This window comes from Caballeronia sp. M1242, from assembly GCF_017220215.1.
In the GTDB taxonomy this organism is placed as follows: domain Bacteria; phylum Pseudomonadota; class Gammaproteobacteria; order Burkholderiales; family Burkholderiaceae; genus Caballeronia.
Window position 1 is genome coordinate 173,015 of the sequence record NZ_CP071131.1, and the last position, 115,343, is coordinate 288,357.

General features: G+C 63.0%; 98 protein-coding genes, 1 pseudogene and 1 riboswitch (2 of these 100 running past the window's edge). Of the genes and pseudogenes, 42 read left to right on the forward strand and 57 right to left on the reverse strand.

The window, feature by feature from the left end; genetic code table 11:
* From JYK05_RS20305 to dctA, 3 genes are all read left to right on the forward strand, one after another.
* Nucleotides 1-232 carry the 3' portion of a type II 3-dehydroquinate dehydratase gene (locus JYK05_RS20305; RefSeq protein ID WP_206470318.1) on the forward strand. Its footprint begins 215 nt before the window's first position, so 232 of the gene's 447 nt are visible here — the last part of the coding sequence; the start codon falls outside the window, past its left edge; it ends in the stop codon at nucleotides 230-232.
* A gap of 231 nt (nucleotides 233-463) precedes the next feature.
* Complete coding sequence (locus JYK05_RS20310; RefSeq protein ID WP_206470319.1) at nucleotides 464-1,429, forward strand: LysR family transcriptional regulator; 966 nt, start codon at nucleotides 464-466, stop codon at nucleotides 1,427-1,429.
* Nucleotides 1,426-2,736, forward strand: coding sequence for a C4-dicarboxylate transporter DctA (dctA, locus tag JYK05_RS20315; RefSeq protein WP_206470320.1), 1,311 nt, complete (start codon nucleotides 1,426-1,428; stop codon nucleotides 2,734-2,736). Before JYK05_RS20310 ends, dctA begins: the two co-directional genes overlap by 4 nt.
* Nucleotides 2,737-2,750: 14 nt before the next feature.
* Here dctA and JYK05_RS20320 read toward each other — a convergent pair whose 3' ends face one another.
* The 4 genes from JYK05_RS20320 to JYK05_RS20335 form a co-directional block, all read right to left on the reverse strand.
* A complete protein-coding gene (locus tag JYK05_RS20320; protein ID WP_206470321.1) occupies nucleotides 2,751-3,533 on the reverse strand; it encodes a substrate-binding domain-containing protein in 783 nt (260 codons plus the stop codon).
* A 50-nt stretch (nucleotides 3,534-3,583) separates the two neighbouring features.
* A complete protein-coding gene (locus tag JYK05_RS20325; protein WP_175943167.1) occupies nucleotides 3,584-4,882 on the reverse strand; it encodes an MFS transporter in 1,299 nt (432 codons plus the stop codon).
* Nucleotides 4,883-5,050: 168 nt separating this feature from the next.
* Nucleotides 5,051-7,750 carry a CoA-binding protein gene (locus JYK05_RS20330; protein WP_206470322.1) on the reverse strand — a complete coding sequence of 900 codons (2,700 nt, stop codon included), beginning with the start codon at nucleotides 7,748-7,750 and terminating at the stop codon, nucleotides 5,051-5,053.
* Nucleotides 7,751-7,761: 11 nt separating this feature from the next.
* On the reverse strand, nucleotides 7,762-9,060 hold the full coding sequence (locus JYK05_RS20335) for an ATP citrate lyase citrate-binding domain-containing protein (RefSeq protein ID WP_206470323.1): 1,299 nt from the start codon (nucleotides 9,058-9,060) through the stop codon (nucleotides 7,762-7,764).
* 898 nt (nucleotides 9,061-9,958) lie between these two features.
* On the opposite strand from JYK05_RS20335, the gene JYK05_RS20340 reads away from it, so the two are divergent.
* Entirely contained in the window at nucleotides 9,959-10,597 is a 639-nt protein-coding gene (locus JYK05_RS20340; protein ID WP_241270065.1) for a TetR/AcrR family transcriptional regulator, read from the forward strand.
* A 130-nt stretch (nucleotides 10,598-10,727) separates the two neighbouring features.
* Here the strand turns inward: JYK05_RS20340 and JYK05_RS20345 are convergent, their stop codons facing one another.
* The 16 genes from JYK05_RS20345 to JYK05_RS20420 form a co-directional block, all read right to left on the reverse strand.
* Nucleotides 10,728-12,368, reverse strand: a complete 1,641-nt coding sequence (locus JYK05_RS20345) for an MFS transporter (protein WP_206470324.1) — start codon at nucleotides 12,366-12,368, stop codon at nucleotides 10,728-10,730.
* 51 nt (nucleotides 12,369-12,419) lie between these two features.
* Complete coding sequence (locus JYK05_RS20350; protein ID WP_175943176.1) at nucleotides 12,420-13,490, reverse strand: ABC transporter ATP-binding protein; 1,071 nt, start codon at nucleotides 13,488-13,490, stop codon at nucleotides 12,420-12,422.
* An 18-nt stretch (nucleotides 13,491-13,508) separates the two neighbouring features.
* On the reverse strand, nucleotides 13,509-14,300 hold the full coding sequence (locus JYK05_RS20355) for an ABC transporter permease (protein ID WP_175943178.1): 792 nt from the start codon (nucleotides 14,298-14,300) through the stop codon (nucleotides 13,509-13,511).
* A complete protein-coding gene (locus JYK05_RS20360; protein WP_206470325.1) occupies nucleotides 14,297-15,235 on the reverse strand; it encodes an ABC transporter permease subunit in 939 nt (312 codons plus the stop codon). The genes JYK05_RS20355 and JYK05_RS20360 overlap by 4 nt, the downstream gene beginning before the upstream one ends.
* 16 nt (nucleotides 15,236-15,251) lie before the next feature.
* Complete coding sequence (locus JYK05_RS20365; protein ID WP_206470326.1) at nucleotides 15,252-16,370, reverse strand: ABC transporter substrate-binding protein; 1,119 nt, start codon at nucleotides 16,368-16,370, stop codon at nucleotides 15,252-15,254.
* A gap of 527 nt (nucleotides 16,371-16,897) precedes the next feature.
* On the reverse strand, nucleotides 16,898-18,439 hold the full coding sequence (locus JYK05_RS20370) for an amidase (protein ID WP_206470327.1): 1,542 nt from the start codon (nucleotides 18,437-18,439) through the stop codon (nucleotides 16,898-16,900).
* A gap of 42 nt (nucleotides 18,440-18,481) precedes the next feature.
* Nucleotides 18,482-19,246 (reverse strand): SDR family NAD(P)-dependent oxidoreductase, encoded by a 765-nt coding sequence (locus tag JYK05_RS20375; RefSeq protein ID WP_206470328.1) that lies wholly within the window; start codon nucleotides 19,244-19,246, stop codon nucleotides 18,482-18,484.
* 44 nt (nucleotides 19,247-19,290) lie between these two features.
* Nucleotides 19,291-19,941, reverse strand: a complete 651-nt coding sequence (locus JYK05_RS20380; RefSeq protein ID WP_206470329.1) for an ANTAR domain-containing response regulator — start codon at nucleotides 19,939-19,941, stop codon at nucleotides 19,291-19,293.
* Between the two features lies 1 nt (nucleotide 19,942).
* Nucleotides 19,943-21,097: a transporter substrate-binding domain-containing protein gene (locus tag JYK05_RS20385; RefSeq protein WP_206470330.1), complete on the reverse strand. Its 1,155-nt coding sequence runs from the start codon at nucleotides 21,095-21,097 to the stop codon at nucleotides 19,943-19,945.
* A gap of 80 nt (nucleotides 21,098-21,177) precedes the next feature.
* Nucleotides 21,178-22,164: an acetamidase/formamidase family protein gene (locus JYK05_RS20390; protein ID WP_206470331.1), complete on the reverse strand. Its 987-nt coding sequence runs from the start codon at nucleotides 22,162-22,164 to the stop codon at nucleotides 21,178-21,180.
* Between the two features lie 12 nt (nucleotides 22,165-22,176).
* On the reverse strand, nucleotides 22,177-22,884 hold the full coding sequence (locus tag JYK05_RS20395; protein ID WP_206470332.1) for an ABC transporter ATP-binding protein: 708 nt from the start codon (nucleotides 22,882-22,884) through the stop codon (nucleotides 22,177-22,179).
* Nucleotides 22,881-23,591: an ABC transporter ATP-binding protein gene (locus JYK05_RS20400; RefSeq protein WP_175943196.1), complete on the reverse strand. Its 711-nt coding sequence runs from the start codon at nucleotides 23,589-23,591 to the stop codon at nucleotides 22,881-22,883. Before JYK05_RS20400 ends, JYK05_RS20395 begins: the two co-directional genes overlap by 4 nt.
* Entirely contained in the window at nucleotides 23,588-24,667 is a 1,080-nt protein-coding gene (locus JYK05_RS20405) for an ABC transporter permease (protein ID WP_206470333.1), read from the reverse strand. The genes JYK05_RS20400 and JYK05_RS20405 overlap by 4 nt, the downstream gene beginning before the upstream one ends.
* Nucleotides 24,668-24,676: 9 nt before the next feature.
* On the reverse strand, nucleotides 24,677-25,546 hold the full coding sequence (locus tag JYK05_RS20410; protein ID WP_175943200.1) for a branched-chain amino acid ABC transporter permease: 870 nt from the start codon (nucleotides 25,544-25,546) through the stop codon (nucleotides 24,677-24,679).
* 65 nt (nucleotides 25,547-25,611) lie between these two features.
* Nucleotides 25,612-26,844, reverse strand: a complete 1,233-nt coding sequence (locus JYK05_RS20415) for an urea ABC transporter substrate-binding protein (RefSeq protein ID WP_206470334.1) — start codon at nucleotides 26,842-26,844, stop codon at nucleotides 25,612-25,614.
* Between the two features lie 297 nt (nucleotides 26,845-27,141).
* Nucleotides 27,142-27,978: a FadR/GntR family transcriptional regulator gene (locus JYK05_RS20420; RefSeq protein ID WP_206470335.1), complete on the reverse strand. Its 837-nt coding sequence runs from the start codon at nucleotides 27,976-27,978 to the stop codon at nucleotides 27,142-27,144.
* Nucleotides 27,979-28,191: 213 nt separating this feature from the next.
* On the opposite strand from JYK05_RS20420, the gene JYK05_RS20425 reads away from it, so the two are divergent.
* The 7 genes from JYK05_RS20425 to JYK05_RS20455 all read left to right on the forward strand — a co-directional run bounded on the left by JYK05_RS20425 (nucleotide 28,192) and on the right by JYK05_RS20455 (nucleotide 35,604).
* The gene (locus JYK05_RS20425) at nucleotides 28,192-29,400 is read left to right on the forward strand and encodes an ABC transporter substrate-binding protein (RefSeq protein WP_175943207.1); all 1,209 of its coding nucleotides are present in this window, start codon (nucleotides 28,192-28,194) and stop codon (nucleotides 29,398-29,400) included.
* Nucleotides 29,401-29,476: 76 nt separating this feature from the next.
* Complete coding sequence (locus tag JYK05_RS20430) at nucleotides 29,477-30,337, forward strand: branched-chain amino acid ABC transporter permease (RefSeq protein ID WP_206470336.1); 861 nt, start codon at nucleotides 29,477-29,479, stop codon at nucleotides 30,335-30,337.
* Nucleotides 30,334-31,356, forward strand: a complete 1,023-nt coding sequence (locus JYK05_RS20435; protein ID WP_206470337.1) for a branched-chain amino acid ABC transporter permease — start codon at nucleotides 30,334-30,336, stop codon at nucleotides 31,354-31,356. Before JYK05_RS20430 ends, JYK05_RS20435 begins: the two co-directional genes overlap by 4 nt.
* Entirely contained in the window at nucleotides 31,353-32,120 is a 768-nt protein-coding gene (locus tag JYK05_RS20440; protein WP_175943212.1) for an ABC transporter ATP-binding protein, read from the forward strand. Before JYK05_RS20435 ends, JYK05_RS20440 begins: the two co-directional genes overlap by 4 nt.
* Nucleotides 32,117-32,815: an ABC transporter ATP-binding protein gene (locus JYK05_RS20445; RefSeq protein ID WP_206470338.1), complete on the forward strand. Its 699-nt coding sequence runs from the start codon at nucleotides 32,117-32,119 to the stop codon at nucleotides 32,813-32,815. Before JYK05_RS20440 ends, JYK05_RS20445 begins: the two co-directional genes overlap by 4 nt.
* Before the next feature lie 48 nt (nucleotides 32,816-32,863).
* The gene (locus JYK05_RS20450) at nucleotides 32,864-34,126 is read left to right on the forward strand and encodes a Zn-dependent hydrolase (protein ID WP_206470339.1); all 1,263 of its coding nucleotides are present in this window, start codon (nucleotides 32,864-32,866) and stop codon (nucleotides 34,124-34,126) included.
* Nucleotides 34,123-35,604, forward strand: a complete 1,482-nt coding sequence (locus JYK05_RS20455; RefSeq protein WP_206470340.1) for a M81 family metallopeptidase — start codon at nucleotides 34,123-34,125, stop codon at nucleotides 35,602-35,604. Before JYK05_RS20450 ends, JYK05_RS20455 begins: the two co-directional genes overlap by 4 nt.
* 49 nt (nucleotides 35,605-35,653) lie before the next feature.
* On the opposite strand, the gene JYK05_RS20460 is transcribed toward JYK05_RS20455, so the two are convergent.
* The 7 genes and pseudogenes from JYK05_RS20460 to JYK05_RS20490 all read right to left on the reverse strand — a co-directional run bounded on the left by JYK05_RS20460 (nucleotide 35,654) and on the right by JYK05_RS20490 (nucleotide 43,781).
* Nucleotides 35,654-36,346 carry an HAD family hydrolase gene (locus JYK05_RS20460; protein ID WP_206470500.1) on the reverse strand — a complete coding sequence of 231 codons (693 nt, stop codon included), beginning with the start codon at nucleotides 36,344-36,346 and terminating at the stop codon, nucleotides 35,654-35,656.
* Nucleotides 36,347-36,580: 234 nt separating this feature from the next.
* A pseudogene (locus JYK05_RS20465) lies at nucleotides 36,581-37,906 on the reverse strand (erythromycin esterase family protein); the annotation flags it as partial.
* A gap of 570 nt (nucleotides 37,907-38,476) precedes the next feature.
* Entirely contained in the window at nucleotides 38,477-38,776 is a 300-nt protein-coding gene (locus JYK05_RS20470) for a DUF4148 domain-containing protein (protein WP_175943222.1), read from the reverse strand.
* Between the two features lie 309 nt (nucleotides 38,777-39,085).
* Nucleotides 39,086-40,072 (reverse strand): ABC transporter permease, encoded by a 987-nt coding sequence (locus JYK05_RS20475; RefSeq protein ID WP_206470341.1) that lies wholly within the window; start codon nucleotides 40,070-40,072, stop codon nucleotides 39,086-39,088.
* Nucleotides 40,069-41,049, reverse strand: coding sequence for an ABC transporter permease (locus JYK05_RS20480; RefSeq protein ID WP_206470342.1), 981 nt, complete (start codon nucleotides 41,047-41,049; stop codon nucleotides 40,069-40,071). The genes JYK05_RS20475 and JYK05_RS20480 overlap by 4 nt, the downstream gene beginning before the upstream one ends.
* Nucleotides 41,046-42,617 (reverse strand): sugar ABC transporter ATP-binding protein, encoded by a 1,572-nt coding sequence (locus JYK05_RS20485; protein ID WP_206470343.1) that lies wholly within the window; start codon nucleotides 42,615-42,617, stop codon nucleotides 41,046-41,048. The genes JYK05_RS20480 and JYK05_RS20485 overlap by 4 nt, the downstream gene beginning before the upstream one ends.
* A 36-nt stretch (nucleotides 42,618-42,653) precedes the next feature.
* A complete protein-coding gene (locus tag JYK05_RS20490; RefSeq protein WP_175943231.1) occupies nucleotides 42,654-43,781 on the reverse strand; it encodes a sugar ABC transporter substrate-binding protein in 1,128 nt (375 codons plus the stop codon).
* A gap of 669 nt (nucleotides 43,782-44,450) precedes the next feature.
* Between JYK05_RS20490 and JYK05_RS20495 the strand changes: the two genes are divergently transcribed.
* From JYK05_RS20495 to adh, 5 genes are all read left to right on the forward strand, one after another.
* Nucleotides 44,451-46,388, forward strand: coding sequence for a sigma-54-dependent Fis family transcriptional regulator (locus tag JYK05_RS20495; protein WP_206470344.1), 1,938 nt, complete (start codon nucleotides 44,451-44,453; stop codon nucleotides 46,386-46,388).
* A 138-nt stretch (nucleotides 46,389-46,526) separates the two neighbouring features.
* Nucleotides 46,527-46,601: a pyrroloquinoline quinone precursor peptide PqqA gene (pqqA, locus tag JYK05_RS20500; RefSeq protein WP_157695699.1), complete on the forward strand. Its 75-nt coding sequence runs from the start codon at nucleotides 46,527-46,529 to the stop codon at nucleotides 46,599-46,601.
* A gap of 458 nt (nucleotides 46,602-47,059) precedes the next feature.
* Nucleotides 47,060-48,799 (forward strand): methanol/ethanol family PQQ-dependent dehydrogenase, encoded by a 1,740-nt coding sequence (locus JYK05_RS20505; protein ID WP_206470345.1) that lies wholly within the window; start codon nucleotides 47,060-47,062, stop codon nucleotides 48,797-48,799.
* Nucleotides 48,800-48,892: 93 nt separating this feature from the next.
* Entirely contained in the window at nucleotides 48,893-50,104 is a 1,212-nt protein-coding gene (locus tag JYK05_RS20510; RefSeq protein WP_206470346.1) for a c-type cytochrome, read from the forward strand.
* 580 nt (nucleotides 50,105-50,684) lie between these two features.
* Complete coding sequence (adh, locus tag JYK05_RS20515; RefSeq protein ID WP_206470347.1) at nucleotides 50,685-52,205, forward strand: aldehyde dehydrogenase; 1,521 nt, start codon at nucleotides 50,685-50,687, stop codon at nucleotides 52,203-52,205.
* 254 nt (nucleotides 52,206-52,459) lie between these two features.
* On the opposite strand, the gene hydA is transcribed toward adh, so the two are convergent.
* From hydA to JYK05_RS20540, 5 genes are all read right to left on the reverse strand, one after another.
* Nucleotides 52,460-53,923, reverse strand: coding sequence for a dihydropyrimidinase (gene hydA / locus JYK05_RS20520; protein WP_206470348.1), 1,464 nt, complete (start codon nucleotides 53,921-53,923; stop codon nucleotides 52,460-52,462).
* Between the two features lie 20 nt (nucleotides 53,924-53,943).
* The gene (locus tag JYK05_RS20525; protein WP_206470349.1) at nucleotides 53,944-55,431 is read right to left on the reverse strand and encodes an NCS1 family nucleobase:cation symporter-1; all 1,488 of its coding nucleotides are present in this window, start codon (nucleotides 55,429-55,431) and stop codon (nucleotides 53,944-53,946) included.
* Between the two features lie 88 nt (nucleotides 55,432-55,519).
* Nucleotides 55,520-56,806: an NAD-dependent dihydropyrimidine dehydrogenase subunit PreA gene (gene preA, locus JYK05_RS20530; protein ID WP_206470350.1), complete on the reverse strand. Its 1,287-nt coding sequence runs from the start codon at nucleotides 56,804-56,806 to the stop codon at nucleotides 55,520-55,522.
* Between the two features lie 20 nt (nucleotides 56,807-56,826).
* A complete protein-coding gene (locus JYK05_RS20535; RefSeq protein WP_206470351.1) occupies nucleotides 56,827-58,161 on the reverse strand; it encodes an NAD(P)-dependent oxidoreductase in 1,335 nt (444 codons plus the stop codon).
* An 85-nt stretch (nucleotides 58,162-58,246) separates the two neighbouring features.
* On the reverse strand, nucleotides 58,247-59,527 hold the full coding sequence (locus JYK05_RS20540) for a Zn-dependent hydrolase (RefSeq protein ID WP_206470352.1): 1,281 nt from the start codon (nucleotides 59,525-59,527) through the stop codon (nucleotides 58,247-58,249).
* A 376-nt stretch (nucleotides 59,528-59,903) separates the two neighbouring features.
* On the opposite strand from JYK05_RS20540, the gene JYK05_RS20545 reads away from it, so the two are divergent.
* Nucleotides 59,904-60,617, forward strand: a complete 714-nt coding sequence (locus JYK05_RS20545) for a TetR/AcrR family transcriptional regulator (RefSeq protein WP_206470353.1) — start codon at nucleotides 59,904-59,906, stop codon at nucleotides 60,615-60,617.
* 25 nt (nucleotides 60,618-60,642) lie between these two features.
* On the opposite strand, the gene JYK05_RS20550 is transcribed toward JYK05_RS20545, so the two are convergent.
* Nucleotides 60,643-61,809 (reverse strand): prolyl oligopeptidase family serine peptidase, encoded by a 1,167-nt coding sequence (locus tag JYK05_RS20550; RefSeq protein WP_206470354.1) that lies wholly within the window; start codon nucleotides 61,807-61,809, stop codon nucleotides 60,643-60,645.
* Between the two features lie 336 nt (nucleotides 61,810-62,145).
* On the opposite strand from JYK05_RS20550, the gene JYK05_RS20555 reads away from it, so the two are divergent.
* From JYK05_RS20555 to atzF, 9 genes are all read left to right on the forward strand, one after another.
* Complete coding sequence (locus JYK05_RS20555) at nucleotides 62,146-63,150, forward strand: SGNH/GDSL hydrolase family protein (protein WP_371826481.1); 1,005 nt, start codon at nucleotides 62,146-62,148, stop codon at nucleotides 63,148-63,150.
* Between the two features lie 92 nt (nucleotides 63,151-63,242).
* Entirely contained in the window at nucleotides 63,243-64,538 is a 1,296-nt protein-coding gene (locus JYK05_RS20560) for an NRAMP family divalent metal transporter (RefSeq protein WP_206470355.1), read from the forward strand.
* A 427-nt stretch (nucleotides 64,539-64,965) separates the two neighbouring features.
* Nucleotides 64,966-65,062: riboswitch (guanidine-I (ykkC/yxkD leader) on the forward strand.
* A gap of 58 nt (nucleotides 65,063-65,120) precedes the next feature.
* The gene (locus JYK05_RS20565) at nucleotides 65,121-66,191 is read left to right on the forward strand and encodes a putative urea ABC transporter substrate-binding protein (protein ID WP_206470356.1); all 1,071 of its coding nucleotides are present in this window, start codon (nucleotides 65,121-65,123) and stop codon (nucleotides 66,189-66,191) included.
* Nucleotides 66,192-66,222: 31 nt separating this feature from the next.
* The gene (locus JYK05_RS20570; protein WP_206470357.1) at nucleotides 66,223-67,038 is read left to right on the forward strand and encodes an ABC transporter permease; all 816 of its coding nucleotides are present in this window, start codon (nucleotides 66,223-66,225) and stop codon (nucleotides 67,036-67,038) included.
* Complete coding sequence (locus JYK05_RS20575; RefSeq protein ID WP_175943262.1) at nucleotides 67,035-67,841, forward strand: ABC transporter ATP-binding protein; 807 nt, start codon at nucleotides 67,035-67,037, stop codon at nucleotides 67,839-67,841. The genes JYK05_RS20570 and JYK05_RS20575 overlap by 4 nt, the downstream gene beginning before the upstream one ends.
* Nucleotides 67,838-68,542, forward strand: a complete 705-nt coding sequence (locus tag JYK05_RS20580; RefSeq protein WP_206470358.1) for an urea amidolyase associated protein UAAP1 — start codon at nucleotides 67,838-67,840, stop codon at nucleotides 68,540-68,542. The genes JYK05_RS20575 and JYK05_RS20580 overlap by 4 nt, the downstream gene beginning before the upstream one ends.
* A gap of 14 nt (nucleotides 68,543-68,556) precedes the next feature.
* Nucleotides 68,557-69,198: an urea amidolyase associated protein UAAP2 gene (locus tag JYK05_RS20585; RefSeq protein WP_175943266.1), complete on the forward strand. Its 642-nt coding sequence runs from the start codon at nucleotides 68,557-68,559 to the stop codon at nucleotides 69,196-69,198.
* Nucleotides 69,199-69,375: 177 nt separating this feature from the next.
* Nucleotides 69,376-72,975: an urea carboxylase gene (gene uca, locus JYK05_RS20590; RefSeq protein WP_206470359.1), complete on the forward strand. Its 3,600-nt coding sequence runs from the start codon at nucleotides 69,376-69,378 to the stop codon at nucleotides 72,973-72,975.
* A 17-nt stretch (nucleotides 72,976-72,992) separates the two neighbouring features.
* Nucleotides 72,993-74,798: an allophanate hydrolase gene (atzF, locus tag JYK05_RS20595; RefSeq protein WP_206470360.1), complete on the forward strand. Its 1,806-nt coding sequence runs from the start codon at nucleotides 72,993-72,995 to the stop codon at nucleotides 74,796-74,798.
* A 225-nt stretch (nucleotides 74,799-75,023) separates the two neighbouring features.
* On the opposite strand, the gene JYK05_RS20600 is transcribed toward atzF, so the two are convergent.
* Entirely contained in the window at nucleotides 75,024-76,145 is a 1,122-nt protein-coding gene (locus JYK05_RS20600) for an AraC family transcriptional regulator (RefSeq protein WP_206470361.1), read from the reverse strand.
* A 162-nt stretch (nucleotides 76,146-76,307) separates the two neighbouring features.
* On the opposite strand from JYK05_RS20600, the gene JYK05_RS20605 reads away from it, so the two are divergent.
* The 5 genes from JYK05_RS20605 (at nucleotide 76,308) to JYK05_RS20625 (ending at nucleotide 78,884) form a co-directional block, all read left to right on the forward strand.
* Complete coding sequence (locus JYK05_RS20605) at nucleotides 76,308-76,742, forward strand: GFA family protein (protein WP_206470362.1); 435 nt, start codon at nucleotides 76,308-76,310, stop codon at nucleotides 76,740-76,742.
* 87 nt (nucleotides 76,743-76,829) lie between these two features.
* On the forward strand, nucleotides 76,830-77,663 hold the full coding sequence (locus tag JYK05_RS20610) for a class I SAM-dependent methyltransferase (RefSeq protein WP_206470363.1): 834 nt from the start codon (nucleotides 76,830-76,832) through the stop codon (nucleotides 77,661-77,663).
* A complete protein-coding gene (locus tag JYK05_RS20615; protein WP_175943278.1) occupies nucleotides 77,660-77,836 on the forward strand; it encodes a hypothetical protein in 177 nt (58 codons plus the stop codon). The genes JYK05_RS20610 and JYK05_RS20615 overlap by 4 nt, the downstream gene beginning before the upstream one ends.
* A gap of 76 nt (nucleotides 77,837-77,912) precedes the next feature.
* Entirely contained in the window at nucleotides 77,913-78,050 is a 138-nt protein-coding gene (locus tag JYK05_RS20620) for a DUF3563 family protein (protein WP_206470364.1), read from the forward strand.
* A complete protein-coding gene (locus JYK05_RS20625; RefSeq protein ID WP_241270066.1) occupies nucleotides 78,051-78,884 on the forward strand; it encodes an alpha/beta fold hydrolase in 834 nt (277 codons plus the stop codon).
* Between the two features lie 32 nt (nucleotides 78,885-78,916).
* Here the strand turns inward: JYK05_RS20625 and JYK05_RS20630 are convergent, their stop codons facing one another.
* The 3 genes from JYK05_RS20630 to JYK05_RS20640 are packed head-to-tail and all read right to left on the reverse strand — an operon-like array spanning nucleotide 78,917 to nucleotide 82,742.
* Nucleotides 78,917-81,181, reverse strand: coding sequence for a xanthine dehydrogenase family protein molybdopterin-binding subunit (locus tag JYK05_RS20630; protein ID WP_206470365.1), 2,265 nt, complete (start codon nucleotides 81,179-81,181; stop codon nucleotides 78,917-78,919).
* Nucleotides 81,178-82,188: a xanthine dehydrogenase family protein subunit M gene (locus JYK05_RS20635; protein WP_206470366.1), complete on the reverse strand. Its 1,011-nt coding sequence runs from the start codon at nucleotides 82,186-82,188 to the stop codon at nucleotides 81,178-81,180. The genes JYK05_RS20630 and JYK05_RS20635 overlap by 4 nt, the downstream gene beginning before the upstream one ends.
* Complete coding sequence (locus JYK05_RS20640) at nucleotides 82,185-82,742, reverse strand: (2Fe-2S)-binding protein (protein ID WP_206470367.1); 558 nt, start codon at nucleotides 82,740-82,742, stop codon at nucleotides 82,185-82,187. Before JYK05_RS20640 ends, JYK05_RS20635 begins: the two co-directional genes overlap by 4 nt.
* A gap of 180 nt (nucleotides 82,743-82,922) precedes the next feature.
* On the opposite strand from JYK05_RS20640, the gene JYK05_RS20645 reads away from it, so the two are divergent.
* Nucleotides 82,923-83,990 carry a tartrate dehydrogenase gene (locus JYK05_RS20645; RefSeq protein ID WP_206470368.1) on the forward strand — a complete coding sequence of 356 codons (1,068 nt, stop codon included), beginning with the start codon at nucleotides 82,923-82,925 and terminating at the stop codon, nucleotides 83,988-83,990.
* A 105-nt stretch (nucleotides 83,991-84,095) separates the two neighbouring features.
* On the opposite strand, the gene JYK05_RS20650 is transcribed toward JYK05_RS20645, so the two are convergent.
* The 7 genes from JYK05_RS20650 to JYK05_RS20680 all read right to left on the reverse strand — a co-directional run bounded on the left by JYK05_RS20650 (nucleotide 84,096) and on the right by JYK05_RS20680 (nucleotide 91,466).
* Complete coding sequence (locus tag JYK05_RS20650; RefSeq protein WP_241270067.1) at nucleotides 84,096-85,379, reverse strand: right-handed parallel beta-helix repeat-containing protein; 1,284 nt, start codon at nucleotides 85,377-85,379, stop codon at nucleotides 84,096-84,098.
* 790 nt (nucleotides 85,380-86,169) lie between these two features.
* Nucleotides 86,170-86,457 carry a DUF1330 domain-containing protein gene (locus JYK05_RS20655; RefSeq protein ID WP_206470369.1) on the reverse strand — a complete coding sequence of 96 codons (288 nt, stop codon included), beginning with the start codon at nucleotides 86,455-86,457 and terminating at the stop codon, nucleotides 86,170-86,172.
* A gap of 205 nt (nucleotides 86,458-86,662) precedes the next feature.
* Nucleotides 86,663-87,607 (reverse strand): dihydrodipicolinate synthase family protein, encoded by a 945-nt coding sequence (locus JYK05_RS20660; RefSeq protein WP_206470370.1) that lies wholly within the window; start codon nucleotides 87,605-87,607, stop codon nucleotides 86,663-86,665.
* 155 nt (nucleotides 87,608-87,762) lie between these two features.
* The gene (locus tag JYK05_RS20665; RefSeq protein WP_206470371.1) at nucleotides 87,763-89,049 is read right to left on the reverse strand and encodes an FAD/NAD(P)-binding oxidoreductase; all 1,287 of its coding nucleotides are present in this window, start codon (nucleotides 89,047-89,049) and stop codon (nucleotides 87,763-87,765) included.
* Nucleotides 89,046-89,315 (reverse strand): 2Fe-2S iron-sulfur cluster-binding protein, encoded by a 270-nt coding sequence (locus JYK05_RS20670; RefSeq protein WP_175943296.1) that lies wholly within the window; start codon nucleotides 89,313-89,315, stop codon nucleotides 89,046-89,048. The genes JYK05_RS20665 and JYK05_RS20670 overlap by 4 nt, the downstream gene beginning before the upstream one ends.
* Nucleotides 89,308-90,528: an FAD-binding oxidoreductase gene (locus JYK05_RS20675; RefSeq protein WP_241270068.1), complete on the reverse strand. Its 1,221-nt coding sequence runs from the start codon at nucleotides 90,526-90,528 to the stop codon at nucleotides 89,308-89,310. The genes JYK05_RS20670 and JYK05_RS20675 overlap by 8 nt, the downstream gene beginning before the upstream one ends.
* Nucleotides 90,510-91,466, reverse strand: coding sequence for a 4-hydroxyproline epimerase (locus JYK05_RS20680; RefSeq protein WP_305870466.1), 957 nt, complete (start codon nucleotides 91,464-91,466; stop codon nucleotides 90,510-90,512). The genes JYK05_RS20675 and JYK05_RS20680 overlap by 19 nt, the downstream gene beginning before the upstream one ends.
* A gap of 274 nt (nucleotides 91,467-91,740) precedes the next feature.
* On the opposite strand from JYK05_RS20680, the gene JYK05_RS20685 reads away from it, so the two are divergent.
* Nucleotides 91,741-92,910: a branched-chain amino acid ABC transporter substrate-binding protein gene (locus JYK05_RS20685; protein WP_371826469.1), complete on the forward strand. Its 1,170-nt coding sequence runs from the start codon at nucleotides 91,741-91,743 to the stop codon at nucleotides 92,908-92,910.
* A gap of 64 nt (nucleotides 92,911-92,974) precedes the next feature.
* Here the strand turns inward: JYK05_RS20685 and JYK05_RS20690 are convergent, their stop codons facing one another.
* The 4 genes from JYK05_RS20690 to JYK05_RS26595 form a co-directional block, all read right to left on the reverse strand.
* Entirely contained in the window at nucleotides 92,975-94,687 is a 1,713-nt protein-coding gene (locus tag JYK05_RS20690; protein ID WP_206470373.1) for a dihydroxyacetone kinase family protein, read from the reverse strand.
* A 212-nt stretch (nucleotides 94,688-94,899) separates the two neighbouring features.
* Nucleotides 94,900-95,523 (reverse strand): 2-hydroxychromene-2-carboxylate isomerase, encoded by a 624-nt coding sequence (locus tag JYK05_RS20695; protein ID WP_206470374.1) that lies wholly within the window; start codon nucleotides 95,521-95,523, stop codon nucleotides 94,900-94,902.
* A 119-nt stretch (nucleotides 95,524-95,642) separates the two neighbouring features.
* The gene (locus JYK05_RS26755; RefSeq protein WP_175943304.1) at nucleotides 95,643-95,858 is read right to left on the reverse strand and encodes a flagellar biosynthesis anti-sigma factor FlgM; all 216 of its coding nucleotides are present in this window, start codon (nucleotides 95,856-95,858) and stop codon (nucleotides 95,643-95,645) included.
* A gap of 522 nt (nucleotides 95,859-96,380) precedes the next feature.
* Nucleotides 96,381-98,087 carry a methyl-accepting chemotaxis protein gene (locus JYK05_RS26595; protein WP_206470375.1) on the reverse strand — a complete coding sequence of 569 codons (1,707 nt, stop codon included), beginning with the start codon at nucleotides 98,085-98,087 and terminating at the stop codon, nucleotides 96,381-96,383.
* A gap of 361 nt (nucleotides 98,088-98,448) precedes the next feature.
* Between JYK05_RS26595 and JYK05_RS20710 the strand changes: the two genes are divergently transcribed.
* Nucleotides 98,449-99,636, forward strand: coding sequence for an EAL and HDOD domain-containing protein (locus JYK05_RS20710; RefSeq protein ID WP_206470376.1), 1,188 nt, complete (start codon nucleotides 98,449-98,451; stop codon nucleotides 99,634-99,636).
* Between the two features lie 77 nt (nucleotides 99,637-99,713).
* Here the strand turns inward: JYK05_RS20710 and JYK05_RS20715 are convergent, their stop codons facing one another.
* The 8 genes from JYK05_RS20715 to JYK05_RS20750 form a co-directional block, all read right to left on the reverse strand.
* Nucleotides 99,714-100,160 carry a hypothetical protein gene (locus tag JYK05_RS20715; protein WP_241270069.1) on the reverse strand — a complete coding sequence of 149 codons (447 nt, stop codon included), beginning with the start codon at nucleotides 100,158-100,160 and terminating at the stop codon, nucleotides 99,714-99,716.
* A 120-nt stretch (nucleotides 100,161-100,280) separates the two neighbouring features.
* Nucleotides 100,281-100,832: a hypothetical protein gene (locus JYK05_RS20720; RefSeq protein ID WP_206470378.1), complete on the reverse strand. Its 552-nt coding sequence runs from the start codon at nucleotides 100,830-100,832 to the stop codon at nucleotides 100,281-100,283.
* Nucleotides 100,833-100,856: 24 nt separating this feature from the next.
* A complete protein-coding gene (locus JYK05_RS20725) occupies nucleotides 100,857-101,441 on the reverse strand; it encodes a hypothetical protein (protein ID WP_241270070.1) in 585 nt (194 codons plus the stop codon).
* A 110-nt stretch (nucleotides 101,442-101,551) separates the two neighbouring features.
* Nucleotides 101,552-101,827, reverse strand: a complete 276-nt coding sequence (locus tag JYK05_RS20730; RefSeq protein ID WP_206470379.1) for a hypothetical protein — start codon at nucleotides 101,825-101,827, stop codon at nucleotides 101,552-101,554.
* A gap of 202 nt (nucleotides 101,828-102,029) precedes the next feature.
* The gene (argE, locus tag JYK05_RS20735) at nucleotides 102,030-103,187 is read right to left on the reverse strand and encodes an acetylornithine deacetylase (RefSeq protein WP_206470380.1); all 1,158 of its coding nucleotides are present in this window, start codon (nucleotides 103,185-103,187) and stop codon (nucleotides 102,030-102,032) included.
* Nucleotides 103,180-103,857, reverse strand: a complete 678-nt coding sequence (locus tag JYK05_RS20740) for a DUF1028 domain-containing protein (RefSeq protein WP_206470381.1) — start codon at nucleotides 103,855-103,857, stop codon at nucleotides 103,180-103,182. Before JYK05_RS20740 ends, argE begins: the two co-directional genes overlap by 8 nt.
* A gap of 10 nt (nucleotides 103,858-103,867) precedes the next feature.
* Nucleotides 103,868-104,302: a RidA family protein gene (locus tag JYK05_RS20745; protein WP_175943322.1), complete on the reverse strand. Its 435-nt coding sequence runs from the start codon at nucleotides 104,300-104,302 to the stop codon at nucleotides 103,868-103,870.
* A gap of 18 nt (nucleotides 104,303-104,320) precedes the next feature.
* Nucleotides 104,321-105,628, reverse strand: a complete 1,308-nt coding sequence (locus tag JYK05_RS20750; protein WP_206470382.1) for an NAD(P)/FAD-dependent oxidoreductase — start codon at nucleotides 105,626-105,628, stop codon at nucleotides 104,321-104,323.
* Nucleotides 105,629-105,805: 177 nt separating this feature from the next.
* On the opposite strand from JYK05_RS20750, the gene JYK05_RS20755 reads away from it, so the two are divergent.
* From JYK05_RS20755 to JYK05_RS20785, 7 genes are all read left to right on the forward strand, one after another.
* On the forward strand, nucleotides 105,806-106,732 hold the full coding sequence (locus JYK05_RS20755; protein WP_175943326.1) for a LysR family transcriptional regulator: 927 nt from the start codon (nucleotides 105,806-105,808) through the stop codon (nucleotides 106,730-106,732).
* A 140-nt stretch (nucleotides 106,733-106,872) separates the two neighbouring features.
* Entirely contained in the window at nucleotides 106,873-108,003 is a 1,131-nt protein-coding gene (locus tag JYK05_RS20760) for an SRPBCC family protein (protein WP_175943328.1), read from the forward strand.
* A gap of 21 nt (nucleotides 108,004-108,024) precedes the next feature.
* Nucleotides 108,025-109,206: an ABC transporter ATP-binding protein gene (locus JYK05_RS20765; RefSeq protein ID WP_206470383.1), complete on the forward strand. Its 1,182-nt coding sequence runs from the start codon at nucleotides 108,025-108,027 to the stop codon at nucleotides 109,204-109,206.
* A gap of 1 nt (nucleotide 109,207) precedes the next feature.
* The gene (locus JYK05_RS20770) at nucleotides 109,208-110,254 is read left to right on the forward strand and encodes an ABC transporter substrate-binding protein (protein ID WP_206470384.1); all 1,047 of its coding nucleotides are present in this window, start codon (nucleotides 109,208-109,210) and stop codon (nucleotides 110,252-110,254) included.
* A 27-nt stretch (nucleotides 110,255-110,281) separates the two neighbouring features.
* Complete coding sequence (locus JYK05_RS20775) at nucleotides 110,282-111,535, forward strand: ABC transporter permease (RefSeq protein WP_206470385.1); 1,254 nt, start codon at nucleotides 110,282-110,284, stop codon at nucleotides 111,533-111,535.
* Between the two features lie 24 nt (nucleotides 111,536-111,559).
* Complete coding sequence (locus JYK05_RS20780) at nucleotides 111,560-112,387, forward strand: ABC transporter permease (RefSeq protein WP_206470386.1); 828 nt, start codon at nucleotides 111,560-111,562, stop codon at nucleotides 112,385-112,387.
* Between the two features lie 79 nt (nucleotides 112,388-112,466).
* Nucleotides 112,467-113,516: an SDR family oxidoreductase gene (locus JYK05_RS20785; protein WP_206470387.1), complete on the forward strand. Its 1,050-nt coding sequence runs from the start codon at nucleotides 112,467-112,469 to the stop codon at nucleotides 113,514-113,516.
* A 69-nt stretch (nucleotides 113,517-113,585) separates the two neighbouring features.
* On the opposite strand, the gene JYK05_RS20790 is transcribed toward JYK05_RS20785, so the two are convergent.
* Nucleotides 113,586-114,626 (reverse strand): LacI family DNA-binding transcriptional regulator, encoded by a 1,041-nt coding sequence (locus tag JYK05_RS20790; protein ID WP_206470388.1) that lies wholly within the window; start codon nucleotides 114,624-114,626, stop codon nucleotides 113,586-113,588.
* A gap of 92 nt (nucleotides 114,627-114,718) precedes the next feature.
* Between JYK05_RS20790 and JYK05_RS20795 the strand changes: the two genes are divergently transcribed.
* Nucleotides 114,719-115,343, forward strand: the 5' portion of a protein-coding gene (locus JYK05_RS20795; protein ID WP_206470389.1) for a phytanoyl-CoA dioxygenase family protein. Its footprint extends 566 nt past the window's final position; the window shows 625 of its 1,191 coding nt (coding positions 1-625); it begins with the start codon at nucleotides 114,719-114,721; its stop codon lies beyond the right edge, outside the window.

Consider the following 115,343-nt stretch of genomic DNA (forward strand, 5'->3'; position numbering starts at 1 on the left):
CGTCATCAACCCGGCCGGCTTCTCGTTCGGGCGGATTCCGGTGCTCGACGCAGTCAAGCTGATCCGCCAGCCGGTGGTGGAAGTGCATATCACGAACATTCACCGGCGCTCCGAGGAATACCGCCACTCGACAATCTCGGTGGCCGCGACCGCGGTGATCTGCGGGGCGGGCGCGAACGGATACTTGCTTGCGATTCGCGCTGTCGATGACCTTTGGACCGCACAGAGCTAATGCTTGAGTGAATCATCGTCGCGGTAAGCGGCCGTTACAGAGGCGAACGAAAGCACCGAGATGCCGTCGATCGCCTTGCGCTCGGGCGCTCAACGACGCAGGTCCGAGAACCCTCAGGAAGTATCCCCCACCCTCGCCCCTTCCGATCCACATCACGTCTCCCGCCGCAGGAATAGACGCGCCCGCTGCGTCATGCACAATATCGGCATCTAAGAACGCGGAGAATGGCCCGTGGGCGTCAACTTCGACCTCAACGACTTGCAGGCATTCAGAGCCGTGGTGGAACTGGGCAGCTTTCGAAAGGCAGCCGAGGCGGTGAACATCTCCCAGCCAGCGCTGAGCCGCCGGATCGACAAGCTGGAGGAAGCGCTCGGCGTGCGTCTCTTCGAACGCACCACGCGCAGCGTGACGCTCACGACTGTCGGCCGGGCATTTGCGCCGAGCGCGGAGCAGTTGCTGGACGATCTCGATGTCGCCCTGCTCGGCATCCGCGATGTCTCGTCGAGCCGATTGGGTCATGTCACCATTGCCTGCGTGCCATCCGTGGCCTACTACTTCCTGCCAAGCGCGGTTGCGAGCTTCCATCGCCGTTTTCCGCGCATCAGGGTGAAATTGTTCGATGCGAGCGCGAACGAGGTGCTCTCCGCCGTTCTCAGCGGCGAGGCTGATTTCGGCGTCAGCTTCATGGGAAGCCAGGAGTCCGAGGTCGACTTCAAAGTGCTGCTACAGGAGCAGTTCGTCGCGGCTTGCCGTCGTGACCACCCGCTCGCGCGCAAGAAACGCGTGACCTGGAACGAGCTCTACGAGCACGACTACGTTTCCGTGGACAAGACGTCAGGCAATCGTCTGTTGCTCGATCAGGCTCTTTCGGCCGTGTCGCCGCGCGCGCCCAGCGTATGCGAAACGCGTCATGTCACGACCATGCTGGGTCTGGTGGAAGCGGGCCTCGGCGTGGCCGCCGTACCGTCGATGGCCATGCCGGGACGCAATCATCACATCCTCACGAGTGTGCCGCTGGTGGACCCTGTCGTGAAGCGACGAGTAGGCATCGTGAGGCGCCGCGGACGCACGCTCACGCCAGCCGCGCAGGAGTTTCATCAAACGATTCTGGATATGAGAGGCGATGTCAGGAACAGCGGCACGTCAACCGACGACGTAGCCCGAAAAGCGCGCCCCAGCAGGAAGCCCGCGTCGTGAGGGTGGCGAGAACGCTGCGTCTGCTCTATGTGCAGGTCGTGCTGGGCATGGTGCTCGGCATGGCGCTCGGGCACTTCTGGCCGCAAGCCGGCTCACATCTCAAGTCTGTCAGCGACGGTTTCGTGGCCCTCGTCAGGATGATGATTACGCCGATCGTCTTCTGCACGATCGTCTCCGGGATCACCTCTGTCGCGAGCGGCAAGGCAATCGGTCGTGTGATCTTCCGGGCGCTGGGACTCTTCTATTTTCTGACTGCGGTGGCCCTCGCGCTGGGACTCTTCACGGCCTTTCTGATGCGGCCCGGCGCGGGCATGCATATCGACGCGCGAAGTCTCGATACGACGATTCTCGCGCAGTATGTGAAGCAGGCGCATCCGGATGGCTTCGTCGCCTTCGCACTGAACGTTATCCCCGATACCATGTATGGCGCCTTCGACAAGGGCGAGGTGCTGCCGGTGCTGCTGCTTTCGCTGCTATTCGGCTTCGCGCTGAATCTGCATCCGGCTGCCGGCCGGCCCGTGCTCGCGCTCATCGAGGGCTTCGCCCAGGCGCTATTTCGCATCCTCGCGATGATCATGCGGCTCTCGCCGCTCGGCGCATTCGGCGCGATGGCTTTCACGGTGGGTCGCTTCGGGATTCATTCGGTCGGCTCCCTCGGCATGTTGATGGTGTCGTTCTACGTGGCGTGCGTGCTGTTCGTCGCGCTCGTCCTCGCTCCGCTCGCGCGCTTGCACGGCTTCGCGCTGTGGCGGCTCTTGCGTTATCTGCGCGAGGAGTTGCTCATCGTTCTGGCGACTTCGTCGACGGAACCGGTGTTGCCGCGCCTGCTCGCGAAGCTGGAGATGCTCGGCTGCGACAAGGGCGTCGTCGGACTCGTGCTGCCCGCGGGCTATTCGTTCAATCTCGACGGCACCGCGATCTATCTCACGCTGGCATCGATCTTCATCGCGCAGGCGTGCGACGTGTCGCTCTCGGCGTCGCAGATCGCGATGATGCTCGCGGTCATGCTGCTGACGTCGAAAGGAGCCGCAGGCGTGGCCGGAAGCGGCCTGGTGGCGCTCGTCGCGACGCTGGCCGTGATGCCGGATCTCCCCCTGGCGGGCGTGGCGCTGTTGGTGGGCATCGACCGCTTCATGTCCGAAGCGCGGGCGCTCACGAGCGTGGTCAGCAACGCGTGCGCGGTGATCTTCGTTTCGATGTGGGATGGCGCCTGCGATCGCGCGCGTCTTGCGCAAATGCTGCGCGCGCCGGCGCCGGTAGACGCCGACGGCGCAGAGGACCACGCGAGCAGTACCTCGGGAAGTTGACCGCGCAGGCTAGATCAATGCGCGGCGACGCTATCGAGCCCGGTCGATTTCACATCGGCCTGCACGCCGGGCGATGCCAGATAATCGAGAAGCGCCTTCGCTTCCTTCGGATGCTGCGCGCTCACCGGAATGCCGGCGGCAAAACGCGTGACAGACTGCAAAGACTCCGGAATCTTTCCGACGAACGTTGCGCCCTTGACCGGCAGCAACTCGCTCACCTGCTGAAAGCCGATCTCGTAGTCGCCGTTCGCGACGACCGAAGCCACCGGTATGCGCGGAATCATCTTCGCCTTGGACTTGACCTGATCCTCGATGCCGAGCTTCGTGAACAGTTCCCGCTCGATATACACACCGCTCGCGCTGTCGGAGTAGGCAATCGACTTCGCATGCAGCAGAGTCTGCCGCAGGCCTTCCGGCGAGCTGATGTCGGGCTTCGCCGCGCCGTCGCGCACGACCATGCCGATGCGCGAGTCCGCCAGTTCCACGCGCGAACCGGGCACGACCTTGCCCTGCTTGATCAACTCGTCGAGCGCATAACCGACCATGATGACGGCGTCGGCCGGCTCGCCACGTTCGAGGCGGTTGGGAATCGCTTCGGGCGATTTGCCCATCGACGGACCCAGCGCGGTGTCGAGCGTGTTGCCCGTCTCCGACGCGAACCTAGGACCGAGCACCTTGTATGCCGCGGTGAAGCCACCCGAGCTCATGACGTGCAGGTCGGCGGCCTGTACGCTGGACGCAGCAGCCGAGGCGGCGATGAGCGCCGCCGCGTAGAGTTTCGAAAGCAAATTCTTCATGATCGAAGTCGTGTAGGGTTCGATAGACGCTCGTCGCGACGAGCGTCGCATCAGTGCGCCGGCGTCAGCCTTGCTGCGCGCCGGCGATAGAGCGCGAACGTCGCCAGAAGCGCGCAGCCGGCGGCGAAGCTCATCCAGTATCCGGGTGCCGCCTTGTCGCCGGTCATGTGAATGAGCGCCGTCGAAATCGCGGGCGTGAAGCCGCCGAACACCGCCGTCGCCAGGCTATAAGCAAGCGAGAAGCCCGCCACGCGCACCTCGACCGGCATCACCTCGGTCAGCGCGACGACCATCGCGCCGTTATACATGCCGTACATGAACGAGAGCCAAAGCAGCACGAGCAGCATGTTGATGAAGCTCGGCGCGTGGGCGAGTATCGACAATGCGGGGTATGCGGTCGCGATAGCGAGCAGCGTCATGCCGACGAGCAGCGGCCTGCGGCCGATCTTGTCCGAGAGCGCCCCGCCGATCGGCAGCCACACGAAGTTCGACACGGCTACGCACAAGGTCACGAGCAGACTGTCCGCGGTGCTCAGGTGCAGGACGGTCTTTCCGAACGTCGGCGCATACACCGTGATGAGATAGAAGCTCGAGGTCGTCATCGCCACCAGCATCATGCCGGCGATCACGGCGGCCCAGTTCTGCGCCAGCGTGCGGAACACTTCCTTCATGCTCGGGCGATGCTGGCGTGCCTTGAACTCCTGCGTTTCTTCCAGATTGCGACGCAGCATGAAGATGAACGGCACGATCATGCAGCCGACGAAGAACGGCACGCGCCATCCCCAGCTCGCGATAGCCGCGGTGTCGAGCGACTGGTTGAGCAAGAAGCCAAGCGCCGCGGCAACGACGATCGCAACCTGCTGGCTCGCCGACTGCCAGCTCGTGAAGAAGCCCTTGCGGCCAGGCGTGGCCATCTCGGCGAGATAGACCGACACGCCGCCCAGTTCAGCGCCTGCCGAGAACCCCTGCAGCAAACGTCCGACGAGCACGAGCGCGGGCGCCAGAAGACCGATCGTCGCATAGCCCGGCACGAATGCGATCAGGATGGTGCCGCTCGCCATGATGGAAAGCGTGACGATCAGGCCCTTGCGGCGGCCGACATCGTCGATGTAAGCGCCGAGCACGATCGCGCCCAGCGGACGCATCAGAAAGCCGGCGCCGAAGACGGCGAACGTCATCATCAGCGAAGCGAATTCACTCGATGCCGGAAAGAACACGCCGGCGATTTGCGTCGCGTAGAAGCCGAACAGAAAGAAGTCGAACTGCTCCAGGAAATTGCCGGCCGTTACGCGGAAAACCGCCGCAGCCTTTGAATGTCCCGGCGAAAGGGTCGAAGGTGAGGGATGCATCGATGTGTCTCCTGAAGTCCCGAAATGTGCGGTCTGTCCGCTCTTGTATTTCGGGGATGATGGCCTGCCGCCATCAAAACGATAAGTGCAATGTTTTCAACGATTGATGTTCTGCGGTTATCAATCGCCGGAAACGGTCGGCTCGGCCGACCTCCCGGATGTCAGCGCTCAGGCCACGAAACGGCACTGTGAAGCGGGCGTGCGCGTGTCCATGTTGCGGCCGCGGTTCAGGTGATCGTCGATTTCCGCGGCGCAACCGAGCATGCGCGGATACAGAAAAATCGTGAACGCGGCGGTTTCGAGATCCGCCTCGCTGAACGCGCCGCGCTTGAGCGGCTGCCACAGCATTTTCAGCAGCAGCGCGGCGATCACGGCATCGACATTCACGCAGTAGACATTGCGCGAGACGCCCGCGTCGAACAAGGCCTGCACCAGCGCGCGGTAGTACGCATGAAACGCGTTGTACTCGCCTCGCGCCTCGTACAGCTGGGCGATAAACACCTCGCGCGGATCGTGATTCACCGGCTTGTCCTTGAACACCGGGTGATTGACGCCCGGCAGCTTGGCGATGTCGAGGCTGCCGGCCTGCTTCTGGCTCGCCTTGTATCGCGCGTAATGCTCGACGGAGCGGCGCGCGAGCGCTTCGAGATCGACGCCGTGATGCGGGTCCGCGGGATCGTCCAGGGCGCTGTCGCGAAACGCATCGTTGAGAAAGGCGATGCCCTCGTAACCGTTGCCGCCGTGCGTATAGCCGGTGTGCGTCAGAAAACCGGTCAGCGCCTTGTTCAATTGCACGCGTTCGGGCGATTCGGGGCCATCGGCCGATACCGCGCCCTTCGCGCCTTGCGCCGAGATCGCGCCCGGTCCGTTCGTGAGCAGCAATCCGGTCAGCGTCCTGAAGGCGAACAGGTCGTCGGCGGACGGTTCGAGGCCGAGCAACGCCGCGAACGCGATTTCCGTCAGCGAGCGCTCGCCGAGCAGCGTCTCAGTGGAGAGATCGCAGAAGCTGTCCGGACGATGGCGCGACGCGTCCGCCGACGCGCCGATCAGCGTGCCGAAAAGCGTCGTCCACCATGGCAGGCTCTCCGCCGTCAGACGCGAGATGCGCTTGCGCATGAGCGGGCCCCAGGCGAGTGTCGTCGTGATGGCCGCGAGCACGGCGTCCGCGCGCGGATGGCCCGGGCCGCCGGCAAGCCATCGCACGAACACGGAACTCACGCCACGGGCGGCGAGGCCGGCGAGCATGGCTTCGGCCTTCGGATCGGGCTCGTCGGAGAACAGCGTCGCGCTGCCTTCGGTGTCGATCGCGTCGATGTCGAAGTCGTCGTCGAACGCGTCGACGAGCTTTGCCCCGGCGAAGCGGTCGATCATCAGCCTGGCCGCCTCGCGCGCCGCTCGCTGGCGATTCGGCCCGACGATCGCGGCGGCGGCGGCGAGCACCGCGTTCGGCGCATTGCCGGCCTCCCGCGCCGCCTGCGCGGCCGACAGTTCAGGCTTGCCGTACAGGTTCACCGCTGCGCCGACCGCGACGTTCATCAGTTTTTCGTCGTTCGCGCCGCCGAACTCGTGCAACAGCGCGAGGCAGACGTTCGCTTCGAAGGAATGCTTGGCCGCTTCGAGCATCGATACGCCGTGCAGGCTGCTCACCTGAGTCTTCGCATCCATCTGCGAGGCGCCCGAGGCATCCTTCAATGGCTGGCGCGGAGCAATAGCGCCGATCTGGTCGTTCACGCGCGCGACCTGTTCGTCATACGGCGCGACGGCTTTCACGACCGCGAGCGCGAGATCGTCGGGCAATTCGAGCCCCTGATCGGAGCCGAACCACGGCTTGAGCGCGAGACTGCCTTCGGGCTCGAAGTCGGGCAATGTGGCGTTCGCCCGCATCACCGCCGTGAGCGCGGCGGGAATATGCGCGATGTTCGTCACCACCGCGCCCTTCGCCGAGCAGCATGGATCGTCGGGCGTGAAAAGCCGTTCGACGCCGAATTTCTCCTTGAACCAGCGTTCCTTCGCGAGCGCATCGTCGGCGCCGCCCGCCATCGCGCCAGCATGTCCCACCGCGCGCGTCAGACGGCTTTTCCAGCGGCCCACCACGCACGCGACCACGGGTTTCGTGAAGTTCGCGTCGGCTTCGTAGTAACCGCCGGGCTCGCAGTACAACACGGCAGCCTTGCTGCGGGCGTCGTTTGCAAGCGCGAAGGCGAATTCGGGCGCGGCATAGTGGATGTAGACGTCCTTGCCGCTGGAGATGACCGTCGAGGTGCCCCAGCCGCTCATGCGCAGGTACTGCGCAATCGTGGTGCTGAAGCCGCCGGAATTCGAGAAGATCGCGATGGATCCCTGGCGCAAGGTCGCGCCAGGATCGTCGCCACCGAGCGCGCCGCCGATGCGCACGCGTTGCCAGGAGTCCGCCACGCCCAACCCATTTGCGCCGAAGATGTCGATGCCCGCCTGCTGCCCCATCGCGCGGATCTCACGGGCATCGTGCACGGCGATCTTCTCCGTGATGATGAAGATCTTGCGCAGATCGGGATTCACGCGGATCAGTTCGGCCACGCCGTCGCGCGCGGCCGATGGCGGCAGATAGACCACGCCGCAGTTGAAGCGATGCCCGGCTTCCAGCCCTTCTCGCACGTTGTTGAAGACCGGAATGTCGCCCGCGGGCGTCGCGAGCACTTGTCCGCCTTTGCCGGGCGCCGTACCGAAGACGACATTTCCGCGCGAGAAAGCGTGGCTCACCGGCGTCACGTCCGATGATTCGCCACCGAGAATATTGAGCACGCAGACGCGGTCTTCGCGCGTCGCGATATCCGCCAGCGACTGAATGCCGACGAAGTATTTGAAATGACTAATGCCTTGCTTGTGCATGTCCGATCTCCTCAAGCCGATGCCGTATGCGATTGCGCGTCGCGCGCGCCGATGCGCGCCGCCACTTGCGCGCGTCCGCCCGATTGCATCCATGTATCCGCACGGCGCGCGTACTGGATCACTTCGCTGATGTCCGAATCGAAGCCAAAAAGGCGATACGGCAGGCCGAGCGAATCGCAGGTGTCGCGCAGCGCGGACATGCCGCGCACGAGGTTGGGACCGCCGCGTCCGAGCACGACATAGAGCGGCGTCGGTCCGTGCTCGCTGAAGTGCTCGCGCAGCGCATCGGCCATCGCGCGCAGGGTTTCGAAGATGTCGGTGTTGTTGGACTTGCCGCCGATGATGAACAGCACATTCGACTGCTTCAGCCAGTGCCGGAAGCAGATGCGCGCCACTTCCCTCATCTTTTCGTACGGAGGATTGCCGCCGAAGTCCGACGAGATGATCGCCGCATCGCCAAGCATTTCCGTGACGAGCGAATTCGCGCCGCCGCCGAACGTGGGCGCGAGGATGGTGCCCTTGTCGTTGATCACGTAGACATCGCTTTGCCCCTGGTGCGTGCGCAACTGATTGATCTCCTGTTCGAAATCCGAGTAGTCGGCGGCGAACAGATGCGGTGGCAGGCCGAGCCGCGAGAAGCGTGGATCGTCGCGATCGAATCCGCACTTGAAGTCGCATGCGACGGGCGTGAGACGTCCCTTCTTGTCTTCGCGCATGCGGATGGGGTTGAGTTCCAGCGTCGTCATCCCGAAGTCGTGGAACAGCTCCCAGAGCTTCGGCAACTGCTGCACGAGCGGCGAGATGATTTCGCGCGGCGCGCCGATCTCGCTCAGCGCATTGGCGACGACGAACGCCTTCAATCCGGTCAGCGCATCGAACGGCACCATCGCGACGTGCTTCGGGTCGACTTCCTCGATGTCCATGCCGCCCATGTGCGAAAGCGTCATCGTCGGCGCGCGAAAACGCGTGGAATCGGTGATCGAGAAATAGACTTCGTGCTTGGCCGGCACGCCCGCTTCGAACGTCACGCCGTTTGCCTTGGCTCTCACATGGCCGACGGCGTGTTCGGCGAAGTACAGTCGTTCCTTTTCGGCGAGCGCCGTCTTCAGATCCGTTGCGCGGCCGAGCAGGCCCGCCTTGCCCTTCTTGCCCACGCCACCCTTGAACACCGGCTTGATGAATATCTGGCCGTGACGGTCGATGAGCGACTTGATCTCTTCTTCGCTGGCGCCCGGGCCGAGCACTTCGCTCGACGGAAAGCCGACGAATTGCAACAGGCGCGAGCCGTGCAACATTCCGGTGATCTGCATGTGACGTGTCTCCTGAATTGACCTATGACGGATGAAGCGGATACGGAAGGTCCATCGACTCGCTGCGGCAGGCGCGAGATGCACCGCTGCCGCTAGATGCGCTCGAAAGCGGCGGCAGGATTCAAGTAGCGAGATGGAATACGCGAGTTATGCGTCGATGACTGTTGACGCCAGCCGCGAACGGGCGTGCACTGCGATGCAGCGAAACGCTGCTCCGCGCTTCGTGCCTGTCTCCGACGCGTTCTCTTTTATGAACGTCTTGAGATCAGATACTTGCGCAAGAAGGTCGAAACAAAAAGTGCAATTTTCGGAAGCATTGATGTTCGGACGCTATCAATGCGAAGAAGCGGCGTGGAAAGTCAGTGCGACGACTCGAGTCAACGTCGAGTCGCGTCACAAGGTCGGCCCCGCATGCACTCGCCGGCGCATAAAGTCCAGCGAAAGCCGGGTTCCCCACTTACTCACTTCAGCGATGCCGCAGCCGTCGACTGTGCATAGTCCTCGGGCAGCGAACTGGACCTCAGCACGTTGTCCGGCAGATGCTGCGCGTCATCCTTCGATACGGCCCCTACGAACCTCCAGCCTGACGGCATCTTCACGAACGTGAAACCCGTCGGTTGATCTACGAACACGGAATAAACAGGGCTCGCCGGTGACGCGACAGGCGCAGCACTGCTTGCGAAAGTTGAGATAGGCGCAGCAAAGACGAGCGCGGCAGACAAAGCGGCAATAGACGTTCTCATGCAAAGCTCCAAAGATCTGGTTTATGTAACGATCGACACATATATTAAATGACGATCGCCCGATAAGGTCCAGAAGTTTTGTGACGCTCAACATATAATTGTGAATTCCATGCACGTCATTAATGCCACCGCGTGCAGCGGGACCGGGAGACAGTATGACGCTAGACAGGCAGCGCCCCATGGAAGAGCCCCAAAGACCGCGTGGCCGGCCGCGCGCTTTCGATCGCGATGCGGCGCTCAGGCGGGCAATGGAGGTGTTCTGGGCCAAAGGCTTCGACACCTGCTCGATGTCCGACCTCGTCAATGCCATGGGCATCAATTCGCCAAGCATCTATGCCGCCTTCGGCAGCAAGCAGGAGCTGTATCGCGAGGCGCTTGCCCTCTACGCGCGCGAGGAAGGCGGCGCAGCGGTTCGGCAGTTGCGCGCGCATGAATCTGTGCGGGACGCGCTTCGCGCCATGTTCCGCGCGAGCGTCGTACTGTTCACGAGCGGTCAGGCCCCACGTGGCTGCATGATTTTTCTCGGTGGCATGTCGGTTGGTATCGAGCACGCCGAACTACGCGACGAATTGCGCGCGGAACGCCGCAACGTGGCGCGTGCGATTGCCGCGCGGCTCAAACAGGCGCGCGAGGAAGGCGAACTCGATGCCAACGCCAACGTTCAAGCGATCGCCGCGCTCTGCATGACGCTGATGGGAGGTTTGTCGATAGAGGCTCAGGACGGCGTGCGCCGCGCGTCGCTGTTCGCCGCGATCGATGAATTCATCGCCGCCTTGCCGGTCGCCTCGGCATAGCGATATGGGTGTGTCATCGGCTAGCGATGATCTGCTTGCGCGCTGAACTTAAACCGTCCCGGCCATCAACCACACCCGAAGCATGCTGATCCGCCGCTGAAAGCGGACGTCGATGGCGACGCGAAGTCCATCACTTACGCGGCTGAATCGTCGCCGCCGCAATTCCCGCTCCGGCGAACGCGCACGCGGCCGCGACCAGCGCGACAGCGCGCAGCGCATCAGCGATAGCGTCGGCGTCTGCCCGTGCGACTGGTAGCGCATGTCCATCGCTCGCCGCTGTCGCAGACTGAATTCCCGACTGCAACGACGTCGCGGTCGCGCGTGCATTCTGCGGCACGTGCAACGCATCGAGCCGCGCCGACAACGCCGCATGGTGCGACCAGACGAACACGATGCCGAGCACGGCAATCGCCAGCAGGCTGGCCACGCGCGCAACAGCGTTGTTGATGCCCGACGCAATGCCCGCGCGGTCGGCCGGCACCGAATTCATGACGGTCGTGGTCAACGGCGCGACGGTGATCGTCATCCCGAGGCCGAGCACGGCCAGCGCAGGGAAGAATCCGCTCCAATAGCTGCCGCCCGCAAACGGCAGCGCCAGCAGTGCGAAACCGATTCCGGCGACGCTTGGTCCCACTGTCAACAGCAAGCGCGAGCCGAAGCGGCTCGTCAGGCCGCCGGTCAATCGCGATAGCAAACCGATGATGACGGGCGCCGGAAGCAGCGCCGCACCGGCTTGCGTCGCCGTGTAGCCATGTGCGCGAATCAGCGTGAACGGCAGGAAGAAAAATACGCCACCGAGGCCGAAGTAAAGCAGCAGTGTCACGAGATTGGCGCCTGCGAAATCTCGCGAGCGAAAGACGTCGAGCGGCATCATCGGGTGACGGCTTTTCGCCTCGATCCGCACGAATGCGGCGAGCACGACGACACCGGCGCCGAGTGCGGATAGTACGAACGGATCGGCGAACCCGTGCGCGGCGGCGTCGGTCAGGCCGTATGTGAGCGCGGCAAGTCCTGCTGCCGCGCACAGCGCGCCGGGCCAGTCGACTTGTCGAGGTTCATCGAGCTTGTGGCTATCGGGCACCGACAAGACGGCGAGCGCGATCGTCACCGCTGCAAGCGGCACGTTGAGAAAGAAAATTGCTCGCCACGACAATGCATCGACGAGCCAGCCGCCTGCTACCGGCCCCACCGCCGATGTAATCGCGCCCACGCCGGCCCAGGTGCCGATTGCACGCCCGCGGGCTTCGCCTTCGAATACCGCGCCTATGATTGCGAGACTGCTCGGCACGAGCAATGCGGCGCCGATGCCTTGGAACGCGCGCGCCGCGATCAGCGCATGGACGCTCGGCGCAAACCCGCAAGCCGCCGACGCGAGCGTGAACAGCGCGATGCCCGCAATGAAGATCGTGCGGCGGCCGAAGTGATCGCCCATGGACCCGCCGACCAGCACGAGCGAGCCGAGAAAAAGCAGGTACGCATTCACCACCCACTGCACCGCCTGGACCGTCGCGCGGAAGTCGCTTTGAATGGCGGGCAGCGCGACATTGACGACCGAGCCGTCGATAAACGCCATGCTCGACCCGAGAATCGTCGCGGCGAGCGCGAGACGCGCGCGACGGCACGGACGGTCCACGCTCGTTGGCTGCGAGCGAATGAAAAGCGCGTCGCACGGGCTTGCCTGCGCAGGCACGGCGCACGGCTTCTTCGGCTCTGTGTCGAGCAATTCCCGGTCGACCAAGTTGCCCCCGCTCTCATCGATGATGAGTAGCATAACAATGCAAGGCGCCGATCGCATCCATGATGCGCTTGCTGTCACGCAGCGCTAGCGCGGGTTCTCATCCAGCACGAGAAGGTTGTCATGCGAAAACCCGAGTGCAACCGGCTGCCCGTATTCCGGCAGGGTCCGGTTCGGATCGTTGAACACATCGATCGAAACGACTGCGTCGCTCACGCGCGCGCGAATGCGCACCACGGCGCCGAGAAAGCTGATCTGCTCGACGGTGGCCGCGAGCGAATTGCGACCGTTCGACGGCGGCTCCAGCACGATCGCTTCGGGACGCAGCGCCAGCAATCGCTCCTTGCCGGCATCATCCGGCGGCAGGGAGCGCGACGTCACGAGTTCCTGACCATCGACCGCGATGCGCCCGGTGCCGGGATCGATCACGCGTCCCGCCAGAATATTCAGCGTTCCCACGAACGAGGCCACAAAGCGCGTGCGCGGGAAGTTGTAGATGTCGAGCGGCGAACCCACCTGCTCCACGCGTCCGTCGTTCATCACGACGATACGGTCGGAGATCGACAACGCCTCTTCCTGGTCATGCGTGACAAAGATCGATGTGATGCCGAGTTCACGCTGCAGCGCCCGAATGTCTTCGCGCAGCGACACGCGGATTTTCGCATCGAGCGCGGACAGCGGTTCGTCGAGCAGCAGCACCTGCGGTTTGCTCGCCAGCGCGCGAGCCAGCGCCACGCGCTGTTGCTGTCCGCCTGACAGTTGCCACGGATACCGCCCGGCGAGTTGCGGCAGCTTGATGAGTTCGAGCATCTCGGCGACGCGCGCATCGATCTCCTTTTGCGAACGCTTCGCAACCTTCAACGCGAAGCCGATGTTCTGCGCCACCGTCATGTTCGGAAAGAGCGCATACGCCTGAAACACCATGCCCACGGCGCGATCGCGCGTGCGCATATGCGTGACGTCGCGTCCGTTCAGACGGATGGTGCCGCGCGTGGGCGTCTCGAATCCGGCGATCATGCGCAGCACCGTCGTCTTGCCGCAGCCCGAGGGACCGAGAAACGTGATGAATTCGCCCTGCTCGATCGTCATGTCGAACCGATGCAGGGCCACGTTCGGCCCGAAGGTTTTGTGAAGATCGTCGATTTCGAGAAATGGCATGCTTGCGGCCTCGTCGGCTCAGGTTTTACGGCCGGCCAGTGCGCGCGCCGATCCGAACACCTGGATCAGGCCCATCGATGCCCATGTGACGATGAACGCGATAATCGCCAGCGCCGACGGTTCGTATGCGCGGTTCGCGCCGATCAATTGCAGATAAGGTCCGAACGCAGGACGGTCGAGCAGGCTCGCGATCGTGAATTCGCCGATCACGACGGCGAACGTCAGAAACGCGCCGGACAGAATCCCCGAGCGCACGTTGGGGAAGATCACGCGGAAGAGGATCGTCGTCCAGCCCGCGCCGAGACATTCGGCGGCCTCGGTCAGCGAGCGAACGTCCACGGCGCGCATGCCCGCATCTACGGCGCGATACATGTAGGGCAAAGACAGCGTGACGTAGCCGAAGACGAGCAGCAGATCGGTCGCGCGCTCGTTGCTGGTGAGCGGCAGGATCGAACTGCTGTTATAGATGCGCAGATAGCCGAAGACGATCACGATGGCCGGTATCACGAGCGGCAGCAAGGTGATGAATTCGACGACGGGCCGCAACTTCGGCAGACGCAGTTGCACCCAATACGCGGTGGGCACGACGAGCAGCACGCCGATCACGATGGTGAGCAGGCCCATCAGCACCGAATAGCCGAACGAAGCCTGAAAATGCGGATCGCCGAGCACGACTCGATAGGCGTCGAAGCTGTAGCCATCGCGGCGCATCCGCAGGCTGAACTCGAAGGTGGCGGCGAGCGGAATCAGAAAGTACAGCGTGCCGACGATCATCGCGATCCAGGCGCCCGCGCGCGATTGCGTCTTCATCGGCGGCCTCTTTCGGCTCTCGCGCGCAACCAGATGTAGCCGCCGTTCGACAAGCCCGTGACCACGATCATGCCCAGCGCGAGCGCATAACCGAGGTTCTGGTTATGCAGCACGTCGCCGCGAATCTGCGCGTACAGCAGGATCGGCACGATGTTGAGCGAGCTGCCCGTCAGCGCGTAGGCCGTGGCCACTGCGCCGAACGCGTTGGCAAAGAGCAGCAGCGCCGCCCCGAGCAGGCTCGGCCACAGGACCGGCAATCCGACGTAGCGCCAATACTGCGCGGCCGTGCCGCCGAGGCAGTCGCATGCTTCGCGCCACTCGCGTTTGAGACCGTCCAGCGCGGGCGTGATGATGAGGACCATCAACGGAATCTGGAAGTACAGGTAGGTGATGGTCAGCCCGAAGAAGCTGAGAATGCTGAAGCCCGTGGAATAGAGATTGACGCCGAGGTATTTGCGCGCCAGCACCGTTACGAGACCCACGCGCCCCAAGGTGCAGATGAATGCGAAGGCGAGCGGCACGCCCGCGAAGTTCGAGGCGACTCCCGAAAACGTCATGAGCGTCGGACGGATCCACGCCGGTAGGCGGCCATGCACCGCGGCCCAGGCGAGCAACGCGCCGAAGAGCGTCCCGCCGGCGGACGATGCCACGCTCACTTTCACGCTGATCCAGTAGGCATCGAGCACGGCGGGCTGGGACAGTTCGCGAAGATTCGCCAGCGTGAAGTGTCCCTGCGCATCCTGGAAGGCGCCGATCATCAGAAAAGCGGTGGGCAGCAATAGAAACAGCAGCGCGAAAGCAAAGAATGGCGCGACGCCGGCATAGCTGAGCCAGCCGGCGCCACGGCTTGCGCGGGCGGGGCCGGACTGCGGCGCGGGCGCGGCCGGCGTCAGCAGATCCGGGCCCGAAGCGCCTGGCTGCGGAGATGCGCTCATTGCAGCGAACTCGCGACTACTTCACGTTCGCGCCGACGACGTGATCCCAACCCTTGGTGACGGCGTCTTTCGTCGCGTTTTGCTGGTCGAGCGTCGGGAACACGGCGTTGCTGTAAGCCGATGCCGGCGGCAGCTTCGCGAGCAGCGCCTGCGGCACTTTCTTCTGCGCGACCAGTTCGTTATAGCGCATGGGATGGCAGTATCCGGCGAGCCAGCCGAGTTGCCCTTCGTCGGAGTAAAGGAATTCCATCCACAGTTTCGCCGCGTTCGGGTGCGGTGCATAAGCGCTGATCGCTTGCACATACACGCCTGCGACGACGCCCGTCTTCGGCACGATCACCTGCACTTTGGGATTGCCCTTGAGCGTGTCGCGATCGGCAAGCGCGTTGTAATCCCAGCGCACGATGATCGGCGTCGTGCCCTGCGCAAGCGACGCGGCCTTGCCGATCACCGGCACGAAGTTGCCGCTCTTGTTGAGATCGGCGAAGAACTTCAGGCCCGCCTGGTCGGCCTTGGAGCCGTCACCCTTCGTCTGCGAAACGCCCGCTGCATAGACGGCCTGAATCGCCTGATTCGCCGAACGCGGGTCGCCTGCGAGCGAGACCGCGTTGCGATAGTCGGATTTGAGCAGATCGCCCCAATCGGACGGCGGCTTGTCGATCATGTCCGCGTTGACTTCGAACGCGAGCACGCCGTAGTAGTCGCCATACCAGTAGCCTTCCGCATCCTTCGACGCAGCGGGGATCGAGTCCCACGTCGCCACCTTGTAAGGCTGCAACAAGCCTTCTTTTTTCGCGGACGGACCGAACGACAGCCCGACATCGATCACATCCGGCGCTTGCGGTCCCTTGTTGCCTTTGTTCGCCTTGATTGCTTCGATCTCGTCGCCCGAACCCGCGTCCGGGTTGAGCTCGTTGACGTGAATGCCGTACTTCTTCTGGAACGCGTCGATCAGCGCGCCGTATCCGCACCAGTCGTGCGGCAACGCGATCGTGGTCAATTGCCCTTCCTGCTTCGCGGCGGTGACGAGCGCCTCGGATGGCGCGGCCGATACGGCGCCGCTGCTGCCCGCCCCGAGCGCCGTTGCCGTGGAGATCGAAAGAAAACGGCCCGCCCAGCTACGCTTCATCGTCATCGATGTTCCCGAAAGGAAGGTGGTGCGTTGAAGAGATCGTCCGATTGCTGGTGCAGGCTAGTTTCAAATACGCGAATTTGCAAGCCGCCAAAAAAGTACGACTGCGCTTATGGCGGATGGCGGCTGAATAGCGGCGTTAGTGCGATTCTTATTGATGCTTTCGCGAGCGAGAATCCTTTATGTGGCAGAAAGGCCGTCATCAGCGCATAACGGGCGCTCCTGTCGATGTGGGCCGTGTTTCGAACGCGAGGATCATGGCGGAGCCAGCAACTGCTCGGCGCATCGCAGGTGGTTGTCGAGGAACGCGGACAGTCCGAGCCGCAGGTTGCTGATGAGTCGCGCATGCAGACCATCGCGGCGTCACGAGGCGCGCATAGTCCAGAAACGATCGGGCAGCAAGCGCCGGCTGATCGCAGCGCTTCGATCGGCGAGCGAGCGGCACGCGCAGCAGCGTACGGTGTTGTCGACCGCATGGAAGCTCGTGGATAGGCGATCAGAACCGGCAGCCCGCGTGCGAGCAAGGAGCTTCAGCCGAGCACTGGCGCCTTCCGCCTGCCCGCGCCTTGCTCATAGGCGTAGGCGAGGCCCAGCAGCGCTGCCTCGTCCCACTGGCGACCCACAAAGATAAGCCCGAACGGCGAGCCCGACTCGTAGTAACCGGCGGGAACCGCGATGCCTGGCACGCCCGCGATGTTGATCTCCCCCACCGTCGTCTCCTGAATGGTGTCCTTTCCGTGCAAGGGCGGAAGCTCGCATCTCATCTGCGGAAAGACGAGGGCATCGAGCCTCTGCTCGTCGAACACGCGCTCGAAGATGCGTAGATAGCGCGCCTTCAGTTCGATGAATTCAGGCATCTCCGGCGGCTGCGATGGATTCGCCAGCGCGGCCTTGAAATCCGCCAGGCTGTGCATGAAGTTCAGCACGCCGTGCGGCGAGAAAGCGTCTTCGTCTCTCGTCACCTCCGCGAACTGCGCAAAGCTCTTGATCGAAGCATGCTTGCCCAAACGTTCCAGATATTTCTCGACGTCGTAGGGGATGGATTCGAGACCGCGCGCGTCGAAATTGCGCAGCGGCGGAGTCGTCCTGCGCAGTTCGGCAAAGCCGGAGCCTTGGAAAGGATCGTCGATCAGCGTCGCGCCGAGCGATACGAGCTCGCCCTTCACGCGCTCGTACAGCGCCGCGGCCTCGTCGGAAAGCGGCTGATCGCGCCAGCCGGGACCGTACAGACCGATGCGCTTGCCCTTCAGCGCGTCACGGTCGAGCGCCGACGCATAGCCGCCTTCCGGCTGCCGGCCGACGCCGGCGAGCGTCTTCGGGTCTTCGCTCGTGTAACCGGCGATCACGTCGAGACACAGCGCCGCATCTTTCACGTTGCGCGCAATCGGCCCGACGACGTCGCGATTGCCCGACAAGGGCATCACGCCCGCGTTCGGCACCAGCCCAATGGTCGGCTTGATGCCGACGAGGTCCTGCGCCGATGCGGGGTTCTGGATGGATCCACCCGTCTCCTCGGCGAGTCCGAGCACCGCCATGCCCGACGCCACCGCCGACGCCGTTCCCGCGCTGCTTCCGCCCGGCACGCGGTCGGGCATCGCGACGTTGATCGTCGGGCCTGCCCAACTGTCGTTGGCATGCGATCCGGTATGACTCAGAATCGGGACGTTCGTCTTGCCGAGCAGAATCGCGCCCGCGCGGCGCATGCGCGCGACAACCGGCGCATCGCGCTCGGGCATCAGGTCGATGCCGCCGGTCTTGCTGTACAACTTCGACCATCCCGCGGTGGTCGGAAAGCCGACCATGTCCATCGGGTCTTTGATGACGACCGGCACGCCAGCGAGCGGCCCCAATGCTTCACCGGCGGCGCGCTGCTCGTCGATCCTGCGCGCGTCGTCGATCGCGGCGGGATTCAGGAAGATCAGCGCGTTATACATCGTGTTATGACGTTCGATCCAGTCGAAGCAGGCGCGCGCCAGTTCTTCCGCCGTGAACCGGCCGGTCCTGAATCCGTCCTGCACGGCATCGACCGTGAGGGTCGCAAGATCGACGTCGATTGCGCTGCGTTTTTCCATTCGATGCTCCCGTTGATTTGATCCGTTGATTTGATCCCTTGATCAGAGCTGGACGCCGCGCGTGAGCGCACCGTCGACGACGATGTTCGCGCCGCTCACGAAGCTCGCAGCCGGACTGGCGACGAACGCCACCGCATTGGCGATCTCTTGCGGCCTCGCCATGCGGCCGGTCGGATTCAACGCCAACGCGCGTTCGAACAACGCCGGATCGTTGTGCTCGATCCAGTCCCACACGCCGCCTTCGAAGTACACGTTGCCCGGCGAAACCGTGTTTGCGCGAATCCCCTTCGAGGCCAATTGATTCGCGAGCCCCTGCGTGTAGTGCACGATCGCGGCCTTGAAGACGCCATAAGGTCCGGCCGCGAAGTCGATCTCGCGTGCCGACACGCTCGATATGGCAACGATCGACGCCGCCTTGCTCGCGGTGAGATAAGGCATGGCGGCATCGACGAGATTCACCGTGCCGAGCAGATCGGTCTCGAACTCCTTGCGCCACGACTCGAGGTCGTTGCCGATGGCAAGCGCGCTCACATTCGCCACGACGATATCCAGCCCGCCCCACTCCGCGCCGACACGTTCGACCCACGCCTTGAGCGCCGCGCCATCGGAGACATCGACGGCCGCACCCGACGCCCGCGCGCCGCTCAGTTCGGATAGCGCGCTCGCCGTCGCTGCGACGCTCGCTTCGTCGCGCGCGCAGATGGCCACATCGGCGCCCTCGGTAGCCAGCGTCCGCGCGATCGCGAGACCAATGCCCTTGGTCCCGCCGGTCACGATCGCTTTCAAGCCCTTCAGTTGCAGGTCCATGTTCGCCGCTCCTTAATGTGTCGATGAATGGGCGGCGCGACGCGTCACTCCGTGTCGCGCCCGTCGTCCGAATTCAGCCCGCGTGCGATCTGCAAGACTTCGCCTGCCTGAATGACGGAATGACAGATATCGTCGATCGTCACGCGCTTCTCCATTGCCTGCGCGCGCAGCATGTCGTAGGCCTCGCGCTCGCTCAAGCGATGCATCGTCATCAGGATGCTCTTGGCTTCCTGCAAGTGCCGGCTGTCGAGCAGCTTCTGTTCGAGCCTCGCGATGCGTTGCGTGTGTTGACGCGCGCGCCTCGCGTGATAGAGCGCCATCACCACCGTGGACAGCAGCCCGGAGGCGCGAATCGGCGTGGTGACGATGCCGTCCGATCCCATCTTGATAGCCTGATCGATGAACGTCGGGTTCTCGTATGCCACCACGCAGATGACGGGCGGCGCATCCGGCCCGCACCACTCGCCCTTCGGCGCGCGCTCTTCGGGCAGCAACGCACGAAACACGAGATCGGTCTTTTCCGGCAGGGTGTCCGTGGGCGGCCAGCATCGCTCGACCTGGAAGCCCATGCGCCTGAGATGGTTCGTGAGCGTCAGCCCGTCATCGTCGTCCGGATGAAAAACGACGACCCGTGCATTGCGCTCGAGAATCGAACCCGTGAGGCTTCGCTGACCTCTGTCTGTTCGCGCGCTCACGTCAGTACTCTCGCGTGCTCAGCTTCGTGACCCAGTCCCCGAGCTTCTGGCGCGTCATGTACGGGTCGGGACCGACGGCGAACTTCGACTCGCGCAGAATGGTGAACTGGCCATCGGCGTTCACGCGGCCGATGCGCGGATAGAGCGCCATGTGATGATTCACGGGATCGATACGCACCCGCCCCTGCGGCGCCGCGTATTCCGATCCGAGCAGATGCGGCATGATGACGCCGATCTCGTCGGAACCGGAACGTGCGTAGGCTTCGGCGAACATGTGCATTTGATAGTACGCGGCCTCCCAGTTCATGTCCGTCGGGGTGTCCGAACCGTAGCGCGACTGGTGATGCGCGACGGCGCGGTGATTCTCTTCGGTATCGACGCTCTGAAAATAAGGCGCTGCCGTGATGTGCCCTGCCGCGATGCCGCGCTGCATCGCGTGGATTTCGGTCTCCGACGTATTCAGGCTGCCGATGGGCATGCGCGACGGATCGAAGTCGGCGTGCGCGTAGGCATCGTAGAGATACGGCACCGTCGCGCCGATGACCGTGCTGAAAATCCAGTCCGGAGACTTGCGCCGGATGTCCGCGACCACTTGCTCGAACTGCTCGCGCGTGGCGTCGAGCGACAGATACCGTTCGCCGAGGATCGCGCCTTCGGGATGCTGCAGCAGCAGCTCCTGCATCGTGCGGTTGCATTCGTACGGATAGACGTAGCTCGACCCGACGAAGTACACGCGCGCGCCGAAGGTCTCGGTCATGAAGTCCGCCAGTTGCACGCCGTTCTGATTAGGCGACGCGCCGCTGTAGATGATGTTGTCCGAATACTCGAAGCCCTCGTACATCTGCGCGTAGATGAGAAGCCGGTTGTGCTTCTCGACGACGGGCAGCATCGCCTTGCGGCTCGTCGACGTATATCCGCCGAAGATCGTATTGACGCCGTCCTTCACGATCAGCCGCTCGGCAAGCTCGCGGAACACGGCCGGATCGGACGCGGGGTCATAGTGAATCGCGACGAGCTCGCGCCCGCCGATGCCGCCGCGCGCATTGATCTCCTCGACGGCGAGGCGCGCCCCGCGCCATTGCGACTGCTCGAGCAGAGCGGTCGAGCCGCTCGTCGAGCACAGCAGACCCACTCTGATGGGATCGGACAAAGCCATTTCGTGACACGCTCTCGAATGCGCGGAGAGAGGACGCCCCGCGCGTGATGCCGACTGCCTTGGACGCGCCAACTGGCGCGTTACTTGAGGTAATGCTTGGCGACCATCGCGCCAACCGTGTATTTTGGATCGACAAAATTGCCCAGTCGAACCTTGCCGACCTGGCTCAGCATCATGTACGCGTCCCACTTGTCGAAGCCGTATTCCGCGGCCATCCATAGCACCAGTTCGCGGTAGGCAATGCGCGTCGCGTCTTCCAGCGGCCGCGCGCTGCCGATGCTCATGAGCGCGTCTTCGTTCTCGAGCCGCGGCCAGTCGATCTGCCACTTCTTGATGAGATCGACGCGCACGGTCGTCGTGCTCCGATATTCGACCGCCGTGCCGCACACTTCGCCATCGCCCTGACAGGCGTGCGCATCGCCGATGAAGAGCCGCCCGCCCGGCGAGCGCACCGGCAAGTACGTGATGCTGCCCGGTCCCATGTCGGGCACGTCCATGTTGCCGCCGTGGTTGTCGGGCGTGAGCGAATTGATGGAGTCGATCTCCGGCGAAAGACTCAGCGTCCCGATATGCGGCTTGTACGGCAGCGTATTGCGCTTGCTCCAGTACACGTTTTCTTCGTCGATCCTGATCTTGCGCACCACTTCCGGCAGCGGCTCATTCAAGAGCGCCGTGTAGTCCGTGCCCGTCAGTCCGCCGAAGTTGGGAATCATGCAGCAGAAGCCGTGCGGATCGTCACCGCGCGGCGCCATCTTCTCGATGTACACGGCGACCACATCGCCCTTCTCCGCGCCCTCGATCATGATCGGGCCGTTTTGCGGATTGAGGAACGGCACCTTCAGCACCTCGGACGGCTTGTCGGTCTCCTCTTTGATCTTGCCTTCGAACGCATCGCGCGTCTCCACCACCACGCGATCGCCGGGCTTCACATGCAACACCGGTTGCGAGTACGGCCCGATCGTGTAGTGATAGGTCTTCTGCATTTCCTCGGTCAGATGGTGCTCCACCGGTTCGCGATCCGCGCCGACGCCACGCTTCATCATGATCGAATCTTCAAGCCATTTCATGTTTCGTCTCCGTCACAGTGCCAGATACTGGCGAATCAGTTGTTCGTCCGCGAGTTGCGCCGGGCTCAGCGTCTCGACGATACGGCCCTTGTCCATCACGCAGCAGCGCGTCGCGATGCGTTCGACCATTCCCATGTCCTGCTCGACCAGCACCACGCCGATCCCTGTTTCATGCGCGATTTGCTGAAGCGTTTCGCCGATCAGATCGACAATGGATGGCTGGATGCCCTCGGACGGCTCATCGAGCAATACCACTTTGGGCGAACTGATCAGCGCACGCGCGATCGCAAGCTGCTGCTGTTCGCCGCCGCTCATGGTTCCCGCTTTCTGCTGATACCGCTTTTTCAGAATCGGAAAGTAGCCGACGACCGTGTCCTTCATTCGCGCCGCCTGCGCGCGATTGGCCTGCGCGCCGACCTGCAGGTTCTCCGCAACGGTCAGCGCGCCGAATATCTCGCGGCCTTGCGGCACGTAGCCCATGCCCCGCTGCGCGCGGACATACGGCTTCTCGTGGCCGATGGCTTCGCCGTCCAGCTCGATACTTCCTCCATCGAGACCGATCAGACCAATCAACGCGCGCATCAGCGTCGTCTTGCCGACACCGTTGCGGCCGATCAGCGCCAGCACTTCGCCCCGTCCGACGCCGAACGACACGCCGTTCAGCACGCGGCCGCCGCCATATCCCGCTTCCACACCCGACACCTGGAGCAACGCACTCATTTCTTCTTCCCCAGATAGACTTCCGCGACATCGTCGCGGGCGAGGATCTCGTCGAGCGGACCATCGGCGAGCAGGCTTCCTCCGTGGAGCACCGTCACGCGCGACGCGATCTGCTTGACGAAGGTCATGTCGTGTTCGACGACCATCATCGTGAGGCCGGCCGCCGAGAGACGCTTGATGAGCTCGCCGGTCGCATGCGTTTCCTCGACGGACATGCCCGCAACCGGTTCATCGAGAAAGAGCAGCTTCGGACGAAGCGACACCGCCATGGCGATTTCGAGCCATTGCTTCTTGCCGTGCGACAGATTGCGAGCGAGCACATGCTCCTCGTCTTGCAGCATGAAGCGCTGCAACAGTTCGTCGAGGCTTTCGGGCCGGTCGTCCTTTGCGCGATGCAGCGACAACTGCAGATGCTGGCGCACGCTCAGATCCGGGAACACGCCGGGAATCTGGAACTTGATGCTCATGCCCATCCGAATACGTTCGTGCGGCAGCACATGACTCATGTCCTGGCCGAGAAACATCACACTGCCCTCGGACGGCCGGTGCTCGCCGGTGATGAGCTTGAAGAACGTGCTCTTGCCCGCGCCGTTGGGGCCGATCACGCAGCGGATCTCGCCTGCATCGATACTGAAGTCGATGCCGTTGATGACATGCGCGCCGCCGAAGTGCTTCTTGAGTCCGCGCGTTTCCAAGAGCGTGGTCATGACTTGCCCTCCTCCCGTTTGAGACATGCGCCGCCCAGGCGCGCATCCTGATCCGCGCGGCGCCGAAGACGTCGCAAATGCCGTGTCACGAACGGCAGCAGACCTTCCGGCGCCGCCAGCACGACGATCAAAAGAATCGCGCCGAGCAGGATGAGCGCGTACTGGCTGCCGTACACCGCGAGGTTCTGCGAAAGCCACACCAGCAACGCGGTGCCGAGAACGGTTCCGCCGATGCTCTTCCTGCCCGACGTCGCCACCCAGATGACGGGCATGGCCGCGGAGGTGAGGCCCATGGTCGAAGGCGTGATGTAAGAGCCCCAGATCGTGTACAGCGCGCCCGACAAGCCGCCGAGCGTGCACCCGAGAACGAAGACCAGAAGCTGATGCCGGCGGATGTCGACGCCCAGCATCTCGGCGCGCTGCGGGTTCTCGCGAATGGCGATGAGCGTGAGCCCGAACGTGCCGTCGAGCAGCCTGCGCATCGCGGCATAGACCACGATCAACAGGATCAGCACGAGGTAGTAGAAGCTCGCGTTTTCCAGCGTCAGCGGACCGCCAGGCCACGGGATGGTGAGCGGCGGCATGCCGCCCATGCCGTTGTAGCCGTTCAGACGCGCTTCGCCGATCGCCCATTGCGGACCTGCCGTCTGCGACATGAACGTTTCGAGCACGAGCGTCACCGACAAGGTGACGATACCGATGAAAACGCCCTTGATACGGCCATAGAAGATCATGTAGCCGATCAGCGCCGCCACGACGACGCTCACCGCCAGTCCCGCGACGAGACCCAGCCACGAATCGAACCAGGCATCGCCGTAGTTCAGCGTGAAGATGCCGTAGCTGTAGCCTGCCAAGCCGAAGAAGGCCGTCTGCCCGAAGGACAGGATGCCGCCATAGCCCCACATCGCGGCGAGACCGACCGCGCCGAAGGCCCACAACAGGCAGTATGCGAGATTGCCGCTCGTGGTGGCGTCCACGACGAGCGGCAGCGCGAGCCCGACCAGCCACGGCACGTATTGGACCGCGCGCGTGGCGCGGGCCGGGGACAGCCGCGAAGGCTCTTTCGTTTGCTTCACGGTTGCCTCCTAGCGCGCGCGGGAAAAGAGATTGCCGAGACCTTGCGGCATCAGTCGGATCACCACGATGACCGTCACCAGCAAGCCGATCTGTCCGAACAACTGACCATACGAGGCCGTGAGCGCGGTCTGAATCACGGCGAGCACGGCGGCAGCGGGCGTCGTGCCGGCAATCACGTTCGCGCCGCCGACCACCACCGACACGAAGGCCTGCACGATGAAGTTGCTGCCCATGGTCGGCACCGCGGTCATGGTCGGCGCATAGAGCGCGCCGGTCAGCCCGGCGAGTCCCGCGCCGAGCGCGAAAGTCAGCGTGTAGAGCCGGTCCGTGCGCAGGCCGAGACATTGCGCGATGTTGGCGTTCTGAATCGTGGCGCGGGCGCAGACGCCGTAGTTCGTCTTGAAGAAGAGCACATACAGCCCGAACAGGATTGCCAGCGCGATGCCCGGCAACAGCGCGCGATACGTCGAAAACGAATAGTCGCCGAGCGAGAACGACCCGAAAGGCGTGCCAATGCCTTCTATCGAAGGACCGGCGACGAGCAGCATGGTCTGTTGCACGATGAGACTGATGGCCCACGTCGCGACAACGGAATCGAATAAGCGGTCGTACAGATGACGAATGACGAGCCTTTCGATCACCACGCCCGCGAGCGCCGCCGCGAGCGCGCCGAGCAGCATGGCGAGAGGCAGCGGCAACCCGCGCTTGGCCGCGATGATCGTCACGTACGCGCCGCACATGATGAACTCTCCGTGCGCGAGATTGATTACGCCCATCATGCCGAAGATCACGGCGAGACCGAGCGCCGCGAGCACCAGATAGGCGAAGCTGTCGCCGAACTGATAGATAAGCGAGTAGAGAACCGAAAAGGTGGCCATGCATGCTCCACGTTCAGAAGGCGGACGCGCGTTCGCTATGTGCTGCGAGCGCGCGCCGGCCCGGATCAGGACTTCTTGGGCAGGTTAGACGGCGTGTACTGACGATGATCCGGCTTGTTGGGCAGATCGCACCCCACCTTGCCGAGCCAGTACGGCTGGACGTCGTTCCAGACCTTCGGGATGTCGACCGAGTGATCGTCCTTCACATGCACGAGGTAAATGGTGTGACTCGCGTGATGGCTCTTCGGGTCGATACAGACCTTGCCTTGCGCGCCTTCCGTGCAGATTCCGGTTTCGAGCGCCTTGCGCACCGCATCCTGATTCGTCGTCTTGGCCTTTTCGACGGCCGCCTTATAAAGATAGATGGCGTCGTACGCGTTCGCCGCTTCCTGATTGATGTACGGCTCGTTCGGGAACTTCGCGTGGAAGCGCTTCTTGAAGTCGTTGCTGGCGGGCGAATCGACTTCTTCCACGTAGTTCGCGGTCACGTACATGTCCTTGAGCGCGGGCGGTTTAAAGCGCTTGTGTTCATACGCCTGACCGACGTTCACCGAACTCGCCATCGGCAGATTCAGATGGGCCGAAGCCTGCTGCTCGTAGTACGAGGCCTGATTCGCGCCGACGAGCAAGGTCACGACGAAGTCGGGCTTGGCCTTCTGGATGTTCTGGATCGTCTGGCCGAACTGCGATACGGACAGCGGAATGAATTCTTCGCCGACCATCGTGCCGCCGTTCTCCTTGACGATGTTGCGCACCCATTCGGCGGAGATCTGCCCGAAGTTGTAGTCGGCTGCGATGGTGTACACCTTCTTGCCGTACTTCTGCATCATCCACGGAATCAGTGTGGAGAATTGCTGTTCGGGGACCGCGCCCGTGACGAACGTGTTGGTATCGCACACGCCGCCTTCGTACTGATTGTCGTACCAGTAAAGCTGATGCGCGCGATCCATGATGGGCCGTATGGCCTCGCGCGATGCGCTGGAGAAGGCGCCGAAAATCACATCCGGCTTGTCGGTCTGCACGAGACGCCGTGCGAGTTCCTGGAACTTGGTGTTGTCTGACTGAGTGTCGTAGGCGATCAATGAAACCGGACGTCCGAGGATGCCGCCCTTGGCGTTGATTTCATCGACAGCGAGCTGCGTGGCGTGAATCTTCGGAATCGTCGCCAGTGCGAAGTTTCCCGAGGCATCTTCCAGCAGGCCGATCTTCACGGGATCGGCGGCACTCGATGCGAGCGATGTCAGTGCAAGTCCTGCGGTAAGGGCGAGACGCAACCAGCCCGACGGCTTCAGCAACATGCGGATTCTCCAGAAGTGGGCGCAGATACAAGGGAAAAATGCGAACAAAAAAAAGCCCCCTGACGAACCGTCGGTTCGTCAGGGGGCTTCTGTGCCGGGTCCTCGGGCGGACATCTTTGTCAGGCCGCGAGGGATGGGGCAAGTCTAATGCGTAGAATTTTTGCTTGTCAACGGCGGTCAAAAAAACGAGGACCACGAAACGCGTTGCGATCTCTCATTCGATGACAGGAGCCCGCGTCGTCGCCTGTCGATTGCGACTCGTCGGAATAGATCACGATCCGCACGGTCGTGCATGACTCATGCGCCGCGCGAATTGACGCGTTTGCGGATCTCCGAATCGAGAATGAGCCGCCCGCGCAACTTACCCTTCATACGCTTCACATAGCGCGGCGCTTCTGTCATGTGAATCACCATCAGCTCGCGCACCTTGTCGGCATCGCGGGCGCGCGCCGCCTGAGTTATCGCCTTGTGGATCTTCACATTCGCGCGGCCGAACTTTTCGTGTTCCGCTTGCGGCGTATCGTTTCTGAACTCGATGAGTTGCCGGATCATCTCGTTGATGAGTTCGCACGCGAAGCGCAAGAACGGATTCGGATTCGCGGCAGCAAGAATATCGTGAAAGTTCACGTCTTCCTGTCGTTGTCTCACGATGTCGCGACCCATATGGGCCGGTGCCGGTTCATCGCAACACGCGATGCTGGCTTCCAGCGCATCGAAGTCCTCGTCGGTCAGATGCGGTACGGCGCCCGCCGCCAGTTCAGGTTCGAGCAGTTGACGCACCGTGTAGATATCGTCGATGGTCACGTCCTTGAAGAACAGATAGTTCTGCAATAGTTGCAAGGTGCGATCCAGCGGCACTTCGACGATCGTGCCGCCGCCCGATGGTCCGGTCGTCACCTTGATGAGACCTTGCACCTCCAGCGATTTGAGCGCCTCGCGGATCGTGCTCTTGCTCACGGAAAAGAGTTGCTGCAATTCCACTTCACGCGGCAGCTTGTCGCCGGGCTTCAGGTTCTTCTCCGTGATCAGCCGCTTGATCTCCTCAGCAACGAGATCAGCGCGCTTCGGCTGCTTGATCGTGTGCTGCGCGATCTCGATTGCCGCGCCGGTGCGTTTCGCACGCTCCATCACCATGTCGATGCTCCCTTTCTTTCTGACGACTCATACGCGGGCGCACGGTGGCTCCGCAAACCGGAATTTTGCCGTATTGACACGCGAATTTATTGTTCCTAGCATCGGGTTCATTCTATTTATCATGATAAATCGGATGAACGAGCCGAGGGTTCCAACGTATCACGACAAAACGCGGGGCGGCTGCGCGGGTCATCTTCTCAGGGAGCGTCAATCTTGAATCGCCGAAACATGTTGAAGCTGGCCGCGCTGTCGGCCATTCCGGGATCGTTCGAAGCGCTCGTCGCAAGAAGCGCATTTGCGCAAGGCTCGCCCATCCAGTTCGCTTGCCCCGTGCCGATGTCGGGCCCGTTCGCGGCCAACGGCAAATACGCCGATCTCGGCATGAAACTCGCCATCGATCAATACGGGAAGGTGCTCGGTCAGCCGCTGGCCTATACGACGCTCGACACCGAGGGAAAACCCGCGACGGCCGTGCGGCGCGTGCAGGAAATCGCGCAGCAAAAGAACGCGCGCTACTTCGCAGGCGGCATTCTTTCTTCCGAAGCGCTCGCAATGGGCAAGGAAGCCGAGAAAGCCGATGGCATCTTCATCACGACCGCGGGCGCGGACGAACTCACCGGCAAGGACTGCAACAGCGCGACCTTCCGCTGGTCGGTGCCGACTTTCGGCGCGATCGAACAGACGGTTCGCCCGCTTATCCAAACCATGCCCAAGGCGAAGCGCTGGTACACGATCACGCCGCAATACGTATTCGGCGACGGCCTGTTGTCGGCTGCAAAAGCGATCTTCAAGGAGAAGGGCATCGAGCATGTGGGCAATAGCTATCACTCGCTCAACGAGAAGGAATTCAGTGGTTATCTGACGAATGCGGTCGCGGCCAAACCGGATGTGCTGCTCATTCTGAACTTCGGTTCGCAATCGTCGGATACGTTGCGGCAGGCCGTGAGCTTCGGCATGAAGAACAATTGCACGATCCTGATGGCGTGGGCATCGGGACTCGAACAGTTCGAAGCACTCGGCCCCGATATCTGCGAAGGCGTCTATTTCGGCGCGCAGTACTGGCATGCAATCGACACGCCGCTCAATCACGAACTGGTCAAGCGCGTGAACGCAACGTACAAGTCCAATCCCAACTACAGCCTCGCGGGCTCGTACATCTGCACGAAAATCCTGCTCGACGGCATCGTCAAGGCCGGCACGGCCGATCCGAAGAAAGTCGTCGCCGCGCTGGAAGGCATGAAGTACGCGGGCCTGACCGGTCCCGAAGAGATTCGCGCGGGCGACCATCAAGTGCTCAAGAACTACTACCTGCTGAAGGGCAAGGCCAAGAGCAAGATGAAGGACAAGGACGATTACGCGGACATCGTGAGTTCCGGCCAGTCTTTCCTGCCGCTCGACAAGACGCAATGCAAGCTCGCCTGAGGTCCTGAATCGCGTTGTGCTCATGCGAGTGCTGGCATCGCCCGCATTCGCGCCGTCACTCTTCTGACGCAAGACCATGAACGTTTATCTGTTGCAGGTCGTGAACGGCATCGGCGTAGGCATGCTGTACTTTCTGCTCGCGGTCGGCTTGTCGATCGTGTTCGGGCTGCTGCGCTTCGTGAACTTCGCGCACGGCGCGTTCTATCTGCTGGGCGCGTATTTCTGTTATCAGGCGATGCAGTGGTCGATGAACTTCTGGACAGCGCTCGTCATCGTGCCGGTGGTCGTCGGAGCGCTCGCGTGGATCGTCGAGAAGGTGGTGCTGCGACATGTGTATGCGCAGCAGCACGAGTTTCATATTCTCGCGACGGTCGGGCTCGCACTCGTGATACAGGAATGCGCGATCATCATGTGGGGGCCGCTCGGCGATAACGTCGCCGTGCCCGACATGCTCAATGGCGTCGTGATGTGGGGCAGCTTCATTTACCCGAAGTATCGTCTCTTCGTGATCGCCTTCACGGCCGTGCTCGCCGGCATTCTCTGGTGGGTGCTCGAAGGCACGCGGCTCGGTAGCGCAGTGCGTGCGGGAAGCGAGTCGAGCGAGATGGTGTCCCTCCTCGGCCTCAATGTGACACGCATCTTCAGTCTCGTGTTCGCGCTCGGCGCGGGCACGGCGGCGCTCGCAGGCGTGCTCGCGGCGCCGATACGCGGGGTCGACCCGTTCATGGGCATCGAGGCGCTCGGCGTGGCATTCGTCGTCGTTGTCGTCGGCGGCATGGGGAACTTTCTCGGCGCGCTCGTCGGTGGCTTGCTGGTCGGCATCGTGCAAAGCGTGATGAGCACGCTATGGCCCGAAGGCGCGCGTCTCATGATCTATGTCGCGATGGCGGCCGTGTTGTTGCTGCGTCCGAATGGCCTGCTCGGGAGGACCGCATGAATTCCAAGCTGAATTCGAATACGCTCGACGTGAGCGTGCCGCGGCGATCCTTCAGGGACTCGCTGCATCGGTATCGGTTCTTGTTGCTCGCGGCGATCGTCGTTTGCATTCTGCCGATGACGATGCGCTCGGGATCGCTCGCAACCGAGGTGCTGGTTTATGCGCTCGCCGCGCTCGGCTGCAATCTTCTGCTCGGACATACGGGCTTGCTGTCCTTCGGGCAGGGCATTTTCTTCGGGCTGGGAAGTTATAGCGCGGGCCTGATCCTTTCGAAAGCGGGACTTCAGGTTCCGGCCGCGTTGTTCGGTGCGATCGTCACGGGCGCGCTTGCCGCCGCCGTCGTCGGATGGTTCTCGATACGTCAGCGCGGCGCGTACTTCGTGATGCTCACGCTCGCATTCGGGCAGATGTTCTACTTTCTCGCTTATACGACACCCGAACTCACCGGCGGCGATAACGGCCTGCTCGACATCCCGCGTCCTGCGTTGTCGCTTCTCGGGCAGCCGCTCGTCTCCATAGCGTCGCCGTGGAAGTACTACGCGTTCGTGGCCGTCCTGTTCCTCATCGCATTCTGGCTGATGCTGCGCGTATCGCATTCGATTTTCGGCCGCACGCTGCTCGCGATCCGCGACAACGAAGCGCGTGCCGCGGCAGTCGGCTATGACATCAGGCGCTTCAAGCTCGCAGCGTTCGTCGTGTCGGGTGCCGTCACGGGACTGGCCGGCGCGCTTCACGCGATGATGACGGGCATCGCGCCGCTCTCCAACATCGACTACCACACGAGCGAGATGATTCTCGTGATGACGGTGATCGGCGGCACGAGCAATCTCTTCTCATCCGTGCTCGGCGCTGCGTTCTATGTGCTTTTCGCCGACTGGCTTTCGACGCTCTGGCCGCGCTGGCTGCTGCTGCTCGGGCTCGTCCTGATCGCGGTGAGCCTCTTCATGCAGCGCGGCTTGTGGGGCCTGGGTGAACGCATCTTTCGCGCGATGAAGCGGGATCGAGGAGAGCTGGCATGAGTGCGTCGATACTCGAAGCGAAGGGCGTCGCGAAACGCTATGGCAAGTTCGCGGCGCTCACCGATGTGAATCTGCGCATCGCCAGGAACACGGTGCATTCGGTGATCGGGCCGAACGGCGCAGGCAAGACGACGCTCTTTCATGTGCTGACGGGCACGCTGCCGATCACGGCGGGCAATATCGTGTTCGATGGCCATGACGTGACGCACGAGCCTGATCATCGCCGGGTGAAACGCGGCATCGCTCGTTCGTTTCAGGTGACGAGCCTGTTCGCGAATCTTTCGGTGCGCGAGAACTTGCGTCTCGCCGCGCAAGGCGTGGACGCCAAACGCGCGCTCAATGCGTGGACGCCGCCGCGTGGCGCGCTCGAACATCGCGATACCGTCGATGGCATTCTCGAACGCCTGGCATTGCAACGCTTCGCAGCGACGCAGGCCAGTGCGCTGTCGCACGGTCAGCAGCGTCGGCTCGAAGTCGGCATGGCGCTCGCGGCACGACCCAAGGCGATCTTTCTCGACGAGCCGACGTCGGGCATGGGCATCGACGATCTCGGCGACATGAAGCAGTTGATCCGCAGCCTGCGCGACGACTACACGGTGGTGCTGATCGAACACAACATGGATATCGTGATGGATATCTCCGACACGATCACGGTGATGCAACAGGGCCGCGTGCTCGTCGAAGGCAAGCCCGCCGACATACGCGGCGACGATCGCGTGCGCAGCGCCTATCTCGGCAACATGATCACCGGAGGCCGCGCATGATGCTCGATGTCGATAACATTCACGGTTACTACGGCAAGAGCCATATTCTTCAGGGCGTCTCGCTTGCTATCCGCGAAGGGGAAACCGTCACGCTGCTCGGACGCAATGGCGCGGGCAAGTCGACGACGCTCAAGAGCATTGCGGGCGTCGTGACTCCGCAAGGCAGCGTGAGATTCAAGGGCGCCGATCTCGCCAAACTGCCGCCTCACAAGATCGCGGCGCGCGGCGTGTGCTTCGTGCCGGAACATCGCGGCATCTTCAAACTGTTGTCGGTCGAAGAGAATCTGCGACTCGGCGCGCGCAAGGATTCCCCATGGCAACTCGCGGACATCTATCGTATCTTTCCGCGGCTGAAAGAGCGCCGTACGAACGGCGGCGGACAGCTTTCCGGCGGCGAGCAGCAGATGCTCGCGATCGGCCGCGCGCTGATGAATCATCCCCGTTTGCTGATGCTCGATGAACCAGTGGAAGGCCTTGCGCCTGTGATCGTCGAAGAGATCGTCGCGCAACTCAGGTTGATCCGCCAGGCGGGCGTGGCGATCCTGCTCGTCGAACAGAACCTCGAAGTGTGCACGCAACTGGCGGACCGGCATTACATCATCGAGCAGGGACGCATCGTGTACGAAGGGACGAACGATGCGTTCATCGCCGATGAATCGGTCAAGGATCGTTACCTCGGCGTGGGCGTCGTCTGAACGTCGCGCTCGAAACACACTCGCAACACTCAAGCGAAGGAACCTCGAATGCAAGCTCACGATTTGCCGGCACGCGCCGCTTTGCGCGTCGACGGTGCGCGTCTCTGGGACAGTCTGATGGTGCTCGCCCGCATCGGCGCGACGCAAAAGGGCGGCGTGTGCAGGCTCGCCTTGACCGAGCTCGACAAGCAGGGTCGCGATCTTTTCGTTGCGTGGGCGAAGGGAATCGGCTGTACGGTGCGCGTCGATGCGATCGGCAATATCTTCGCGCGCCGTGCGGGCACACGCGACGATCTCCCGCCCGTCGTGACGGGCAGTCATATCGATACGCAGCCGACCGGCGGAAAGTTCGACGGCAACTATGGCGTGCTGGCGGGACTGGAAGTGCTGCGCACGCTCAACGACAACAACGTGCGCACGGCCGCGCCGATCGAAGTCGCGGTATGGACCAACGAGGAAGGCTCGCGCTTCGTCCCTGTGATGATGGGTTCGGGCGTCTTTGCGGGCGCGTTCACGCTCGACCATGCACTCGAACAGGTCGACCGCGCAGGCGTGTCCGTGCGCGATGCGCTCGCTGCAATCGGCTATAGGGGCGAGCGCGTCGCGGCGCACCACGTGGGCGCGTATTTCGAAGCGCATATCGAGCAAGGTCCGGTGCTCGAAGCGAACGACAAGGTGATCGGCGTCGTGCAGGGCGCGCTCGGTCAACGCTGGTACGACGTGACGATCGACGGCATGGAAGCGCATGCTGGCCCGACGCCGATGGAGCTACGCCGCGATGCACTGCTCGTCGCGGCCGACGTGATTCGCGCGGTCAATCGCATTGCGCTGGACCATGCACCGCATGCGCGCGGCACCGTCGGCTGGGTGGACGTGCATCCGAACTCGCGCAACGTCATTCCGGGCCGCGTGAAGCTGACCGTCGATCTGCGCGCCGCCGATGACGCGACGCTTCTCGCGATGGACCGCGCACTGCGCGACGCATGCTCACAGGCGAGCCTGCCGGTGACGATAGACGAGGTTGTCTACTTCGCGCCGCAACCGTTCGATGCATCGTTGGTAGCATCGGTGCGCGAGAGCGCCGATGCCCTCGGTCTGACGTCGATGGACATCGTGAGCGGCGCGGGCCATGACGCCGTGTATCTCGCGCGCGTGGCCCCTGCCGCCATGATCTTCGTGCCATGCAAGGACGGCATCAGTCATAACGAAATTGAGGATGCGCGCGCCGATCATCTCGAAGCCGGGTGCAACGTGCTGCTGCAAGTGATGTTGCGCGCGGCGAACGCGCCTGTCGAAGGAGCACGCGCATGAAGATTCTTATCGCACGGATGAATCACGAGACCAACACGTTTTCGCCGGTCGCGACGCCGCTCGAGGCCTTCGGTCGCTATGGGCCCTGCTATGGCGAGGATGCCTATAAAGAGAACGCAGGCATGCGGACAGCGATGTCGGCATTCATCGATGCGGCACAACGTGAGCATGCGCAGATCGTCACGCCGATATCGGCATCAGCGAATCCGAGCGGGCGCGTGGCAGCCGAGGCGTATGACGCGATATGTCAGTCGATCGTCGAGGCGGCTCCGGGTTGCGATGCCGTCATGCTCGACCTGCATGGCGCGATGGTTGCCGAGAATTCTCCGGACGGTGAAGGCGATCTGCTCGAGCGCGTGCGACGCGCATTACCGCATTCACCGATTGCGGTATCGCTCGATCTGCACGCGAACGTGACGCAGAAGATGATCGACAACGCGGATGTGATCGTGAGCTTCAAGACCTATCCGCACGTCGATATGTATGAAAGCGGCGAGCATGCAGCGCGCTTGTTGCTCGATCTCGTGCATGGCAGGGCGAAGCCGGTTATTGCATGGGCGCAGCCGCCGTTGCTCACGCATACGCTCAAGAGCGCGACCGCCGATGGCGCGATGAAGCGCGCCGTCGATGCCGCGCGCGCGGCCGAACGTGAAGACGGCGTGCTGGCCGTGTCGGTGTTATCGGGCTTCTCGCTCGCGGATATCGCTGCGCCGTGCATCAGCGTCGTGGTGGTCGCGAACGGCGAGCGAGCGAAGGCGCAAGAGGTGGCGAATCGTATCGCCAGGCAGATATGGGACGCGCGCGAGGACTTTGTCTATCGCAGCGCGCCGCTCGCGCAGTCGGTGTCGGAGGGCGCCGCGCTTGCGCGCGAAGCGCAGAGGCCCGTGCTTCTGCTCGATCACGGCGATAACTGCATGTCGGGCGGAACCTGCGATACGACCGATGTGTTCGAAGAAGCGTTGCGGCAGGGACTCGAAGGCATCGTCGTCGGACCGTTGTGTGATCCCGAAAGCGTCGCGCACCTTTTCGAAGCGGGCGTTGGCGCGACGGTCACCGTTCGCATCGGCAACAAGCTCGCGAGTGTCGCGTCGCGTGGCAAGCCGCCGCTCGAAGTGACCGGCATCGTGCGTGCGTTAAGCAACGGCGAGTACATCATCAGCGGCCCGACCTACACGGGACAGCGTGCGTACATGGGGCGCGCGGCCGTCATCGAAACGCGGGCGGCACGCATTCTCGTCACCGAGCGCACGCATGAGCCGTGGGACCTGGGCGTGTTCGAAAGCGTCGGTATCGATCCACGCGGCGCCCGCTTCCTGATATTGAAATCGCGGATGTATTGCAGGCCGGTATTCGTCCCGATCGCGAGCGGACTCGTCGAATGCGATAGCCGCGGCGTGACGAGTTCGGACTACGGGTTGTTCGCGTTCAGTAACCTGAAGCGGCCTGTCTATCCGATCGATACGAACGCGCGATATTGATCGAAGGCCGCCGGGCATCGAGCACCGCACAATGCTGCCCGCCTCTACCCTAGCCAGCGGCGCTATGCACCGACTCGCCGGATGTCGAAGGACCGGCGAGATCGAAGCAGGCAAGCATCGCGCCCGGGCCGGGATAGATGACGCTGCACCCCGCTTCACGCAGACTCGACTCGGTGAATCCGCCCGACAGGAAGCCGATGCAACTCATGCCCGCCGCGCGCGCCGCCTGCGCATCGTATGGACTGTCGCCAATCGCAACGGCCTCGGAACCCTCGACGCCGAGCTTCTTTAGCACGGCTTCGAAAATATCGGGCGCGGGCTTCGAGGCCTCGGCGTCGTCGGATGATGTAGATGCATCGAGAAGGTCGGTGATGCCTGCGAGATCGAGATATACGTCGAGTTCCCGCTTCTTGGCCGATGACGCCACGGCTACCTTCAGCCCCGCTTTACGGACCCGCGCGATCAGGTCAGGTACGCAGGAGAACGGCCGAACCATCGGCAGATAGCGCGACCGGAAGTGATCGGCGCGCCATTTCTCGAGCGCTTCGCCATGATCCTGCTGCTCGGCGTCCGAGAGAAACACCGGAATAAGCTTGTCCCCGCCCTTGCCGATTTGACTGCGGGCCTGCTCGAACGTCACCTGATGGCCAAAGTGCGCAAAAGCCTCCTGCCAGGCGCGCGCATGGAGATCGACGGAGTCGACCAGTGTGCCATCGATATCGAAAATCGCAGCTTTGAGCATGAAACGTTGTCTCCGACGTAAGTACGTTGAGGTTCCAGGCGTCGCCAGCGCCCCCGCTTCCGGTACCGCATGCCGACGGCTCGATCTTGCTCGCATCGATGTGGATGCCTTCGTTGCCAACATCATGTGTCTTTCTGCCGCCTGCGAAGCCGAAAGCTACCCGACGCCCCCACCGCTTGCAAACGCTCGTCAAAGCAATCGACACGCTCGCGCATGAAGTAGCTCAATGCGAAGTCAAACGCCGAACGGAAACGTCTCCGGCGTTTCGGCACTCGCGGACTTGTCCGCCGACGCATCGGAAGACGATATGGCGCTGACCGCGCGCGTTGTGTCGAACCACACGTAGGCATCGAATTGCCTGGACAACTCGGCCTCCGCGTAATGACTGTATAGCTCGGTATCCGGCCGATAGATCACGCCGATGAAACGCTCGAGGCGCGCTTCGCTCAGCGCGTCGCGTAGCGCATCGTCAGCACCGGCGCGCAGATCGACGAAACACGGGCTTACGCCCGCCGCATGGAACTGATACTCGTAGCTGTCTTCGCGCGAGGGCCGGACCTGCATGATCTGCATCGGCTCGTCCCAGTCGGAGGCCGCGGCGACCGTTCCGGTATGCGTGCCGAAGCCGATCAGCGCCGCTTGCTCGCCGAAGCGTTCGCGGCACAACTGCCCGACGTTGAGCTCGCCACGCGTGCGGCCCATCTCCGTCGCCGATGCGTCGCCCAAATGCGAGTTGTGCGCCCACACGACCGCGCGCGATTGCGCTCCGCGCGCATCCAGCAGGCTTTGCAGCGTGTCGAACATGTGCGTGTCGCGCAGGTTCCAGCTTTCGGCCGATCCGCTGTACATCGCGCGATAGTACTGCTCCGCCGCGGCGACCAGACGCGCGTTGTGCGTCGCGTCGAGCAGCGCCGGATCGCTCGTTTCCGACTCGAAGCGCTTGTCGAGCAAGTCGCGCAACTGCGCAACGACTGCCTCCTCGCACTTGCCGAAGCCGGCCTGCCAGGCAGCGCGGCCGTAGACGGAAGGATCTCTCTGCCACGGCGTGAGGCATCCATAGCGCACTCGGGCGACGCGCGCCGCCTCGGGATCATGCACGTCGAGGTACGCAAGCACGGCGGCAATGGATTCGGAGAGACTGTAAAGGTCCAGGCCATAGAACGCTGCGCGATTGTGTTCCTCGAGCGGGGCATTGTGCTGGCGTAGCCACGCGACGAAGGCGGCAAACTCCGCGTTGCGCCACATCCACGTCGGAAAGCGGCGGAACGGCTGCGCGTCGGGACGGGCGCGGGGACGTCCGCGCACATGTTCGTCGATCAGCGCTGCATCCGGCCAGTCGGCTTCGACCGCGACGAAATCGAATCCATGCCGCTCGATCAGCCTCCGCGTGATTGCGGCGCGCGCTTCGTAGAACTCGGCCGTGCCGTGGCTCGCCTCGCCGAGCAGCACGACCCGCTTGTCCGCGAAGCGATCGAAGGCTTGCGCGAAATCGGAATCATCCAACGCGGGCAGCCGCACCGCCGACGCGCGGATGAGCTCGGGCAACTCGCGCCGCGCCGGTTGCCCGTGCGCCGCGTTGGTGTTCCCGGTCTGCGCGGACGCATCCATAGTCGTTTCCAGGAAAGGGCGGACGACCGTCGGGGCAGCAAGCGCCACGCCCGGCGTCGGGTGTTGCTGTCGTGTTCAAGCACTTTGGTGGCACGCTCGTCGAGCGATGTTCTCGGATTGACGTCGCGAGCATGACGAGTTCGTACTGACTGGAAAAGCGCATCGCTGTCTGACGAGGCGATGAACATAGGCAGACACAGTGCGAAGGTCGTCATGCTGGAACGGCGTGCTCAACCAGCGATTGATCGGCAAGGCGATAGGAATAGCAGCGAGGCTGAAGTGCTCACCGGCGACAACGAGGCTCTCAGCAGATCTCCGTCGCAGATCCGATCCGGGCGCTCGCCCGCGTCACCCGACTCGTGCTTCGTGAACGCAAAAAAGCCCGGGACAATCGGTGCCGGGCAAGCCATCGGCTTTGCCGGTGGCGGAGGTGTCGGAAAGGCGAACCGGCCGTCTGTCGCGTCCGACAGCGGCCGATCTTATTTGCGCGTCAGTGGCGCGTTTTTGCTGTCGCGGCCGGGATTAGTGGCCGAAATAGACAGGTGCGACGCTGTTGCCGGTGTGCGCCGGGCTGCCCGAAGCCGATGAGCCGTCAGCGACACCGCCGTAGCTGGTCTGTCCGTTCTGAGCCGCAACCTTCGCTTCGGCAGCCTGGATTTGCGCGGGATACGTCGCGCGATCCATGCTGGGGTTGTAGCCAGCGCGTTCGAGTTGGACCAGTTCGGCCTTCACTTGTGCGCGCGTCACCGGTTGGCTTTGAGCGAACGACGAAGCGGCCGGAATAGCCAGCGCAGCGGCGATGATGATAGTAGCGATTTTCATGATGCTTACCTCCAGTCTTGTTTTCGCAAGCAGCCCTGCTTGCGATTCAGTGACTTCAGTATAGGTAAGCGAATGCTTAAGATTAACGAGCGTTTCGACAAGTCATTCTTGCAAAATTAGGGATAACCCTAGGGGCGAGTCTACGGGCGTTGGGGTATCGATTGCGCTCACGTCGATGAAAGCGCAGCGTCTCTACCGCGACGAGTAGCGCTTCGCGCGTCGTCTTTTCTTCGCGATCCTCGGGACTATTCGACAAGCGAGCGATGTCTCAGACCGCACCGCCCTAACCAACATCGACAAACACACTCCCTATCCCTGCCGCTTGCTCCGCCCGTACAGCAACAGCATCGCCGCGATCACCACGCCGTAGATGATCTGGCGCCCCGCCTCCGGCATTTGCGCGACGGAGAGAATCGACTGTAGAAGCGTGATGAGAATCGCGCCGGCCACGGTGCCGAGGTACGATCCCCGGCCGCCGAGAATCGACGTGCCGCCGAGCACGACCGCCGCGATGGCCGGCAACAGATAGGCATCGCCCATCGACTGCGCGGCCTTCGATGCATACCCCGCCAGCAGCACGCCGCCGAAGGCCGCGAACCCGCTGCACACGGCGAACGCGGCCACCGTGACCAGTCGCGTGTTGATGCCCGAAAGATAAGCCGCGCGTTCCGTGTTGCCGATGGCGTACAGCGTCCGGCCGAAGGTCGTGCGCGACAGCAGGAACATCGTGGCGGCGCCGATCACGACCCACAGCGCCACCGCGTTCGGCACGCCCGGCACGAGCCATCCGGCCGCGAGCCATCGCATCACGTCCGGCGCGGAATCCTGCGGCGACGATCCCCCCGTGTAGACGATCATGATGCCCTGCGCGACGGCATTGGTCGCGAGCGTCGCGATCATCGACGGAATACGCAGCAGCGCGACGAGCACGCCGTTGACGATGCCGATGAGCACGCCGCAACCGATGCCCGCGGGAATCGCGAGCACGCGTCCGAGTTCGCCGTGTCCCGCGACGGCGCACGCCATCATCGCGCCGACGGTGATCGTCCACGGAAGCGACAAGTCGATATGGCCGAGCAGGATCACCATCATCAGCCCGGTCGCGATGATGCCGAGAAACGCCCCGACCTTCAGTTGCAGCAGGATGTACTCCGGCGACGTGAAATTGCGCGAGAACATGCCGCCGACAAGGAGCAGCGCGACGATGCACCCGAACGCGATCAGGATCGGCTTGTCGATTCTGCGCGCAAGCCTCGACACGAACGTCGTCCGGCCGTTTGCGGAAACGTCGCTCATTGGAACCACTCCAGGCGGTTGCGGACTCTGAACAGCCCGCACGCGCCGATCGAAACGGCGAGCACCAGGATGATGCCCTGAAAGAGCGGCTGCCACAGTGCATCGACGTTGAACACGAACAGCAAGTCACCGATCGAGCGGAACGCGAATGCGCCGAAGATCGCGCCGATCGCGCTGCCCCGGCCGCCGAGCAGCGACACGCCGCCGATCACCACAGCCGCGATGGAAAATAAGGTGTACGAATTAGCGCTGCCGAGGCTCGCTTCGCCGGTGTCCGTGAAGAACGTCAGAAACAGGCCTCCGATGGCGGCGAGCAGTCCGGCGAGCGTGTAGCTGACCAGCTTCGCGCGGCGAATCGGCATGCCCGACAAAAAGGCCGCTGGCTCGGAGGAGCCGGTCGCGTAAGCCGCGCGCCCGACCGCCGAACGCTTGAAAGGCACCCAGACGATCACCACGGCCGCGAGCAGAATCAGCAGACTCGCCGGCACCACGCCCGCGACTTTGCCGGTCAGTACGTCGGCGAGATCTTCGTTGATCGATCCGCCGGGCACCGGGCGCAGCAGTAGCGCCAATCCGTAGTAGACGGCGCCCGTGGCGATGGTCGTGACGATCGGCTGCAGACGCCCGAAGATGATGATGACGCCGTTGAGCGCGCCGCACAGCGCGCCCGCCGCGAGCACGCCGGCGATGCCGAGCGCGCTGTGCGACGCGTCGCCCGTCACCATCCACGATGCCAGGCAGTTCGTGAGCACGAGCATCATGCCGATCGAAAGGTCGATGCCCGCGGTGAGCACGACGAGCGTCTGGCCCATCGACACCAGCGCGAGCAACACCGCCTTGTTCGCCGCCGTCTGAATGACGTTGGCCGACAGGCTCGACGGATAGTTGATGAGGTAGATCGTGAACATCAGCACGAACAGGCCGAACGCGAACGCCGACCCGCGATTCTCCGCATACCAGTAACGCAACCCGCTCATGGCGCGACTCCTTCTGAAGCCGAAGTTTGACCGACCGGCAAGTCCAGCGCGCTCGCAATGAGGCTCTGCTCGGTGATGGCAGAACCGGCCAGTTCCTTCTTGATCTTGCCTTCGTAGAGCACGAGCACGCGGTCGCAGCAGCCGATCAACTCGTCGTAGTCGGTCGAGTAGAAGACGATCGCGGCGCCTTCGTCGGCGAGGCGCCGGAGCAGCTGATAGATCTCCTGTTTCGTGCCGACGTCGATGCCGCGCGTCGGATCGCAGAGAAGCAGGATTCTCGGCTGCCGGATCAGCCACTTCGCGATGACCACCTTCTGCTGGTTGCCGCCCGATAGCGAGTCCACGGCCGCATCGAGGGTGAACGACTTGATCGCGAGCAGGCTCATCATCCGGTCGACAAAAGACTGCTGGCGGCCGCGATCGATCACGCCCGCCGTGGACATGCGATCGAGCGCGGCAAACGACAGGTTCTCGCGCAAGGACATCGGCAACATGAGCCCTTCGGTCTTGCGATCCTCGGGAATCAGCGCCATGCCGATCCGGTCGGCACGGGCCGCGCGAGGGCTCGCAACCGAGACCGCACGGCCATCGATCTCGATCTCGCCCGTGCAACCGCGCAGCACGCCGAACAACGCGAGCAACAGTTCACGCTGGCCTTGTCCATCGAGGCCGCCGAGCCCGAGAATTTCGCCGCGCCTCAACGAAAAGCTGACGCCTCGAAGCGTGTCGTTCCACGCGAGATCGCGGCAGGCGAGCACCGGTTTCGAGGCGCTGCTTTGCGCATCTTCGTCGGGTTCGCGTGCGGGCTTGTCGGGGAAAACGTGCTGATACTTCCGCCCGATCATCATCTCGACGACCTCGTTGTCGGAGCGCGTGCCCGCCTCGAAGCTCATCACATGACGGCCGTTACGGTAGACGGTGCATTCGTCCGCGAGCGCTTTCACTTCGTGCATCCGGTGCGAGATGAAGAGCAGCGCGAGCCCTTCGTCGCGCAGGCGCTTGAGCACTTCAATCACGCGCGCCACGTCGGCTGCGGTCAACGCCGAGGTGGCCTCGTCGAGAATCAGGATGCGCGGCTCGTGCGCGAGCCCCTTCGCGAGTTCGACCATTTGCTGGCGCGACAGCGGCAGATCGCGGACTTTCTCGAGCGGATTGATGTCGTGCGCGCCCGCGCGAGCAAGCGCGGCCTCGGCCTGCCGGCGCTGCGCCCGGCGATCGATCATGCCGAAACGACGCGGCGGGTTCGACGCGAAGATGTTGTCCGCCACGCTGAGATCGGGGATCAGCGAGAGCTCCTGATACACGCAGACGATGCCCGCCGCGTTGGCTGCGGCCGGCGACGCGAACGAGACTTCGCTGCCGTCGAGATGCATCGTGCCCTTGTCCGGCTGCACGACGCCGGACATCACTTTCAGCAGCGTGGACTTGCCCGCGCCGTTCTCGCCGAGGACCGCGTGAATGCGTCCCCTGCGCACCGCGAGCTCCGCGTTATCCAGCGCGACGGCGCCGCCATAGCTCTTCGAAATCCCGGACATCTGAAAGAACGGCCGCTCCGCATCCCGCCGCATGCTTCGTCTCCCCTCTTCTCGTCGGCCATGATCGCGTTACTGGTTACCCTGAGTCTGCTTCATGATTTCCTGCGCCGAGAAGTTGATGCCGCACGTCGGAAAGGAGTTGCCGACGAAGAAGTTATCGGACTCGTTCGGGAAGTAGTTCACGCCCGCCTTCAGCTTCGAATCGTCCGTGATGTCGAGGGGCAGCTTGATCGCGACGGGTATCGTCTGGCCGTCGAGCGCGGCGAGCGCTGTCTTGATCGCGACGGCCACCTGCGCCGGACCGCTTCCTGCCGACGTGCATTTGAGGCCCTGGCTGCCGTATTGCGCGCAGAACTTGCGGAAGCCGTTTTCCGTCTCGCCGCCGAACGGCACGAACGGATGCTTCGCGTCGAGCATCGCGCGCACGACACCGGTGTCGCCGCCCTGCGCCGAGATGCCATCGAAATGGCCTTGTACCGCGATGGCGTCGGCGGCGGCCTTTTGCGCGACGCCGTCGTCCCATTTGCCATAGACCTGGACGATGTTCCACTTCTTGCCTGTCTGGTCCAGCGTCTTCTGGAAGCCGTTGTGCCGGTCCGTGTCGACCGACGTGCCTGCCACGCCGCGAACCTCGAGCACCTTGCCGCCGTTCGGCACGTGATCCGCGAGCCACTTGGCCCATAGCACGCCGAGCCCGTACTGATCGACGTCGACGTTGATTGCGTCTTCGCTGTCGAGCGTGTTGTCGAATGCGATCAGCACGACGCCGGCCTTCTTCGCGCGGCGAATCGCCGGGCCGAACGAGGACGGGTTCTGCGCATCCACGATGATTGCGTCATAGCCCGCATCGATGAAGTTGTTGACGGCCGAAATCTGCGCCGGCACGTCCTCGCCTGTGGAGACGACCTTGAATTCCTTCAGCTTCGCGGCGACTGCGGGTTGCGCGGTATAGGCCTTGGCCGTCTTGATCATCTGAATGCGCCACGTGTTCGCGATATAGCCATTCACGAGCGCGATGCGGTACGGCGCGTTCTTCTTCGGATACTTGATGAACTTGGTGTCGCTTTTCCACGGGACCATGCACGTGGGGTCGCTGGCAGGGCCCGAAACGATCGACGCCTGCGCGAAGGCCGCGCTTGCGCCTAGCGTGAGCGCCGCCGTGACTGCCACTCGAAGCACCTGGATTCCTGCAAGCATGGCGTCTCCTCTTTTGTTGGATTGAATTCACCGGATGCTCGCGCGCATCGCGTCGCGCATGCGCGGCACGATGTGCGAGAAACACGACTCCTGCGGACTTGCTATACCGCCACTGGATCGGACTAGCAGAAGAATCTGTTCAAAGGTGCCCGTGCAAGACGCGATAAGGGCACGCGCGTACGCGTTCGCGTTTGACAGTACTGGCATACAAACGCACGCGCGATAGTGGTTTACGCGCGGGCGCGAGGCTTGCCGAAAACCTAGTCCATTCACACTGAATATGAGCTCGACGATGCTGCGTTGCACAGCAATTGGCGTATTGGATTCGAGTTGCTTTCGAGGATGTCTGCTCAAGTGCTCAGAAGGAGTAGGCGCCAAGCGAGCGATTGCGTGTCTCATGATGGTACTCAGCGTCCTTCTGCGAAACGCCCATGATCTTTGCGAGTCGCTCGTTTCGCGGAGAAATCTTTGTCTTCGATCAAGCGCGAGACATGGCGCACCGCTGTAGCATCGATCCGAGAAGACGTTGCATTGTCCGCGCACCCCTACCTTCCCTATACTTTCAGTTGGGTTTAGAAGTCGACGCGTGTCAAACATTGGCCCAGTGCTTGCTTATTTCGGCGCCACACCATCCGGCGATTCGACCGGCACTTGCACAAGGAGGAGACGATGCAAGACGAGATCCGCGAGATCGCGGGCATCCCCGATGAAAGGGAGAACGGCTGGCTCATCCCGGCGATCCGCAACGCGCATCAGCGATCGGAGACGTTCGGCCTCCACGCTTCGACGCGCCCCGACTACGACGTCCTACCTCACGCCGACCTGCTGCTCAAGCTCGAGCAAAACCGCGTGCTATGCGCGCACGCGACCCCAGTCATGGAGAGCCTGCGCGAGCAGATCGTCAATACGCAAAGCATGATCGTCCTCACGGACGCGCAAGGCTTGATTCTCCATTCCACCGGAGACGACGACTTCCTAGCGCGCGCCGAGAAAGTCGCGCTCAGGCCCGGAGCGAACTGGGCGGAAGAGCGGCAAGGCACGAATGCGATCGGCACCGCGATTGCCGAGCGCTCGGCCACCGTCGTGCACGGCGACCAGCACTATCTCGCGGCCAATCGTTTCCTCACATGTTCGAGCGTGCCGATCCTCGATCCGTATGGCGATCTGATCGGCGTGCTCGACGTAACGGGCGATCATCGCAGCTACCATCGTCACACGATGGCGCTCGCGCGCATGTCGGTGCAGATGATCGAAAACCACCTGTTCTCAAGTACTTTTCAGGGCACGATGCAGATCTCCTTTCATGGCCGGCCCGAATTTCTCGGCACGCTCATGGAAGGCATGATGGCGTTCACCTTCGATGGCCGCTTCCTGTCGGCTAACCGCAGCGCACAATTCCAGTTCGGCCTGCCGCTGTCGGCGTTGCGCGCGCATACGCTTTCCTCGCTTTTCGGCCTGACAAGCGCGCAATTGATCGATCGTTCGCAATCGAGCCGCGCGCCGCATATCTCGCTCAACCTCAACAACGGCACCGTCGTGTGCGCGCGCGTGCGCCTCGACCGCGCGCCCTTCGCCGACGCGACGACTCCCGCCGCGCGGCCTGCCCCGCGCGCGCTCGTTACTCATGAGCCGTCATCCAAGCTCGCATCGCTCGAGACGGGCGATGCCAAGATCGCGGCCGTAATCGGCAAGGTGCGTAAGGTCATCGGCAAGGGTATTCCCATCCTCATCACCGGGGAAACGGGCACGGGCAAAGAAGTGCTCGCGCAAGCCATTCACGGCGATTCGCCGCGTCGCGGAGGGCCATTCATCGCGGTGAACTGCGCATCGATCCCGGAAAACCTGATCGAATCCGAACTGTTCGGATACGAGGAAGGGGCATTCACGGGCGCGCGGCGCAAAGGCGCGGCCGGTAAGGTGCTTCAGGCGAACGGCGGGACGCTTTTCCTCGATGAAATCGGCGACATGCCTTATCACTTGCAAGTACGGCTGCTGCGCGTGCTGCAGGAGCGCGTGATCGATCCGCTCGGATCCAGCAAGTCCATACCGGTGGACGTGGCGATCATCTGCGCCACGCACCGCAATCTGCGCGAGATGATCGCTCAGAACACCTTTCGCGAAGATCTGTACTACCGGCTCAACGGGCTTGTCGTCAAGCTGCCGCCCTTGCGCGAACGCACGGACCTCTCCGTGGTCATCACGAACATGATGCGGACGTTGAGCACCGACGAAGGATGCAACAGTCGTCTGTCCATCGATGACGACGTCATGGCACTGTTCGAGCGCTACGCCTGGCCGGGAAACTTCAGGCAGTTGTGCAACGTGCTACGCACCGCCGCCGCGATGGTCGACGACGATGGCTGCATTCGCCGCGAGCATCTTCCCGAAGATTTCTTCGATGACCTGGGCGCCCATACGCCGGCCATCAGCGAAGCAAGCACTGCATCGGCATTCGATTGTGAACGGCTTCAGGAGGTCACCGTGGCCGTCATCGCCGCAGCACTTGCGCGTCATCATGGCAATGTATCGGCCGCCGCGCGGGCGCTCGGGATCTCACGCAACACTATCTATCGCAAGATGCCCGGCTGTTCAATCATGGAGCGGTGAACTGTTCCATGGTGTTCCACTTTGGAACGATTCAGTCGCAGCGGGACAACGTTCTTCGAAGGCATGGACCTTGCAAGCCTGACGGCCGGTTGCGAAACGGTTCGCGACCGACGTCACGCAACATCCAAAGGAGACGCCATGCAATGGACTAAGCCTGCCTTCACCGATCTGCGCTTCGGGTTCGAAATCACGATGTATATCGCCACGCGCTGAAGCCTCGATCAACACATGTCCCGATCACAGCGGCACCGATCCGGACATGTGCCGTTCTGCTTGCCTCCTCCACATGAACGCATGACCGTGCGCGCGGACGTTAGCACGTTCGACGTCCCGCATTCCTCGCTGCGTCGAATTAATTTATCGCACTCCGAATGGTTTTCATGTGCGTTGCGACGCATGGTGGATCGCTTGTTCGACTGATCCCACCGCTGCCCCATCCGGCAACACTCACACGTTCCACTACTCCAGAATGCAACACCCGCGCATCTATGCGCAGCGGCTTCGGCTCGAGTTGCATCGACCGCCGCATCCGCATGGGACAAGGCTTGCACGCCATTTCTCGATCAATGGCACATGTGTTGCCTTGATGATGCGGCAACCGTTGCGCATGTCGATCCACTAGAGACGCGCAATCAGAAAAGACGTTGCACTCAAATCCCCAGGAGACGACGATGATGAACCGACCGGTCCCGGCAATGCGCTCTGCGGCCCTTGCAGCAGCGGCCGCAGCGACACTCGCTTTAGCACAGCATCAGGCCATCGCGGCGGACACCACGCCGGCGCAGTACGCCAGCGTGACCTATGAACGCCTGACGAGCGCGCAAGACGATCCGGGCTGGCTCACGTATTACCGCACTTACAACGGTCACGCTCACTCTCCGCTCAAGCAAATCGATACGAGCAACGTCAAGGATCTGAAGCAGGCATGGAGCTACAAGTTTCCGGCTGACTTGCAGCAAGGCTTCGAAGCGACGCCCATCGTCAATGGGCGCTTCCTGTTCGTGACGACGCCCAAGGACAACGTCTATGCATTCGATGCCGCGACGGGCAAGCAGCTTTGGAAGTACGAGCCGCATCTCGAGGCGACTTCGTTCAAGACCGCCTGTTGCGACGTGGTGAATCGCGGCGTCGCGCTCTACGGAAAGAATGTGTACGTCGCGATGCTGAGCGGTGAAGTCGCCGCACTCGATGCGCAAACCGGCGCGCTCGTATGGAAAAAGGCCATGTTCGATCCGGGCACAGGCTACGCATTCTCGCTCGCGCCGCTCGCTCTCGATGGCGCGCTCGTCGTCGGCAGTTCGGGTGGCGAGTATGGCGCGCGCGGTTTCATCGCCGCGCTCGATCCCAACGATGGCAAGGTGCTATGGAAGCGCTTCACGGTGCCCGGCGCGAAAGAGCCGGGCGGCGACACGTGGCCCGACGGCATGCAGGAACATGGCGGCGCGCCCGCATGGCTCACCGGCACCTACGACGCGGTAAGCAAGACGCTCTACTGGGGCGTGGGCAACCCCGGGCCGTGGCTCGCCGACCTGCGTCCCGGCGATAACCTGTATTCGGATTCGCTGCTCGCGCTCGATCCGAAAACGGGCGATCTCAAATGGCACTATCAGTACACCACGCACGACACATGGGACTACGACGGCGTGAACACGCCGGTGCTCGCGAACGTCAAGTATCAGGGCAAGGACTATGACGCGATCATTCATGCAGACCGCAATGGCTTCTTCCATGCGATCGATCGCAGCAACGGCAAGCTGATCTACGCGCGGCCGTTCGTGAAGGCCACTTCGGTCACGGGCTACACCGCTGATGGCAAGCCGGTGCAGGATGCCGCGAGATATCCGAAGACAGGCACGACCATCGAGACGTGCCCGAGCTTCCTTGGCGGCAAGAACTGGTGGTCCGTGTCGTACGATCCCGAGACGCATCTTGCCATCGTGCCCGCGCTGCATGCGTGCATGTCCTTGTCCGGCAAGTCGGTGAACTACATGGAAGGCCTGCCCTATCTCGGAGAGGGATTCGAGATCAAGCCCGAGCCCGGCAGCAAGGGCTATGGCGAATTGCAGGCGATCGATGTCAATACCGGCAAGAAGGTGTGGAGCTACTGGACCGAACTGCCATGGAACGGCGGCGTGGCGACCACGGCGGGCGGCCTTGCGTTCAGCGGCTCGCTCGACGGCCACTTGCTCGCGTTCGATGAAAAGACGGGCAAGGTCCTGTGGAAGAGCCCCAAACTCGCGAGCGGCATCATCGCGCAGCCTTCGGTCTATGAGATCGACGGCAAGGAATACGTCGCCATTCTCGCGGGCTACGGCGGCGCCAATCCCATCTGGGGCGGTCCGATGGCCAAGGCCGCCGACAAGGTGCCGCGCGGCGGCACGCTCTATGTGTTCGCACTCAATCGTACTTAAAGCGCACTTGCAGCGCACCTGAAGCGCTCATCGGACCGCAGAGCGCCCTCTTCGCGCGCTTTGCGGCGCTCTCATACCACCGGATGCCTTCCCATGACTCATTCACTCCATACCCTTCGCGCGACGGGGATGCTCGCGGCACTCATCGCGCTCGCGCCTTCGTTGTCGCATGCCGCGGTACGAATCTGCACGTTTCCCGGTAGCCCGTCAGCATCGCTGGATCGCGCCGTCGCACAAGCGGTCTTCGCGCGCGCCAAACTTCCGTTCGAGTTCGTGCGCGGTATCGGCGAAGGCGATGACGACGGCGTTTCGCTCAGGGAACTCGACAGGATGCTCACGCGCGATTGCGACGTGATCGCGGGCTTTCCGCGCTCCACGGTCGCCGATGCTTCCGGCGGCAAAATGCGCTTCTCTAGCGGTTATTTGCGCGCGGGATATGTGAGCGTCGAGGCACCCGGCACCGTGTTACAGGGCGCAGCGAAGCGCACCGTCGCGGCCACCTATGCGAGTCCAGCGCAACTCATCGCTGTGCAACGGAGGGACGTGACGCTCGATCTGGAAAACAGTTGCGCTTCGACGGTCGACGCAGTGGCGACCGGACGCGCGCGAGAAGCCATCGTGTGGTATCCGGCCGTCGTCGCTTATCGCCTGGCGCACCCGCAACGCAGCTTCAACATCGCGCCTGCCGACTCGCCGTACGCCGAGTGGCACCTGTCCTTCGCATTCGGCGCCAAGGCCGCCGCATCGCGCGTGCTCATCGACGATACGCTCTCGGCCATGCGCAAGGACGGCGAGCTTCAGGCACTGACGAAGCAGTGGACCCTGCCCGCGCAAAAGATATCGACCGGTTACCTCGACAAGCCGTCGCAGGCATCGCCCTCGTTCTCGGGCATCATGCTCGCAGACGCGAACGCCTCGCGCATGGGCGGCAACATCAAGGTGTCGAACGAAGTCGGCGCAGAGCCGCCTTCCTTCGAACAGGCTCAGACCGCGCACGGCAAGACGCTGTATGGAAGCTCGTGCGCGAAGTGCCACGGCGCGCAACTTCAGGGCGTAACGGCGCCCGCATTGCAAGGGCCGTCGTTCGCGCCGGCGGCGAATTCACATCTGACGGTCGGCGGCATCTTCACTTATATGGCGACCAACATGCCCGCCGATCGTCCGGGCAAGATGAAGGATCAGGACTATGCGGACATCATGGCGTTCCTGCTGATGTCGAACGGATACAAGCCAGGCCCGAACAAGATGACCGCCGACATTGCGCGTGCTTCGAAGCTGCCCCTTAATGCGGGGCCCGGCCATTAAGTCGGCCTCTGCGGAAGTCCACCGCGCTCTTTCGATCTCGACAGAGCGCGGTGGGTTGCATAGCGCTTAGTCTTGCCCTTTCTGTGGGAATGCAGTCTGCGCACGCGGCGAGACGTCAGTCATTATGGCGACGCGCGCAGCGTCGGGTTCGACAGCTGCCCCATATTCTCGGCACACCGCTGGCGCGGTGTGCTCGTCTTCACGATCGCGTGTTCTGTGTTCCCATTGGCTCGGCTATAGGAGTGCCTTTCGCGTTATGCGTCGTTACCGCGAATCGCCATCAAGCGGCAGGCAAGAACCTAGCTCAACGCCGGTATCAGCGTTATACGCGCACCCTAAGCGGTCGCGCCATGACCCCAAGCGACGCAGTCCAACTCCTCAAGAGTGCTACACGGCGATACACCTGTTGCGGACTTGAACAGCTCCCGCGTGCGGCCGCAAGGCACGCCCTTGCGGAAACGCACGCCGCTCATGACGTACCGCGGATGCGCTCAATGGCATGGAACTCGCAATGTAGTCGGGGCGGCGGCGTGCATCGCCAGCGCCGGACCGCTCTTATCGACATGCGAGGAGCACACTGATGAACCATGCGGAGATGCAGTTCCTGAGCACCGACTATCCGTACAAGAAGCAGTATGGAAATTTCATCGGCGGCAAGTGGGTGCCGCCCGTCGGCGGCGAATACTTCGACGACATCTCGCCCATTACCGGCGAGCCGTTCACCTCGATCCCGCGTTCGCGCGAAGCGGACATCGAAGCCGCTCTCGATGCGGCTCATGCCGCGAAGACATCGTGGGGCAAGACGTCCACAACGGATCGTGCCAATCTGCTGATGAAGATGGCCGACCGCATGGAAGCGAACCTCGCGCGGCTCGCGGTAGCCGAATCGATCGACAACGGCAAGCCGTTGCGCGAGACGATGGCGGCCGATATCCCGCTCGCTATCGATCACTTCCGCTACTTCGCGAGTGCCGCGCGCGCGCAGGAAGGCTCGATTTCACAGATCGACGAGGACACGGTCGCGTATCACTTCCATGAGCCGCTCGGCGTCGTCGGTCAGATCATCCCATGGAACTTCCCCATTCTGATGGCCGTATGGAAGCTCGCGCCCGCGCTTGCGGCGGGAAACTGCGTGGTGCTGAAGCCCGCAGAACAGACGCCCGCGTCGCTGCTGGTGCTGCTGGAAGTCATCGAAGACCTGTTGCCGCCGGGCGTCGTGAATGTCGTGAACGGCTTCGGGCTCGAAGCCGGCAAGCCGCTCGCATCGAGCAAGCGCATCGCGAAGATCGCGTTCACGGGCGAGACGTCGACAGGGCGTCTCATCATGCAATACGCCAGCCAGAACCTGATACCCGTGACACTGGAACTCGGCGGCAAGAGCCCGAACATTTTCTTCGCCGACGTGCTCAACGCGGACGACAGCTACTTCGACAAGGCGATCGAAGGCTTCGCCATGTTCGCGCTCAACCAGGGCGAAGTGTGTACGTGCCCGTCGCGCGCGCTGATCGAAGAGTCCATCTATGACCGCTTCATGGAACGCGCGTTGAAGCGTGTCGCGGCGATTGCGCAAGGGCATCCGCTGGACACGAAGACCATGATCGGCGCGCAAGCCTCGCAGGAGCAGCTGGAGAAGATCCTGTCGTACATCGACCTCGGCAAGCAAGAAGGCGCGGACTGTCTGATCGGCGGCGAACGCAACGCGCTCGAGGGCGAGCTGGCCAAAGGCTTCTATGTGAAGCCGACTGTTTTCCGCGGCAACAACAAGATGCGCATCTTTCAGGAAGAGATCTTCGGACCGGTGCTTTCGGTGACGACCTTCAAAACCGAAGAAGAGGCGCTCGACATAGCGAACGACACGCTCTATGGCCTCGGCGCAGGCGTCTGGACGCGCGATGGCACGCGGGCGTATCGCTTCGGGCGCGCCATCCAGGCGGGTCGCGTATGGACCAACTGCTATCACGCGTATCCGGCGCACGCCGCGTTCGGCGGCTACAAGCAATCGGGCATCGGTCGAGAGAACCACAAGATGATGCTCGATCACTACCAGCAGACGAAGAACCTGCTCGTGAGCTATAGCGAAACGCCGCTTGGCTTCTTCTGACCATCGGGCGTGCGGAGCCGCCGTATTGCGCGGCGACTCCTCGCGTTCAAGGGACGGCAATGGATGAAGCGCGTAGTCGCGCTTCTCAAGGCCCTTTGCGTTGATCGAAGGGATCAAGACCGCGCATGACGTGGTGCGCTTTCCGCTTGGCGACCGTCGACGAGTTCATCGTCGGCGGCTCCGACGTCAAGCTCGCTGATATCGCAATGAAGCCCCGCGCATTCCAACGCAGGGCTTCTTTCATCGCGCTGGACTCAAGCCGTCTCGGCACGCTCCACGGGATGCGGTTCCTTCAACTTGTTCGCCACGCGCGCGGCTTCGAAATACGATGCGTTCGGCGGACGCCTCAGATATTGCCCCGCGCCGCGCACCGCGCGCAGATCGCCATCGGTCCATGCAAGCGCGCCGCGCGTGAGCGTGTGCGTCGCCACGCCCTGCACCGTCATGCCCTCGAAGACATTGAAGTCCACTTGCTGATGATGCGTCTTCACCGAGATCGTGCGCGACGCCTGCGGATCCCAGACGACCAGGTCGGCATCGGCGCCGACCTGCACCGCGCCCTTGCGCGGATACAGATTGAAGATCTGCGCCGCGTTCGTCGAGGTCACGCGCACGAACTCGTTGGGCGTGAGACGCCCCATGTTCACGCCGTGATGCCACAGCACGGCCATGCGATCTTCCACGCCGCCGCAACCGTTCGGAATCTTGGTGAAGTCTTCGCGTCCCATCGCTTTCTGCGACGCGCAGAAGACGCAGTGATCCGTCGCCGTGGTATGCAACTGGCCCGATTGCAGCCCGCGCCACAGCGCCTCCCGATGCTCGCTCGTGCGAAACGGCGGGCTCATCACGTGCGCGGCGGCGCGCGTCCAGTCGGGATCGCGGTACACCGATTCATCGATCACGAGATGGCCCGGCAGCACTTCGCCGAACACGCGCAGGCCGTCGTTGCGCGCCTTCGCAATGACATCGACCGCATCTTTCGCCGACACATGCACGATGTAAAGCGGCACGCCCAGCACCTGTGCAATACGGATCGCGCGATTGGCCGCCTCGCCCTCCACTTCGGGCGGACGCGAGAGCGGATGCGCCTCCGGTCCCTTGAAGCCCTTCGCGAGCAGCTGCTTCTGCAACTGGAATACGAGCTCGCCGTTCTCCGCATGCACGGTCGGCAGCGCGCCCAGTTCGAGCGAGCGCGTGAAGCTGTTCACGAGCACTTCGTCGTCGGCCATGATCGCGTTCTTGTAGGCCATGAAGTGCTTGAAGCTCGACACGCCGTGTTCGTGTACGAGCAGGCCCATGTCGCGATGCACGGACTCGTCCCACCATGTCACGGCAACATGAAACCCGTAATCCGCCGATGCCTTTTCCGCCCAGCCGCGCCATTCCCTGAACGCGTCCATGAGCGGCTGCTTTGGGCTCGGAATCACGAAGTCGATGATGCTCGTCGTGCCGCCCGACAATCCCGCCGCGGTGCCGCTATAGAAGTCGTCGCTGGCGGTCGTGCCCATGAACGGCAGTTCCATGTGCGTATGCGGATCGATGCCGCCGGGCATCACGTACTGGCCGCCTGCATCGACGATCTGCGTGTCGGCGGGAATATCGAGGTCCTGGCCGATGGCGAGTATCGTGCCGCCCGCCTGCGGATCGGCGCACAGCACATCGGCGCGATAGCTGCGGTCCGCGTCGATGACGGTGCCGCCGCGAATGAGAATAGGCATGTGTCGTCCTCCGTTGATGTTCAAGCGCTCAGCATGTCGGCACGCGGGCTGCCGCGCAGTTTCATCCACGATCCATACACGAGCGCGGCCAGCACGAGGCCGACGAACCACGCATACGTGTAGACCGTGTTGAAGAACGCGGGCACGTTGGGAAAGGAAGCGGGGAATGCGGTATGCAGGAATCCGGGCAGATTCGGCAATACGCCGATGAGTAGCGCGACGACTGCGGCGATGTTCCAGCCGCCGTGATACGAGTACTCGCCGTCTTCCTCGAACAACTCGCGATGATCGAGCCGCGTGCCGCGAATGAAGAAGTAGTCGACCATCATGATGCCCGCCACCGGCCCGAGCAGCGCCGAGTAGCCGACGAGCCACGTGAAGATATAGCCTTGCGTGGTGGCGAGAATCTTCCACGGCATCATGACGATGGCGATGGTCGCCGTGATCATGCCGCCCGCGCGATACGAAATGCCCTTCGGCCACAGGCTCGAAAAGTCATAAGCGGGTCCGACGAGGTTGGCCGCGAGATTGCAGCACATCGTATCGAGCGTGAGAATGACGAGCGCGACGCCCACGCCGATGCCCGTCATGCGGCTCGTGAGATCGATCGGATCCCAGATCGCCTTGCCGTAGATCACCACCGTCGCGGACGTTACGACGACGGAGATCACGGAGAGCAGCGCCATCGGCAGCGGCAGGCCGATCGACTGTCCGACCATCTGGTCGCGCTGCGTGCGTGCGAAGCGCGTGAAGTCCGGAATGTTGAGCGCCAGTGTTGCCCAGAAGCCGACCATCGCGGTGAGGCCGGGCCAGAACGTCGCCCAGAACAGGCCCTCCTTCTTGCCGCCGGCGACGAACTGCGACGGCGCCGAGAGCATCGAACCGATGCCGCCTGCCTTGGACGTTGCCCACCATACGAGCGCCACGCACATCACCACCTTGATCGGCGCGGACCAGCTTTCGAGCCAGCGGATCGAATCGGTGCCATGCCAGATGAAGTAGAGCTGCAGCGCCCAGAACAGCAGAAAGCAGCCGAGTTGCCCGATGGAAATGTCGATCAGCGGCAACGCCGCGCCGTGCAGCGCGTTACCCGTGAGGATGTTCAGTAGCGTATAGATCGCGCTGCCGCCCAGCCACGTCTGAATGCCGTACCAGCCGCACGCGACGATCGCGCGCAACAGCGCCGGCAGCTTCGCGCCCTGCGTGCCGAAAGACGAACGCACCAGCACTGCATAGGGAATGCCGTGCTTCGCGCCGGCATGGCCGATCAGAAGCATCGGCACCAGCACGATCACGTTGCCGAGCAGCACGGTCATCACGGCCTGCCACGGCGACATGCCCTGATCGGTAAGCCCCGCCGCCAGCATGTACGACGCGATGTTCATCACCATGCCGACCCACAACGCCGCGAAGTGATACCACTTCCACGTGCGCTGCGCCGGGCCGGTCGGCGCCAGATCGTCGTTGTAAAGGCCGCTCGCTTCGACGTTACGCGCTGTCTGATTCATCGGATGCACTCCGCTTAAGTGTTCGCCGCGCCATCGCATCTGCGCGCGATGTGCGCGGCGGGGGTCAATGACGAGCGCTGCGTGTGATTCAGGCCGCTTTCGCGGGCTCCTCGACGTTCTCGCGAGCCGGATTGTTCGGGTGCGTGGTCCAGTTCGCGTATTCGCCCGCATCGACGCGTTCCATCGTGATGCACTGCTCGACGGGACAGACGTGCATGCACAGATTGCAGCCGACGCATTGCGCATCCACCACTTCGAAATGACGCTTGCCGTCCTTCTCCTTCAGGATCGCCTGATGCGACGTGTCCTCGCACGCGATATGACACAGTCCGCACTTGATGCACTTGTCCTGATCGATGCGCGCCTTGATGCCGTACTTGAGATTGAGGTACTTCCAGTCGGTGACGTTCTGCACGGCGCGGCCGCGAATGTCGTCGAGGCTCGCGTAGCCCTTCTCGTCCATCCAGTTCGAGAGGCCATCGGCCAGATCACTGACGATGCGAAAGCCATAGTGCATCGCCGCCGTGCACACCTGCACGCTGCCTGCGCCGAGCACCATGAACTCGGCCGCGTCCCGCCACGACGAGATGCCGCCGATGCCCGAGATCGGCAGATCGGGAGTCTCGGGATCGCGCGCGATTTCCGCGACCATGTTGAGCGCGATCGGCTTCACGGCCGGTCCGCAATAGCCGCCGTGCGTGCCCTTACCGTCGACGGTCGGCATGGGCGCCATCTGGTCGAGGTCGACGGCGACGATCGAGTTGATCGTGTTGATGAGCGACACGCCGTCCGCGCCGCCTTTGAACGCGGCGCGCGAGCCCATGCGAATGTCGCTGATGTTGGGCGTGAGCTTGACGAGGCACGGCAGCCTGGTGCCTTCCTTGACCCAGCGCGTCACCATCTCCACGTACTCGGGAACCTGCCCCACGGCTGCGCCCATTCCGCGTTCGCTCATGCCGTGCGGGCAGCCGAAGTTGAGTTCGACTGCATCCGCGCCGGTGTCCTCCACTTGCGTCAGGATCCACTTCCAGTCTTTCTCGTTGCACGGAACCATCAATGAAACGATCAATGCGCGATCAGGCCAGTCACGTTTCACTTGCTCGATCTCGCGCAGATTCACGTCGAGCGGCCGATCGGTGATCAGCTCGATGTTGTTGAGCCCCGCGATGCGCTGCCCGTTCCATTGCACCGCGCCGTAGCGCGAGCTCACGTTCACCACATGCGGGTCGAGCCCGAGCGTCTTCCACACGACGCCGCCCCAGCCCGCCTCGAACGCGCGGTTGACGTTGTAGGCTTTGTCGGTAGGTGGCGCCGAAGCGAGCCAGAAAGGATTCGGCGACGAGATGCCGGCGATGTTGCAGCGAAGATCGGCCATGTTCGTGTCTCCTCTTCGAATCAGGCGGCTTTGATTGCAGTCAGCTCGAACGACGCGTCGATCGACGCGGCCGCGAGCTTGCCGTCCTGCACGGCCTGCACGGTGAGATCGAGCCCTTCGTGGGTGGCGCAATCGCCGCCGGCCCACACTTTGGCGAGCGTCGTTTGGCGATTCTCGTCGGTCACGATGCGCCCGCCGTCGAGCGTCAGCAGTTCGCGCCCGATGCCCACGGGCACGAGCGTCTGACCGATCGCCTTCAGGACCATGTCGGCTTCGATCACGAAGCGCTCGGCGTCGCGTTGGAATTCGACGCCTGTCACCTGACCGTTCTCGCCGATCAGACGCACCGGCTGCGCATGCGTGACGATGTACACGCCGTGGGTCTGCGCGAACTCGCGCTCGGCCCATGTCGCGCTCATGTTTTCGACACCGCGCCGGTACGCCATCGTCACGCTCGTCGCGCCGAGCTTGCGGCTTTGCACGCACGCATCAACGGCCGTGTTGCCGCCGCCGATCACGACCACCCGACGGCCGACCGGCACGCTCGCGAGGTCATCGGCCTGACGCACCTGCTCGATGAAATCGACCGCGTTCATCACGCCGTTCAGCGACTCGCCTTCGAGCGCCAATTCACGCACGCCTGCGAGCCCCAACGCGATAAACACCGCGTCATATTGCTTGCGCAACTCGTCGAGCGTGAAGTCGCGTCCGAGCGCCTGACCGGTCCGGATCTCGATGCCGCCTATCGAATGAAGCCACTCGATCTCGCGCTGCGCGTAGTCGTCGACCGTCTTGTAGGCCGCGATGCCGAACTCGTTGAGACCGCCCGGCTTGTTGCGCGCATCGAAGATCACGGCGCGATGGCCCGCGAGCGCCAGTCGATACGCACACGCGAGCCCCGCCGGTCCCGCGCCGATAATCGCAATGCGCCTTCCGGTTTCCGGCGCGCGGCTGAACAACGCAACGTCATTCGACATCGCCCAGTCGGTCGCGTGACGTTGCAATGCGCCGATCTGCACGGGCTCGTCGCCCGGATGATTGCGCACGCAACTTCCTTCGCAGAGGATCTCGGTCGGACACACGCGCGCACACATGCCGCCGAGCGGATTGGCCGAGAGAATGTCGGAGGCCGCGCCCTTCAGATTGCCGTTGCCGATCTTGCGAATAAAGCCCGGTATGTCGATGCGCGTCGGACACGCTTGCACGCATGGCGCGTCATAGCAGTAGTGGCAGCGGCTCGCGGCGGCGGCCGCAGCGGTCGCGTCCAGAAGCGGCGCGACGTCGGAGAATTCGCACGCGAGACGTTCGTGCGTCTGACGATGGCTCGCAATATCGCCGATGGTCTTCATGGTCATGCGCGTTCCTTGTCGAAGGCGTGACGGTGCCTTCCGTCCGCAAGAAAGCGGACGGCCGGATGTAATCAACGAGAAAAGGCGCGGCTCAGGGAGCCGGTTCGGATGCGCGTTCGAGCATGGCGTGCAGCAACACGTTCGCGCCTGCTTCGATCCACTCCTGCGTGGCGTCTTCTATTTCGTTATGACTGATGCCGTCGACGCACGGCACGAACACCATCGATGTAGGCGCGACCTGCGCGAGATAGCAAGCATCATGGCCCGCGCCCGAGACCATATCGCGGTGCGAGTATCCGAAGCGCTGCGCCGCCGCGCGCACCGATGCCACGCAGGCCGCGTCGAACTTGACAGGTTCGTAGTAGAAGATCTGTTCGAGCTCAGTTTGCAGGCCGATCTCGCCCGCAATGCGCGCGACGCCTTCGCGCAAGGCGGCATCCATGCGCGCGAGCACGGCATCGTCGGGATGACGGAAGTCGACGGTGAAGAACACGCGGCCGGGAATCACGTTGCGCGAGTTCGGATGCACCTGCATCATGCCGACCGTCGCGCACGCGAGCGGCGCATGGTCGAGGCCGATGCGGTTGACGAGATCGACTACGCGCGACGCGCCGAGCAGCGCGTCCTTGCGACGCGGCATCGGCGTGGGGCCGGCGTGCGCTTCCTGTCCCGTCAGCGTGATCTCATACCAGCGCTGGCCCTGCGCATCGGTGACGACGCCGATCGTCTTGTCTTCGGCTTCGAGGATCGGCCCTTGTTCGATATGTAGTTCGAACGCCGCATGCAGCTTGCGGCCGCCGCACGGAACATCGCCCGCATAGCCGATACGCTTGAGTTCCTCGCCGATGGTCTTACCGTCGACGTCCTTGCGCGACAGCCCGTACTCCAGCGAGAAAACGCCCGCGAACACGCCGGATGCGACCATTGCGGGCGCGAAACGCGAGCCTTCTTCGTTGGTCCAGATGACGACTTCGATCGGATGTTCGGTCTCGATACCGCGATCGTTCAGCGTGCGAATCACTTCGAGCCCGCCGAGCACGCCGTAGATGCCGTCGAAACGGCCGCCCGTAGGCTGCGAGTCGGCATGCGAGCCGGTCACGACCGGCAATGCGTCGAGATTGCGGCCCGCCCGTCGCATGAACACATTGCCCATCTGATCGACATGCACCGTGCAGCCCTCGGCCTTCGCCCAACTGACGATGAGATCGCGGCCTTCGCGATCGAGATCGGTGAGCGCGAGGCGGCAGACGCCGCCCTTCGGCGTCGCGCCGATCCTGGCCATCGTCATCAGGCTTTCCCACAACCGCGCGCCGTTCACGCGGATGGACGTATCGAGACCGGCCTCTGTGACTGCATCCGTTAGGACGTTCATGCGCCTCGCTCCTGACGATGTGACTTCGTGTGTGAGTGACCTCGGTTCGTGCGTGCCGGTGCGCTTGTAGTGCGTTCGGGCACCCGTGCTGTGCACGTCTCTTCGTTCTGCGATGGGCGTTGCAAAGAGCGCGCTTTCCGGTTGCCGGCGCGCGCTTCAAATCCTGTCCGGTTGGACAGGTTTTAGCCGATTAAAATAAGCAAATCAACGTATTTCGTGTGCGGGCAAACACGGAGCGGAAAAAGCGATAACCATGCCATTGCATCGCAGCATCCCTGCATGCGGGGTTTGCCGATGCTTTCGTCGCGATGCAGCGCGGCGTGCGCCAACGGCGCGAATCAGGCACGATGCACAACAGACGGCAAAGAGCGCGACGATGAGACACGACGAAGCCACGAACAGCATCACCGCGAACGAAGACGCGTCGCCGCCCTTGCGGCGCCGCCGCGCGCAGATTCGCGAAAGCAACGAGGCGCATTTGCTTGCCTGTGCGGAGGCGGTGTTCGCCGAGAAAGGATTAGAAGGCGCGAGCACGGCGATGATCGCCGAGCGCGCCGGCTTGCCGAAGGCCAATCTGCATTACTACTTCCCGACGAAGCTCGCGCTCTATCGCCGCGTGCTGGAAGACATATTCGAGGACTGGCATCGCGCGGCGGATACGTTCGAGTGCAGCGACGACCCGGTGGAAGCGATCGGCGGTTATGTGCGCGCGAAAATGGAGTTGTCGAGAAGACGACCGCTCGGCTCGAAAGTGTGGGCGAGCGAAATCATTCACGGCGCGCACCACATGCAGGACATCCTCAGCGAGCGCGTGAAGCCGTGGCTGGATACGCGTGTGACGGTTATCGAAAGCTGGATCGCGCGCGGCCTGCTCGCGCCGGTCGAAGCCGATACGTTCATGTTCATGATCTGGGCGATCACGCAGCATTACGCCGACTTCGATGCGCAGATTCGCGCGCTCAAAGGCAAGCGCGCGCTCACGCAGAAAGCCTTCGACGAACAGACGGAAGAAGTCGTGCGGCTCGTCATTCGCGCGTGCGGGGCAGTGTCGCCGCGGTCCGTGGAGACACTGCCAGCAGCGCATGCATGATCACAACACGCTGGTCGCTGGTCGACTACGGTCGTCCGGTCACGCGTTGCACCATCGCGTATAGCACGGACAACTGCGCGCCACTCTTGAGCGCGTAGTTGGGATCGTACTGATTGGAGTAGCCCCACCAGTCGAAGCATGCGTTAGGGTTCGTCGGCCCGGGCGCGGACGACGCCACTGTGTCGGGATAGATGACGACCAGCTTGTTCGTGTCGGCCCACTCGTTGATGCCTGCTTCGGTGACCCAACGGTTTCCGATGAGCGACGCCTGTTGCAAGCAACCATGAAGCGCCAGCACCAATCCGCATTGCTGCCCCTGCGCGCAGGCTTTCGGGACAAAGACGCTGCCCGTCGAACTCATCGAGAGGTTCGGCGACGCCCCGAACTCGGTCTGATCGAAGGTAAGCAGCGAGCCGGACAGCTTGCCACCGTTGCGCGGCTTCAGCGGGCCGATGAACATGGTCAGCCAGGTTTTCACCGAGTCGTAGACCGCTCCGTTGGCCGAGCAACGCACCATGTACGGGCTCCCGCTCGTGCCGCAGGCAAGCTCGCCGTCGGGCGATTCCCAGCCGTGCGCAGCGGGAAACGCGTTGTCGAAGTGAATCTTCGCGCCGTAATGCTGGTACTCGGATCTCAGGTCGGCCATCTCCAGCGGATTGACCACCTCGTCTTGCGTGCCGGACCAAAGGTAGACGGGTTGTCCGCGCAGATTCGTCGATGAGTCGATCGTGCCGAGGGCCGATTGCGCATCGAGATAAGTTTCCGAAGCGACGAGCGTACTGTTATACGAAGCCTGATTCGTCGGAAGCGTCAAGCCACCGCAGTTCGCGAGCGCTGTCGCAGCGCCGCCTAAGCCCGCGCACCAGTACACGCCGCCGGCATAGATCGCGGCTCCTTTGAACGTCGCGGAGTGGGCGACGTGCATTTGCACCGCAGCAAAGCCGCCCGATGAGATGCCCGCGACGAAGACCTTCGACGGGTCGATCGCGTAGCGTTGGAGCCTGACGGTCGCGGCGTGTTGAGATTCGCCGTTCAGCGCGGCGTTATCGGTGGCGGACGAAGCGCTGACGTGCGCCGACGCTTTAGCGACAGCCGAATCCGTAACCGCCGATTCTCCGCCCCCGCACGCGGCGATGCAGAAAGCCAGGCTGATTGCCGACGCACACCGAACGCCTGCGGAGATAGCGCGCATGGTCGTCCCCTGCCGAGTGGAAGAAATATCAAACGCTTGTCGATACATGCATTGAAAACCGCTCACACGCTGCGAGCGATCACAACGGCTCTGTGCTCAAGGCCCGACGAGCAACAACTGCGCCCGATGGCGCGGGAGCGGTCAACCGGTTTCTTTGACCCGCACCGCAAATGTCGAAGACTGACGCTGCCTGTCCACGCCCGGCTTGCATCAACTTTGCTCTATCTCGTCGGACGGATACTGCTGACTGCATGCGTAGCACGCCATTTGGCGCGCGAAGCCGCAGCCCACAACGAGGACACGGACGAGCCAATGCTCCAGCCAAACATTTACCCGATGATGCGAAAGACAATTTCTACCTTACTTCTTGCACTGCTTACGTCATGCGGCGGCGGCGGCGGCGACAACTCGACGAGCGCGACAACCACCAGTCCGGCAGGCGGCGTCAAATTGCAGGTCGTGGCATTCGGCGACAGTCTGTCGGATGTCGGCACCTATGCCCCGATAGCCAGCGCGGTGGGCGGCGGACGGTTCACGACGAATCCGGGCCAGGTCTGGTCGCAGGATGTCGCTCAGTACTATGGCGACACGCTGACTGCGGCCTATGTCGTCGATCCCGGCCATCAACTGAAGGCGCAAAGCGGTCTCGGCTACGCGCAGGGCGGATCGACCGTTGCGACGCCCGCCAATCAGGAGCAGTTCCTCACCGATCTGATCGGCGACATCGAGATGCCGGTGAATCAGCAGATCTCGAGCTATCTGTCGGCGCATAAGAGCTTCAATTCGAATCAGTTGGTGCTGGTCTGGGCGGGCTCGAATGACGTGCTTCGGGCAGGCTCACCGCCCGCCGCCGACCAGACCGTGCAAACGGCGGCGACGACGCTCGCCGGGCTGGTCGGGCAGATAGTCGGGGCCGGCGCGACCCATGTCGTCGTGGTCAACGTGCCTAATGTCGGGCTCGCGCCGGACGGTATTCAGCAGGCCGATGGCGGCGGCAACCTGTCGAGGCTCTCGCAACTGTTCAATTCGACGCTGCTTACCGCGTTGCAGGCCAACAACCTGCAAAGCAAGGTTATTCTCGTCGATGCCTATACATGGACCACCCAGACCATCCAGAACTATCAGGCGAACGGGTTCACGGTATCCAACACCGCGCAGGCATGCGATCCGTCCAGGACGCCGCGCAACACTTCGCTCTTGTGCTCCCCGTCCACGTACGTTGCCGCGAACGCCGACCAGACTTACATGTTTGCCGACTACCTGCATCCGACGACGCGCATGCACGCGCTCTTTGCGCAATACGTGGAGAAACAGATCGCCGGGAGCGGACTCGGGCGTTGAGTCAACGGGACGCTCCGCGAGCCACATTTTCGTTCCATACTTGCTGGGAACGGTTCATGCGGTGGCGCGATGCAAACGCCCGCGAGTGTCCCATGTTCATTCCTCATAACAAGCCGGCAACGAACAGCGACAAGCGAGGCAGCGCGCGCCGCGCGCATTCATGGTCGGCGCACCTCGGGCCCGGACTCGTCACGATTGCGTCGGACAACGATCCCAGCGGCATAGCCACATACACGCTCGCCGGCGCGTGGTATGGCTTCGACCAGCTTTGGGTGTGCGTGCTCTCGTACCCGTCGACCGTCGCATTGCAGCTTATCTCGGCGCGCGTCGCCGCGATCACGGGGCGCGGCCTGACTGCGAACATGCGCAAGCACGACTGGCCTCCGTTCTTTTACTTCGCCGTCGCGCGCTTCCTGATTGCGAATACGTTGAACATTGCCGTCGATGTGCTCGCCATGGGCGCCGCACTGCGCGCATTGACCGGTGGGTCCCTTGCCTGGCTGACCGTGCTGTCAGGATGCGCGGCGCTCGTCCTGCAATGGACGGTCGCTTATGCACGCTACGCGAAGATACTCAAATGGCTGACACTCGCGATGTTCGCGTATGCCGGCGTCCTCGTACTCGTCGATGTGCCCTGGCCTACAGTCGCAAGGCGTCTCTTCATTCCGCATGTGGTTTGGTCGGAACACTATGTGACGACGTTGATCGCCGTGTTGGGCACGACGGTCAGCCCCTACCTGATGTTCGCGCAAGCCGAACAGGAAGCGCGCGACATCGAGAAGAGCGAGGTGTCGCGGCGGCAGGCACTGGATCGAAAGATGGGCGGCGTGCGACGCGAGGTACTGCTCAGAACCTTGCTGTCCAATGCGGTCTCGGTCTGCGTGATGATCGCGGCGGCCGCGACGCTGCATCTCATGCAGTCGACGCCTCCCGGCGAGTTCGTGCAACTCGATCGCGTACTGGAGCCGCTCGCGCGTGGTCATGCGGGGCACGTGCTCGCGCTCGCGCTGCTCGGGTCGGCCCTTCTTGCGCTTGCGCCGCTGGCGGGCTCGGCTGCACAGGCGGCGGCGAGTTCATTCAACTGGGAAAGCGGCGAGCGTCGCGATACCCGCATCGCGTGGCTGCTCGCCGGGACCATCGTGCTCGGCATAGCGGTCGCCGTCGCGCTGACCTTCTGGCATGTCGAGCCTGCGCGAGCGCTCTATTGGAGCGCGGTGCTCAACGGCATGACGGTGACTCCGGTTCTTGTTCTGCTCGTCTTGCTCAGTTCAAGCCGAGAAGCCGTAGGCGATCTCGCTGCGCACTGGACCTTACGCGCGCTTAGCTGGCTCGCGGCGCTGGCAACCGCAGCCGCGCTTGTCGCGCATTCGGTGCTCGAGTTTCTTTGACGACAAGAGATTGCAGTTCATGGAGACCGACCAGGACCGAGCTTAGAAGGCATCTATCGCTTACCGCATTAACTGACGCGGTCGATGTTGAAGGCAAAGACGCGCTAGCCGCAGCGCCGATGCATCCATCGAAGCCCTATTCGCAGCATCGAGAAAATAGGTCCGCGCCGAGTCGCCGCACAGCCGCGCTCGAAGTCAACGCAGACCGCGGAAGCCGGTGACCCTCCCTTTGCCCCCTTTACGGTGCAAGGAATGAAAACTCGCCCGAAAGCCGTGCATCGTGATGCGTTCCAGTGCAGCGCATCACCCGAACCGGGCATTCCTCCCCCTTCATACGCCGCACATGCTTGATTCTCCGCCCTTGGCACGCTTCCCGCTTTAACCGTTGTGCAAGGAGCCGGCGCGTCATCCGGTTCACAGACAATCTGAAATGGACGGCTAGGGTTCCGGTCTGCACGCAGACGCTGGTCCGAGAGCTGTCGACCTCGAACGAGGTTACACGGCGGGACAAAAGCCCGGGAGAGAACGCAATGTTTGCGCTGCTCCCTGCCGTCGCCAACCGTCTCCTCCGAGGTCAACCTCATGCGCAAGCTCGTCCGCTGTCTCGGCATCGCCGCCGTTTCCCTCGTCACGCTCGCCTCGAGCGCCGCGTTCGCCGCGCCCCGCAACGACTTCAAGGTGTGCTGGACCATCTATGCGGGCTGGATGCCGTGGGGTCAGGCCAAGACTCAAGGCATCGTGTCGAAGTGGGCGAAGAAGTACGGCATCAACGTCGATGTCGTGCAGCTGAACGACTACGTCGAGTCCATCAATCAATACACGGCCGGCAAGTTCGATGGCTGCGCCATGACCAACATGGATGCGCTCACCATTCCGGCCGCGGGCGGCGTCGATTCAACCGCGCTCATCGTGAGCGACTACTCCAACGGCAACGACGGCGTGCTCATGAAGGGCAAAGGCAAGCAGATCGCCGATCTGAAGGGCCAGCAAGTCAATCTCGTGCAGTTCTCCGTGTCGCACTATCTGCTCGCGCGCGCGCTCGACAGCGCCCACATGAGCGAGCGCGATCTCAAGGTCGTCAATACATCCGATGCCGATATCTCAGGCGCATTCGCGACGCCGGCCGTTCACAACGCGGTGACGTGGAACCCGATGCTCGCCGATCTCAAGGCACAGCCGAACGTCACCGAAGTCTTCGATTCCAGCAAGATTCCCGGCGAGATCATGGACATGATGGTCGTCAACACGAAGACGCTGCAGGAAAACCCGGCGCTCGGCAAGGCGCTGACCGGCGCATGGTTCGAGATGGTCGCGCTCATGCACGGCAACTCCGCCGAGACCACGAACGCGCTCACCGCAATGGCGAAGTCTTCCGGCACCGATCTCGCCAACTTCAAAGGACAGTTGTCCACCACTGCGCTCTTCTATACGCCGAAAGCCGCGCTCGATTTCGTCACGAGCCCCGACATGCCGAAGATCATGACGCGCGTCGCGAAGTTCTCGTTCGATCACGGCCTGCTCGGTCAGGACGCAAAGAGCGCGGACGCGGTGGGCATGGCGTTCGACAAGGGCGTCGTGATCGGCAACAAGAGCAACGTCAAGCTGCGCTTCGATCCGACCTATGTCGAGATGGCGGCAGCGGGCAAGCTCTGATCATCTGCGAGTCTTCAACGAGGCGGTCATCATGCGACTCATCAATCGACATCCGAGCAGGACAGGCGGCCTGATGCTGCTGCTGTTGCCGTTCGTCGTGCTCTTTGCGGTCTATTTCACCGGATCGTCGATGCGGCTTTCGGTCAATCCCGACGACAAGCTGTTGCCGAGCGCGGCGCAAATGAGCGATGCCGTGAAGTCGGTCGCCTTCACCGAGGACAAGCGCACAGGCGAATATCTGTTGTGGGCCGACACGCTGTCGAGCTTGCGGCGTCTTGGCATCGGCCTCGTGGTGAGCGCGGCGATCGCGCTCGTCGTTGCCATCGCGACGGGCTCGTTCCCGTTCGTCAGCGCGACGCTATCGCCGTTCATCACGGTCATTTCGATGGTCCCGCCGCTTGCGGTGTTGCCGATCCTTTTCATCGTGTTCGGGCTCGACGAGTTGTCGAAGGTCGTGCTGATTGTGGTCGGCATCACGCCGATGATCATTCGCGACCTGCATGCGCGCGCGGGCGACATTCCCGCCGAGTTATGGGTCAAGGCGCAGACGCTCGGCGCAAGCAGCTGGACGCTGATTCTGCGGCTCGTGCTGCCTCAACTGCTGCCGCGCTTGCTGGTGGCGCTGCGTCTTTCGCTCGGCGCCGCGTGGCTGTTTCTGATCGCGGCGGAAGCGATCGCGTCCACCGACGGCCTCGGCTACCGCATCTTTCTCGTGCGCCGCTATCTGTCGATGGATCTGATTCTGCCGTACGTCGCGTGGATCACACTGCTCGCGTGGCTCACCGACGAGCTGCTTCGACGCATCACGCAATGGTGCTTCCCGTGGTACGGCGGGAGCGCGCGATGATCGAAGTCCGCAACGTATGGAAGGAATACGGCGATCAGGTCGTGCTGGAACGCCTGAATCTCACCATCAAGGAAGGCGAGTTCTGCTCGATGGTCGGCGCCTCGGGCTGCGGCAAGTCGACGTTTCTGCGGCTGCTGCTCGGCCAGGAACGCCCGACGCGCGGCGAAATTCTGCTGGATGGCGCGCCGCTTCCGGGCGAGCCGGACGCGCATCGCGGCGTCGTGTTTCAACGCTATTCCGTGTTCGATCATCTTGACGCGCTGCATAACGTGATGCTCGGTCTCGAACTGCCGCGCGCGAAGCTCACGGGCCGACTGTTCGGCACGCAGCGCCGCGCCGCGCGCGACGAAGCGGCCGCGATGCTCGAACGCGTGGGTCTTGGCGCGGCGCTCAACAAATATCCGCAGCAGCTTTCGGGCGGCATGCAGCAACGGCTCGCCATCGCGCAGGCGCTGATGATGAAGCCGCGCGTGCTGTTGCTCGACGAGCCGTTCGGCGCGCTCGATCCGGGCATACGCAAGGACATGCACGCGCTCTTGTCCGAGCTATGGCGCGAATCGAAGCTCACCATCTTCATGGTCACGCACGACCTGAAAGAAGGCTTCACGCTGGGCAGCCGCGTGCTCGTGTTCGACAAGGTTCGCGTGGACCCGCAAGCGCCCGGCGCGTACGGCGCGCGCATCACGTACAACATTCCGCTCGATCGCACCCGCGACTCCGCCTCGGCCGTTCATATCGCGCAGGCGGCAATGCAAGGTGCTTCGGACAACGAACTGGTTTCACTGGAGGGAATTCGTTCATGACATTGTTGCTCGAAGAAACCGTCCCCGGAGGCGGGCATACGTCGCTCATCGTGAAACGCGGACAGTCGCTGCGCGTGACGGACCTGCGCGGCGGCGCAAACGTCAGCGTGATGATGGTGAACGCATCCGAGAAGAGCGAACGGCTGAACCTGCCGGATTCGCTGAAGTGCCAGCACACCGCGAAGCTCACGGCGGGCCATTGCCTCTACTCCGACATGGGGCGCGTGCTGGCCGCGATCGTCGCGGATACGTGCGGCTGGCACGACAGCATCGGCGGCGTATCGAACGCAGAGGAAGTGACCGAGCGATACGGCGTCGGCCGCTATCAGGAACTGCGCAACGCGTTCTATCGCAACGGCACGGACAACCTGCTCGTCGAGATGGGCAAGTGGGGCCTCGGCATCTCCGATCTGATGATGACGCTCAATCTCTTCAGCCGCGTGGATGTCACCGACGAAGGCACGCTGCGCTTCGTGCCCGGCAACTCGAAGGCGGGCGACTACGTGGAGCTTTACGCGCCGATGAACACGCTCGTCGTGCTCACGGCCATCCAGCATCCGCTCGACCCGAACCCCGAGTACTCGCCGAAGCCCGTGAAGCTCGAACTGAGCACGGCGCAACCCGACGTCGCCGAACTCTGCCGCACCGCGTGCGACGAGAACGTACGCGGCTTCATCAACACCGAACGCTTCTTTCTGTGAGCACGGACCCACTCATGACCAGCACGCTTACCGTCAGCGACAAACATCCCGAAAGCGCGGTGTATCGCGAAACCCTCGCCGCGGGCGAGCCCTGGCTGCACGAGGTAAAGGCCGGGCAGACGCTGCGCATCGTCGATCTGGAAGGCAATCAGGCCGTCGATACGCTCTTCTACAGCCTCGCCGATCCGCGCGAACGGTTCGATCCGCAACGCACGCTGCGTCGCCAGCAGAGCCTTTATCTGACGTCCGGCTCGGTGCTGTATTCGAACCTCGGCAACCCGATGTTGACTATCGTCGCCGATACGTGCGGCCGTCACGACACGCTCGGCGGCGCGTGCGCGCAGGAAAGCAATACGGTGCGCTACGCGCTCGAAAAGCGCTACATGCATAGCTGCCGCGATAACTTCCTGCGTGCCTGCGCGCACGACGGGCGGCTTTCGAAGCGCGACATCGGCGCGAACGTCAACTTCTTCATGAACGTGCCGGTGACTTCGCAAGGCGGCCTGACGTTCGAAGACGGCATTTCCGCGCCGGGCAAGTACGTGGAATTGCGCGCGGAAATGGACGTGATCGTGCTCATTTCCAACTGCCCGCAATTGAACAACCCGTGCAATGCCTATAACCCGACGCCCGCGGAGCTTTTGATATGGAACTGAAGCGCATCCGTAGCTTCATCTATCACATCATGCTCGTTCGCTCGGGACGATGCTTCGCGCGCACGCGCGAGGAACTGATGCAAGCGCATCGCTGAACGCGTGTCGTGTCGGCCGTGGACGACCACGGCTCGCCATTCTCACGGCGGGACGGCCCGCCTCCGAATCAAGACTGCCTCCATGTTCGAGAAGATACTCATTGCCAACCGTGGCGCCATTGCGTGCCGCATTCTTCGAACGTTGCGCGAACTGAATGTCACCGGCGTCGCCGTCTATGCCGAAGCCGACCGCGCGAGCCGTCACGTCAGCGAAGCACCCATCGCTCATGCGCTCGGCGACGGCCCCGCCGCCGTGACGTATCTCGACACCGCGAAGATTCTGGAGGTCGCGCGTCGCGAAGGCGTGCAGGCGATTCATCCGGGCTATGGCTTTCTGTCGGAGAACGCGGCGTTCGGCGAAGCATGCGAAGCGGCGGGCATCGCGTTTATCGGACCGACGCCCGCGCAGTTACGCGCCTTCGGCCTCAAGCACACGGCGCGCGAAATCGCCGCAAGTCAGGGCGTGCCGATGCTCGAGGGCACGGGACTGCTCGAAGGCGTGGCGGCGGCGCTGGAAGCGGCGCAGGCCATCGGCTATCCGGTGATGCTGAAGAGCACCGCGGGCGGCGGCGGAATCGGCATGCGCGTGTGCTGGAACGCCGACGAGCTCGCGACGCATTTCGATGCGGTGAAGCGCCTCGGCGAGAACAACTTCAGCGATGCAGGCGTGTTTCTGGAGAAGTACATCGAGCGGGCGCGGCATCTCGAAGTGCAGGTGTTCGGCGACGGCCTCGGCGACGCCATCGCGCTCGGCGTGCGCGACTGCTCGGTGCAGCGTCGCAATCAGAAGGTGCTCGAAGAAACGCCCGCGCCGTGTCTGCCCGAAGGCATATCCGATGCGCTTTGCGACGCCGCCGTGAAGCTCGCGAAGGCCGTCGATTACCGCTCGGCGGGCACGGTCGAATTCGTGTACGACAGCGCGGCGCGCCAGTTCTATTTCCTCGAAGTGAATACGCGCCTTCAGGTGGAACATGGCGTGACCGAGCAGGTCTGGGGCGTCGATCTCGTGCGCTGGATGATCGAACTCGCGGCCGGAACACTCGCGCCTTTGAAGCAGCTCGCCGCCGGCCTCACGCCCCGCGGTCACGCGATACAGGCGCGACTCTACGCCGAAGACCCGGGGCGCGATTTCAAGCCGAGTCCGGGCCTGCTCACGGATGTGGCGTTCCCGCCCGCCGATGGCCGCGCGCTGCGCATCGATACGTGGATCGAAGCGGGCTGCGAGGTGCCGCCCTACTTCGACCCGATGCTCGCGAAGATCATCGCGTGGTCGCCAACGCGCGACGAAGCCCGCCACGCGCTCGACGCGGCGCTCGACGAGACGCGCATCTACGGCGTCGAAACGAACCGCGACTATCTTCGCCAGATCGTGCAGGACACGCCGTTCGCATCGGGCGAACCGTGGACCCGCTGCCTCGAAGCGCTCGCCTATCGCGCGACGACGGTGGAAGTCGTGAGCGGCGGCACGCAGACGACCGTGCAGGATCATCCGGGACGGCTCGGCTATTGGGCGGTCGGCATTCCGCCGTCGGGACCGATGGACGACCGCGCGATGCGGCTCGGCAACCGGCTGCTCGGCAATGCGGCCGATGCCGCCGCGCTCGAAATCACGATGAGCGGCCCGACGCTGCGCTTCAACACGGACGCGGTCGTCGCCATCACGGGCGCGCAGATTCCCGTGCATCTGAACGATGTCGAACAGCCGCTGAACACGAGCATCCTCGTTCCGGCCGGGGCCACGCTCGCGCTCGGCACGATACGCGGCGCGGGCGCGCGCGCTTATCTGTGCGTGCGCGGCGGGCTCGATGTCGCGTCGTATCTCGGCAGCCGCAGCACGTTCACGCTCGGCCAGTTCGGCGGACACGGCGGCCGCGCGCTGCGCGCAGGGGACGTGCTGCATCTTTATCCGCTCGCGGATAAGCACGCGGGCGCGGCGCTTTCCAACGTGCCGGCGCTCGACAGCGTGCGCACCATTCGCGTGATCTACGGACCGCACGGCGCGCCCGAGTACTTCACCGCGCCGTATATCGAGCGATTCTTCGACACCGATTGGGAGATTCACTTCAACTCCAGCCGCACCGGCGTCCGCCTGATCGGGCCGAAACCCGAATGGGCGCGCGAGGACGGCGGCGAAGCAGGACTGCATCCGTCGAACATTCACGACAATCCGTATGCGGTCGGCGCAATCGACTTCACCGGCGACATGCCGGTGATTCTCGGCCCCGATGGCCCGAGCCTCGGCGGTTTCGTGTGCCCGGTGACGATCATCGAAGCGGACCTGTGGCACATCGGTCAGTTGAAGGCGGGCGACAAGGTGCGCTTCGTGCCGGTCGATATCGACGCAGCACGCGAGGCCGCACGCCAGCGTAGCCGCGAGATCGACACGCTGACGATCGCGCCGAACGCTCTGCCTGAGCGGACCACGCCGCTGACCTCGCCGATCGTTCTGGACACGGGCTCGGACGGCGAAAGGCTCGTTGCGCGCGTTTCCGGCGATACGCATCTGCTGCTCGAAATCGGTCCGGCGGAACTCGATCTCGTCTCGCGCTTTCGCGGTCATGCGCTGATGCAGGCGCTAGAAGCGCAGGCGCTCGCCGGCGTCATCGACCTCACGCCGGGCATTCGCTCGCTGCAAGTTCATTACCGGCCCGACGATCTGCCGCTCGCCCGCCTGCTTGCGATCGTCGCCGAGGCGTGGCAGCAGGTGCTCTTGCAACGGGATCTGCGCGTGCCGTCGCGCGTGGTGCATCTGCCGCTTTCGTGGGACGATCCGGCGTGCCGGCTCGCCATCGAAAAGTACATGACCACCGTGCGCAAGGATGCGCCGTGGTGCCCGAGCAATCTGGAGTTCATCCGCCGCATCAACGATCTCGATTCCATCGATGCCGTGAAGCGCGTCGTCTTCGAAGCGAGCTATCTCGTGATGGGCCTGGGCGACGTGTATCTCGGCGCCCCCGTCGCGACGCCGCTCGATCCGCGTCACCGGCTCGTGACGACGAAGTACAACCCGGCGCGTACGTGGACGGCGGAGAACTCCGTCGGTATCGGCGGCGCGTATCTGTGCGTGTACGGCATGGAAGGGCCGGGCGGCTATCAGTTCGTCGGCCGCACGTTGCAGATGTGGAACCGCTATCGTCAGGTAGCGGATTTCGCGGGACAGCACTTCCTGCTGCGCTTCTTCGATCAAATACGCTTCTATGAAGTCCCGGCGGACGAGCTGCTTCGCATTCGCGCGGACTTTCCGCTGGGCCGCTATCCGTTGCGCATCGAGCAAACGGAGCTGTCGTTGTCGGACTATCAGGCGTTTCTCGCGGAAGAATCCGCGAGCATCGACGCTTTCCGCTCGCGGCAACAGGCAGCGTTCAACGCGGAGCGCGAACGCTGGCGCGAAGCGGGCGCGACCGAGGACACGCTCGATGCGCCTGCCGTCGAAGAAGCGCAATTCGCCGCGCTCGAAGACGGCGAAGTCGCCGTGGACAGCGAGATCGCGGGCAGCCTCTGGCAAGTGAAGGTAGCGACAGGCGACGCAGTATCCGCGGGCGACGTGCTGCTCGTCATCGAATCGATGAAGATGGAAATCGCCGTTTGCGCACCTTGCGCGGGCAAGGTCGGCCCGATTCATGTCGCGCCGGGCTCGCCCGTGCGCGCGGGCCAGCGCGTCGCCGTCATCCAACGACACTGAACACGGGATACACCACCATGCCGTCATTCGATCTGCGCCTATCCACGCTTCGATCCGCGTATCGCGCGAAGACACTCACGCCGCGCGCGTTGATTGCGCAATTGCGCGACAAAGCCGCGACGCTGAATCCCGAGTTCAATCTCTTCATTCACCTGTTGAGCGAAGCGGAACTCGCGCCATACCTCGAACGGCTCGACGCGCAGGACTCCGAAACGATGCCGCTCTACGGCATTCCGTTCGCGATCAAGGACAACATCGACCTCGCGGGCATACAGACGACAGCCGCCTGCCCGGCGTTCGCCTACACGCCATCGGAGTCGGCGACCGTCGTCGCGCGCCTGATCGAACTCGGCGCGATACCGCTCGGCAAGACCAATCTCGATCAGTTCGCGACCGGTCTCAACGGCACGCGCTCGCCGTACGGCAAGTGCCGCAACAGCGTGCGCCCGGATTATCCGTCGGGCGGATCGAGCGCGGGATCGTCGCTCGCCGTCGCGCTCGGCGTGGCGAGCTTCGCGCTCGGCACGGACACGGCCGGTTCAGGCCGCGTGCCCGCCGCGCTGAACAACCTCGTCGGGCTCAAGCCGACGAAGGGCCTGCTTTCGATGGCCGGCGTCGTGCCCGCCTGCCGCACGCTGGACTGCGTGACCTACTTCACGGCGACGGCGCAAGAAGCGAGCGAACTGCTCGCGCTCACCGCGCAAGCGGACAACCGCGATGCCTATAGCCGCAAGAATCCGCAGTGGAACACGGCGCGCGCATTCGGCACGCCCGCCGCGCTCCGCTTCGGCGTGCCGGCGCAGCTGGAATTCGCGGGATGCGCAGAAAGTCCCGCATTGTTCGATGAGGCTCGCGCGATGCTGGAAGCAGCCGGTGGCGAGGCCGTCGAAATCGACTTCGAGCCGTTCATCGAAGCGGCGCAGCTGCTTTATCAAGGTCCGTGGGTCGCGGAGCGTTACAGCGTGGTGCGTGACCTGATGCTCTCGCAATCCGATGCGGTGCTGCCCGTGATTCGCGATGTGCTCGCGAAGGCGCCCGGCGCGACCGCTGTCGACCTGTTTCGCGCGCAGTACCGCTTGCAGGCGCTGAAGGCGATCTGCGATGCGTCGCTCGATTCGCTGGACTTCGTTCTGACGCCGACGTATCCGCGTCCCGTCACGCTCGCCGAACTGGAAGCTGATCCTATCGGACCGAACTCGCTGCTCGGTTACTACACCAACTTCATGAATCTGCTCGACTACGCCGCCGTCGCGACGCCGACCGCTTTCATGCAGAACGGTCTGCCGTGGGGCGTCACCGTCTTCGGCCGTGCGTTCACGGACCAGTACCTGTTGGGCGTCGCCGACTTGCTGCAACGCACGAGCGGCATCGCATGCGTCGGCGGCAACGTGATGTCGGCGGGCGAGCGAAGCATCGCCACGAACGATCGCGTTCGCATCGCGGTGTGCGGCGCGCATATGCAGGGCTTACCGCTCAACCGGGACCTGCTCGCGCGAGGCGCGCATCTCGTGCAGGCAACCCGCACCGCTGCGTCGTATCGGCTCGCCGCGCTGCCGGCGTCGGCCGATGGAACGCGTCGGCCGGGCATGTGGCGCATGGCGGAAAACGGCGTCGAGATCGCGGTGGAAGTGTGGGAGATGCCGTTCGCCGAACTCGGCTCGTTCATCGCGACCGTTCCCTCGCCCCTCGCCTTGGGCAAGGTCGAACTCGCGGACGGCTCGTGGGTAATCGGCTTTCTCTGCGAACCGTATGGCGTGCAATCGGGCACGGACATCTCCGCGTTCGGGGGATGGCGAGCGTGGCTTGCCGAACAGCGGCGATGACCGCGGCGGTCTTGCCGACCGTAGCCGTTCACCTCGGCCGGATCGGCATCGAGCTGCTGCGTCAAAGCGAAGACATGCGCCGCGAATGCCTTGTTTGACGCGGTGGCACGCGCGGCCGTCGGAGAGCGGCCCGGCGCAAACGCATTGAGGCCCGTTTACGCGCCGCTCATGCACAAGCCGGCGGCAAGCAGGAGAACGGCGAGCGACGACGTTTTGCGCCGGACCTTACGCAGCGTCGTTGATCCGATGTTCGCGATGCGGTCCCACACCCGTTGGCACGGCGAATGACGCGCACGCTTCCTCGTCCGCGTCGCCACCGACGACGCTCGACGAGGCATCGCTACCCGCGCGGCCCTGACTGCGCCGCCAGCTTGCGGGCGGCATCCCGAACTGGCGCTTGAACGCGCGATTGAACGCCGCCTCCGATTCGTAGCCCACGCGTTCCGCCACTGCCGCAATCGGACGCGGCCCAGCGAGCAGATCTTGCGCGGCCACTTGCAAGCGCCAGCACGCGAGGTATTGCATCGGCGCCTGGCCGAGCAATTGCGTGAACCGCTGCGCAAGCGCGGAACGCGAGAGACCGACGCGGCGCGCGAGTTCGTCGACGGTCCAGTCATGACCCGGTTGCGCGTGCAACAACGCGAGCGCCTTGCCGACGAACCGGTCTTCGACGCCGGCGAGCCAGCCACGGCGATCCTCGGGCATCGAGGCGATGCAGCGTCGCACCGCTTCCACGAAGAGCAATTCCGACAGCCGCGCAAGCACGGTCGCGCTGCCGGGACGCCATTCGGCAGCCTCCGTCACCGCGAATCTCAGCGACGATTCGAGCCACGCGGATTGCGGATCGTTGCGCATGTCGATCTTGAAGAGACGCGGCAACGAAGAAAGCACTGGATTAACCAGCATATCCTCGCAAGCGAGAAAGCCGCAGACGATACGTGTGCAGCTCGCTTCCTTGCCCGCTTCCTTTCTCGCACCGTCTCCACCGACGCTTAGGCGCATCACGTCGCCGGGCGAGGTCGCCAGATACCTAGCCACCAGTTCCTCGGCGGGCGTCGGCTCCAGATCGAGCGAACTGCCCATCAGATGCGCCTCGCCTCTCGGCACCACGAGCAGTTCCCCCGCATCGACGCGAATGGCCGACGCGGGGTCGTCGGTCAACGCCGCCCGGCAGCTGCCTTCCAGAATGAGGTGATACGACACGACGCGCTCGGCGCGCGGCAGGAACGTCGCGCACATGGCGGGCGCAACCTGCCCGACCACGCACCACGGCGCCGTGAAATCGCCGTTCAGATACACGGCTCCGCTGAGACGCAGAAGACGAAGAACGTCGGAAAGCGCATCCATGGCCAGTCCCAAAGTTTCGGCGTCCCGCGCAAAACATCTGGACGCTCGGTCATTCAACGAAGCGGTCCGCGCGCCGATACTGGCATCCACGCGAAACACCACTGACGCAAGGTTAAGCCCAGTCGTAACGTTCGCCAACCCACACTAACGAGGGGTCTTCCGATGAATGACACAGCTACTTACCAAGGCAGTTGTTTTTGCGGCGCGGTGCAGTTCACGGTGAACGGGAAGCCTGAAGGCATGGGCTATTGCCATTGCGCGTCGTGCCGACGCTGGTCCGCGGGCCCCGTCAACGCGTTCACGCTCTGGAAGCCGGATGCGCTGCGCATCATTCGTGGCGCGGACCATATCGCCACTTACAACAATACTGAGCACAGCTATCGAAAATGGTGCACCAATTGCGGCGGGCATCTCTTCACCGAGCATCCGCATTGGGGGCTGACCGATGTCTATGCCGCCGTGATCGATGACTTCCCGTATGAACCAGGCCTGCATGTGCACTACATGGAATCGAAGCTGCCGATGAAGGACGGTCTGCCGAAGATGCAGGACTTGCCGAAGGAAATGGGCGGCTCAGGGTTGAGCGCCGCCGAATAGTTGGAGTCGTGCCGTAGTAATCCGCAAACAGGCAGCACGCGTGAGTGGTCTTGCGACGCTGCCATCTTGTCTATCAGGAGCCATGTCATGTCCGCAGTCGCTACCGCATTCTCGCCCGCCGCCGATCTCGCCGCCGTCAAGGTCCGTCAGCACGCTGCCTGGTCGACGGGCAACTATGCGGTCATCGGCACCACGTTGCAGATCGTCGGAGAGCATCTTTGCGAGGCGCTCGACTTACGCTCAGGCAGTCGCGTGCTGGATGTCGCAGCGGGCAACGGCAATGCGACGCTCGCCGCCGCGCGCCGCTATTGCGATGTCATGTCCACCGACTATGTCGCTTCCCTGCTCGATGCGGGTCGCGCACGCGCGCAAGCCGAAGGCCTCGCCGTGCACTTTCAGGAAGCAGACGCCGAAGCCTTGCCTTTCCCGGATGCATCGTTCGATGTCGTGCTATCGACGTTCGGCGTCATGTTCACGCCGAATCAGCAACAGGCGGCAAGCGAACTGCTGCGCGTCTGCCGGCCGGGCGGAAAAATCGGCCTGGCGAACTGGACGCCGGAGAGCTTTATCGGACAGGTGTTCAAGACGATGGGCCAATACATCACGCCGCCCACTGGCGTGAAGTCGCCCGCGCTGTGGGGCACGGAGACGCGCATCGCCGAATTGCTCGGAAGCGGCGCGGCGCGAATCAGCGCGGCGAAGCGTGAGTTCGTATTCCGCTACCGGTCGGCAGAGCATTTCGTCGACGTATTCCGCAGCTATTACGGCCCGATGAACAAGGCGTTCGCCGCGCTCGAAGGCGAGCGGCAAGCCGCGTTTCTCGCTGATCTGATGGCGCTCATCGACAGCCGCAATCGTTCCGGCGACGAAACCCTCGTCTTGCCGAGTGAATACCTCGAAGTCGTGGTGGAAAGGAAATGATCCTGCTCAAACATATGTTCGACGAAGCGCTTGACTTCGGGTTGCGCCTGCACGTGCTCGTCTCTTCTACAGAGTTGCGGCGCGAGTCCTTATGCATGGGCATGCCGTTGTTGTCGTCCGTGTGCTTCTTCACACTTCGGCTTGCGCTGTCGCGAATCGGCGTAGTGGTTTGAGCGCGGCTCGGTTCGGTCCTTCGCCTCGTATGTTCGATGCGAAGGACCGCGCAAGTCTGCGTGGTTGGAGGCAATCATGTTGATCTATATTTTCTTGTGGCTCAAGCGGGCGCTCGATCGAGCGGAGAACAGCCGTCGCGATGCTTATCTCGCATCGGCTTCGGATATCGTCGAACTTGAACGTCGCATGCGTGCGATGGAAGCGGAGGCGTGAATGGACGATATGCACAACGGTCTCGGCATCCAGCCAGCATCGACGGTCATTGCGCTGCATTGCTCGGGCGCGGGCGCAGCACAGTGGCGAAAGTTGAGCGAAGCGCTCGGCTCGCGCGTATCGTTCATCGCGCCCGAGCACTACGGCTGCGACAGCACGGGGCCGTGGAGTGGAGAGCACGCGTTCACGCTCGCCGATGAAGCGGAAAGAACCGTCGACATCATCGACGCGACACGCGGGAAGGTGCATCTCATCGGGCACTCGTACGGAGGTGGTGTGGCGCTTCGCGCCGCAATGGAACGGCCGCAGCGTATCGCGAGCTTATCGCTCTACGAGCCATCGGCGTTTTATCTGCTGAAGACGATGGGTCCGCACGGAGCGCGCGCGCTCGCCGAAATCAACGCGATATCGAAGCGCACCGCCGATGGCGTGAATTGCGGCGACTATCGTGGAGCGGCGGCATCGTTCGTCGACTATTGGGGCGGCCCGGGCGCATGGGAGACGCTGCGGCCCTCGGTGAAAGCCGCGCTCACGCGCTGGGTGCCGAAAGCGCCGCTCGACTTTCGCGCGTTGCTCGATGAACCCACGTCCAATGCGCCCTACGCTGACTTGCGCATGCCCGTCCTCGTCATGCGCGGCGAGCATGCGCCGCTACCCACGCGTGCATTGGCCGAGCGCTTGCCGCACATGTTCCCGCGTGCGCGGCTTGCGATCGTCGCGGGCGCGGGTCACATGGGGCCGATCACGCACGCAGAAGAGGTCAACGACGCGATCATGCGGCATATCTTCGAAGCGGGATTGAAGCGTTGCGAGCAAGCGCTCAGATACGGCTAGCAAGTCGGCGCGGACTTACGCCCGCGCATTCGTCACGCGAAGAGCGTGTCGAGGGTGATCGGCAAATCCCGCACGCGCTTGCCCGTCGCGTGCCAGATCGCGTTGGCGACAGCCGCCGCCACGCCCACCACGCCGATCTCTCCCACACCCTTCGCGCCCAGCGGATTCACCACGTCGTCGTGCTCGTCGACGAAGATCACGTCGATGTCGTGTATATCGGCGTTCACCGGAACGTGATACTCGGACAGATTGTGATTCATCTGCCGGCCGAGCTCGTGATCGAACTGCCCGTGCTCGTGCAGCGCCATGCTGATGCCCCACACCACGCCGCCCGACACCTGACTTGCCGCCGTCTTCGGATTCACGATGCGACCCGCCGCCACCGCGTTGACCACGCGCGTCACGCGCACGGTGCCGAGCGCCGCATCGACGCGTGCTTCGACGAACACTGCCGAGTGCGTGCCGATCGAGTACGACTGCTGCTTGTCGTGCGGTGTCACGGTCACCTGGGCATTCAGCGAATCCAGGCCCGCGCGCGTCAGCAGTTCGCGCAGCGATAGTCGTTGCTCGGTGCCTTCGCCGCACACGACGTATTCGCCGTCGAGCCGCACCGCGTCCGGCTGCGCGCGTGCGAAGGCCTCGCCGCCGTGTTCCTTCGCAATCGACGCGAGCTTGCCGCGCAGGCGCGTGCACGCTGCATGCACCGCGCTGCCAACCGACGACACCGTCCACGATCCGCCTTCGAGCGGCGCCTTCGGCAGACGGCTGTCGCCCAGACGGAAATCGACGTGTTCGAGCGGCACGCCGAGCGCATCGGCGGCGAGCTGCGTCATCACCGTATAAGTGCCCGTGCCGATGTCCGCCGTCGCGCTCGCCACGACGACATGCCCGTCCGCTCCGATCTCCGCGAGCGCGGACGCCTCGTTCTGCATCGCGTCCCAGATGCCTGTCGCCACGCCCCATCCGACGAGTTCGCTTCCTTCGCGCATCGAGCGCGGCGCGAGGGGACGCTTATCCCAGCCGAAGCGTGCCGCGCCCTCTTCGAAGCACTCGCGCAGCGCCTTGCTGGAGAACGGCAGGTCCTTGTTGCCGTCGCGCTCCGCGTAGTTGATGAGCCGCAGCTTCAGCGGATCCATGCCGAGCGCCTCGGCGAGCTCGTCCATCGCCATTTCCAGCGGAAACAGCGCCTGCGCCGCGCCGGGCGCGCGCATGTCGGCGGGCGTCGGCACGTCGAGCTTGCTCACCTTGTAGTCGAGCCGCACGTTGTCACAGGCATAAAGCTGTCCGGCCCAGTTCACCATGACGTCGCAGTAGTCCTCGTATTGCGACGTCTCGGACACCGCCTCGTGGATGATCGCCTCCAGCCTGCCGTCGCAATTCGCGGCCAGCGCGACGCGTTGCAGGCTCATCGGCCGATGCGCGAAGGTGAACATCTGCTGCCGCGTCAAGACCACGCGCACGGGCCGCTTCAGATCGCGCGCGGCCATGACGGCCAGCGGCAGATGATATTGCGGACGCAAGCCCGAGCCGAACGCGCCGCCGACGAACGGCGAGACGACTTCGAGCATGTCGTCGTCGAAGCCGAAGATCTTTGTCAGATACTGCTTGGTGTTGAGCACGCCCTGCGTCTTTTCATAGACGGTGAACTTGCCGGACGGCTCGGGAATGACCGTGCAGCCGTGCAGTTCGATCGGGTTGTGATACTCGGCCGGCGTCGAATAGCGGCAGTCGATCTTGAACGCTGCCGCGGCCAGCGCGCCGTCCGCATCGCCGCGCGGCGGTGGCGGCGGCTCGAAGCCGCCTTTTTCGGTCGATGGCGGATAGCTGTCTGTTTCCACTTCGCGCAAATCCGTGCAGTGGCTGGTGCGCTCGTACGTGACTTCGATCAGCGACGCCGCATGACGCGCGAGCTCATAACTTTCCGCGACGACGAGCGCGACCGGCTGGCCGCTATACCAGATGCGATCGTCCCAAAGCGGCCGAAAGGGCATGCCGCCCGGCGCGGACTGGTCTTTCCACGCGGCGTCTTGCAGCGGCAACTCGGGCCGGTTCTCGTGCGTGAGCACCATCAGCACGCCGGACAATTCCAGCGCGCGCCGCGATTCGATCGACACGATGCGCCCGCTCGCGATGCGACTCGGAAGAACGAAGCCATAGCTCATGTCATCCGCGAAGAATTCGCCTGCGTATCGCGCCTCGCCCGTCACCTTCTTTCTGCCGTCGACGCGGTTGACGGGCTTGCCGCTGAAGTGCGCGCCCTGCCGCGCGATGCGTTCCAGTTCGTTCGGAGAATTCATGATGCGTCGTCCTCTCTGCTGGCGAGGCTGATACCCGATGCCTGTTCGAAAGCGCGCTCGATGGCGCGCGCGGTCAGTTCGATCTTGAATGCGTTGCCGGGACGGCCGCGCGCGTCGCGCACCATTGCGCTCGCGAAGTCGCGCACCGTGGCGGCGTCGAGCGTCTTGCCGCGCAGCGCGGCTTCGGCGTCGCGGTTGCGCCACGGCATATGGGCCACGCCGCCGAGCGCGCAACGCACTTCTTCGATGCGATTGCCGTCGAGCTTGAGCGCGAGCGCGACCGACACCAGCGCGAACGCATACGACGCGCGATCCCGCACTTTCACGTAGGCGTTGTGTTCCGCGAAGCCATCGGCGGGCAAGGTGATCCCGACGATGATCTCGTCGTCGCGCAGGTTCGTGTCGATGTGCGGGGTATCGCCGGGAAGCCGGTGAAACGCGTCGAACGGGATGACGCGCTCGCCGTTGTCGCTCGCGACGCGCACGGACGCGTCGAGCGCGGCGAGCGCTACGCACATGTCAGACGGATGAACGGCGATGCAATGCTCGCTCGCGCCGAGAATGGCGTGGATACGGTTGACGCCATCCATCGCGCCGCAGCCGCTGCCCGGCTGGCGCTTGTTGCATGGTGTAGCGGTGTCGTAGAAATAATGGCAGCGCGTGCGTTGCAGCATGTTGCCGCCGACGGTCGCGACATTGCGAATCTGCGCGGACGCGCCGGCGAGAATCGCCTTCGACAGCAGCGGATAGCGCGACTCGACGCGTTCGTCGTAGGCCACGGCGCTGTTCGTGGCGAGCGCGCCGATGTCCATGCCGCCGTCCGCGTTCGGCTCGATGCCGGTCATCGGCAGCCGGCGGATATCGACGAGCCGTTCGGGGCGCGCGACGCCTTCCTTGATCAGATCGACGAGGTTCGTGCCGCCCGCGAGAAACGCCGCCGACGGCGCGCGGTGCGCTTCGAGCGCCGCGGACACGTCGTTCGCGCGGGTGTAGGAGAAGCGGTTCATGGGCGCGCCTCCTCGTTCTGAATGGCGTTTCCTTCGACGCCTTGCCCGCCCGACGCCTCCAGAATGGCCTGCACGATGTTCGGATACGCGCCGCAGCGGCAAAGGTTGCCGCTCATCGCTTCGCGCACTTCGGCAGCGTCGTGGGCGTGTCCTTCCGCGAGCATGCCGACGGCCGAGCAGATTTGCCCCGGCGTACAGTAGCCGCACTGAAAGGCGTCGCAGTCGATAAACGCCTGCTGCATCGGATGCAGCGTGTCGCCGTTAGCCAAGCCTTCGATGGTGGTGATGGCCGCGCCGTCATACGAAACGGCGAGCGCGAGACACGTATTGATGCGCTGGTCATCGACGAGCGCGGTGCACGCGCCGCATTGTCCGTGGTCGCAGCCTTTCTTCGTGCCGGTAAGCTGGCAGTGTTCGCGCAGCAGGTCGAGCAGTGTGGTCCACGGCTCGATGTCGAAACTACGCGATTCGCCGTTGATCTTCAGCGTGCAGGCGACGCGCTGCGCGTGCGGCGCGTCCGCGTCCAACGTGGTCGCGGTCGATGAGGTGTTCATGGGATCTCCTTGCGGGAATCCCGGTGTGGAGCATGCGCCGTGCCTTGTGCCGTCTTGGCGGCGACAAGAAGTCGACGGCTAACGCCAAACGACCTGACTCAGAATGCAAGAACCGCGAGAACCCGGGTACGATCAGGCAAGCGCAGCAAAAAGAAAACGCCCAGACAGGAGCCAACTGAAATGTCAAAGACCCAGTACCGCATAGCCGTGATTCCCGGCGATGGAATCGGCAAGGAAGTGATGCCCGAAGCGCTGCGCGCGCTAGATGCAGTGAGCCAACGCTTCGGCATCGCGCTGGAGTACCAGCACATCGAATGGGCAAGCTGCGACTATTACGCCGCGCACGGCCAGATGATGCCCGACGACTGGAAGGCGCAGCTCGAAACCGCCGACGCCATTCTCTTTGGCGCCGTCGGCTGGCCGCAAAGCGTTCCCGATCACGTCTCGCTGTGGGGATCGCTCCTCAAGTTCCGCCGCGAGTTCGATCAATACATCAACCTGCGGCCGGCGCGTCTCTTCGACGGCGTGCCTTCGCCGCTCGCCAACCGCAAGGCCGGCGACATCGACTTCATGATCGTGCGCGAGAACACCGAAGGCGAATACTCGTCCGTCGGCGGCGTCAGTTTCGAAGGCACCGAGCGCGAGTTCGTGTCGCAAACCTCCATCTTCACGCGTCACGGTGCTACGCGCGTGCTCAAGTTCGCGTTCGATCTCGCGCAGCAACGCGCGAAGAAGATCACGGTGGCGACCAAGAGCAATGGCATTTCCATCAGCATGCCGTGGTGGGACGCCCGCGCCGCAGAAATCGCCGCGCAGTATCCGGATGTGGCATGGGACAAGCAGCATATCGACATCTTGTGCGCGCGCTTCGTGCTGAACCCGGACCGCTTCGATGTGGTCGTCGCGACGAATCTCTTCGGCGACATTCTTTCGGACCTCGGCCCCGCCTGCACCGGCACGATCGGCATTGCGCCGTCCGCCAACATGAATCCCGAGCGCGTGTTTCCGTCGCTCTTCGAGCCCGTGCACGGCTCCGCGCCGGATATCGCGGGCAAAGGCATCGCCAATCCTATCGCGATGATCTGGTCCGCCGCGATGATGCTCGACTTCCTCGGCCAGCGTCCCGCGCACGATGCGATTCTGTCCGCCATCGAGGCCGTGCTGAAGGAAGGACCGCACACGGGCGACCTCGGCGGCAAGGCCAGCACGAAGGAAGTCGGCGAAGCCATCGCGCAACGGCTCGGCTGATCAGGTATCGCTATTTCGTACGGTTTGCTAACTATTTCAGAGCACTTCATAGGGAACCGTTCGTTGTTGTTCAGAACGGTTCGCTACGTCGCTCAGTCTACGAGCTTAGCCAACCTTGGGATTCACGACCGACACCTTCGGGCCGTTGCTGTCCCACTGACTGAGATACCAGTTGCGCTTCCACACCGGGTTCGTGGTGGTGATCGCGCCCGTCACGACGCAGCCATTGAGCCGCAGGCCGCCGACCGCGAACGAATCGCTCGTGCAGGTGTCGGTATGGTTCGTGATCTGGATGTCGACGTTCTTCGAGACCGGACCGGGGAAGGCGCCGAGGTAGACGAGAATGCCGCCGCCGGAGCATCCCCGAGTCGTCGGGCTGACGATCTTGATGCCCTGGAGCACTGCGTTGTTGTTGTTTGGCTCGATGTCGAGGCCATACGCCGGCGCCGTGCCCGAGATGTTTTCCCAGAGCGGATTGTTGAACGTAATGCCGCTGCCGGACGTGATCGTCGCACCTTGGCGGCGGCAGCCGTTCGCGTGGTGGCCGCTGATCGTTACGTTCGAGCTCGGCTTGTTCGAGCCGCTCTGGCTATTGCCGATGTAGATGCCGTCGCCCCAGCAGTTGATCGTCGTCGGGTTCGTGATCGTCACGCCGGTGGAGCCGTTGATCGAGATGCCCATGCCCCACTCGCCGGAGCCGGCCGAGTTCAGTTCCTTGCTGCCATCGAGGTACGGTGCTTCGATGTTCACGTTGCTCACGTCCCACACGCGCATCATCTGATACGTGCTGCTGTTGTGCGACAGCATCTTGATCGACGCGCCGGGCGCGAAGCGGATATGCGTGTTCGAGCGCAGCGTGAGGCCCGTTGCGTCGATGCGGCTCTTGCCCGTGATGAGGAGAATCTGACCGACCGAGCCGTCGATGGCAGCCTGAAGCGCCGCGCGGTCATTGGTAGAGCCATCGCCCTTCACGCCAAACGACTTGTCTTGCAGCACGCCGGCCGTGCTCGTGTTGCTCGTGCCTTGCGAGCCGGTGCTTGCAGTGGTGCCACGGGGGTCCGCGGTGCCGAGGTTCTGCCACGGCGTGGTTCCGTTCTTGAACCAGTTGCCCGCCGTGTTGCGGCCATAGATGGCGCCGTTGATGTATACGAGCGTCGTGTATGCGACGGGCGAGCCGGTCGCCATGGTCGTGCCGTTGCGCACTGCGTGGCCGCCGACGAGCGTCCAGACGGCGCCCGAGCTATCGGTGATGGACGCTGCGGGCGGAATGGCCGTGCCACTCGCCGAGGCGGCCTTCGCCACGGCGGCGGTATCGCCGAGCCCATCGGCACTGGTTTCGCTGCCGCCGCCACAGGCGGCCAGGGCGGCGCTTCCCGCCCCTGCCATCATGTACGACAGGAACTTTCTACGCGTAAGGGATGCGTTGACGTTGCTGGAGACGCTGCTCAGGGAATTTTCGCCCTGCGTATTGAATAGACGATTCGACGACACGGGAAATTATTCATGTTTGCTCGAGGAGGCCGAAGTTTAATGTCCTGAATCTACCGAATGGGTTTCGCGATGTAACAGTACGAAAGAGCAAAGCACGACCGTATTCTCATACCGTAAGGAGAAAAAACGGGTAGCAACTGTTGGCTTTCGGAGAAAGATCAGACTTTTTGCGTGGAATAATGGCCTTCAATTAATAGGCTTATTCGGAGTTGTTGTAACAACGGACTCCGAATGAGTAGTAATTTCCGACTAGTTTCAAAAGCGGTCGTCTTGGCCCGCGTGACGCTTCTTGGCACGCGGGAGCAACGTTTCGACGAGTGGTGAAGCTGTCGTTCGCTCGGTGTGTAGACCGTGCGTGTGGGATGTGATTATCGTTTGCAGTACTAACTTATGAATCACTCATTTGGCCTTGACTATGAAGGTCCGATGCGGTCATTCAATGCAGCAAGTCGCTTGAGGCCGATAGGACCGGGATGGCAATCGACTGCCGAAACGCGCTTTCACGTGAAGAGCGACGGGACGTTTGGAAAACGGAGAACGAGCGGGAAACACCGCTGCGAGCAGTTCGGGAGATGGGAAACGTGTAGGACTGCGTGTCGAGTATGTCGACATCGATCGAGGCTATCGCGAGCGCGTGCCTCGACCGATCGACCGGACGGACCGGAGCGATCGGTCATCGCGGTTTCCGCTATACGCCTTCGACAAGAACGGCGCGATACCGCGCGCCTCGAAACCGATGCTGCGGAACCTGTTGATATGCCGGGCTGTCGTACCACTCACGCGCAGCGGCCGTAGACGGGAACTCCACGATCACAACGCCTTCGGGCGCGTCGCCTTCGAGGACTTGCTGAGGTCCGTAAGCGGCGAGAACTTTGACAGGGTGACCCTGCAGCGTCTCGCCGACCTTGCTTTGATATTCGTCCAGCTCACGCTGATCTTGCGTGCTCTCTCTCGTGAAAACGATGTAAGTCGCCATGTCGAACGCTCTCCAAGTAATGAAGGGGAGAACGATCATGCCATGAAACGCGCAAGTACCTCATGCTCGGAGCACGGCCGAGAAAGCTCGATATCTCAAGACAACGCAAGCATGGCGAGTATCGGCAATCCGTGACGAAACGACGGACAGCTTAGACCGTCGATACGCGCGGCCCGTTGCGAAGCCGCGCTTTCTCAGCGAATGGTCACGCACTGATCTCTTTCGACCAGCCCGCGTACCACTTCCGGAACAATTCGAATTGCGTCTGTGCATAGCGGCGCTGCGCTTCACTGAGTGCATCGGTCTCATTGAAATGAAGCGTGTATTCCTCGTCGCCGTTGAGAACCATCAGGTATTTGTAGTACAGCACCAGGTCCGTGCCTTCGTCGAACGATGAGAGCACGGCGAGCGCGCTTTCGAGTTCACGTGCCTGGCGACGCGCCGTCACGTCCCCATCGCTAGCTTTCCGGCACAAATCGACCAGATGCAAGACTTCGCGCGGCAACGCATTGCCGATGCCGGTAATCGCGCCACGCGCGCCGCAGTTGACGAAGCCGTGAAAGACCTGCGTGTCCACGCCCGCCATCAATGTCACATTCTCGTCCTGGCTAGTAATGTACTCGGCCGCATAGCGCATGTCCGCCGCACCGCCGAACTCCTTGAAGCCGATCAGGTTCGGATACTTGGCCCGCAGTTCGAAGAACAGATCGGCGCGCGTGGCAAAGCCGTAGTAGGGGCTGTTATAGATGACTGCGGGAAGCGCAGGCGCCGCTTCGAGAATCGCCGAGAAATGAGCCTTCTGCGCGGCGGGCGAGGCACCGCGCGACAGCACGCGCGGAATGACCATCAGGCCGCTCGCGCCGACCTTCGCCGCGTGCGCTGCATGCGAGACGGCTTCGCGGGAATTCACCGCACCGGTGCCGACGATAGTCGGGACGCCGGCATCGACGAGCCGCGCCACGCCTTCCTGACGCTGCGCTTCGCTCAGAAGTGGCCAGTCACCCATCGATCCGCAGTACACCACTGCGTTCATGCCGAGACCGACGAGCTCGCGCGCTTTAGCGACGAGCGCGTCGTAGTCCGGCGTGCGCTCGGCTGTGCACGGCGTCATGAGCGCCGGAATAGCGCCCGTGATGATGTTGTTGCCCATGTTATTGCCCTCGACCTTCAGTGAGTTTGAGTCGTGAATCGGTATTGCCGATAGCGCTGGCGATAGCACGCAGTATCACAAGTCAGAACCATTAACGCTTGCGTCGATTCATGTTGTCGAGTGACGAAATCGGCATAACGACGCATCGCTATCCATCAATGCGCGTGATCCGTCACAGGAGGCGACTGCGCCTCAAGTAGCGTCGCTATCCGCGTCGGCACAAAGGGCGGACGCTGCGCATCCGTCTTCCAGCCGAAACAGAACGCAGCCGCTTCACCGCAGATCTTTCCTTGGCAAGGCCCCATGCCGCAGCGCGTGTGCAACTTCGCGTCGCGCCACGAGCGATACTTCGAGGCATCGCCGAAAGCGACGTCTTCGCATCGGCACAAGATGGTGTCCGGTTCGGCTAACGTGCCAAGTTCAGCGTTCAACGTGAACGCCTCGTGCATGCGTCGCGCGAATTGCCGGTAAGCTTCCCGCGCCGCGAAAAGCGCCCGCGCTTGCTCGCGATGGCCCAATGCCGCATGCGCGGCTATGCGGCCTTCCAGCGCGGCAAGCTCCATGCCGCCCACGCCTGTGCATTCGCCCGCAGCATAGACATCGAGCACGGAAGTGGCCTGCCATTCATCCACGCGTAACGCTGTTTCGAACGGTGTCTCGACAATCTGACAGCCAAGCGCGATGCCGATCTGAACGTTCGGCACGAGTCCATATGCGCAAGCTAGGCGATCACAATCGATATCGATGTCTTCATCGCCATGACGCACGCGCACGCGCGTGACTTGCTTCTCGCCTTGCGCTTCCGCCACATAAGCGCCGCGAAAATAAGGCGTCGCGTGCAGATCGAAGCGCATGCGCGCCGCCTGCAAGAGCTTCGCTGGCGTCTTCAACAGGCCGCCTGCGAAGCGCCGAACATGGCGTGCCGAAGCCTGCTCGACGATAGCCGCCACCGTCGCGCCGTGTTGGCGCGCCGTGATGGCCGCCGCCCAAAGAAGCGGCCCGGTACCCGCAAGCACGATACGCTGTCCCTCGACCGGCATGCCGCCCTTGATCAACGCCTGCAAGCCGCCCGCGCCCGTCACGCCTGGCAAGGTCCAGCCGGCAAACGGCAGAAAGCGCTCGCGCGCGCCTGTCGCGACGATCAGCTTCTCGTAGCCGATCTGATAGCCGCGCGCCGCATCTTCGACGAGCAAGGTCTTACCGGGCAGCGATTGCACCACGCGCGTACCGCAAAGACGCGAGACGTTGTTGTATCGAGAAAGCGCGTCGATGGCGGCGCGCGCCGAGCCTTTCGGCGCGTGTTGCGGCCCTTGCCGCCAGATCTGACCGCCGGGCAGCGCGTTATCGTCGATGATGCCAACCTGCACGCCCGCTTCTGCCGCAACACGCGCCGCGTGAAGCCCAGCGGGACCCGCGCCGATGATAAGGGCATCGAACTTCATCGTGCTACGCTTCCCGTCTCGACCGACATGCCCTGTGCGCACAACGTCTGACAGGCAAGCCGATGCCGCACCCCATCGATTGTCACTCTGCATTCCTGGCAGATGCCCATGCCGCACAGCGGGCCACGCAGGTCACCGTTCACGGAGCGCCGCGTGGCGAAACCCGCGCCGCCCGCGGCGAGCGCCACGGCCGCCAGCACCGAACTGCCGCCCGCCACGCTCAAGGCGCGTCCATCGATCCGAACCGTCAACGATTGCTCAGACATGCACGGCTCCGTTGTTGATGCCACCTGTCACGCGGCTCGTCTGAAATCGCGATGGCAAGTACGGCGTCGCGTCGATCGGCAACTGGGACGACGCGCCCGTCATTTGCGCGGCAATCAGCTTCGCGGTAGCAAGCGCCGTCGTCACGCCGAGTCCTTCGTGTCCGGTCGCAATCCACACCGGAACGTGCGCCGCATCGTGGCTAACGAAGTGCGTTGCCGGGCCGATGAGCGGCAGGCCGTCGAGCGTCGCGGGGCGGAATCCGGTCCATGCGCGGATCGCATTGAGGGCAGGCAGCCGGGGAAGATACTCGCTCGCGCGCCGAAGCATGCGCGCCATGATCTCGGGCTCGACGCCGGAATCCACGTTGTCGAACTGCCGCGACGAGCCGATCAACAATTGCCCAGTCGGACGTGGCTGCACATTGAACGCCACCGACGTACCGCTCGCGTTGTGCGCGCTCTTGATATAGCCGAGTTCGAGAATCTGATGCCGGATGGTGCCCGGATAGCGATCCGTGATGAGCAGATGCCCCTTCTTCGCCTGTATCGGCAAACCAGGCATCAACTCGATGGCCTGCAGCCCATTTGCGACAAGCACCGCGCCTGTCGCGATGACTTCGCCGCTCGCAAGCATGACGCCTTCGCGTGTCAATCGCGCGACCGATGCATCTAACCTGCAACTCACGCGGCCTCCGCCCGACGCGTCCGCGATCAGCCACGCAGCGGCGGCCGGCGCGTAGACAACGGCGTCATCGGGGACGATCATGCCGCCCTTGAAACCCTCGCGCAGTTCGGGCTCCGCTTCACGCAACTGCTGCGCATCCAGCATGTCGCATGCGATGTTCTCGCTTGCGAGCGAATCCCGACGCTCACGCGCGAGATCGAATTCTTCCTCGTCGGCGGCGACCCACAGCGTGCCGCAACGCACGAAAGCCTGACGCTCGTCGAGATGCGGCGAGAGATCGAGCCATAACTGACGCGACCACGATGACAACGCGAACTCAGCGGGCGTGTCGTCCATTACGACGACGTGGCCCATGCCCGCCGCCGTCACGCCCCCGCCGATGCCCGCGCGATCGAGCACGAGCACATTCATGCCCTTGCTCGCGAGCTCGCGCGCGCACGCCGCCCCGACGATGCCCGCGCCGATCACGATCACATCGGGGCACGCAGGTGCCGAGACGACACTCGCGTTCACGTGCGAATGCCCCACGCGAACGGATCGTCGCTCGAGAAGACGAGCTTCGCTTCGGCGTTCACGTGCGCGGTTCCGCGAATGCTCGGCCGCACGCGTCCCGCGTTATCGCTCATGCTCTCATAACGCGCCTCGAACACGCTGCCGACGATGCTCTCCTGCCGCCACAGCGCGCCCGGCGCAAGCAAGCCATCGGCGGCGAGACAGGCGATCTTCGCGCTTGTGCCCGTTCCACACGGGGAGCGGTCGTACGCCTTGCCGGGACACAGTACGAAGTTGCGGCTATCGGCACCGCGCGTCGGCGAATCGGCGAACAGTTCGATATGGTCGATGACCGCGCCGCCCTCGCCCGTGATGCCGTTTGCTTCGAGGGCCTCGCGGATTGCCCAAGCAACTTCCGTCAGCGGTTCGACGCGCGCGAAGTCCAGTGCCTGGCCATGATCGGACACGAGGAAGAACCAGTTGCCGCCCCACGCGATATCGCCATGCACGCGCCCGAGATTCGGCACGTCGAGCGGCACTTGCGTACGGTAACGGTACGCCGGAACGTTGTGCACGGTGACGCTGAGATCGCTGTGCAGTTCGGCTTCGACAATGCCGACAGGCGTTTCGATGCGATGCACGCCGGGCTGGATGCGTCCGAGATGCGCGAGTGAAACGACGAGCCCGATGGTGCCGTGACCGCACATGCCGAGAAAGCCGACGTTATTGAAGAAGATCGCGCCCGCCGAGCACGATGGGTCGTGCGGTTCGCACAACAGCGCGCCAACCATCACGTCCGAGCCGCGCGGTTCATTGACGATGCCTGCGCGCACGCGATCGTAGTCCCGGCGAAAAATGTCGAGGCGTTCGGACAGCGGACCGCGACCGAGATCAGGGCCGCCCGCGATGACGAGTCGAGTCGGCTCTCCGCCGGTATGCGAGTCGACGACTTCGATGTGAGTGAGTGTTTTCATGAGGCAATGGTAAGCGTGCGCACTGCCAGCGTCTTGGCCGATCGCGTCTGCGAGAGTGATGAAATCGGCATAGCTTTGCGTGCGGCAAGCACGAGTACAAACCCGAGTGCCGCCCGAACGCCGCGCGACTATGCGGATTTCTGCATCGCGACTGATTATTTCCCGCAAGACGCAACGATCTTCGGCTCCGTATATTTGTGCGCGCCGTGCTTGGACGGCGCCGACGAAGCCAATAAAGAACACCACACTACGACACACGATCAAACCAAAGAGGATGCCTGAGACAATGAAAGTCGCCACTTCGTACGTATCGGCCGCGCTGGTCGCGTGCTCCACCTTTGCCAGCGCGTCGTACGCGCTCGCTGCGTCGGCATCGCCGCAGAACGTCCAGATCGGCTTCGCGGCGCCGCTCACCGGCGGCCAGGCGCACTACGGCGCCGATTTTCGAAGCGGCGTCGAGCTCGCGATTGCCGACATGAATGCGACGAAGCCCGTCATCGGCGGTCAGGCCGTGCAGTTCGTGCTCAACGCACAGGACGATCAGGCCGATCCGCGTACCGGCACCACAGTCGCTCAGAAGCTCGTGGACGATGGCGTGGTCGCTGTCATCGGCCACTACAACTCGGGCACCAGCATTCCAGCCGCGCCCATCTATGCGAAAGCGGGCATCCCCGAAGTAGCGATGGCGACCGCGCCCTCGTACACGCGGCTCGGCTTGCCGACGACGTTTCGCCTGCTGACATCCGATACGCAACTCGGCAGCGTGCTCGGCGAATACGTCGCGAAGGGCCTCAAATACAAGCGGCTCGCTATCGTCGATGACCGCACCGCGTACGGCCAGGGCGTCGCGGAGGAGTTCGCGATGGCGGCGAAGGCGGCAGGCGCGACCATCGTCGATCAGGAGTACACAACAGATAAGGCCGTCGATTTTCGCGCGATTCTCACGAAGATCAAGTCCGCTGACGTCGATGCGGTCTTCTACGGCGGCGCCGATACGCAAGCCGCGCCGATGCTGAAGCAAATGCGTTCGCTCGCGATCAAGGCGGTGTTGATCGGCCCGGACATGCTTCAGTCCGAGAACCTGATCAAGATCGCAGGCGGCGCGGCGGAAGGCACGCTGGCCGCATCGGAGGGAAGTCCGCTTGCGCAGATGCCGGGCGGCAACGCGTTCGCCGAGCACTACAAGGCGCACTTCAGCAAGCCGGTGGAGTTGTACGCGCCCTATGCGTACGACGGCACCATGGCTGTTTTCAACGCGATGAAGAAGGCGGATTCCACCGATCCGCGCGTGTTCCTGACCGCGCTCAAGAGCACGAACATGAAGGGCGTGACCACGAGCGAGCTGTCGTACGACAATTACGGCGACCTGAAGTACGGCGGCGTGACCGTCTACAAAGTCGCCAATGGCAAGTGGGTGCCGTTGCAAACCGTCGGCACGAAGTAACGTAAACGCGGTGGCCGCGTGCTTGGGTTAAGCGGCCACCATTGAGCGAATGTCAGAAGCGCGATCAGCGTTGACCGGCACCGATATGCGGCGATAGCGCCGCGAGCCACAGCGAGACCGCCACCGCGCCCGCGTCCGGCGAACCGACGGCGCGCGTGCCCAGATAGCTCGCGCGCCCCGCCCTCGGCGTCATCTGCGCGGTGTTCTGCGCGCCCTGCTGCGCTGCCGATACCGCGACTTCCCACGCCTTATGCGCGGCACTACCGGAAGTCAGCGCCTCTTCATAAGCCGATACGGCGGGAAAGAGTGCATCCAGCATTGTTCGATCGCCAGCTTTCGCACCACCGAGATCACTGATAGCCTCGACTGCCGCTCTGAACGCATGCGCCCAATCCAGCGCGGATGCCTCGCCGATGTCCGCCAAGTGCCGCGACGCGCGCATCAACGCGGTCGCATAGAACGGCCCCGAACTGCCCGCGATGGCGCGGCGCAGCGCCAGGCTCAACGCTGCGAGCGCGCCCGCAGGCGTGCCGAGATCGCTTTCGCTCACTTCAAGCAGGGCGTGCGCGGCGCGCTTCATGCTCGCGCCGAGGTCTCCATCGCCGGCGACGGAATCTAGTTCGGTGAGCCTCGGTTCGTTTTGAATCAACGTATCCGCTACGGATTGCAGCGCCGCTTTCATCGCGCGCGTCCATTGACTCGGCTCGCCCTGCGCGGCTGCTTGCGTCGCGCTCGGCTGCGCGGGACCGTCGATGCGAATGTCGCGATTGACCACGCCAGCACCGGGCCATGCGCGCGCTTCGGTCGGTGCATCCAAGAAGCTCAACGTTGCGTCGTCCACGCGCAGCAGCGAGATAGAGCAGCCCGGCATGTCCAGCGCCGAGAGGAACGTCCCCGCCCACGCGCGCTCAATTCGAATGCCTCGTGCAGCAAGATTATCGTGAGCGGCTCGCAACACAATATCGAGCTCCATCTGCGGCGTGCCTCCGAGCCCGTTCACCAGCAACGCGACTCGCTCGCCGCTCGCGAGCGCCAGTTCATCGACGATGCTTGAAATGAGCACGTCGCAAAGCGCATCGGCGGGCAGCATCCCGGTACGCTCGACGCCTTTCTCGCCGTGAATGCCGAGTCCCAACTCGATCTCATCATCGCCAAGCGTGAAGCCCGATTTCTCGGCGCCGGGGATGGTGCAGCCATCGAGCGCCACGCCCATGGTGCCGAGATTCGCCGCCGCGAGGCGCGCAACGGACGCGACTTCTTCGAGCGTCATTCCACGGGCAGCCGCCGCGCCCGTGACCTTGTGCACGAGCACCGTCCCTGCGATGCCGCGCCGACGGTCGCGCGCTGTTTCATCGCGCAAGGCAACGTCGTCGGCCACGACGACGACCTCGACCGGGATGCCCTCTGCGCGCGCCAGTTCCGCGGCCAGACCGAAGTTCAGGCGATCGCCCGTGTAGTTCTTGACGATCAGTACCGCGCCGCGCGGTCCGGCGGTGGCGCGGATCGCGGCGAGCACGGCGTCTGTGGACGGCGACGTGAACACTTCGCCACAGACCGCGGCGCTCAGCATGCCCGCGCCGACGTAACCGCCATGTGCGGGTTCGTGGCCGCTGCCGCCGCCCGAGATCACCGACACCGGACGGTCCGTCGCTTCGTTGTGCTCTCGTCGCACGAGCACGTTTTCAGCGCCGAGAATCGCGACATGGGGTGCTTGCCGCGCGACGCCTTCGAGCATTTCACGCACGACGTCATGCGGGGTGTTGATCAGTTTCTTCATGGCACTCTCTTGTGGCAGTCAACGGTGGCTCACAGTTTGCCGCATCGGACCGTCCGTTGCTGTGTCGGCGAAGCGCTTGCATTCGATCAGCCGGCGGCGAGTCTAGACGAGGCGGCCACGCGCTGAACGTTGCAGCGCCCTGTTTCAAGGCTGCGGAGGAATAGACTTTCGATGACTTTCACGGGTCCGCGCACATGCGGCGCCAAGGCGGTCTATGAGCGCCGCACGCCGACCTCGGTTCGCGCCACCGCCGCATAGGCCGGCTCATCGAAAAGCGCTGGCCGCGAGAGAAAGTCCTCGGCCCACTCGAGCGCATCGCTTCCCCAGAACAGCCGATCGCGCAATATCAGAGTCGGCACGCCGAAGACGCCTAGATCGATCGCGCGCTGGGTGTTGTCCCTGAGTTGGCGTTTGACATCGGCCGAGCCGATGCGCTGTTCCGCATCGTCGACGCCGAGTCGCTCAGCGAACGCCTCGAATTCCAATTCAGGATCGCGCCCGTCCGCGAAAACGAAGCCGAGCGCTTTACCGACATCCACGGTGCGCGCGCCCAGCGATACGAGCAGGCGTTGCGCGGCAAGCGGATTGAACGGATGACGCGGCGGCATCGCGAACGGGACGCCCTGGCGTCCCGCAAGCCACACGCAGAATTGATAGGTATGAATGCGCTTCGACGGAAGCTCGGCCGGGCCGAGCGTGCCCCAATGCTTGAGAAGCGCGGCGAAAAGAATGGGCACGGGCTGTATGTCCAGGCGATCCCGCAACGCGTCCAGACGTTGAAAAGCCAGATAAGAAAACGGAGATACGACGTCGAAAAACCACTCGGCCTTTTCCATTGTCGCGCTTCCGGTGTCGTCGAATAATGGTCATTATCGCCGGATCAGAATCAGGCTGCCATCCGCAGATTCCCGGCGCTTCGCCTACACGTTGGCGTTGCGACTTGCGTCGGCTCTGTTCAGCGTGATGCCGTCGACAGCCTCTGCCGTATGCTACTCAGCATCCGGTTGGCTATCGCCGCGGAATCGAGTCTGTAGGCACCGGCTTTCAATAGCATTTTGATAAATCCGACCTTGGCTGTATTGATGTCCGATGGCCCGCAGTGACTAAGGTTCGTTGCATGCGGGACTATCATTCGACCGGGCTTGTCTGCGCTGTCGTTCTTACGGGTCATTATGGTTTGGTCTCTCGCTGGCTTGTGCTTCGCTTAACGGTGCCTGCGTCGAAACCTTTACCCGTGGATGCGTAGGCATAGCGACGAAACGGCCATCGCCCGTTCAATTCTTAGTCCTTGGAGGGTGCGAGGTCTCGTCGTCGGCCAGGCCCAATGCCCAGCGCAAATCGCGCACGAATTCGAGCGAGACACGAGTCCACTCGTCGGTACCCGGGCGGCAGTCGCGTGGGTTCCTTCGTCCACGAGCCCGACGAATGATCTCGATGCTAAGACTCAACGCGCGTGCCTCGTCTCTGAGTGAGTCGTCGTCAAAAGCCGAATGGTTGTCTACCGTATCCATAACTTGGTTGTCGCGCGAGCGTTTCGATGAAATCCGGCGCTCGCAAGCCGTCGAGCGAAAGCTATTCGATCGCGTAAATTCATCTGTTTCGAAGCAAGGCGCGCAAGCCCCCTATTACGCGAACGCGCCCTCGATTTCCTGCAGTCGACGGCGTGCTCGCTTTACTCGCATGCCGCATGAGCTCAGAACGTCGACCAATCGCCGTCCATTGAAGAGCCGGACACTGCCGCAGTCGTGACCAAAGGCTTCGCCGCGCGCGCGACGACCGGCGTTTTCTTGACCGGCGCCGGTCGCATCGTCGGCTTTCGATCGCGGTCGATGGATGCCGTCGTTGCCCCGGCGAGCGTGTGCGACGTGCGGAACACCGCAACGGCTGCGCTCAGTTGCTTTGCCTGGTCTTCCATCGAACTCGCCGCTGCCGCCGCTTCCTCGACGAGCGCAGCGTTCTGCTGCGTGACCTCATCCATCTGTGAGATGGCCTGATTCACTTGCTCGATGCCGCGGCTCTGCTCATGCGAAGCGGATGCAATGTCGCCCATGATGTCGGTGACGCGCTGAATGGCGGTGCCGACGCGCTGCATCGTGTCTCCCGCCCTCGCCACGAGTTCCGTTCCTGCTTGAACACGGCTGCCGGACGTCTCGATCAGTTCCTTGATCTCCTTCGCCGCGGCCGACGAGCGCTGCGCGAGGCTGCGCACTTCACTCGCCACCACCGCGAAGCCCCGGCCTTGTTCTCCCGCCCGCGCCGCTTCGACGGCCGCATTAAGCGCGAGAATATTGGTCTGAAACGCGATTCCCTCGATCATGCCGATGATCTCGGCGATCTTCGCTGAACTCTCTTCGATGCCCGCCATCGTCTCCACGACCTGACCGACAATGGCGCTGCCCTCGTTGGCGACAGCGTTGGCATCATCGGCCAGGCTGCTTGCCTGCGTGGCGTTCTCTGAATTCTGCTTGACCGTCGTGGTCAGTTCTTCCATGCTCGCGGCGGTTTCCTGAAGCGAGGCCGCTTGCTCCTCGGTACGCGACGACAAGTCCGTATTGCCGGTCGCGATTTGCTTGCTGGCGCTCGCGATTGCTTCGCTGCTCGACCGAACCGTTCCGACCGTGGCGGCCAATTTATCCTTCATGGTGGCGACGCCCGCGAGCAACTGCCCCATTTCGTCGTGCGTCTTGATGGGTACCTCATGCGTGAGATCGCCAGCCGAAATATGCTCGAAGTGCTTCAGCGCTTCAGCAAGTGGCGTCATGATGGCGCGGCGCAAGACGAACCAGCCGAACGCTGCAGCTGCAATGCCAGCGAGCAGCGCGAGCACGCCGAGCGTGCGCAACGTCGATGCATGCGCGTCGTTTTCAGCTTCCTGGCGGACGGCGTCGGCAAGCTGGAAAGACTTCAGCTTGTCGAACGCTTCGACACACCGGTTATAGGCGGCGGGCAAATCCTTGAGCGCGAGGCGAGAGACATTCTCCTTATCGCCCGCTTCGATTGCTGCGCCGAACTTCTCGATGACTTCGCGCATCGAGGCGCGAGCAGAGACAACGTCCTTTGCCAGTGCGTCCTCGTCGGCTCCGCGAGGAATGGCGTTGTACTTGCCGTACCACTCGTCGGCCTGGCGCATGAATCCATTCGCGCGTGCCCGCAGTCCGCTGGCGTCGGGCGCCGTGGGATCCAACGCGTAACGGTCGAGCGACAGCCGCGCCCGCGCGGTGAAATTGCTTGATATGCCGAGTGCGTTGACGGCTGGAAGCGAATTCTCGGCGATGTCTCTCGCCGATGCGTGAATCGCGCTAATGCCATACAGTCCGAAGCCGACCGAGAGGGTCAGCATCAGACCGAGGAAAGCCATGGTGAGCGCAAGCCGCGCCCGAATGGAAAGGTTTTTCATCATGCTTTAAATGTGGCGCGTGAGAAGTGCGATACGGCAGTCGCGCGTGCTGCCGCTATTCGAATAAGAGCGTCAATGCTTATCGGCAGTGCGGTCCGACAATTCAGTCGGTTGAGTCGCGCAAGAAGGAATTGCGTTGGTGGAAAGGTAGAAGTGACCGACCGGACGTTTTTGTGGCTTCGAGTCGCGCGCACAGCTCACAGGTACAGAGGCTCGTGGTGACCGGTTACGCAGTGATTCACGAAGATTTTCGGCTCAAGTTATTCCGCCGCTCACCGTTAACACATTCGATTGCGGCGTTCGACTGCGGCGTGTGCCCAGGCCACGAACCGACGCCAGTTAGAGACAATAAGGAGACTCAGTCATGAGCCGCAGTGCGCAGACGGGCGACACGAGCCTTGCAATGACATGCGTCGCGCGGCAACCCATCGTCGACCGGGCGGGCCGCCTGGCGGCCTATGAACTCCTGTTCAGGGACGGCGACAGCGGCGTCGCGAATATCAGCGACGGTTTCAAATGTACGGCTCAGGTCGTCGAGCGCACCGTTGGAGCACTCGGACTCACGACAGTGCTGGATGGTCTCGACGGCTATCTCAACTGCACGGCCGACTTTCTGCATTCCGCGTTGCCGCAAATGCTGCCGAGCAAGCACTTCGTCCTCGAGGTACTGGAGACGTGTGAGCTGGACGACGCGTTAAGGGAGCGTTGCATCGCGCTGCGCCGTGCCGGATTCCGCGTCGCCATCGACGACGTTGTCGCGATCACCCCGCAGATCGAAGCGTTCTTGCCTGCCGTCGATATCGTGAAGCTGGAATGGCCCGTCATCGATCCCGCCGCAGCCAAAACGATGGTCCGTGACCTCAAGCGCAGAGGCAAGACGGTCGTGGCAGAGAAAGTGGATGATCACCAGCAGTTGCAGGCCGCTCTGGACGCGGGTTGCGATCTCGTTCAGGGTTTCTACTTCAGCCGGCCGCAACTTCTGCGGACGCGCCGAATCGTTCCCGATGTCTCGCAGCTACTGGCAGTGCTCAACCTTCTGATCAACGATGCATCGGACCAGCGCATCGTCAGTGCGCTGTCAGGCATGCCGGTGCTAGTGGCGCAGCTCATGCGGCTGGCGAACTGTTCCGCTAGCGCCAATCTGAAGCAAGCCGCGATCTCGTCTTTGCATCACGCGCTCGCGGTCACCGGCACGACGCGACTGTTCGAATGGTGCAGCCTGCTGCTTTACAACCATCCGGATTCCGGCGACCTCAGCCGCGACCCGGTGATCGCACTCGCCACGCAGCGCGCGTCCTTCATGATGCAAACCGCGCTGCGACAACGGCCTTCGGAAACCGCATTCGCGCAGACTGCTTCGTTGACCGGCATGCTTTCTCTTCTACACGTGATCTATGGCCGCGAGCAAGCCGAATTCGCGCAGGAACTGCCGCTCGCGCAATCGATCAGGGACGCTCTCGCCGAGCGCCGCGGTGAACTGGGTGAATTGCTTAGCGCCGCGGAAGGATTCGAAAGCCGGCCGGAGAAAAGCACTTCGCCGATAGACGGCTGACAGTCTTCAACTTGGGCGTGAGCGCTCGAGCGATGTGGGGCGAAGCGGCTTCCTCGAGCATAAGGTGCAGTCGAGCATCAATAACCGATATGCAACGGCTCCGGATGGCCGCGCGTCACCACGATCTGCGCGGCCACGGGATAACCCAGCGTCTGCTGCGGGCTCGCAAAAGCCGCGCACGTGCCAAGGTCCGCATTCGAACTCGAGCGAACCGTCAGCAGCTGCATCGGACCGGCAACGGCGATATACACGACGGCCTCGGTGCCTCGCCGGACCGGAATGGAACTGCGCGGCCCCGATGTGTAATCGACAATCGGATCGCCGCTGCAATCGGCGGACGCATATCGCGCCCCGCCGGCCGTTGCCCATTGGAAGTCCGTCGCCGAAAAGCGATGACTCGAGTCTTGTACACGCCGTATCGGCACGACGGTAACGGCATCTCCGACCGTGAAGGCGACCCCGTCCTGCGTGTTGAATACCGTGAGATCGCCCACCAGCGCGCCATTGGCATCGAACACTCTCACGGGGCGACGCCGACCGTGATGTGATGCATCGTCGCCGAGCGATGCCGTTGCGCACATCAAGCAAATCAGTCCAACTAAATAGCGTTTCATGGCACTCCCTCGCGGTCGGGACTGCCTCGGTCAATAGCCGATGTGCAGCGGTTCCGGAAAGTGTTGCGTGAGCGGATACGTGCGTTTCGTGGCCCAATAATCGGTGCCGAAAGCGAATGGGTAGGTCATGCAGGATGTGACGCCCTTATCGTCCGTTTGCCTGATTGACCGTGCCCCTATATCGCCTGAATAGCCTTTCACCGCGGTATAGAGCGTGACGTCCACGCCGTCCCGGACCGCGATGGCCGGCACGGGACTATCTGAAAGCGGGACGAGCACGCTTCCGCTGCAGTCGGTCGACGCGTAGCCGGGCCATCCGCCGACCCACTCGTACTCGGATGCCGAATATTGGAACGCGCCGAGGCGCTTGTGATCGATGCGGAGGAAGACAGGCTCGCCGTCTATGGCGATGAATACGCCACTTCCGCCCGAATAGCTCGCGAGCGGGCCGACCTCCCTTCCCTGTGCGTCAAAGACGACAGGCAGGTGCCCGCCGTCGCTTCTATGATGAAGAGACTCATCGCCCTCGCCCGCGAAAGCGCTCGTGGCGATGAAGATCAAGAGTAGAAGATAGCGGCACATGGCAGGTCCCTTAATCGCTGACAGCTAGTAACCGATCGTCAGCGGCTCAGGATAATGCGCCGTCAGCGAATACGTCGTTTCGGCCGAGAACGCGGGCACCGGCGCAGTAGACGGCGGCATGTGATCGACGCCGGGAGGCGGCACGCAGCTTGTTCCATCGAAGGAAACGGAGAGAATTTGTTTGGGAGCGGATGCGGTGTCGCCCGCGATGTAGAGCGTGACGTCCGGCCCCTTTCTGATCGCGACGGTGGGCCGGGGGCCTGTTTGAGGCGCGATGATCGGCGATCCGCTGCAATCGGTGCTCGAGTAGCTATAAGGCGCGAATGCGGACCACTGGAAGCGCGCCGAATCCCGAGTGCCGGGATAAGGCAGGGACAACCAGTAGACGGCGGCGAACACGATAGCCCCGTCGATCGAGAGATAAACGCCAGGACCGCCTTGATACGATGCAAGGCGTCCAACGACCTGACCGCGTGCGTCGTATAGCTTGAGAACGCGATGATCGTCATGCCGGCGTCGGTCGTGGTCATGGGCGTCGTCGCCGGCGCAAGCCAGCGAACGCATCAACCCCGAGAAGATGATAAACATCACGACCGCCACGCGACGCATGTGCGTCTCCCTTCGCTATGCACTGAGCATAGATCGCTGAAGGGTGCGTTTCAAGGCGCACGGATCAGCAAGAATCCGTGCGCCGAAGAATAGATGCCGACCTTCGACCCTTATTGCGGAGACCTGGCGGTCTGCGTGTTGGATTGATCTTGCGCCGCAGCCTGCGCCTGGGTTCGAGCAGCCGCGTCTTCCTTCGCCTTCTTGTTCGCCATGTGCCGACCGACAAGACAACCGCCGGCCGCACCCAGCACCGCATGACCCTTTCCTACGAAATGGCCGCCCACGCCGCCCACGGCGGCGCCCTTCAGACATCCTGCAGCTTGCGCCTGGCCTACGGTTGCCGCAGCAAGAGCGGCGGCGATCAACATCGTTGCTTTCAATTTCATATCGTCTTTTCGTATTCGGGAGTGAGAGAGATGGAGCGTAGGCAACGCGAGGCTTCGCACGCTACGTAATGTTCAACGTTCGATGCGTGTTGACGGATGGCTCGCAGTCGTCGCGAATAGCGGATCGTTGTCCATGCCAACATGCGCAGAGCACGCGAGCAATATACGGACCCGCATCCCCCCTCGACCCACCGAGCCGCTGTCAATTCGACAGGTAGTCGGCGAGGCGAAGCAGCATGGCATCGCAGTCGCGCAACTGCTCAACCGTGACGAATTCGTCCGGCTTATGCCCCTGATCCATGCTGCCCGGCCCGCAAACGACGGTCGGAATGCCGGCCTGCTCGAAGAGGCCGCCCTCGGTGCCGAACGCGACCGTGCCGAATTCCGTCGATCCGGCGACCAGCGCAAGAAGCCGCGCGGCTTCGCTGTCAGGCGGCGTGGCGAGGCCCGGATAAGCCGACAAGGGCTGCAAGCTGATACCGGTATCGGGTTTCACCGCGCGCATCTTCGGCAGCAGCGTGGATTCGGCATAGCTCTGCAGGCGTTGCGCGACCTCGTTCGCATCGAAGCCGGGCAAGGCGCGCACCTCGAAGTCGAAATCGCATTCCGCCGGCACGATGTTGAGCGCGCGGCCGCCCTTGATGACGCCGGTCTGCACTGTCGAATATGGCGGATCGAAGCGCTCGTCGCGATGCTCGGGTCGCGCGAGTTCCTCGCCAATCTCGTCGAGATGATTGATGAGGCGCGCCGCGTATTGAATGGCATTGACGCCGTAAGGCGCATACGCGGAATGACACGGCGCGCCCTTCACGCAGCAACGCATGGCGAGCTTGCCCTTGTGTCCGAGTACCGGCTTGAGTTCCGTCGGCTCGCCGATGAGACATAACACCGGCTTGTGTTCCCGATGAGCGAGTTGCGCGAGCATCGGACGCACGCCCAGGCATCCGATCTCTTCGTCATATGAGAAGGCAAGATGCACGGGCATCTTGAGATCGCGTTCGATAAACGTCGGCACCGCTGCGAGCACCGACGCGAGATAACCCTTCATGTCCGCCGTACCGCGTCCATAGAGACGCCCATCTTTCTCGACGAGTGCGAACGGATCGACGGTCCAGGCCTGTCCATCGACGGGCACGACATCCGTATGTCCGGACAATGCAATGCCCCCGCGATCGCGCGGGCCGATGGTGGCAAAAAGACTCGCCTTGGTGCGCTCGTCGTTATGAAAGAGCTCGCTTTCGACGCCATGCTGCGCGAGATAATCGCGAACGAACTCGATGAGCGCGAGATTCGAATCGCGGCTGACCGTCGCAAAGCCGATCAGCTTTTCGAGTAGCACACGGCTTCGCATCTCATTCATCGCCCGGCACTCCATAGCTCGGCGCGGCGGTCGGATTGAGTGCGCGCGTCACGTAGTCGTTCATCTGCGGCGCGTAGGCGGTCCATAGGTCGCGGAGCTTGCCGATGGGGTCGTCGTCGGCCCAGTCCACGCGCAGATCGACGAGCGGCCAGCTTAGATCGCTCACGATCTTCAGCGCGGCCGAATGCACAGGGCCCGCCTCGCCGCCTGCCGCCATGGCCGCTTGCATGGCCGCCAGCAAGCGATCCGCGAGCAGGCCGTCGGCTTGCGCGAATGCAGGCGGCATCGCGTCGATGACATGCGTGCCGGCCAGCATGTTGCCCGCCGCGACGCACTGATCGCCCGCGACTGCGTGATGCGTGCCGAGCGCTTCCTTGCCGCTGAAAAAGGCGGTGCGCCCTTGCGCGTCGATGACCGTAACCTGCCGGTACTCGCGCCATTCGTTCGCATCGAGCGCCTGTTTCAAAGCCTCGGCGGGCGCGAGCCGCTTGTCCGCCAGAAGCTCCAGAATCTGCGGCCCGAGCGCGGGCAGCGTGACGTTCTGCGTGGCGACGGCACCGACGCCCGCGCGCAGCCACGGACAACGCGCGCCGACCGCGATGCTCGACGAACTGATCGCAATGCCGAGCTGCCCCGTTTTGTCACACCGACCGACGATAGAGAAAGTCATTAGGTGTCCTTTACGCTTCCGGTGTCCATCCATCGGGGATCACGGCGATCACGTCGATCTCCATGAGCCATTGCGGCTGGCCCAACGCGACGACGGTCAGTCCCGTCGAAATGGGAAACACGCCCTTGAGCCACTTGCCGACTTCCCTGTACACCGGCTCGCGATAACGCACGTCGGTGAGGTACGTCGTCGTCTTGACGATGTGCGAAAGGTCGCTGCCCGCTTCTTCTAGCAACTGCTTCACGTTCTTCATCGCCTGCTCGGCTTGCGCGCGCGCATCGCCCAAGCCGACGAGATTGCCTTCGAAATCCGTGCCCACTTGCCCGCGAACATAAACGGTATTGCCCGCTCGCACGGCCTGGCACAGATCGTTGTCGAGTGTCTGATTCGGATACGTATCCTTCGTATTGAACATGCGGATACGGGTATGCGTCGGTTGGCTCATCAATGCACCTGATTTGGTTCAGTGGGCTCGCACGCTTTCTTCGCTGTGAGGCTTATTCGCGTGGCTATGCGGCGAGTCGTAATACGCCTGATATTTGCGTTGCGTGACGATGTGATCCGCGACGTGTTTCGCGTCGTGCCACACGCCCCAGATGAACGCCGAGCCGCGTCGCGAGAGCCACGGCAAGCCGAGAAAATAGATTCCCGGCTCCTTCGCTACCCCACGCTGGTGCTTCGGCTTGCCGTTGTCGTCGAAGGCATCGACCTGCAGCCAGCTGAAATCGGTCGCATAACCCGTCGCCCAGATGATCGAGCTTACGCCTCGCTGCGCCAGATCGAGTTCGAGCAGCGGATTCGTGAGGCATTCCGGATCGGGTGGAATCATGCGCGCTTCCGGTTCAGCGGGCAGATCGAGGCCATTGCGGGTGGCGTACATGTCGGCGGCATCGAGCAGCGACAGATAGTTTTGATCGCCGCGCGCGATGTTCTCTGCGAGATCATCGTTGAAGCGAGCCACGCCATTATCGAACGCTTTTGTCAGACCAACGAGCGTAATGCCCTGATGCGCAAGCCGGCGAAAGTCGACGGTTTGCCCGCCGCGCGCGCCGCTTACCGCAATCGTCACATGTTCGCGGCCCGGCTTCATGACTTCGGCGTCCCACTCGCCGAGCACGCCGAGCCACCAGCAGAAGTCGCGGCCGCGATAGGCACGCGGCGGACGATCGTGCGCGCCCACCGACAGATAGACGCGGCGCCCCGCACGCTGCAATTCATCGGCGATCTGCACGCCCGACGATCCCGCGCCCACGACCAGCACGCCGCCTGCGGGCAATTGCTGCGGATTGCGGTAGTCGGCGGAGTGAATCTGCGTGAGCGATGCGTCTCGCGGCGCGATCGGCGGAATCACGGGTTTCTGAAAGGGGCCAGTCGCGACGACCACGCGCTTCGCTTCGATCACGCCATCGGATGTCTCTACGTTGAAACCCGGACGCCCCGTGTTGCGCACGACCTTCTTTACTTCGACGCCGGTGCGAATGGGCGCATCGAATTTCTTCGCATAGGCGACGAAATAGTCCGCGATTTCCTCTTTCGGCGGAAAGCCGTCGGGCGCGGTCTGCGCGTACTCGAGATTGGGAAAGCGATCGTGCCACGCAGGCCCGTTGGCCACGAGTGAGTCCCATCGGCCCGTGCGCCAGCGTTCCGCGATGCGCGCGCGTTCCAGCACGAGATGCGGCACGCCGTGCCGGCTCAGATGTTCACTCATCGCGACGCCGGCCTGGCCCGCGCCGACCACGAGCGTGTCGATCAAAGTAGTTTCCACTGTCATGGGTGTGTCCTTCCGAGAGGCTCGTATGGCCGTTCCAATGCCGATTGAATCTACGCGCCGCGACCGGATCAATAAAATATTTTCAAAAAATGCATAGCATGGGATTTACCTATGCAGTGATTTTTGTCCACCGCACAATGCAATGCAGTTCGGCTTGAAAGAGGTCAGATCGTCGCAATGGAAAGTCATCCGTTACGCTACTCGCTGCGGCAGTTGCGCTACTTCGTGGTCGCGGCGGAGGCCCTGTCGTTCACTGCCGCCGCCAGAAAGCTGCATATCTCGCAGCCTTCTATTTCCACCGCGCTGGCGGACCTCGAAGTGTCCTTCGGGGTTCAGCTATTCATCCGGCATCACGCGAGCGGTTTGTCGCTGACGCAGGCCGGACGCGACCTACTCGGGCAAGCCCGCAATCTGCTGAAGATCGCGGAAGAACTGCAAATGGCCGCCAAGGAACTCGATGGCGGCATGACTGGTTCCATCGCGCTCGGCTGCCTCGTTTCCCTCGCGCCGCCGCTGATGCCGGGCCTCATCAGCCGCTTCACGGCCGATCACGCGGGCATCGCCTTTCGCACGGTAGAAGGTCACCAGGACGCCTTGCTGCGCGGCCTGCATGACGGCTCGATCGATCTCGCGCTCACTTATAGCCTCGATCTCACTGAGGACATCGCCTTCACGCCGCTCTTGTCGTTGCCGCCTTATGCGATTCTGCCGCGCACGCATCGCCTCGCGCGCGCCCGCAAGATCTCGCTCGCCGATCTGTTGCCCGAGCCTTACGTCATGCTGGACCTGCCGCATAGCCGGGAATATTTCGCCGCGCTCTTCGATGCAGTGGGCAACCGGCCGGTGCCCGCGTTTCGCTCGTCGCAGCCCGAAGTGGTGCGAGGCATGGTGGCGAACGGTCTCGGCTATAGCCTGCTTAATTTCCCGCTCAAATCGAACCGCACCGTGGACGGCGAGGAGTTCGTCATTAAGCGTTTCAAAGACAACGTGAACGCGACGATGCTCGGCGTCGCGCAATCCCGCACTATGAAGCCGCGCCAGGTGGTGCACCGGTTCACCTCGTTCTGCGAGAACTACATACGGCGGCTGCGTATCGACACTTGATGCCGGCTGTATAGGAAAAAGCTTTGCGCTGTATCCGAAAACAATATTTTGACTGGCATATTGGCTTGATAGATTGAGTGCCTGTCGAGTGCCTATAAAAGAAGAGGCACTTCTGCTCACTGAACGAGGAGGAAATCGTCATGGCGCACCTGAACGAGCTGATGAACGCATTGCGCGATGGATGCGACCGCCCGTTCAGCGACGCCCATGCGATGCCGCCCGGCGTTTATACGTCGGCCGACTTTCTCGCGCTCGAAGAAGAGCGCATCTTCTCGCGCGAATGGCAATGCGTCGGGCGCGCGAGCGCGCTGAAAGCCCCGGGCGACTATCTCACCGCGCGCATCGCCGCGCAGCCGGTGGTCGTCTTGCGGGACGACCACATGCAGCTCAAGGCGATGTCCAATGTATGCCTGCATCGCATGTCGATATTGCTCGAAGGACGCGGCAACGTGCGACGCATCGTGTGTCCTTATCACGCGTGGAATTATTCGCTCGATGGCGCGTTGAAAGGCGCGCCGCTGATGGACCGACAAGAAGGCTTCTGCAAGGAAAGCTATAAGCTGCCCGCCGTGCGATGCGAAGAATGGCAAGGCTGGATCTATGTGACGCTCGATGCGAACGCGCCACCCGTCGGCAAACAACTTGCCGAGTTGGACACGTTGATCGAAGCGTACGGCATGACCGACTACATCGAAACGTTCTATGAAGAGCACGTGTGGGACACCAACTGGAAGATACTCGCCGAGAACTTCATGGAGAGCTATCACCTGCCGATGCTGCATCGCGCGACCGTAGGCCCCCACTCGCGTTTGGAAGAGATGGAATGTCCGCCGGGTCATGCGGCGTTCAACTATCACTGGATCACGAAAGAAGCCTCGTTGCCCATTGGTAATGCGCACCCGGACAACACGCGCTTGTCGGGGCACTGGCGCAAGACGACTGCGCTGCTCGCCATTTATCCGACGCATCTCGTGACCTTGACTCCCGGCTACTTCTGGTATCTCGTGCTTCAACCGGAGGGCGTCGGCCGCGTGCATATCCGCTTCGGCGGCGGACTCGCGCCGGAATTCATCGCCGATCCGGAAGCCAACGCGCACATGGCAACGCTCAAGAAACTGCTCGACGAAGTGAACGCCGAAGACAAGCGCGGCGTGCAAGCCGTGTTTCGCGGCGTGCATGCGCCGTTGGCGAAGCCGGGACATCTGAGCCATCTCGAGCGGCCCAATTATGACTTCGCGCGATATCTCGCGGGCAAGCTGAAATCGCAGTAAGAACGACAGGACGCCATCAAGATGTCGAACCCTTCCTTCATCTCATTCTCGGGCGTGAGCAAATCGTACGACGGCGCGAATTACGTCGTCGACGGCTTGAACCTCGACGTAAGCAAGGGAGAATTCCTGTCGCTGCTCGGGCCGTCCGGTTCGGGCAAGACCACCACGCTGATGATGCTCGCCGGTTTTGAATCGCCGACGCAGGGCGAGATCCGGCTCGATGGCAAGCGCCTCGACGACAAGCCGCCACATCGGCGCGATATCGGCATGGTGTTCCAGAACTACGCGCTCTTTCCGCATCTGACGATTGCCGAGAACGTGGCGTTCCCGCTCTCGGTGCGGCGCGTGAGCCGTGCGGACCAGAAGACACGCGTGAAGCGCGCGCTCGAAATGGTGGAATTGCCGCATCTGGCTAACAGGCGGCCGGCACAGCTTTCGGGCGGGCAACAGCAGCGCGTGGCACTTGCGCGCGCGCTCGTATTCGAGCCGAGCGTCGTGCTGATGGACGAACCGCTCGGCGCGCTGGACAAGCGCCTTCGCGAGACCATGCAGTACGAAATCATGCGGCTGCATCGCGAGTTAGCGCTGACCATCGTCTATGTGACGCACGATCAGGCCGAGGCGCTGACCATGTCGGACCGCGTCGCCGTGTTCTCCGATGGACGCATTCAGCAAGTCGCCACGCCGAGCGAGCTGTATGAGAACGCGCAGAACGCGTTCGTCGCGAACTTCGTCGGAGAGAATAATGGCCTGACGGGACGCGTCATGACCTGCGACGGCTCATGGGCGACGTTCGCGCTTTCCGACGGCAGCATCATTCGCGGCCGATGCGAGTCCGGCCTGCGCGTCGGCGACGAAGCCATGCTCGCGCTGCGCCCCGAGCGCGCTCACATCCCGAGCGCGGAAGGCATGCATCTCGACGAGCACGACAACGTCGTTCGCGCCCGCGTGAACGAACTCGTGTATTGCGGCGATCATCATCGCGTGCATCTGACGCTCGGCTCGCGCGACGCGATCGTCGTGAAAGTGCCGAATACGCAGCGTCACGCGCTGCCGTCATCCGGCGACATGATCGATGTCGCGTGGCGTCACGACGACTGCAAGATTCTCGCGATGAGCGCCCCGCCTCGCGCGAGCGCGACCCCTTCTTCCACCTCGCCAACCCCTTCCCTCATCACGACCGCACCCGCAGGAGCCAACTGACATGCGCACTCAAATCAAAGCACAATGCGCCGCACTCGCCCTACTCGCCTTCGGCACCATGACTTCGCACGCCGCTGAAACGCTGCATGTGGTCACGTTCGGCGGCGCCTTCGAAGCCGCGGCCAAGAAGGCGTGGATGGACCCGTTCACGCAGGCCACCGGCACGCAGTTCTCGCTCGAATCGTATGATGGCGGCCTCGCCAAACTCTCCGCGATGGAGCAGGCCAAGAACACGACATGGGACCTGATCGACCTCGAAACCAACGATGCGATCACCGGATGCGACGAAGGGCTGCTCCAGAAATTCGACAAGAAGTCCCTCGGCAATACCAGCGACTTCATTCCCGGATCGCTCAGCGATTGCGCGGTCGCGAGCATGGTCTGGTCGACGGTCTATGCGTATGACACGAGCAAGCTGAAGAGCGCGCCTTCCACCGTCAACGACTTCTTCGACACGCAGAAATTCCCTGGCAAGCGCGGCCTGCGCAAGTCGCCGAAGGTGACGCTGGAGTGGGCGCTGATCGCCGATGGCGTGGATCCGAAGGATGTGTACAAGGTGCTCGGCACGCCCGCGGGCGTCGATCGCGCGTTCAAGAAGCTCGACACCATCAAGAAGGACATCGTGTGGTGGGAGTCGGGCGCGCAGGCGCCGCAGCTGCTCGCCGACGGCGCCGTCGTGATGGTGCAAGCGTATAACGGCCGCATCGACGATGCCGTGAGGAAGGACCACAAGCCGTTCAAGTCCGTGTGGGACGCGCAGGTCTACGACTTCGAATGGTGGGCCATTCCGACCGGCGCGAAGAATGCCGACCTCGCCGCGAAGTTCATCGTATCGCAGGCGCAGCCGAAGGCATCGGCGGATTTGTCGAAGTACATCGCCTATGCGCCGCCGCGCAAGGAAGCCGTCGCGCTCGTCGACAAGCAGCGTCTCGCCGACATGCCGACCGCGCCCGCGAACTTCAAGCGCGCCGTGCAGATCAACGCGAACTTCTGGGCCGACAACGCAGACGCCATCAACAAGCGCTTTCAGGTCTGGCTGACGCAATAAGCGGCCACGGCATAAGAGAGGACGAACATGCCCGCATCGATTCACGCGACGACCGCCGGCTCGCACGCAAACGCCGAAGGCCGCGCGTCGTACAACAAGGCGCAACGACGCGCCTCGATGCGGGCGCTTCTGCTCGCGTTGCCGTTGATCGTATTTCTGTTGTCTACGTTCATCGCGCCGATTGCGCTGCTGCTTGCGCGCAGCGCGCAGAACCACGAAGTGCCGGACGGCATGCCCGCGCTCGCGCGCGCATTGAATGCATGGGACGGTCAGGGCGTACCGGATGAACATACTTTCGCCCTCCTCGCATCCGGATTGAAGGAAGCGCAGGAAAGCGGTCAGCTCGGCACGATCGCGCGGCGTCTCAACTTCGCGCAGCCCGAGTTCCGCAGCTTGTTGATGCGCACCGCCCGCAAGCTGCATGACGACACGCCGAAAGCATGGAAGCCCGCGTTGATCGAGATCGACGAGCGTTGGAATTCGCCGGAAATCTGGCGTTTGCTCAAGCGTGCCGCTCAATCGCCGACGCCCGACTATCTGCTCGCCGCCGTCGATGCCCAGGTCACGCCGCAAGGCACGATCGCGTCGATGCCGGCGAATGCGTCCGTCTATCGCGAAGCCTTCGCCCGCACGGTATCCATCAGCGCGACGGTCACGCTGCTGTGCCTCGTGCTCGGTTATCCGGTTGCCTGGCTGCTCGCGAATCTGCCCGCGAAGACCAGCAACCGGCTGATGCTCTTCGTGATCGTGCCGTTCTGGACGTCGCTGCTCGTGCGCACCACCGCGTGGTATGTGCTGCTGCAACCGGGCGGCGTCATCAATAGCGTGCTGTCGGGACTCGGACTCGCGACGCATCCGGTACCGCTCATCTTCAATCGCACGGGCGTGCTGATCGGCATGACGCATGTCCTCTTGCCGTACATGATCCTCGCGATCTACTCGGTGATGAAAAGCGTGTCGCCCGTTTATATGCGCGCCGCCAAGTCGCTCGGCGCGCATCCGTTCACTGCGTTCGTTCGCGTGTATGTACCGCAGACATTGCCCGGCGTCGGCGCGGGATGTTTTCTCGTTTTCGTACTCGCGCTCGGTTACTACATCACGCCCGCGCTGCTCGGCGGCGCAGGCGACGAGATGATCAGCCAGCTCATCGCCATTCAGACGAACACGCAACTGAACTGGGGTCTCGCGGGCGCGCTGTCGGCCTACCTCGTGATCTTCACGGCGGTGTTCTATTTCCTGTTCAACCGCATCGTCGGCATCGACCGGCTGCGCTTCGGTTGATTCGACCCATCCGGAGGAAAGCTCATGCAAGACAAACGCAACACGGTGCTGACGGAACGCATCGCTGCGGGCTGGGTGCGCCTGCACACCGCGCTTGTCCTGTTCTTTCTGATCGCGCCGATCCTCGCCATCATCCCGCTATCGTTTAATTCGGGCTCCTACTTTTCCTATCCGATGGAGGGCTTTTCATTCCGTTGGTACGAAAAGGCGCTGACGAGCGGCGACTGGCAGCGCGCATTGTTGAACAGCATCGGCATCGGCGCGGCGTCGACCTTCATCGCCACGTGCTTAGGCACGCTCGCGGCGCTCGGCTTGTCGCGCTCGCAGTTTCCGCTGCGCTCGGTCGTCATGCCCATTCTGATCTCGCCGATGATCGTGCCTATCGTCGTGGTCGCGGCAGGTTTCTATCTGATCTTCGCGCCGTTGGGGCTCGTGAATTCGTATCCGGGCGTCGTGCTCGCGCATGCCGCGCTCGGTACGCCCTTCGTCGTCATCACGGTGACGGCGTCGTTGCTGTCCTTCGATCAGAGCTTGTTGCGCGCCGCATCGGGCCTCGGCGCGACGCCCTGGATCGCGTTTCGTCGCGTCACGTTGCCGCTCATCACGCCGGCCGTCGCGACAGGAAGCGTGTTCGCGTTCGCGACATCGTTCGACGAGGTCATCGTGATCCTCTTTATCGGCGGGCCCGATCAGAAGACAGTGCCGCGTCAGATGTGGAGCGGCATTCGCGACGCCATCGATCCTTCGATTCTCGCGGTCGCGACGATGCTGATCGTCTTCGCCGTGCTGCTGTTCGCCAGCATCAACCGCCAGAGAGCGCGAGCGTTGGCGGCGAATCAGGCGCTGACCTGATCTGCGTGGAAGTGGCGAGTCGGCCCTTGGTGCGGCGATTGCTGGGCAAACGCCAAGCACTTCACTCTCAGGGCCAGGCATGAAACGCTATAAAGCACTCGTGGCGGGCGGCGTCGGCGTGATCGGACGTCAACTCGTCGATCATCTCGCGTCGCTGCCGGATTGGGACGTCATCGGTCTGTCACGACGCACGCCCGATCAAGCGCAACCCGGCGAGCACATTGCCGTCGATCTGCTGGATCCGGAAGACGTGCGCGCGAAGCTCGGCGGGCTCAGCGACGTCACGCACATCTTTCACGCCGCGTATCAGGAAAAGCCCACGCCGCAAGCGCTCATCGACGTGAACCTCGGCATGTTGCGCAATCTGGTGAGCGTCGTAGCCGACAGTTCGTCGGCGCTTCAGCGCGTCCTGTTATACGAGGGCGCGAAGTATTACGGCGCGCACCTCGGCCGCTTCAAAACGCCCGCGCGCGAAGACGATCCGCGACACATGCCGCCGAACTTCTACTACGACATGGAAGACTGGCTCGTCGAGGAAGCGGCAGACAAGGGCTGGGATGCGGTCGTGCTTCGCCCCGATGTGGTGTGCGGCTTTGCGCTCGGCAATCCGATGAATCTCTCGATGGTCATTGCCGTGTATGCCGCGATCAGCAAGGAACTCGGACTGCCGCTGCGTTTCCCGGGCACCGCGACGTGCTACGGCAAGCTCGCGCAAGTCACCGATGCCGCGCAACTCGCGCGCGGGTCCGTGTGGGCCGCGACCGACGCGCCCGGCGGCGAGAGCTATAACCTCACGAACGGCGATGTATTCCGCTGGGACCAGCTATGGCCCGCCATCGCCGATCATCTCGACATGCCGCTCGCCGAACCGCAGACCATCAGCCTGCGCGACTACATGGCCGACAAGGGACCACTGTGGGAGCGCATGGTGAAGAAGTACGATCTCGTCGATATTCCATACGAGCACGTCGCCGCGTGGGGCTTCGGCGACTTCATCTTCCGCTGCGACTGGGACGTGATCTCCAGCACGACCAAGATCCGGCAGGCTGGCTTTCATGATGTCGTCGATAGCACCGACATGTTCCTGCGTCTCTTCGATGAGTTTCGCGAGCGCAAGGCGATTCCTTGAGCGGATCACTTCGGAGGCGCGGACGAGTGGCTCGAAGCACGACGCTGACGGCGACAAATAACCATGCGTTCAGCGAAACCGGCTCGCGATATGCTCGGGGATATTCTCGGGCGTGACCACGACGACGGAAGAAGACGGCGCAATCGCAGAAGCAGGAATAAGCCGATGATAGTGCATGATGTGCTGGCAAGCTGAACGCATGTCCTGACGCAAGTCGTGATGAAGAATCGCTTGTACCTTCCGCTCGCGCAGCAAGCCGACGTTGTCGCGGTCGAGATCATGCCCGATGAAGCAAAGCGGGCGCTGGTTCGCCGCCTGCAGCACTTTCAGCACGGCCGCATTGCCGCCGCCCATCGAGTACACCGCCGCAATCTCCGAACGGTTCGTCACGACTTTGCGCATGCGCGCTTCGGTTTGCATGTTGAGGCCGTGTCCGCCGCTCGCGTCGAGCAAATCGAGGTTCGGATAACTCACGCGCAGCGCGCGTCGAAAGCTCGCCTCGCGCTCTTCTTCTCCTCTGAAGCCTTCGTCGCTCATGGTGACGAGCACGGTTCCGTTAAGACCGCGTAGCCACTGGCCGATGAGATACGCCGCCGTCGCGCCCGCCACGCGATTGTCCAGCCCCGCATAGGCGATGCGTGCCGACAGCGGAATGTCCGTGAACGTGGTTACGACCGGTATGCCGATTGTCTTCAACACGCCGATCGCCTCGGAAATCTCGGGGACGTCACGCGCTTTCAGCACCACGCCGTGACTGCCGCGCCTGCCGATTGCGTGTAGCGTTTCGACGACCTCCGCGGTCGCCATCGTTTCCCGCATGAAGAAACGCGGTCGCAGCACGACGGGATGGAATGCGGGCAACTCCGCTTCGAGCGCCTCCTGAATCTCGGTGGTGAACCGGGACGGGGCTTCGGCCACAACGTCGATGATGAGCTTGCGTCCCGTCGTCGCGAGTTGCAGCGCCTGCTTCTCTAGCTCGCGAATCGCCTGCTCGACGCGTCTGCGCGTGCCTTCGCGCACGTTGGGGCGCCCGTTCAACACGCGGTCCACCGTGGCGACGCCGACGCCCGCCTGCAGAGCGATCTCCTTCACGAGGAATCGATGAGCCATCGAAACGCCTGGATTTTGATGGTTTTTTGATGCGTTTATGGTAACGCGCGCCGCGGCGATGCGTCTATGCTAGGGAAAAATCGGAGCGAGACATGGATGCCACGAATGAACGCCACGACACGTTAGCAAGAAACTGGTATCGCGAAAGCGACTGCTCGCTTGAAGCATTCGCGCAACAACTGCGAAGGAGGACCGATGCCGTTCTCCGATTCGCGGCCGAGACGCAACGCGATATTCCCATCTACGATTGCCGCGCGCTTGATGAAGCGTTGATCGATCCTGTCGGGCAGCAGGCGTTGCAGGCTGAATGGGCGAACGTGCTGCTCGACGGCGCGGGCGTGCTCGTGCTCAAGCACGCTTTCCACGATACATCGCCCGTCGACGACGCGACGCATATCTTCGATTCGATCATCAGACAGGAACGCGAATCGGGCACGCGCGGCGCCGACCATTTCGCCAAAGCAGGCGCGAACGACCGCATCTGGAATGCGCACGAAAAGCTCTGTCTCGCAGCGCCCTCCGTTTTCGCGCGATATTTCTCGAACGCGTTCATCGCGAGCGTCGCGCAGGCGTGGCTCGGACCCGGCTTTCAGATGACCACGCAAGTCAACGTCGTTCGTCCTGGCGGCGCGGCGCAGCAGGCGCATCGGGACTACCATCTCGGCTTTCAGACGGTTGAAGAAGTGCAGCGTTTCCCGGCGCATGTTCATACGATGT

Bases quoted from the DNA above. Each gene is read 5' to 3' on its own strand.
- JYK05_RS20755 (WP_175943326.1), top strand. From the start codon at position 105,806: ATGGAAAGTCATCCGTTACGCTACTCGCTGCGGCAGTTGCGCTACTTC.
- JYK05_RS20665 (WP_206470371.1), bottom strand. From the start codon at position 89,049: ATGAAGTTCGATGCCCTTATCATCGGCGCGGGTCCCGCTGGGCTTCAC.
- JYK05_RS20470 (WP_175943222.1), bottom strand. From the start codon at position 38,776: ATGAAAATCGCTACTATCATCATCGCCGCTGCGCTGGCTATTCCGGCC.
- JYK05_RS20565 (WP_206470356.1), top strand. From the start codon at position 65,121: ATGCGCAAGCTCGTCCGCTGTCTCGGCATCGCCGCCGTTTCCCTCGTC.
- JYK05_RS20355 (WP_175943178.1), bottom strand. From the start codon at position 14,300: ATGAAGACGCAATCGCGCGCGGGCGCCTGGATCGCGATGATCGTCGGC.
- JYK05_RS20460 (WP_206470500.1), bottom strand. From the start codon at position 36,346: ATGCTCAAAGCTGCGATTTTCGATATCGATGGCACACTGGTCGACTCC.
- JYK05_RS20445 (WP_206470338.1), top strand. From the start codon at position 32,117: ATGATGCTCGATGTCGATAACATTCACGGTTACTACGGCAAGAGCCAT.
- JYK05_RS20345 (WP_206470324.1), bottom strand. From the start codon at position 12,368: ATGCTACTCATCATCGATGAGAGCGGGGGCAACTTGGTCGACCGGGAA.
- JYK05_RS20615 (WP_175943278.1), top strand. From the start codon at position 77,660: ATGATCCTGCTCAAACATATGTTCGACGAAGCGCTTGACTTCGGGTTG.
- JYK05_RS20560 (WP_206470355.1), top strand. From the start codon at position 63,243: ATGTTCATTCCTCATAACAAGCCGGCAACGAACAGCGACAAGCGAGGC.
- JYK05_RS20350 (WP_175943176.1), bottom strand. From the start codon at position 13,490: ATGCCATTTCTCGAAATCGACGATCTTCACAAAACCTTCGGGCCGAAC.
- JYK05_RS20570 (WP_206470357.1), top strand. From the start codon at position 66,223: ATGCGACTCATCAATCGACATCCGAGCAGGACAGGCGGCCTGATGCTG.
- JYK05_RS20525 (WP_206470349.1), bottom strand. From the start codon at position 55,431: ATGAATCAGACAGCGCGTAACGTCGAAGCGAGCGGCCTTTACAACGAC.
- JYK05_RS26755 (WP_175943304.1), bottom strand. From the start codon at position 95,858: ATGACCCGTAAGAACGACAGCGCAGACAAGCCCGGTCGAATGATAGTC.
- uca (WP_206470359.1), top strand. From the start codon at position 69,376: ATGTTCGAGAAGATACTCATTGCCAACCGTGGCGCCATTGCGTGCCGC.
- JYK05_RS20400 (WP_175943196.1), bottom strand. From the start codon at position 23,591: ATGACCACGCTCTTGGAAACGCGCGGACTCAAGAAGCACTTCGGCGGC.
- JYK05_RS20650 (WP_241270067.1), bottom strand. From the start codon at position 85,379: ATGATGGCAGGGGCGGGAAGCGCCGCCCTGGCCGCCTGTGGCGGCGGC.
- JYK05_RS20550 (WP_206470354.1), bottom strand. From the start codon at position 61,809: ATGCGCGCTATCTCCGCAGGCGTTCGGTGTGCGTCGGCAATCAGCCTG.
- JYK05_RS20710 (WP_206470376.1), top strand. From the start codon at position 98,449: ATGAGCCGCAGTGCGCAGACGGGCGACACGAGCCTTGCAATGACATGC.
- JYK05_RS20495 (WP_206470344.1), top strand. From the start codon at position 44,451: ATGCAAGACGAGATCCGCGAGATCGCGGGCATCCCCGATGAAAGGGAG.
- atzF (WP_206470360.1), top strand. From the start codon at position 72,993: ATGCCGTCATTCGATCTGCGCCTATCCACGCTTCGATCCGCGTATCGC.
- JYK05_RS20505 (WP_206470345.1), top strand. From the start codon at position 47,060: ATGATGAACCGACCGGTCCCGGCAATGCGCTCTGCGGCCCTTGCAGCA.
- JYK05_RS20620 (WP_206470364.1), top strand. From the start codon at position 77,913: ATGTTGATCTATATTTTCTTGTGGCTCAAGCGGGCGCTCGATCGAGCG.
- JYK05_RS20760 (WP_175943328.1), top strand. From the start codon at position 106,873: ATGGCGCACCTGAACGAGCTGATGAACGCATTGCGCGATGGATGCGAC.
- JYK05_RS20640 (WP_206470367.1), bottom strand. From the start codon at position 82,742: ATGAACACCTCATCGACCGCGACCACGTTGGACGCGGACGCGCCGCAC.
- JYK05_RS20585 (WP_175943266.1), top strand. From the start codon at position 68,557: ATGACCAGCACGCTTACCGTCAGCGACAAACATCCCGAAAGCGCGGTG.
- adh (WP_206470347.1), top strand. From the start codon at position 50,685: ATGAACCATGCGGAGATGCAGTTCCTGAGCACCGACTATCCGTACAAG.
- JYK05_RS20555 (WP_371826481.1), top strand. From the start codon at position 62,146: ATGATGCGAAAGACAATTTCTACCTTACTTCTTGCACTGCTTACGTCA.
- preA (WP_206470350.1), bottom strand. From the start codon at position 56,806: ATGGCCGATCTTCGCTGCAACATCGCCGGCATCTCGTCGCCGAATCCT.
- JYK05_RS20730 (WP_206470379.1), bottom strand. From the start codon at position 101,827: ATGAAATTGAAAGCAACGATGTTGATCGCCGCCGCTCTTGCTGCGGCA.
- JYK05_RS20740 (WP_206470381.1), bottom strand. From the start codon at position 103,857: ATGACTTTCTCTATCGTCGGTCGGTGTGACAAAACGGGGCAGCTCGGC.
- JYK05_RS20435 (WP_206470337.1), top strand. From the start codon at position 30,334: ATGAATTCCAAGCTGAATTCGAATACGCTCGACGTGAGCGTGCCGCGG.
- hydA (WP_206470348.1), bottom strand. From the start codon at position 53,923: ATGCCTATTCTCATTCGCGGCGGCACCGTCATCGACGCGGACCGCAGC.
- JYK05_RS20370 (WP_206470327.1), bottom strand. From the start codon at position 18,439: ATGGAAAAACGCAGCGCAATCGACGTCGATCTTGCGACCCTCACGGTC.
- JYK05_RS20750 (WP_206470382.1), bottom strand. From the start codon at position 105,628: ATGACAGTGGAAACTACTTTGATCGACACGCTCGTGGTCGGCGCGGGC.
- JYK05_RS20670 (WP_175943296.1), bottom strand. From the start codon at position 89,315: ATGTCTGAGCAATCGTTGACGGTTCGGATCGATGGACGCGCCTTGAGC.
- JYK05_RS20600 (WP_206470361.1), bottom strand. From the start codon at position 76,145: ATGGATGCGCTTTCCGACGTTCTTCGTCTTCTGCGTCTCAGCGGAGCC.
- JYK05_RS26595 (WP_206470375.1), bottom strand. From the start codon at position 98,087: ATGATGAAAAACCTTTCCATTCGGGCGCGGCTTGCGCTCACCATGGCT.
- JYK05_RS20610 (WP_206470363.1), top strand. From the start codon at position 76,830: ATGTCCGCAGTCGCTACCGCATTCTCGCCCGCCGCCGATCTCGCCGCC.
- JYK05_RS20680 (WP_305870466.1), bottom strand. From the start codon at position 91,466: ATGAAAACACTCACTCACATCGAAGTCGTCGACTCGCATACCGGCGGA.
- JYK05_RS20390 (WP_206470331.1), bottom strand. From the start codon at position 22,164: ATGAAATGGCTTGAAGATTCGATCATGATGAAGCGTGGCGTCGGCGCG.
- JYK05_RS20625 (WP_241270066.1), top strand. From the start codon at position 78,051: ATGGACGATATGCACAACGGTCTCGGCATCCAGCCAGCATCGACGGTC.
- JYK05_RS20580 (WP_206470358.1), top strand. From the start codon at position 67,838: ATGACATTGTTGCTCGAAGAAACCGTCCCCGGAGGCGGGCATACGTCG.
- JYK05_RS20410 (WP_175943200.1), bottom strand. From the start codon at position 25,546: ATGGCCACCTTTTCGGTTCTCTACTCGCTTATCTATCAGTTCGGCGAC.
- JYK05_RS20430 (WP_206470336.1), top strand. From the start codon at position 29,477: ATGAACGTTTATCTGTTGCAGGTCGTGAACGGCATCGGCGTAGGCATG.
- JYK05_RS20455 (WP_206470340.1), top strand. From the start codon at position 34,123: ATGAAGATTCTTATCGCACGGATGAATCACGAGACCAACACGTTTTCG.
- JYK05_RS20330 (WP_206470322.1), bottom strand. From the start codon at position 7,750: ATGCACAAGCAAGGCATTAGTCATTTCAAATACTTCGTCGGCATTCAG.
- JYK05_RS20695 (WP_206470374.1), bottom strand. From the start codon at position 95,523: ATGGAAAAGGCCGAGTGGTTTTTCGACGTCGTATCTCCGTTTTCTTAT.
- JYK05_RS20690 (WP_206470373.1), bottom strand. From the start codon at position 94,687: ATGAAGAAACTGATCAACACCCCGCATGACGTCGTGCGTGAAATGCTC.
- JYK05_RS20480 (WP_206470342.1), bottom strand. From the start codon at position 41,049: ATGAGCGGGTTGCGTTACTGGTATGCGGAGAATCGCGGGTCGGCGTTC.
- JYK05_RS20745 (WP_175943322.1), bottom strand. From the start codon at position 104,302: ATGAGCCAACCGACGCATACCCGTATCCGCATGTTCAATACGAAGGAT.
- JYK05_RS20320 (WP_206470321.1), bottom strand. From the start codon at position 3,533: ATGAAGAATTTGCTTTCGAAACTCTACGCGGCGGCGCTCATCGCCGCC.
- JYK05_RS20765 (WP_206470383.1), top strand. From the start codon at position 108,025: ATGTCGAACCCTTCCTTCATCTCATTCTCGGGCGTGAGCAAATCGTAC.
- JYK05_RS20605 (WP_206470362.1), top strand. From the start codon at position 76,308: ATGAATGACACAGCTACTTACCAAGGCAGTTGTTTTTGCGGCGCGGTG.
- JYK05_RS20485 (WP_206470343.1), bottom strand. From the start codon at position 42,617: ATGCGGCGGGATGCGGAGCGGCCGTTCTTTCAGATGTCCGGGATTTCG.
- JYK05_RS20785 (WP_206470387.1), top strand. From the start codon at position 112,467: ATGAAACGCTATAAAGCACTCGTGGCGGGCGGCGTCGGCGTGATCGGA.
- JYK05_RS20450 (WP_206470339.1), top strand. From the start codon at position 32,864: ATGCAAGCTCACGATTTGCCGGCACGCGCCGCTTTGCGCGTCGACGGT.
- JYK05_RS20440 (WP_175943212.1), top strand. From the start codon at position 31,353: ATGAGTGCGTCGATACTCGAAGCGAAGGGCGTCGCGAAACGCTATGGC.
- JYK05_RS20340 (WP_241270065.1), top strand. From the start codon at position 9,959: ATGACGCTAGACAGGCAGCGCCCCATGGAAGAGCCCCAAAGACCGCGT.
- JYK05_RS20420 (WP_206470335.1), bottom strand. From the start codon at position 27,978: ATGGTGATGGAGCGTGCGAAACGCACCGGCGCGGCAATCGAGATCGCG.
- JYK05_RS20720 (WP_206470378.1), bottom strand. From the start codon at position 100,832: ATGTGCCGCTATCTTCTACTCTTGATCTTCATCGCCACGAGCGCTTTC.
- JYK05_RS20775 (WP_206470385.1), top strand. From the start codon at position 110,282: ATGCCCGCATCGATTCACGCGACGACCGCCGGCTCGCACGCAAACGCC.
- JYK05_RS20490 (WP_175943231.1), bottom strand. From the start codon at position 43,781: ATGCTTGCAGGAATCCAGGTGCTTCGAGTGGCAGTCACGGCGGCGCTC.
- JYK05_RS20395 (WP_206470332.1), bottom strand. From the start codon at position 22,884: ATGAGTGCGTTGCTCCAGGTGTCGGGTGTGGAAGCGGGATATGGCGGC.
- JYK05_RS20510 (WP_206470346.1), top strand. From the start codon at position 48,893: ATGACTCATTCACTCCATACCCTTCGCGCGACGGGGATGCTCGCGGCA.
- JYK05_RS20770 (WP_206470384.1), top strand. From the start codon at position 109,208: ATGCGCACTCAAATCAAAGCACAATGCGCCGCACTCGCCCTACTCGCC.
- JYK05_RS20545 (WP_206470353.1), top strand. From the start codon at position 59,904: ATGAGACACGACGAAGCCACGAACAGCATCACCGCGAACGAAGACGCG.
- JYK05_RS20375 (WP_206470328.1), bottom strand. From the start codon at position 19,246: ATGGACCTGCAACTGAAGGGCTTGAAAGCGATCGTGACCGGCGGGACC.
- JYK05_RS20325 (WP_175943167.1), bottom strand. From the start codon at position 4,882: ATGCATCCCTCACCTTCGACCCTTTCGCCGGGACATTCAAAGGCTGCG.
- JYK05_RS20655 (WP_206470369.1), bottom strand. From the start codon at position 86,457: ATGGCGACTTACATCGTTTTCACGAGAGAGAGCACGCAAGATCAGCGT.
- JYK05_RS20630 (WP_206470365.1), bottom strand. From the start codon at position 81,181: ATGAATTCTCCGAACGAACTGGAACGCATCGCGCGGCAGGGCGCGCAC.
- JYK05_RS20360 (WP_206470325.1), bottom strand. From the start codon at position 15,235: ATGAGCGCATCTCCGCAGCCAGGCGCTTCGGGCCCGGATCTGCTGACG.
- argE (WP_206470380.1), bottom strand. From the start codon at position 103,187: ATGAATGAGATGCGAAGCCGTGTGCTACTCGAAAAGCTGATCGGCTTT.
- JYK05_RS20385 (WP_206470330.1), bottom strand. From the start codon at position 21,097: ATGGCTTTGTCCGATCCCATCAGAGTGGGTCTGCTGTGCTCGACGAGC.
- JYK05_RS20790 (WP_206470388.1), bottom strand. From the start codon at position 114,626: ATGGCTCATCGATTCCTCGTGAAGGAGATCGCTCTGCAGGCGGGCGTC.
- JYK05_RS20780 (WP_206470386.1), top strand. From the start codon at position 111,560: ATGCAAGACAAACGCAACACGGTGCTGACGGAACGCATCGCTGCGGGC.
- JYK05_RS20540 (WP_206470352.1), bottom strand. From the start codon at position 59,527: ATGAACGTCCTAACGGATGCAGTCACAGAGGCCGGTCTCGATACGTCC.
- JYK05_RS20415 (WP_206470334.1), bottom strand. From the start codon at position 26,844: ATGTTGCTGAAGCCGTCGGGCTGGTTGCGTCTCGCCCTTACCGCAGGA.
- JYK05_RS20660 (WP_206470370.1), bottom strand. From the start codon at position 87,607: ATGGGCAACAACATCATCACGGGCGCTATTCCGGCGCTCATGACGCCG.
- JYK05_RS20365 (WP_206470326.1), bottom strand. From the start codon at position 16,370: ATGACGATGAAGCGTAGCTGGGCGGGCCGTTTTCTTTCGATCTCCACG.
- JYK05_RS20725 (WP_241270070.1), bottom strand. From the start codon at position 101,441: ATGCGTCGCGTGGCGGTCGTGATGTTTATCATCTTCTCGGGGTTGATG.
- JYK05_RS20685 (WP_371826469.1), top strand. From the start codon at position 91,741: ATGCCTGAGACAATGAAAGTCGCCACTTCGTACGTATCGGCCGCGCTG.
- JYK05_RS20575 (WP_175943262.1), top strand. From the start codon at position 67,035: ATGATCGAAGTCCGCAACGTATGGAAGGAATACGGCGATCAGGTCGTG.
- JYK05_RS20475 (WP_206470341.1), bottom strand. From the start codon at position 40,072: ATGAGCGACGTTTCCGCAAACGGCCGGACGACGTTCGTGTCGAGGCTT.
- JYK05_RS20535 (WP_206470351.1), bottom strand. From the start codon at position 58,161: ATGACCATGAAGACCATCGGCGATATTGCGAGCCATCGTCAGACGCAC.
- JYK05_RS20645 (WP_206470368.1), top strand. From the start codon at position 82,923: ATGTCAAAGACCCAGTACCGCATAGCCGTGATTCCCGGCGATGGAATC.
- JYK05_RS20635 (WP_206470366.1), bottom strand. From the start codon at position 82,188: ATGAACCGCTTCTCCTACACCCGCGCGAACGACGTGTCCGCGGCGCTC.
- JYK05_RS20335 (WP_206470323.1), bottom strand. From the start codon at position 9,060: ATGCAGATCACCGGAATGTTGCACGGCTCGCGCCTGTTGCAATTCGTC.